The organism is Serratia sp. A07 (genome assembly GCF_058725505.1).
This window is the reverse complement of record NZ_JBZXDO010000023.1, coordinates 1-82,403: the sequence shown is the minus strand read 5'-3', so window position 1 is coordinate 82,403 and position 82,403 is coordinate 1. Positions and strand designations below refer to the sequence as shown.

The window sequence follows — 82,403 nt, the reverse complement described above, 5'->3', positions numbered from 1 at the left end:
GCAGGTTTTTACAGGCAGAGCCAAAACCGAGTCGATAACCACGTCCACAGGACGTGGTTTTAAGTTAGGAATAAAAAAAGGCTCAGCGACGCTGAGCCTTTGATGGCAGAAAAAGCACGGCGAGACGCCGATTACGACGTCTGCTTACGCAACAGATAAACGAAGTACGGCGCACCGATAAAGGTCGCCAATAACCCGGCGGGGATCTGGTACGGGAACAGCAGCATCCGCCCGCACCAGTCGGCAAACACCATCAGCAAGCCGCCCAGCAGCGCGGCGATCACCATCTGCGGCAGCGCACGGCGGAAGCCCAGCATGCGCGCCATATGCGGTGCCATCAGCCCGACAAAGCTCAACGGCCCTACGGTCAGGGTCGCCATGGCGGTCAGCACGGCGGCCAATAAAAGAATGGTCAACCGCGCCGGCGTCAGCGCAATGCCCACCGAACGGGCGGTGGCGCCGCCGAGCGGCAGGATGGTCAACCAACGGCGGCACAACGGCGCCAATACCATCAGGCCGGCGGCCACCAGCGCGGTGCGCAGCGCCTGCGCCGGCTCCACCGAATAGGTCGAGCCGGAGAGCCAGGTCAGCAAGCCCCCCATACGCGGATCGCCGCTGGCCAACAGCAGGAAGATGACGGTGGTAAAGGCGGTGCTGAGCGCGATACCGGCGAGCAGCATACGTTCCGTCGAGAAACCGCCGCGACCTGCGGCGATCATGATGATAAGCAGCGTCGCGGCCGCCCCCAGGCTGCCGGCGGGCAGCAGCCAAACGAAGGCGTCGCCCGGCACCATAAACAGCATCATCACGACGCCAAAAGCGGCGCCGGAGCTGATGCCCAACACTTCCGGGCTGGCCATCGGGTTGCCGGTCAATTTCTGGATCAGCGTGCCGGCGACCGCCAGCATCATGCCCGCCGCCAGCGCCGACAGCACCCGCGGCCAGCGCCACGGCAGCAAGGAGTCCAGTTCCGCGCCCAAGCTCCAGTGCCAGCCGCCGGCATTTTTGCCCAGCATCAGCGCCAGCGTCAGGCCGATCAGCAGTACGAGGCCACCCACCAGGATCCAGGCAGGCAGATTCCCGCGTTCGGCAGGCACCTTGTCACCGAGGTTCACCGGCGGCGGCGTGGCGGCGCTGCGCAAACGCGGCAGCAGCCACAGCAGCAGCGGTGCGCCGAACAGCGCGGTGGCCGCGCCGGTCGGGATCTCACGCCACACCTGCGTCACCCCGAGCATCACCTGATCGGTCAACCACAGCAACAGCGCCCCCAGCAACGGCGCCAGCATCATGCGGTGCGCCAGGCGGCGTGCGCCCAACATCTTCGCCATCAGCGGTGCAAACAGGCCGATAAAGCCGATAACGCCCACCGCACTCACCAACATGGCGCTGAAGATAATGGCCAGCCCCAGGGTGCAGAAGCGCGCCATCGACAGCCCCAGCCCCAGGTTGCGCGCCACGCCGTCGTCCAGCCCCAGCAGCGTCAGCGGGCGCAGCAACAGCGCCGCCAGCGCGCCGGCCACCAGCAAACGCGGCAGAATGAACTGCACGGCGCTCCAGTCCTGTTGGTTCAACGCGCCAGTGCCCCACAGGAACATGCCCTGCAGCTGATCGTAATGAAACAGCGCCAACAGGCTGTTGACCGCGCCACAGTACAGCCCCAGTACCAGCCCGGCCAGAATCAGCGTGACCGGCGACATCCGCTTGCCCCAGGCGACGCCGAACACCAGCCCGCCCACCACAATCGCGCCCACCATAGCGGCCAGCTGGCGAGTGAATTCGCCCCCCGGCAGCACCCACAGCGTGGCGATGGTCAGGCCGAGCTGCGCGCCGGCGGCAACGCCGAGCGTCGACGGCTCCGCCAACGGATTGCGCAACACCTGCTGGAACAGCACTCCGACCAACCCCAGGCCGGCGCCGGCCAACAGCGACACCGTCAACCGCGGCAGCAGGCTGTAATGGAACAGCATTTGCCGCACGTCGTCGATGTCCGGCGCGCTGAACGCCCGCACCCATTGCGCCGGCGGCAGCTGCTGTGCCAGGTTGTATATCGTCAGGCCGCCTGCCGCCGCCAGCAACAGTAGGATCAGCGTCAGCGGTAATCTCCGGATGCCCGCATTCATGCCGCACTCTCCTCGGCCTGCGCCAACAGGCGGCAAAACCGCATCGTCGACAGCGTGGCGCCGTAGAACCACACCGCCGGCACCTGCCGCAGCTGGTTTTGCCGCACAAAGGGCAACGACTGCCACAGCGGCGTCGCGCTGACCTTGTCCATCATCGCCTGATTGCCGTGATCGAGATAGATGACCCGGGCATTACGCACCGTAGCCAACCGTTCAATCCCCACCACCGCCGTGCCCCAAAAGTCGGTTTGCTCCTGCCAGGCATTGCGGATGCCCAGTTGGTCCATCGCTTCCTGGAACAGGCTTTTCTGGCCGATGATCAACGCATGGCGCGTGTCGATCAGCGAAAACAACAGCAGCGGTTGCCGGGTATAGCTTTGCAGGCGCTGACGCGCGTCCTGCATAAAGCCGTCGAACTGCGCCAGGTGGTTTACCGCCCGGCTTTCTATGCCCAACCGCTGGCCCAGCGCCAGCAGCGACTGGCGGGCGACGGTCAGCGGTTTGCCGCTGCCGTCGTTGAAGCCGAAGCTCATGGTTGGCGCGATGGGTTGGATTTTTCGCGGCGTCGGGCCATAGCCTTGCGACAGCAACACCAGCGAAGGCTGGAGCTGCTGCAGCAGTTCGAGGTTAGGTTCGGTGCGCTGACCGACGTCGACCACCGTCGCCGGCAGCTTCGGCTCCGCCACCCACAGGTTGTAGTTATGCACATCGGCCACCGCCAGCGGCGTCACGCCCAATGCCAACAGCAGTTCGATCGGCAGCCATTCCAGCGCCGCAACGCGCGCGATATCCGGCGGCGCATCCGCCGCCCGGCCGGGCAACGAGCCCAACAGCGGTGACAGCGCCAGCGCCATCAACAAACGGCGGCGCAGCGGATCGTGAGAAGAAGTGAATGCAGAAGACATCAGTAGACAAAACTCACCGGCGCGCCGCCGCTCGGGTGCGGCAACGTGCCCATAGGAATACCGTAAATTTGCTCCAGCACCGGCCCCTGCATCAGTTCCAGCGGGCCGCCCTGAGCGATCATTTCACCGCCGCGCAGCGCCACCAGATGATCGCAGTAGCGCGCCGCCATGTTGATGTCGTGCAGCACGGCGATCACCGTGAGATCGCGTTCGCGGCTCAAGCGCTGGATCAGCGCCAGCACCTCGACCTGGTGCGCGATGTCCAGCGCCGACGTCGGTTCGTCAAGCAGCAGGCAGCGGCTGTCCTGCGCCACCATCATCGCCAGCCAGGCGCGTTGGCGCTCGCCGCCGGACAGGCTGTCCACCAGGCGGTTGGCGAACGGCTTGAGCCCCACCAGTGAAATGGCCTCTTCGACCAATTGGCGATCGTTGGCGCCAAAACGCCCCAGCGCGCCGTGCCACGGATAGCGGCCGACGGCCACCAGCTCGCGCACCGTCATGCCTTCCGCCGCCGGCAACTGCTGCGGCAGGTAGGCCACCTGGCGGGCGAAGGATTTGCTGTCCCACTGCGCCAACGGCTGCCGATTGAGCAGTACCTGGCCACCGCTGGGGGCTTGATGCCGCCCGAGCAGTTTCAACAGAGTGGATTTACCGGAACCGTTATGGCCGATCAGGCCGCAGACTTTGCCCTGGGGAAAACTGAGCGACAGCGGTTGCAACAGCACCCGGCCGGGGACGGCGAAGCTGGCGTTATCCAGCGCGAAGGTCGCGCCGGGATTAAGAAGTTTGTCCTGCATAGATCCTGCTTTGTCCGGGGCGACGCGGCGCCGCCCCGGCTATCCGGTTAGAAACGGAAGGTTGCGGTGGCGACCACCTGGCGTTCTGCGCCCCAGTAGCAGGCGTAGTCGCGGTAGCAGCTCGACACGTAGGTCTTGTCGAACAGGTTGTTGATGTTGACGCCCACGGACGAGCCCGGCAGGCCAAAGCGCGCCAGATCGTATTTAATGGTAGCGTCCACCAGCGTGTAGTCCGGCACCTTGAAGGCGGAATTATCGCTGTTGAAGCTCGAGCTGGAGCCGACGTAACGCACGCCGGAACCCAGCGTCAGGCCGCTCACCGCCGTTTCGTGGAAGGTGTAATCCGCCCACAGCGAAGCCATGTGTTTCGGCACCTCGACGGTCGGTTTGCCCTGATAGGTGTTGTCCTTGGTGTACTTCGCATCGGTATAGGTATAGGAGGCGATCAGGTTGACGTTGGCATTCAACGCCGCCTTGGCTTCCAGCTCCACGCCGCGTGAACGGATTTCGCCGCTCTGCACGCTGAACTGTGCATTGCTCGGGTCCGGCGTCAGGTTGTTGTTCTTGGTCAGCTGATACAGGGCGCCGGTCAGCACGATTGGGCGATCCTTCGGCACGTATTTCACGCCGGCTTCATACTGCTTGCCGATCGACGGCTTGAAGGTGCTACCCCCTTGCGTCGTGCCCAGATTCGGTTCAAACGATTCGCTGTAGCTGAAATACGGCGTCACGCCGTTGTCGAACAAGTAGTTGAGGCCGCCGCGCCAGGTGAACTGGCGATCGGTCTGCTGGCTCGTCGAACTCACATCGCGGTTATAAGCGGAAGTCTTCGCCCAGTCATAGCGCCCGCCCAGCGTCAACAGCCACTGGTTCCACTCCCCTTGCTCCTGCACATACAGGCCGGTTTGTTCCTGACGGTTCAGGTAATGGTAGGGGAAGTTGATATTGACCGCGTCATTCCCGTATTGCGGATTGGTCATGCTCAGACCGTCCGCAGAGCCAAATGCGGCATTGATATCGTTACGCATGCGCATGTAGTCCACGCCGAACAACAGCGTGTGGTCGATATCGCCGGTTTTCACCTTCGCCTGCGCCTGGGTATCCACAGAGAAATTGTTCAGGTGTTCTTTCGACTGGACATAGGCGCGATTAATCGTCGTCGGCGTCGCCGCAGAAACGCCGCTGCCATAGATGCTCTTCATGTCGGTTTCCAGCTGCATATAGCGCAGATTCTGGCGCACCGCCCAGGTATCGTTGAAGGCATGTTCGAAGCTGTAGCCGATCATCCGCTGTTTGCGGGAGGTGTAGTTGCTGGCTTCGCCTTCGTTGAAATCGGTCGGCAGCTTACCGCCGTTCGGCAGCGGAATCAGCGTGCCCTGCTTCGGCAGCCAGCCGTAATAACCGGTATAGGGATCGTTTTGAATGTTGGCCAACAGCGTGAAGTTGGTTTTGTCATCCGGACGCCAGCTAAAGGACGGCGCGATCGCATAGCGCTTCTCTTTGCTCATGTTCTGCTGCGAATCGCTGTCTTTCGCCAGGCCGGTCAGGCGGTAAGAATAGATACCCTGATCGTCCAGCGCGTCGCTGAAATCGAAGCCGGTCTGGAACAGGTTATCGGTGCCCATTTTGAACTGGATTTCGCGCAGCGGCTCGGTGGTTGGCCGCTTGCTGACCATCGAGACCAAACCACCCGGGTTGCTTTTGCCGTACAGCACCGAGACCGGGCCGCGCAGCAGCTCGGCGCGCTCGAGGAAATAAGGATCGATGGACGCTTCGCTGTAGTTGTCGCCCAGCAACCGCAACCCATCCAGATACTGGGTGGTGTTGGTGGCCGGGAAGCCGCGGATCGCCACCGCATCATAGGTCGTGGAGCTGCCGCGGCTGGCAAATACGCCCGGCGCATAGGCCAGCGCGCCCTTCACCGTATCCGGCTGACGCATATCCATCTCTTCACGCGTCACCACGGAAACAGACTGCGGGTTCTTCTCGATCGGCGTATCGGTTTTGGTGCCGGTGGCGCTGCGTTTGGCGACATAGGTGCCGACCGGCCCCCAGGCGCTTTCCTGCTGGGCGGTATTGCTACCGCCTACAACGGTAATCGTGTCTTCCTTGGCGGCCGGCTTGGCGTCGGCGGAAAAAGCCGGCATCGCCAGCGTGCCCAACGCCGCAGCGACGGTGATCGCTAACGCGCTGACGGGGGTACGGCCCTGCTTGGCCGCGGATGATGAAAGACGCTTGGTCGGCATAGTTGATTTCTCTGATGAATAATTAAATGACGAATGTAAACGATAATAATTATTATAAGCGTCGCATTTTATGCAGAAGCCAAATTAAACTGCAAGCCGAATTCATAGGGCAAATAGGTTAAGGATTAGGCGCTTAGCCATGCGGTTAACAGGGAAATAAAACGAGCAGAAAAATAAAAAAGCCCGCAACCAAGGTTACGGGCTTAATAACAAAGAAAAAATTTTCACCGGGGCCGACGCCCCGGTAGCGATTACTGGCCGAACATATCCTTGATCCAGCCGGCGACGCCATCGCCATCTTTTTGCTCACCCGCCGCCGGTTGCTGCTGTTGCTGCACCGCTGCCTGGCTGGCCTGGCACAATCCCTGCGGATTGTCAGTCCAGACCGGGATGGTGCGCCAGCTGCCGCCGCCGCAGATAAAGTTGCCGGCAGAGTCGATGTTCATCTGGTTAATGCCTTCCGGCGGCTGCAGCATCAGCGGCAGCGGCGTCTGGTTTTCCAGATAACGGCGATACAGGGTCAACGCGCCGTTGGCGCCGGTCAGCTTGGCCGGGCCGTTGTTGTCGCGCCCGACCCAGGCGATCGCCACTTCCTTGCCGTCGATGCCGGCGAACCAGCTGTCGCGCAGATCGTTGGTGGTACCGGTTTTCGCCGCCAGGTTGTAGTTCGGGAACTTCACCGACAGCGAGCGGGAAGTCCCGCGCGCCACGCCCTGCTGCATCGCGTACAGCGTCAGGTAAGCGGCCTGCGCCGGCACCATGCGTTCCGCCTGCGGGAAACTCTGGTACAGCACCGTGCCGTCTTCGGCGATCACCGAACGCACCGCCGACAGCGGCGCACGGTTACCGCCGCTGGCGATGGTCTGGTACGCCTGCGCGACTTCCATCGGCGTCAGGCCGATCGCCCCCAACAGCATCGATGGCACCGGGTTGATCTCCGCTTTCGGAATACCCAGGCGTTGCAGCGTAGCGCTGATCTGATCCAGCCCGACCGACAGGCCGAGGTTCACCGTCGGCACGTTCAGCGAGTTGGCCAACGCATCCACCAGCATCACCTGACCGCGGAATTTACGGTCATAGTTGTTCGGCTGCCAGACGGCGCCGTTCGGCTGTTTCAGCGACAGCGGCGCATCCGCCAGCCAGGTGTTGAGGCGGTATTTATCCGGTTCGGACAGCGCGGTCAGGTACGTCGGCGGCTTGGCCAGCGAGCCGACCAGGCGGCGCGCCTGCATCGCGCGGTTGAAGCCGGCGAACTGCGGGTTGGCGCCGCCGACCATGGCGCGCACTTCACCGCTGAAGCGATCGACGATCACCATCGCCGCTTCCAGATCCTGCAGGTGACGCGCGGCGCGCAGCGCCGGGATGCCGTCTTCGACCGCTTTTTCCGCCGCGTCTTGCGACACCGGATCCAGCGTGGTGAAGATCTTCACGCCGGACAGGTCATTGACCTTATCGCCCAGCTTGGTCTGCAGTTCCTGACGCACCATCTGCATAAACGCCGGCTGTGGCGTAATGACGCCGCCTTTCGGCTGCACGCCCAGCGGACGCGCGCTCAGCATGTCATACAGCTCGCCGTCGATCACGCCCTGGTTCTGCAGCAGCTTGAGCACCAGGTTGCGGCGCTCCAGCGCCAGTTTCGGGTTACGCCACGGGTTGTACAGCGACGCGCCCTTGACCATGCCGACCAGCAGCGCCTGCTGATCGAGGCTCAGCTCGTCCACCGGACGGCCAAAGTAGTACAGGCTGGCCAGCGGGAAACCGCGGATCTGGTCGCTGCCGCTCTGGCCGAGGTACACCTCGTTCAGATACAGCTCCAGAATGCGGTCCTTGCTGTAACGGTAATCCACCAGCAGCGCCATATAGGCTTCGTTAGCCTTACGCCACAGCGAACGTTCGTTGCTCAGGAACAGGTTCTTCACCAGCTGCTGCGTCAGCGTACTGCCGCCCTGCACCGCACGCCCGGCGGTCAGGTTGGCCAGCACCGCACGGCCGATGGAGTAGGGGCTGATGCCGTCATGCTCATAGAAGTGGCGGTCTTCCGTGGCGATCAACGTATCCACCAGCAGATCCGGGAAACCGGAGCGCGGCACGAACAGACGCTGTTCACCGTTCGGCGACTGCAGCATGGTGATAAGACGCGGATCGAGGCGGAAGAAGCCGAAGCTGCGGCCGCTGTCCAGGTTTTCGATCTTCGCCAGACGGTTGTTCTGGAAGTCGAGACGGGCGCGGATCTGCCCCTCTTTACCATCCGGGAAGTCGAACGGGCGGCGCAGCATCTCGATGCTGTTGGCCTGCACGGTAAACTCGCCCGGACGCGTCATGCGGCTGACCTGGCGATACTGCATGCCTTCCAGCAGGTTGACCATCTCCTTCTTACTGTACGGCATACCCGGTTCCAGGTTGACCATGCGGCCGTACACCGCCGCCGGCAGCTGCCAGACTTTACCGTCGATGCGGCTGCGGATCTGGGAATCCAGGTAGACGCCATAGATCGCCAACAGGACGGCGATCACCAGGATCAGTTTGATAAACAGGCCGAGCCAGCGGCGTTTTTTACGCGGCGGAGTCGCTTTTACCTTACGCGGCATGCGTTCCTCCTCCTCTTCATACTCATCATCGTCATACTCGTCTTCTTCGTAATCGTCATAATCGTCGTCTCGGCGACGGCGCGGCGGCTTGCGCGACGCGGTGCTTTTTGGTTGTTTTCCTTTGCGCCCGATGGGCTCGCGGTCATCCCCAGCCATGGCTGTTGTTCTCCGAGCTTGCCGACACTGCCGGCCATGATTAGTCGCTTAATCTGTGCCTACGCCGCAGCGCTGACCAGAAGAAACATCTGAATTCCAAACCTTAAATGATCGCGACCTACTGATATTTCTTCGTTCGGCGCGTCGGTACCGCCGTGGCCGGATCGTCCGGCCAAACGTGTTTCGGGTAGCGGCCCTTCATCTCTTTTTGCACCTCGCGATAGGCGCCTTGCCAGAAGGCCGCCAGATCGCCGGTGATTTGCAACGGCCGGTGCGCCGGTGAGAGTAACTCAAGCACCACCGGGATGCGACCCTCCGCCAACATCGGGCTGCGCTGCTCGCCGAACACTTCCTGCAAACGCACCGCCAGCGCCGGCGGTTTGCCGGCCTCATAACGGATCGGCAGGCGGCTGCCGGTCGGCACAGTGTAATGAGTGGGTAGCGCATTATCCAGCCGCTGCTTTTGCTGCCAGTCCAGCAAACGGGACAGCGCATCGGCGATGTTGACCTGCTTCAAACCGCGTAGATCGCGCACGCCGTTCAGCGACGGCAACAGCCACTGCTCCAGCGCCGCCAGCAGGGGTTCTTCGTCCACCGCCGGCCATTCCGCCTCCGGCAGCCAGGCTTGCGCGCACTGCAGGCGCACCCGCAATTGCTCGGCGGCGCCCTCCCAGTTAAGCACCGCCAGCCCCTGTGCGCGCACCCAATCGAGCAGCGCCTGCTGCAGCTCTTCATCCGCCGGTTTGGCCAGCGGCTGGGCGCGCAGCGTCAGACGGCCGATCTGCTGGCGCTTCCAGGCGCGCAGCGTGCCCTTCTCGTCATCCCACTCCACCGCCGTGCGCTGCGTGACGATCGCCGGCAGCTGTGCCGCCAGCGCGTCGATATCCACCGGCAACGCCAACAGGATACGCGCATCGGGGCTGTTGTGGCCCTGCAACAGGCTGGGGACGATGAGCCAGGGCGCACGCGACAGCGCCTCGTCCTGGTTCATCGCCGCCCCCAGGCCGTTGGCCAGCAGGTAGCGGCCGTCCTGGCCTCGCCGCTGGGCGATACGGTCGGTAAATGCCTGCGCCAACAGGCGCGGCGCCAGATCGACGTCGATTTGCCCCGCACGTTGCGGCAGGCGTTTGGCCAACTGCGCGGCACGCGGCCGCCAGTTCGGTTGCGGGCGGCTCAGCCAGTAGCCGATATCCATCTGCCCGCCGCGCGGCGGTTCTTCCAGCAATGCCGCCAGCAACGCCGCCGTCGCCAGGCCGTCGGCGCTCAGCGCCACGCCGGCGACCAGCATCGCCGCCAGCCGCGGCTCGCACCCCAGCGCGGCCATCTGGCGCCCCGGGGCGGTAAGTTTGCCATCGTCATCCGTGGCCCCCAGCCGGTGCAGCAACGCCCTGGCCGCCGCCAATGCCGCCACCGGAGGCGCATCCAGCCAAGTCAGCTGCGCCGGATCATGGCATCCCCACTGCAGCAGTTCGAGCCAGAAGCCGGTGAGATCGCTCTGTAAAATGTCCGGTTCGGCGTGTTCCGCCGCGCGCTCCGCCTGTTCTTTGGCGAACAGATGCCAGCAAATGCCCGGCTCCAGGCGCCCGGCGCGCCCGGCGCGCTGCACCATCGACGCCTGACTGATGCGCTGCGTCGCCAGCCGCGTCAAACCGTTGCGCACGTCGTAGCGCGCCACGCGCTCCAGGCCGCTGTCCACCACCAGCCGAATGCCCTCGATCGTCAGGCTGGTTTCGGCGATGTTGGTCGCCAGCACCACCTTGCGGCGGCCAGACGCCGCCGGTTGGATCGCCTTTTGCTGCTGCGCCAAAGGCAGCGCCCCATACAGCGGGCAAAGATCGGTATCGCTCGCCACCTCGCCGGTCAATCGCTCCAGCACCCGATTGATCTCCGCCACGCCCGGCAGGAACAGCAGCAAAGATCCCGGCTGTTCGGCCAGCAACCGCTTCACCGCCGCCGCTACGCCATCTTCCAGCCGCTGATGGCTGGCCAACGGCTGATACAGACGCTCAACCGGGAAGCTGCGCCCCTCGGACACCACCACCGGCGCTTCCGGCAGCAGCTGCGACAGGCGAGCGTTGTCCAGGGTGGCCGACATGATCAGCAGTTTCAGATCGTCGCGCAGCCCTTGCTGCACGTCGAGCAGCAGCGCCAGCGCCAGATCGGCCTGCAGGCTGCGTTCGTGGAACTCATCGAGGATCACCAGCGACACGCCCTGCAGTTCGGCGTCCTGCTGCAGCATGCGGGTGAGAATGCCTTCCGTCACCACTTCCAACCGGGTTTGCGGCCCGCTTTTGCTTTCGGCGCGCATGCGGTAGCCCACGGTCTGGCCGGGCTCCTCCCCCAGTTGCTGCGCCAGGCGATAGGCGACGTTTTTCGCCGCCAGCCGCCGCGGCTCCAGCATGATAATGCGCCCCGGCAACCCGGCCTTAGCCAGGATCTGCAGCGGCAGCCAGGTGGATTTACCGGCGCCGGTCGGGGCGTGCAACAGCACCTGAGGAGCGGACTGCAACGCAGCCAGCAACTCATCAAGCACCGCGCTGACGGGCAATGAAGACACTGAACTCTCCGTGGTGGTTAACGTTAAACGGCGTACAGTGTAGCATTAGCTTTGTCCCCGTAGCCTTTCAAACTGCGGCGGCGTTAGCTATAGTACGGACCTCGTCCATGCGTCCCGCTTCGCGCGAGACCGTTGCAAGCCGCATCCATGTCTGTCCCGACGGATTTGTCATTATTTACCGAGCCCCCATGTCCAATTCGCGCCGCCTGTTTTTCGCCCTGTCCTTGCCTGATGCCCTGCAACAGCAGGTGATCCGCTGGCGCGCCGAGGCGTTTGTGCCGGAGGCCGGCCGACCGGTGGCGGCGGCTAATTTGCACCTGACGCTGGCGTTTCTCGGCGAGGTCACCGCGCAGAAAGAGCTGGCGCTGCGCAAACTGGCCGGGCGCATCGTGCAACCCGGCTTCAGCATGCGGCTCGACGATCTCGGCCATTGGCCGCGCCCCGGCGTGGTCTGGCTCGGCACCCGCCGCGCGCCGCGCGGGCTGCTGCAGCTGGCCGAGCTGCTGCGTTCGCAGGCCGCCCGCAACGGCTGCCATCAAAGCGCGCTGCCGTTCCATCCGCACATCACGCTGTTGCGCGCCGCCACCCAGCCGGTGGCGATCCCGCCGGCGACGCCGGGCTGGGCGTTCAGCGCCGACGCCTTTTCCTTATATGAGTCGGTGTTCGAAAACGGCCGCACCCGCTATCAACACCTCGAACAGTGGCCGTTGGCCAAGCAGGCATCCGCATGATTTTCTCTCCACCGCTGCGTTCCGCCACGCTGATCAAACGTTACAAACGCTTTCTGGCGGACGTGATCACCCCGGAAGGGGAAACCTTTACGCTGCACTGCGCCAATACCGGCGCCATGACCGGCTGCGCCACGCCCGGCGACACCGTTTGGTACTCCACCTCGGATAACCCCAAGCGCAAATACGCCCACAGCTGGGAGTTGACCCATACCCAACAGGGGCACTGGATCTGCGTCAATACCCTGCGCGCCAACGCGCTGGTGCGCGAGGCAATTGAACACAATTTAATCAATGAATTATCCGGTTACAGTAAAATCAGCGGCGAAGTGAAATACGGCGGTGAAAACAGCCGTATCGATTTGTTATTACAGGCAGAAAATCGGGTTAACTGCTATATTGAAGTTAAGTCAGTCACATTACTGCAACAACAACGTGGTTACTTTCCTGATGCGGTAACGCTCAGAGGGCAAAAGCACCTGCGTGAGTTGCTCAGCGTGGTTGAAAGCGGGCAACGGGCGGTGTTGTTCTTTGCCGTGTTACACAGCGGTATTGAGCAGGTCGCACCGGCACATCATATAGATGAGCGCTATGCGGCGCTGTTGGCACAGGTCCGGCAGTTGGGAGTGGAAGTGGTTTGTTACGGGGCAAAGTTATCACCTGACGGTATTTATCTCTGCGATAAGCTGCCGTTTTTTATCGATTAGCGCAGTCGGGTCCCTATAAATAGACAACCGGCCAGCACGATCGCCAAATACGCCCTCCTTCACACGATTGTCAAGCGGGCGACAGGAATAATTGCCAACCTACCTTCCTTCTGTTATTTATAGCGGCCTGTTTTTCCCCCGCATTGGGGATTCGATAGTGCGTGTGTATGTAGGAGAAGCAACATGCAAGAAGGGCAAAACCGTAAAACCTCGTCCTTGAGCATTCTCGCCATCGCTGGGGTGGAGCCGTACCAAGAGAAGCCGGGCGAAGAGTACATGAACGACGCCCAGTTGTCGCATTTCAAGCGCATTCTTGAAGCGTGGCGCAACCAGCTCAGGGACGAAGTGGACCGTACTGTATCGCATATGCAAGAAGAGGCAGCCAACTTCCCTGATCCGGCCGACCGTGCTACCCAGGAAGAAGAGTTCAGCCTTGAACTGCGTAACCGTGACCGTGAACGCAAACTGATCAAAAAGATCGAGAAAACGCTGAAGAAAGTGGAAGACGATGATTTCGGCTACTGCGAATCTTGCGGCGTGGAGATCGGCATTCGTCGCCTCGAAGCGCGTCCGACCGCCGATCTGTGCATCGACTGCAAGACGCTGGCTGAGATCCGCGAAAAGCAGATGGCCGGCTAATACCGTTGTTACCGCTGCGGCGTGCGCACCTGCGTGCGCCGCACAGAGAAAAGGGAACCTCCCCCCTCTGATATGCAAGAAAGTCATTATGTGGGGCGCTTTGCCCCATCGCCTTCCGGGGATCTGCATTTCGGTTCGCTGATTGCCGCTCTGGGAAGCTACCTTCAGGCTCGCGCCCAACGCGGGCAGTGGCTGGTTCGCATCGAAGATATCGACCCGCCGCGCGAAGTCCCCGGCGCCGCCGCTCGCATCCTGTCCGCGCTGGAACATTATGGTCTCCACTGGGACGGCCAGGTCATCTATCAATCCCAACGTCACGACGCCTATCGCGCCGCGCTGGATCTGTTGCAGCGCCAGGGGCTCAGCTATTACTGCACCTGCACCCGCAGCCGCATCCAGCAGATCGGCGGGTTGTACGACGGCCACTGCCGCGATTTGCAGCTCGGCCCACAGGGTGCCGCCATCCGCTTACGCCAGACCGCGCCCGTTTACGGGTTCCACGATCGCCTGCAGGGAGAATTGCACGCCGATCCGGCGCTGGCGGGGGAAGACTTTATCATTCGCCGCCGCGACGGGCTGTTCGCCTACAACCTGGCGGTAGTGATCGACGACCATTTTCAGGGCGTGACCGAGATTGTGCGCGGTGCCGATCTGATCGAACCGACGGTGCGCCAAATCGCCCTCTACCGCCAGCTGCAGGCGCCGGTGCCCGCCTATGTGCATCTGCCGCTGGCGCTGGGCGCCAACGGCATCAAGCTGTCGAAGCAAAACCATGCGCCGGCGTTGCCCGCCGGCGATCCGCGCCCGATGCTGATCGCCGCGCTGAAATTTCTGCGCCAACCGCTGCCGGAAAGCTGGCAAGATCTTGACCTGCCATTATTATTGAGCTGGGCGGTCGCACATTGGCGGTTGGAAAACGTGCCGCGTCAGGAGGCTATCCCTCTGGATGAAAACACGCCGGCATTCTCAAAGGAGCCATGGTGAGCTATGATTAGCCGCTATTTTTTGTTAGCTCCATTTTTATCAGTCACTATCGAGGTGTACCATTTTTACCCGAGTAGCCAACTTCTGTCGTAAGGTACTGACCCGCGATGACAAGCTGCCCCGCGACGACGCGGCGGCCGGCGATAAAAACGTAGTCCGCGAAGAGCGTGCCGCGGCGCCAAGCCGCCCTGCGCCGCAGCCGCGCGCCGCCGATAACGGCAGCAACGCCCCTGCCCGCCGCTCAACGCCGCGCAAGCGTCCGCCTTTTCCTATCGCCGAGAGCAACGACTCGATGACCGTGATCCCGCGCGAACAGCACTCGATCTCCCGCAAAGACATCAGCGAAAATGCGCTGAAAGTGCTTTACCGCCTGAACAAGTCCGGCTACGAAGCCTATCTGGTCGGCGGCGGCGTGCGCGATCTGTTGCTCGGCAAAAAGCCGAAAGACTTCGACATCACCACTAACGCTACGCCGGAGCAAGTGCGCAAGCTGTTCCGCAACTGCCGCCTGGTCGGCCGCCGCTTCCGCTTGGCGCACGTGATGTTCGGGCCGGAGATCATCGAAGTGGCCACTTTCCGCGGCCACCACGAACAAAATCAGGAATCCGACAAGAACTCGTCCCAGCAGGCGCAAAACGGCATGCTGCTGCGCGACAACATCTTCGGCTCGATCGAGGAAGATGCCCAGCGCCGTGATTTCACCATCAACAGCCTGTACTACGGCGTGGCGGATTTCACCCTGCGCGATTACGTCGGCGGCCTGAACGACCTGAAACAGGGCGTGATTCGCCTGATTGGCGATCCGGAAACCCGCTACCGCGAAGATCCGGTGCGCATGCTGCGCGCGGTGCGCTTCGCCGCCAAGCTGGATATGCGCATCAGCGAAGAAACCGCCGAGCCGATCCCGCGCCTGGCCTCGCTGCTGCATGAGATCCCGCCGGCGCGCCTGTTCGAAGAATCCCTCAAGCTGCTGCAGGCGGGTTACGGTTTCCAGACCTACCTGAAGCTGTGCGAATATCAGCTGTTCCAACCGCTGTTCCCGCTGATCGCCCGCAACTTCACGCCGAACCACGATACGCCGATGGAGCGCATTCTGGTGCAGGTGCTGAAGAACACCGATCACCGTCTGCAGAACGACATGCGCGTCAACCCGGCCTTCCTGTTTGCCGCCATGCTGTGGTACCCGCTGCTGGAGCATGCGCAGAAGCTGGCGCAGGAAAGCGGCCTGGCCTACTACGACGCCTTCGCGCTGGCGATGAACGACGTACTCGACGAGCAGTGCCGTTCGCTGGCCATCCCGAAACGCATCACCACGCTGGTGCGCGATATCTGGCAGCTGCAGCTGCGCCTGTCCCGCCGCCAGGGCAAACGCGCGCACAAGCTGATGGAGCACCCGAAATTCCGCGCCGCCTATGATCTGCTGGCGCTGCGTGCGGAAGTGGAAGACAATCAGGAGATGCTGCGTCTGGCCGAGTGGTGGGGCGAATTCCAGGACGCCACGCCGGCGCGGCAGAAAGCCATGCTGAGCACCCTGGGGGACGATCCGGCGCCGCGCCGCGCGCGTCAACGCCGCCCTCGCCGCCGGGCACCGCGTAAAGAAGGGGCATAATGATCCGCGTTTATATCGCGCTGGGCAGCAACCTGGCGCAGCCGCTGCAACAGGTTAAAGCCGCACTGGAGGCGCTGGAGCATCTCCCGCGCACCCGGCTGGTCACCTGTTCTTCGTTTTACCGCACCAAGCCGCTGGGGCCGCAAAACCAGCCGGACTTTCTCAACGCGGTGGTGGCGCTGGATACCCTGTTGCCGCCCGAACAGCTGCTCGACCATACCCAGGCGATAGAACGCAATCAGGGGCGCGTGCGCAAGGATGAACGCTGGGGGCCGCGCACGCTCGATCTGGACATCATGCTGTACGGCGACAAGGTGATCCATACCGAGCGCCTGACGGTGCCGCATTACGGCCTGAAAGAGCGCGAATTCATGCTCTACCCGTTGGCGGAAATCGCCCCCGACCTGATTTTCCCCGATGGCGAGCCGCTCGCCAGCTGCCTCAAGCGGGTGCCGGAAAACGGCATGGCGCTGTGGCACCAAAGTAAAAAGTGACCGCGGGGTCTAGAGCAGATAAAGCTTGAGTTGTGCCACCGCGGCCAGCAGCATCACCGCCATCAAACAGCCGAATATCCGCCTCACCCACTGCAGCCTTCGTTCCTGCGCTTCCGGCCCCGTAGCTTCTCTCCCACGTGACCAGACAAACATCACCAACGCAAACGCCAGCATCAAAAAGCCGCTCCCAGCCAACAGAAAACTGCCCGACACCATGCCGGCACGCAGCGACAGCAGCCCGACTACCGCCATCGTCAGCGCAGTACGCCCCCAGGCCAGGCGGGTGCGTTCAGGTTGCAAGCCAGGATCGCGCGGCGGCGTTTCCATCGTTGAGTGCATCACACGCCGAAACTCAGAATAACCGCCACCAGCGCCAGGGCGATGACGACCACGAACAGGGTCAATAGCCACAGCATGCGGGTATAAGGCATATCGCCGTCATGCCGCATGGCTTTCTCATTGGCCTTCCAGCGACGATAGGCCATCAGCCCCAGCACCACCGCCCCCAGCGTCAAAGCAACCGCCAGCCCCTGACGGATGGCAGCCGTGCCAAATTCGGAGGCAAACTGATTGATGCCGACCGCTCCCGCCATAAACGCCAATGCGGTGCGGATCCAAGCCAGAAAGGTGCGCTCATTGGCTAAAGAAAAGCGGTAGTCGGGCGTTTTGCCCTTGGCCCACCATTTTAACGGGCGATTTGGCGATGGCTGGTTCATGGTTTCCTTGATAGGCAAACGGCGCGATCAGCTTTCCTCTCGCTTAACGCGCTCTTTTATCAACAACTCTTTAATCGACATGCCGGGAGAGCCACGTCCTTGATAACTCTGCCGGGTAATTTCGGTACAGAGATACTCAATCATAAATAACTGGGAGACTCGGGTACCGATCGAATCCCCCTGATAGCGCTCGCTTTCACCGCAGGTCAGCAGAAAAGCATCACAAAGCTCGGTCAACGGCGAGTGCGTGCGATGCGTCACCGCCAGGCAGTAAGCCCGAGCCTGCCGCGCCAGACGGAAAGCATTCACCACCTCCGGCGTCTCGCCGGAATGGGAAAATGCCACCACCAGATCGTCGCCTTTGAGATTCGCCAGCTTCAACGTCATGGTAAAACGATCGGTGAATGCCTCGGAATCAATGCCGATGCGGTTCATCTTGTCACGAGCCTCCATCGCCGCCAGGCCGGATGCGCCGAAACCGACAAACATCACCCGGCGGGCGCGCATAAACCGCTCGACGATCGCCTTGCTTTTTTGCACATCGAGCAAGTCGACAGTGTCTCGAACCGTTTGCTCAATGGAGAGGCCGATCTTTTTCGCCACGTCTAACCGGCTGTCATCCAGGAAAATATCCGGGCTGGCCGGCAGCGTCAGATCGTTTTCCTGCAGCAGTTCCTTCTTGAGTCCCCCTTTCAGTTCCAGCAGGCCGCTATACCCGATCTTTTTGCAAAACCGGACGATGGTCGCTTCGCTGATTTGCAGTTCCTGAGACAGTTTTTTTACCGGCAACTGCACGAACACCCCGGCGTTATCCAGGATAAAAGCGGCGATCCGCCGATCGTTATCCCCCAGATTGCGGATGATGTTTGAAATATATACGCGTACGTTTTCTTTATTGACGCCCATCGGGGACTCCTGGCCTTTTCGCGCCACCGGCGCGAGGAACGATGTCGTAAGACAAAAGTTGCCTGCCATTTTACCCGTCTCAGCGCCTTGCGTCTGGATTTAGTACGATTTCATAACCTTGGCGGTAGCTTGCACCGGCCTCCAGCCAACGGATCCCCCGCTTCTCCGCCAGTTGGCCACTAAAATCCGGCGCATCCGTCGTTCCATCCAACGGTTCGATGCAAAGCAGGTCATTTCCTGGGACCGACCACAGCGCCAGCCAGGGATGATCGCCCGTGCTCATTTGCAAAACGATTTCATTGTCAGGGGAAAGCACGCTTAACGTCTGCTGACGACAATCGCCGAAGTAAACCGCCCCGTGCTCAAAGCTGTCGGGCGCCAGAGCGAAAACCGTCACCCTGCCGCCGCCATCCTGCACTTCAAGCGTGCGAACGCGCGTGGGAAACGGGCCGCTGACGCCGGGGGCGGAAAATACCACGCGCCAGCCGGGGTGATGAACAATCGGCAAAGCAAACCCCGGATGCGATCCCAGAGAAAAGCCGAAACGACGATCTCCGGTGTTTTCAACGCAATAGCTAATCTGCACGCCATTTTTCTTCAAGCGCCATTGGGCTTCAAAGCCGAAGTCGAAGGGCCACTGGGCGAGCGTGGTGGCGTTCGAACACCCGCGCAGGCTCAACGCATCCGACGACTGTTGCACCCGCCTAAACGGCAGATGACGCAGGAAACCGTGCGCGGGCAGCGGGTAGAATCGCTCCTCTTCCCATAATCCCCCCCGAATCAGGCGCCCCACGACGGGGAACAGGATGGGCGACACACTTTGCCAAACCGCCTTGCGGGGACGCCATAGCCATTCTCGCGCCGTCGCTTTGCTGTACAGGCTGACCATCTCGGCGCCCAGCGACGCGATGCGCAACTGCAATCCGGCGTTTTCCAACGTCCAGGACGTTTCCATCACACGGCCTCAGTCGATGCGCAACAACAGGCGCGTTTGATAAACCAGCTCCTGCTGTTTCGCCTCGTCGAAATGCCGGGCAATCAGCCAGAAAATATCGTCGCTGCCCAACACGCGTGGAGTGTCGAGAGATCCCAGCATCCCATGCAAGGCCAAGCCTTGTTTCTCTGCTGCGGCGATCAGCAACAGCAAGGCCTCATAGACGCCGCGATCCTGACAGCCGAAGCCACTGCCCGCCAACGCGTCAAAGCTCAAACGCGTCTGACGGTCGCTTTGCTCTTGTACCGGCGTCAACGCATCCAGCTTAAAACGGGCGTAAAGCTCAGGCGGGGCATCGTTATCCTGCAAGATTTTTTTCATCGCCGCGGCATAGTGCAATGCACGGCCAAGATCGTCGCCGAGATCTCGCTGCTGTTGCGGATCATCAGCCACATTGAACAATTTGTCGCCATAGCGATAGGCGTTCAGGTATTCGAACCCCGCCGGGATCTTCATCAGTTGCGCCCCTTGGGTGAAGTCGAAACCGGGATGAATTTCTATCGCTTTCAGTTCATTGAGGCTGAACGGGCTATCGATGCGCGTCGGCATCAACGTGTATTCATACAGCCCGTTTCTGTCGCACTGACGCGGACTGCGCATATACACATAGTCCCCGTCGGTGATATTGATATGCCCGCCGTAGTAGCCGAACAACGCATAATCACGCACGGGAGTATCATTCTCGATCGCCGGGCGCAGCGATCTGCCCAGCATGCTTTCCGGCTGTTTGATCCCGAAATAGTCCAGCAGGGTGGCGGGAATATCGATGGTTTGCGCCAGCGCCTGGCGCCGTTCGCCATACTTCCCGACGCGCGGATCGCGAATGAAGAACGGCGTGTTGGCGATTTCGTTATACACCGGCATGATGTTTTTGCCCCACCACTGATGTTCACCCAACAAGAAGCCGTGATCGGTGCAGACGATAAACAACGTGTCATCCCACAGCCCCTGCTGTTTGAGGTGATCCATCACCCGGCCAAGGTAGTCGTCGCACATCGTGACCAGCGCCTGGTAGAACCGCCGTACTTTCTCAGCCTGTTCTTCACTTTGCATCGCGCAGTAATAGGGCGTCCAGCCGTCGAACTCGTCGGGTGCGCAACCATACATCGCCAAATACTTCTCCGGCACGAAAAACGGCTCGTGCGGATCGAAACACTCGATTTGCAGGAACCAATTATCTTGATCCTTATTGGCGTCAATAAAGTCCAGGCCCGCCTGGATAGTGCGGTGAGTAAAGTGTTCTTCCTGAGTCGGCATCCAGGCACGGTTGATCATATCCTGCGCCATCCGGCCGATACGCCGCTTACGGGTGTTCTCATCCTCCATGCCCCGATAGACCACTTCCGGTTTGCTCACCTGCCCTTTCCATTTGTCGCCTTCCTGGCCGCGAATAAACTCAAAGGTTGAATAGCGGGTATGGTAAGTGGCCCCCCCGTCACGCCAATAGTGCTTGTGATCGGTCGCCATATGGCTGTGAACGCCGTTTTGGCTCAGCGCCTGCGGCATCGAGAAATCGAAAGGTTCCAGCGGCCCCCAGCTACGGTGCAGGAAGTTGTACCGCCCGGTGTGCAGTTCGCGCCGTGCGGGCATGCAGGGCATGCTGCCCACATAAAAATTATCGAACTGCACCGATTCGCGAGCCAGGCGCGTGAAGTTAGGCGTAATCGCCGCTCCGCCATAAGGCGCCAGATGATTGCGGGTCAAGGTATCGAACATCAACATTACGGCTTTCATAGCATTTCCCTGGTATTGCCCGGGCCCGTCAGAGCCCGATAAATTCTTCGACTTCGTTTTTAATCAGCGTCACGTGCGGCCCATAGACCACCTGTACACCCTGCCCGCGCACAAAGGCACCTCGGCTGCCGTGCCGTTTAAAATCCTCGGTTTTGACTCGCCCCGGCTCTTTGACCGTGACGCGTAAGCGGGTGGCGCAACAGTCAACATCGATAATGTTCTCCCGGCCCCCCAAGGCCGCGACGATGCCGGCCGCACGAGGGGTATCATCAATCACTACGGCGTCCTCCATCGCTTCATCCTCGCGTCCCGGCGTTTTCAATTGGCGCCAACCGATCAGCAAACGGAAGCTGAAGTAATAGAGACAGAACATCAACGCGCCCAACGGCAGCATCAGCAACCAGTTGGTTTTCGCGTTGCCTTGCAACACGCCGAACAGCAGGAAATCGATCAGGCCGCCGGAAAAGGTCTGCCCGACGGTGATTTCCAGCATGTGCGCCAGCATAAAGGCCACACCGGTCAACACGATGTGCACCCCGTACAGCAACGGCGCGCAAAACATAAAGGCAAACTCCAGCGGTTCGGTGATGCCGGTGACGAACGCCGTCAGCGCGGCCGACAACATCAATCCCGCCACCTTTTTGCGGTTCTCCGGTTTGGCGCTGTGATAAATCGCCAACGCCGCGCCGGGCAAGCCGAACATGAAGTCAGCGAACCGGCCTGCCATGAAGCGCGATACGCCGATGTAGTATTGGGTCACGCTGGGATCGGCCAGCTGCGCGAAGAAGATTTTCTGAGTGCCCTGCACCATCTGACCATTGACCATCGCCTCACCGCCGACGCTGGTCAGCCAGAAGGGCAGGTAAAACAGGTGATGCAAACCCAAAGGGATCAGGCACTTTAAAATCATGCCGTAGAACAACGTGCCGACGTAGCCGGTTTTCTCCACCAGCCAGCCCAAATGGGTGATGCCCTGCTGGATCGGCGGCCAAATAAAGAACAGCAGCACGCCCAAAAAGATGCCGAAAAAAGAGGCGATTATCGGCACGAAGCGCGAGCCGCTGAAGAACGCCAGCAGGTTGGGCAACACCGTTTTTCCGAAGCGATTATGCAGCCAGGCGGTCAACAGCCCGCTTAAAATGCCGCCCAGCACGCCGGTTTGCAGCGTCACAATCCCCAGCACGCTGGCCTGGCCGTGGGCGTTCAGGTTTTCCGTCGCCAGCGTCCCCGTCAGTATCAACATGGCGTTGATTGCCTTGTTCATCACCAGGAAGCACAGCACGGCCGCCAATCCCACCGTGCCCTTATCACTGCGCCCCAGCCCAATCGCCACGCCAACGGCGAACAGCAGCGGCAAGTTGTCGAATACCGCGCTGCCGCACAGTTTCATCAGCGTGAAAACGGCTTGCAGCAGCGCATTCTGCAGGAACGGGTAAGTTTCGATCGTAATCGGGTTGGTAAATACGCCGCCAATGCCCAGCAACAGCCCTGCTGCGGGTAATACGGCGATAGGCAACATGAACGACTTCCCCAGATTCTGTGCTCCAGCGAACATTTTTTTCATCGGTAGGGTCCTGGCGTTGGCTTGAATTTAAAGTTTCATTGAGTTTTATTTTTTATGAAACTATTATTTCTACCGTTCTGACGTAAAGTCAATCGATGATGAGCGAATAGTGAGCGGCGTCACGCTCACGACATTCGTTCTCTGTACGACCGAAGCCGGGAGGCGTGATGAAGCGACCTTTTCACCTGATGGCGAAGCCCACCAGTTATCAATGCAATCTGGCCTGTGATTACTGTTTTTATCTGGAAAAAGATCAAGGCACGCTGAAACCACAACAGGCTCAGCGACATATGGACGACGAAGTGCTGCGGCTCTACGTACAGCAGTACATAGAAGCCAATACCGCGCAGGAAATCGAGTTCACCTGGCAAGGTGGAGAACCCACCCTGTCGGGCCTGGCGTTTTTCGAACGCGCGTTGTTCTGGCAACGTCACTACGCGGGTGAAAAAGTGATCCGCAACAGCATCCAGACGAATGGCGTGCTCATTGATGAGGCCTGGGCACAATTTCTTGCCGAGCACCGTTTCCTGGTCGGCTTATCGGTCGACGGCCCCGCTCACCTGCACGATCGCTATCGTAAAACGCAGAGCGGCAAGTCGGCGTTCGACAAAGTCATCAATGCGCTGCAATGGCTGCGACGCTACCAGGTCGAGGTCAATATTTTGTGCGTGGTCAACCCCCAAACGGCCAAGGCGCCGCTGGAGGTCTATCGCTTTATCACGCAAGAGTTGGCGGCAGAGTTCGTCCAGTTCATTCCGGTCGTCGAGCAACGCTCTGTCAGCCGAAAGTACGGTGAGCTGCTCTATCCGCAAACGCTGTCCGGCAACGAGGTCACCGAGTGGTCAGTCTCCGGTGAAGAATACGGCCACTTTATCAACACGATTTTTGACTACTGGGTACGACACGATGTGGGACGGGTTTACGTGCAGCTGTTCGACAACGCACTGGCCGCATGGCTGGGGGAGAAACCAAGCCTGTGCATCATGCAGCCTACCTGCGGTTTCGGTCTGGTGGTGGAGCAAAACGGGGATATCTACAGCTGCGATCACTATGTCTATCCGGAACACCGTTTAGGGAATCTAAAAACCGATCGTTTGGATAAATTGGTGAATGGCAAACAGCAACGTAAGTTCGGCATGATGAAAGCCGCTCTGCCGCCCGCTTGCGAGCAGTGCCCCTGGCGTTTCGCCTGTCATGGCGGCTGCCCGAAGCACCGTATCAACCGGGTCGACAATCACTGGCACAATCACCTGTGTGCGGGTTACAAAGCCATATTCAGCCACCTGGATCCTTATATGCGCTATATGGCCCAGCAAATCGCCCGCCGGCAGCCCCCGGCGAACGTGATGCACGTTGCGGCCAGCATCGCGGCACAACGTTAACGCCGCCGCTCTTACAGCGCCAGCCGCGCAACGAACCCGCCCGCCGGGCGATTGGCGAAACTGACCTGTAGGCTATGCAAGCCGGCGATACGCTGCACGATCGAGAGCCCCAGCCCGCTGCCGGTTTGCTCCTGCCCCGGCGGGCGATAGAAGCGTTCTCCGAGCCGTGCCAGATGTTCCGTGGTGACTCCCGGACCGTCGTCCTCCACCGTCAGCGAATGTTCGCTCAGCGTTACGGTAACGACGCCGCCCTGCGGGGTATAGCGCACCGCGTTGTCCAGCAGGTTGCGCAATAGCAGCGACAGCAGCAAGGTTTCCCCCTGACGCGGCGGCGGCGTTCCCCGATGTTCATAGCGCAGCGTCACGCCCGCCGCATGGGCCTGCCGATCCTGCTCCGCCAGGGTCATCGTCACCAGATCGTTCCAGTCGATCGGCGCCAGTTCGGCCAGATCCGACAGCGAATCCAGCCGCGACAGCGTCAGCAGCTGATCCACCAGTCGGGTCGCGCGATCGATGCCGAGCGTCAGATTGTCCAGCGCGTGCTCGCGCATCGGCGCATCGTCCCCCGCCAGCTGCACCACTTCGGTCTGCACCCGCAGCGCCGCCAGCGGGCTGCGCAACTCGTGCGCGGCATCGGAGGTGAAGCGCCGCTCCCGCACCAGCAGAGCGTTGATGCGGGCGAACAGCGCATTGAGCGCATCCACCAGCGGGCGCACCTCGGTCGGCACCTGGCGCGCGTCCAGCGGCGTCGCGTCATCGGGTGCACGCCGGCGCAAACCGGCCGCCACAGTGCGCAGCGGCCGCAGCTCGCGCCCGACCATCAGCGCGATCAGCAGCATCAGCACCGGTAGCGTCGCCAGCCAGGGCACCAGTTGGCCGGTCACCATGCCCAGCGCCATATCGCGCCGGTAATCCCACTCCTGGCCGACCACGATGCGGTAGCGCCCGTCCGGGCTGGTCAACCACACCAGGCGCCAACTGTCGTCATCGCCTTTGCGCTCGCCGTCGGTAAAACCTTCACGCTCCCCGTCAAACAGGAAGTCGGCGCCGTTCTCGCCGTCGTTGAGCAGCATCTTGCCTTGGCGATCGAAGATGGCGAACGCCAGCGCGTCGTCGTCCTGCTCGCCGCGTTTGCCGTGGTGCACCAGCTTTTTGGTTTTCGGCAGGCTGCGCGCACTTTCATCGGCCAGCAGATCGCCGAGGTTGGCGGTCGCCAGCCGTTTGGCGAACAGCATCTGTTGGGTGTCGAACACTTCGTTGATGGTGTTGCGCGACATCACCCAGGCCACCACGCTGGCGGTGCTCCAAGTCAGCAGCGCCAGCAGGCTGAAGATCAGGATCAGGCGCAGCCGCAGGCTGAGACGCTTCACGGCGCATCCCCCAGCGTGTAACCCACGCCGTGGATGGTACGGATGAAGCCGTTGCCCAGCTTGCGCCGCAGGTGGTGAATATGTACCTCCACCGCGTTGCTGCTCACCTCGTCATCCCAGTTGTACAGCTTCTCCTGAATCAACGGCCGCGCCAGCACCCGCCCCTTGTTGTGCAGAAACAGTTCCAGCACCGCCAATTCGCGCGGCGTCAGCGTCACCGGCTCGCCGTTGCAGCTCACGCTGCGGGTGGCACTGTCGAACACCACGTTGCCGTGCGTCAGCTGCGGCATCAGTTGGCCGTGGCGGCGGCGGATCAGCGCCTGCAGGCGCGCCGCCACTTCGGCCAGCGCGAAAGGCTTGCACAGATAATCGTCGGCACCGCTTTGCAGCCCGCTGACCCGCTGCTCCAGCGCGTCTCGGGCGGTGAGGATCAGGACCGGCACGTCCTGCCCGGCCTGGCGCCACTGGCGCAGCAGATCCAGGCCGTCGAGGCCCGGCAGGCTGAGGTCGAGGATCACCGCGTCGTACGGCGCACTGTCCAGCGCATTTTTGCCGACGGCGCCGTCGGTGAACCAGTCCAGATTGAAGCCGAGTTTGGTCAGCCCGGCCTTGATGCCGTCCCCGATCAGTTTGTCATCTTCGATCAGCAAAATTCGCATGAGTATCCCTTTTGAGTCTTGGCGCCATTGCACCACAAGGTTCTTAAGAACCGCTTAAGCATGGCGATCCGCGCTACCCACCCCGATCGGGTTACAGTAGAATGACTGCACTTTTTTGCAGCCTGGGCCTGCGTACGCCGCACGGCCCGTTTCAGGAGACGTTGTGATGAAACCCACCACCGTGACCCACTTGCGCCAGTGGAAACAGGAGCAGCGCAAGTTTGCTACCCTTACCGCCTACGATGCCAGCTTTGCCAAACTGTTTGAAGAGCAAGGCATCAAAGTCCTGTTGGTGGGCGATTCGCTGGGCATGACGCTGCAGGGCCACGACTCCACGCTGCCGGTCACCGTCGCCGACGTGGCCTACCACACTCGCGCTGTGCGCCGCGGCGCGCCGGCCTGCCTGCTGTTGGCCGATCTGCCGTTCATGAGTTACGCCACCCCGGAACAGACCTTCGCCAACGCCGTCGAGCTGATGCGCGCCGGCGCCAACATGGTGAAACTGGAAGGCGGCAGCTGGCTGTGCGACACGGTGAAAATGCTCGCCGAGCGCGCGGTACCGGTGTGCGGCCACCTGGGCCTGACGCCGCAGTCGGTCAACGTGTTCGGCGGCTATAAGGTACAAGGACGCGACGAACTGGCCGCCAAACAGCTGTTGCAGGACGCACAGAATCTGGAACTGGCCGGCATTCAGCTGCTGGTGCTGGAATGCGTGCCGACCGAGCTGGCGCGCCAGATCACCGAAGCATTGTCCATTCCGGTCATCGGCATCGGCGCCGGCAACGGCACCGACGGCCAGATCCTGGTGATGCACGACGCCTTCGGCATCACCGGCGGCCATACGCCGAAGTTCGCCAAGAACTTCCTGGCGCAGAGCGGCGATATCCGCACGGCGGTGCAGCACTACATTCAGGAAGTGGAGCAAGGCCTCTACCCGGCGGCTGAACACTCTTTTAACTAAGCGATGGTTCCAGGAGTCACCCAATGATTATTATCGAAACCCTGCCGATGCTGCGTCAGCAGATCCGCCGCTGGCGCCAGGAAGGCAAACGCATCGCGCTGGTGCCGACCATGGGCAACCTGCACGACGGCCATATGACGCTGGTCGATGAAGCGCGCGCCCGCGCCGACGTGGTGGTGGTGAGCATCTTCGTCAACCCGATGCAGTTCGATCGGCCGGACGATCTGGCGCGCTACCCGCGCACGCTGCAAGAAGACAGCGAGAAGCTGACCCGCCGCGGCGTCGATCTAGTGTTCGCGCCGGCCCCGGCTGCGGTCTATCCGCAGGGGCTGGACCTGCAGACTTACGTCGACGTGCCGGGCATCTCCAGCATCCTGGAAGGCGCAAGCCGGCCGGGCCACTTCCGCGGCGTTTCCACCATCGTCAGCAAGCTGTTCAACCTGGTGCAGCCTGATTTAGCCTGCTTCGGCGAGAAGGATTACCAACAGCTGGCGCTGATCCGCAAAATGGTGGCGGACATGGGTTACGACATCGACATCGTCGGCGTGCCGACCGTGCGCGCCAAAGACGGCCTGGCCCTCAGCTCGCGCAACGGCTACCTGACCGCCGAAGAGCGCAAGATCGCTCCGCAGCTGAGCAAGATCATGAACGCGCTGGCGCAGCAGTTGGCCAATGGCGAACGCCATGTCGAAGAGCTGCTGGAGCAGACCGCCGAGCAGCTGCGCGCCGCCGGCTTTACGCCGGATGAGCTGTTTATTCGCGACGCCGACAGCCTGCAGCCGCTGACGGTGGACAGCCAGCGGGCGGTGGTGCTGATGGCCGCCTGGCTGGGCAAGGCGCGTCTTATCGACAATCAGCAGGTCGACCTGACGCTGTAAGCCATTTTTTATACTATCGTCACCCTGAAACCCAGGCCATTGGTAGACAATGGCGGGGCAATCGGTGACGATAGAGATTGCAGGGATGCAGGAGAGATGTTCAACCCCAGCGCCTGTGAAGGCCGATATTCAGTTAGGTAAAGCTATGATACGTACTATGCTGCAAGGCAAGCTGCATCGCGTCAAAGTCACTCAGGCTGACTTGCACTATGAAGGGTCCTGCGCCATCGACCAGGATTTCCTGGAGGCCGCCGGCATTCTGGAATATGAAGCGATCGATATTTACAACGTGGATAACGGCCAGCGCTTCTCCACCTACGCCATCGCCGCCGAGCGCGGTTCGCGCATCATTTCGGTCAACGGCGCCGCCGCGCGCTGCGCCTGCGTGGGCGACAAGCTGATCATCTGCTCCTATGTGCAAATGACCGACGCCGACGCCCGCCAACACCACCCGAAAGTCGCCTATTTCGAAGGTGACAACAACCTGCAGCGCAAGGCGAAAGCCGTGCCGGTTCAGGTCGCCTGACGCTAAAACGGGCGCCTTACGCGCCCGTTCTTCCTTACTGCACCACCACCGTGCCCGGCTTGTTGGCTATCCGATCCGCCATGGTCTGGATCGAGTCGGTGCGCAGAATATATAGCCGCTTCAGCGTATAGGGGTTATCCCCCGGTTTCACCTTGCCCTGCACCGTGGTCACCGCCAGATGGAAACCGGCATCCTGCGCCGCCTGGATCGCCCGCTGGTTATAGCCGCCGAACGGGTACGACAGATACAGCACGTGCGGGTTGAACTGCGACAGCGCGCGGCGCGAACGCTCAAAATCGAACTCGATATTGTGCAGCGAACGGCTCAGCAAAATCGGCTGACGATTGCCGTCGGTGCGGTGCAGGAAGTGGGTGTGCGACTGCACGTCGAACACGTCCTGAATCTGCTTCAGCTCCGAGACGCTCATAAACTGCAGCGAGTCCGGGTTCCATTTCTGCGGGTGGCGTTTGATGCGCGAAGAGATGATGAACGCCGTCGCGCGGAAACCGTAATCCTTCAGCACCGGGTAAGCGTAGCGATAAACCGACTTCAGCCCGTCGTCGAAGGTCAGCACGATCGCCTTGCCCGGCAGGTTGATCTGGTTCTTCAGGTAGGCTTCCAGCTGATACAGCGAAATGGTGTCGTAACCCGCCTGCTTCAGGTAGGTCATCTGGTTGCTGAACGCCACGTCAGAGGTGGTGGTCGAGGTGTGGCGGAAGCGTTTGTTCTCTTCGTTTTTCAGCAGGTGGTGGTAAGTCAGCACTGGGATGCCGTTATCGATTTCGCAGTCCAACTCACTGACGAACCCCAGCCGATCGCCGATGTTGACCTCGTACCAGGTGTTGTTCAGCCGGTCCTTCAGCTTGCCGATGATCGGATAGCGCAGGTTGCCTTCCAGCGTGCCGAAGACCTCGCTGTCCTTGTCCGCCGCGGTGTAAACGTCGATCGTTTTTTGGGTGATCAGGTTCTGGTTGGTCAGCGGTTTGTTCAGCTCGCCCAGATCGTCTTGCACCTTGCGCGACTTCTTCAGCTCACGCACGTCGTCTTTATCGATAAAGCCGGTGCCGTGCCCGAATTTGAATTCGTAGTATTCCGCATCCGCCGGGAACACCTGGATCAGCTGCCCGCGCTTCACTTCCCCGACCGGGATCACATGCTCGCCCACCAACGCATAGACTTCGCTGTCGCGCTGCGCTTCCATGTATTCAGATTTAACCGCGCTGTCTTCCGACAGCAGATTCGCCAGGCTCACAGGGGAAACCAACGACATCAGAATGCCGAGTAACCCAGCCGCTAACTTGTATTGAGGCCGCATGATGATGTTCTGCTTACGAGTGCGTAATGACAAAAGTGAAGGAAATGTGGAGCGCCAGCATAGCACGATTTGAACAGCGGGGAACTAGCGGTTATCTGAGCAATTCTATTGATTTACGCGCCGCCTGCGCCAAATCAAGAAAAGCGCCCCCGCCGGGAAAGCGGGGGCACGATACGATCAGCTGCGCAGGCCGCGGCCGCGCTCGATCAGGTACCAGGACAGCAGGTAAAATACCGCGATAAACGCCACCAGCACCGCCATGGTGAACGCCAGCGGCACATCGTTGATGCCGAGGAAACCGTAGCGGAACCCGCTGATCATATAGACGATGGGGTTCAGCTTGGACACCGCCTGCCAGAATGGCGGCAGCAGCGACAGCGAGTAAAACACCCCGCCCAGGTAGGTCAGCGGCGTCAGGACGAAGGTCGGGATCAGGCTGATGTCGTCGAAGGTGGTGGCGAACACCGCGTTGATCAGCCCCGCCAGCGAGAACAGGATTGCCGTCAACAACAGCGTCAGCGCAATCACCCACCAGGCGTGTACCTGCAGCGGTACGAAGAACAGCGAGATGATGGTCACCAGCACGCCGACGCAGATGCCGCGCGCCACGCCGCCGCCGACATAGCCGGCGATCACCACGTGGGTCGGCACCGGCGCCACCAGCAGTTCTTCAATGTTGCGCTGGAACTTGGCGCTGAAGAACGACGAGGCGACGTTGGCGTAAGAGTTGGTGATCACCGCCATCATGATAAGGCCGGGCACGATGAACTGCATGTAGCTGAAGCCGTGCATATCGCCGATGCGCGAGCCGATCAGATTGCCGAAGATGATGAAATACAGCGTCATGGTGATCACCGGCGGCACCAGGGTCTGGATCCAGATGCGCGCGAAGCGGTTCACCTCTTTGGCCCAGATGCTCTGCAAGGCCACCCAATACAAACGCGTCATGCTTTTTCTCCATTGCCGTTAACCAGGGTGACAAACAACTCTTCCAGGCGGTTCGCCTTATTACGCATGCTCAGCACCTGCACGCCCTGTGCGCTCAGCTGGGCGAATAAGCCGTTCAGCCCCTGCTCACGCATCACCTCCACTTCCAGCGTGGAGGTATCCGTCAGGCGGCTGTGGTAACCGTCCAGCTTCGGCAGCGGGCTCTTCGCCGCCAGATCGAGGATAAAGGTTTCCGACTTCAGCTTGGCCAGCAGCCCCTTCATCGAGGTGTTTTCCACCAGCTCCCCGTTCTGGATGATACCGATGTTGCGGCACAGCATCTCCGCCTCTTCCAGATAGTGGGTGGTAAGGATAATGGTGGTGCCCTGGGCATTCAGCTCTTTCAGGAAGCCCCACATCGAACGGCGCAGCTCGATATCCACCCCGGCGGTCGGCTCATCGAGGATCAGCAGCTTCGGCTGATGCATCAACGCACGGGCGATCATCAGGCGGCGCTTCATGCCGCCGGACAGCATGCGGGCGCGCTCGTTGCGCTTGCCCCACAGATCCAGCTGGTTGAGGTATTTTTCGGCGCGCGCCATCGCTTCACGCCGCGTGACGCCGTAGTAACCCGCCTGGTTCACCACGATCTGCAACACGGTCTCGAACGGGTTGAAGTTGAACTCCTGCGGCACCAGGCCGAGCTGGCGCTTGGCGTTGACGATGTCTTTATCGATGTCGTAACCGAACACCCGCACGCTGCCGGCGGTTTTGTTCACCAGCGAGCTGATGATGCCGATGGTGGTGGATTTACCGGCGCCGTTTGGCCCCAAAAGGGCATAAAAGTCCCCCGCCTCGACGCTCAGGTCGATGCCGCGCAGCGCCTTGACGCCACCGGCGTAAGTCTTGGTCAGCTGCGCTAATTCCAGTGCATAATTCATATGTAAAATAGTACCTTATGACGATGAGTATGCCGCCGCGCCCCTGTCTGCGAGGCTTGAAACAATAACGATAATCCTAGCATCGGCGACGTTTCCACTGAGTCGAATCCGTGCGGAAAATGAGGTTGCACCACTGTTCCGATTTCCAAATTGTGACGCTTACCCTATATTACCCCAACGCAATCTGTTCGTTACGAGTCAATAACCTCCATGAAAGAAATCGAAGAGCTTATCGCCAACAACCATGCCTGGTCGGCCAATATCAGTCAGGAAGACCCGGAATTTTTTGAACGTTTAGCCCAGGCGCAAAAGCCCCGTTTCTTATGGATTGGTTGCTCTGACAGCCGCGTTCCCGCCGAACGCTTGACCGGCCTCGAGCCGGGTGAACTGTTCGTCCATCGCAACGTGGCGAACCTCGTTATCCATACCGATCTTAACTGCCTGTCGGTGGTGCAGTATGCGGTAGATGTGCTGGAAGTCGAACACATCATCATCTGCGGCCACCTGGGCTGCGGCGGCGTGCAGGCGGCGGTGGAAAACCCGGAGCTGGGGTTGATCGACAACTGGCTGCTGCACATTCGCGATCTGTGGTACAAGCACAGCTCGCTGCTGGGCGAACTGCCGCCGGAGCAGCGTTTCGACATGCTGTGCAAGATCAACGTCATTGAGCAGGTGTACAACCTGGGCCACTCCACCATCATGCAGTCCGCCTGGAAGCGCGGCCAGAAGGTGATGATCCACGGTTGGGTATACGGCATTCAGGACGGCCGTCTGCGCGATATGGAAGTGCTGGCGACCAGCCGCGAGAGCCTGGAGATGGGCTACCGCAAAGCGATAGCCAAACTGAAGCAGGATAAAGGCATCTAACCCCGCCGCGGGCGCGGCAGGCCGCGCCCCACATCAATTACTCGTCCAGCAGCACCACTTTGCCGACGTACGGCAGGTGACGGTAGCGCTGAGCGTAGTCGATGCCATACCCCACCACGAACTCATCCGGGATCGAGAAGCCGACATATTCGACCGGCACCTGCACTTCACGGCGCTCAGGCTTGTCCAGCAAGGTGCAAATCGCCAGCGATTTCGGCCCGCGCAGCGCCAAAATCTCGCGCACTTTGTTCAGCGTGTTGCCGGAATCGATGATGTCTTCCACGATCAGTACGTCTTTGCCGCGAATGTCTTCGTCCAGATCCTTGAGGATCTTCACGTCGCGGGTGGTGGACATGCCGCTGCCGTAGCTGGAGGCAGTCATAAAGTCGACTTCGTGCGGCACGTCGATCGCGCGGCAGAGATCGGCCATGAACATGAAGGAGCCGCGCAGCAGCCCAACCAACACCATGTCGCTGCCGCTGTCGCGGTAATGTTCGGTGATCTGGCGGCCAAGTTCGGCGATACGGGTCTTAACTTCCTGCTCGGAAATCATTACGTCTACAGTGTGTTTCATAGTATTCAGGTCAGTTGCCGGAAGAAAGGCGCAGAGTTTAGCATAGGCCGTTACGACTTGCCTCTCTCCCGGACAGGGGAGTTTTCTTTATTAAGGGTATTCCTGACGAGCGTGCAGGACACTCACTATTTCAATATGTGCAGCCAGCACGCGGTAAACCACAATGTAATTAGGATGAACAACCATTTCACGAGTCCCGTTCACCCTGCCTGGCCTGAATAGATAAGGATGTTCCGCTAACGGGATAACCGACTCTTCAATGCGTTGCAACAAAGCCTCTGCGGCAAGTGGATTTCGCTCAGCGATAAAAGCCAGCAGCGTATATAAACCCGTTTTTGCTTCGTCAGTCCATTTGACGGTTAACATAAGGGTCAGGCCGATTTTCTTTTGGCTTTCGCCTGCTCGATAATGTGACGAGCGCCGGCCATGACTTCGTCATGGGGAATACGGGGGGAGTCGCTATTGATGGAAGATTCCACGGTGCTTCTGAACCAACGATCGTAGCTATCAGCCTGCTCTTGAGTCTCAAACTCAGAAACGATGGGATCCAATTTTGTCGGCATGACGCACTCCTCAACAGCTGATATTTTAATCAGTATAACGGCTTCCTTTCATTGAACCAAGCGGTGGCGACGCGAGCGCGCCACCACCGGAGCACCGGGCCGCCATCAATCGGCGACGGTGAAGCCCATCATCATGCCGGTATCTTCATGTTCCAACAGGTGGCAGTGGGCCATGTACGCATGTTCGCTGCTGGCCGGATGGTCAAAACGCACCAGCACTTCACTGCGCCATCCTTCGACGCGCACCGTGTCCTTCCAGCCGCTGCGATGCGCCGCCGGCGGTTTGCCGTTTTCCGACAAGATGCGGAACTGGGTGCCGTGAATGTGGAACGGGTGCAACATCATGTCGCCCTCGCCGGAAATGGTCCACTTTTCATACTGGCCCCGTTTGGCGGCGAACATCGGCTTGGTCATATCGAAGGCCTTGCCGTTGATCATGTTGCCGTGGCTGAAATCGAACGGTTTGGCTTTGCCCTGCGCGCCACCGTGATCCATCCCGGCCATATTGCCATGATCCATGCCCTTCATGTTGCCCATGTTGCCATGGTCCATGCCCTGCATGCCGCCCTTCTCCATGCCTTTCATGTTGCCATGGTCCATGCTCTGCATGCCGCCCTTCTCCATGCCTTTCATATCTGCGCCGCCCGTCGCGCCATGATTCATGCTCATGCCGGCCATCGCCTGGTGACCATAGCGGTCCATCAGCGCCTGCATACCGAGCATATCCAGCTGCGGATCCATCATCAGCTGCAGCCAACGCTCCTGGATGCCGGTGGTGGCAGGCAACGTCGGCAGCTTCACCAGGCTGTCCGGCATGGTTTTGATGCCCTGCGCCAGCGACGGCTGAATGCGCAACACCGGCAGCGCTTGATCGAACGGCGCCAGCGTCATGCCCATCTGCTTCACCGGCAGCGTCACGATATCGAACGCTTTCCCATCCGAGGCATCGACCAGCACTTCAAAGCGTTCGCCCATCAGCATCGGCAGCTCGGTCAGTTTCACCGGCTCCGCCAGGAAACCGCCGTCGCTGGCGATGACATACAGCGGGCGGTTGTCACTGGCCGCCAGATTCAGCGAGCGGGCGTTGCAGCCGTTGAGGAAACGCAGGCGCAGCCAACCGCGCGGCGCCAAATGTTGTGGATACTGCGCGCCGTTGGTGAACATGCGGTCGCCAAACCAGCCCACCGCCGCACTCATCACGTCCAGGCGGTATTCGATCTGCGCGTCTTTGCCCAGCCGCTTATCCTGCAGGATCACCGGAATATCATCCTGTCCCCAGGTTTTCGGCAGCGGCAGTTTGGCGCTCTCTTCGTCTTCCAGCAGCACCAGCCCCGCCAGCCCCATCATGACCTGGCTGCCGGTTTTACCGTGCGTATGCGGGTGGAACCAGCAGGTGGCCGCCGGTTGATCGACGGTGAAATTCACCGTGCGCGTCGCGCCGGGATGAATCAATGCCTGCGGGCCGCCATCGACGTCGCCGGGAATCTCCAGGCCGTGCCAGTGGACGGTGCTGGCCTCCGCCAGGCTGTTTTTGATATCAACCGTTACCGGCTGGCCACGCTGCAGCTTCACCGCCGGCCCGAGCAGCGCGCCGTTGAATCCCCAGGTTTTGGTGGCGGCGCCGGGCAACCAGCGGGTTTCCCCCGCCTGCAGCGCCAGCGCAATCTTTCCCTGCGCGTCCGGCGTCAACAGCGGCGGTACCGGCAGGGCCGGCCGATCGGCCGCCCAGGCGGCCCGGCTCCATAACGGCAATGCGCTCGCGGCGCCCAGCGCGGCGGTTAATTTAATAAAATCACGGCGTAACATCGCTGACTCCCTTTTCTCAGTGACATAACTCAATGCCGCCAGCCTAAACCTTCCCCCTGGCGGAAGGTCAAGCCTTTCCTGGCGGTATTTTAAGCTATGCCTCACAATCAAGAGAGCGCCATTGACGAACGCGAGGCCGCGCCCAGCGGCAATAAAATTTGGTGCCTTTACAGGCAAGTGTGGTAACGTCTGCAAACGACAAACAGGCCTATTTCATGATGAAAAAAACAACGTTATCGATGCTGTTGCTGGCGATGCTGGGCTTCTCCAACGCCAGTCTGGCGCTGAATGAATCCGAGGCGGAAGATCTGGCCGATCTGACGGCGGTATTTATTTATTTGAAAAATGATTGCGGCTACAACGATTTGCCAAATGCGCAAATCAAACGCGCCATCGTCTATTTCGCGCAACAAAACCGCTGGGATTTGAGCAATTACAACAGCTTCAATATGAAAGCGCTGGGCGAAGACAGCTACCGCGATCTCAGCGGCATCGCCATTCCAACGCCTAAAAAATGCAAATCGCTGGCGCGCGACTCTTTGAGCCTGCTGGCCTACGCCAACTAATTTCCCCTCTTCTCCCGCCCGCCTAACGCGCTCTCTGTCTGAAATTCAACCGTGCATCGCCAGGCAGAGTTAGCTATGATGTTGCGCCGATTTTTCATGGCTGTTATTACGGAGTTTCCCGCACATGACCCAGAAAGAAATTTGGTACGAAACGCTGCATACGGGCTTCGGCCAGTACTTCTCGGTAGAGAAGGTGCTGTACCGCGAGAAGACCGATCATCAGGATCTGGTGATCTTCGAGAACCCAGTGCTGGGGCGCGTAATGGCGCTCGACGGCGTGGTGCAAACCACCGAGCGTGACGAGTTCATCTATCACGAAATGCTGACCCACGTGCCGCTGCTGGCGCACGGCGCGGCGAAGAAAGTGCTGATCATCGGCGGCGGCGACGGCGGCATGCTGCGCGAAGTCAGCCGGCACCCTGGCGTGGAGCAGATCACCATGGTCGAAATCGACGCCGGCGTCGTCGAGTTCTGTCGCCAATACCTGCCCAACCACAGCGCCGGCGCCTATGACGATCCGCGCTTCAAGCTGGTGATCGACGACGGCGTCAACTTCGTGAACCAAACCGACGAAACCTTCGATGTGATCATCTCCGACTGCACCGATCCGATCGGCCCCGGCGAAAGCCTGTTCACCTCGGCGTTTTATGAAGGCTGCGCCCGCTGCCTGAATGAGGGCGGCATTTTCGTCGCGCAAAACGGCGTCTGTTTCCTGCAGCAGGACGAAGCGGTCAACAGCCACGCCAAACTGAGCGGCTACTTTAGCGACGTCAGCTTCTACCAGGCAGCGATCCCGACCTATTACGGCGGCATCATGACCTTTGCCTGGTCAAGCCAGAACCCGGCGCTGCGCAAGATCGATCTGCCTACTCTGCAACAGCGCTTTAACCAAAGCGGCCTACACTGCCGTTATTACAACCCGGCAATTCACGTCGGCAGCTTTGCCCTGCCGCAATATTTGCTCAATGCCCTGAACGTAACACGTTAAGCGAGAAGATAAAGGAGGTGGCCCAAATTGCATAAGCTAAAACTGCACGGCTTCAACAACCTGACCAAGAGCCTGAGTTTTTGTATTTACGATATTTGTTACGCCAAGACCGCGGACGATCGCGACGGCTATATCGCCTACATTGACGAACAATATAATGCCAACCGGCTGACCGAGATCCTGAGCGAGACCTGCTCAATCATCGGCGCCAATATTCTGAACATCGCACGTCAGGACTACGAGCCGCAGGGCGCCAGCGTCACCATCCTGGTCAGCGAAGAGCCGATCGATCCGAAAGACGTCGATACGTCGGAACACCCCGGCCCGCTGCCGAACACGGTCGTCGCGCACCTGGACAAGAGCCACATCTGCGTACACACCTACCCGGAAAGCCATCCGGAAGGCGGGCTATGCACCTTTCGCGCCGATATTGAAGTCTCGACCTGCGGCGTCATTTCGCCCCTCAAGGCGCTGAACTACTTAATTCACCAGCTGGAATCCGACATCGTCACCATGGACTACCGCGTGCGCGGTTTCACCCGCGACGTGAACGGCGTGAAACATTACATCGATCATGAGATCAATTCGATCCAGAACTTTATGTCGGAAGACATCAAGGCGCTGTACCACATGATGGACGTGAACGTTTACCAGGAAAATATCTTCCATACCAAGATGTTGCTGAAGGATTTCGATCTGAAGCATTACCTGTTCAATGCGGCACCGGAAGCGCTGAGCGCCGTCGAACGCAAACAGATCACCGATCTGTTATGGAAAGAGATGCAGGAAATCTATTACGGCCGCAATATCCCGCCTCTGTGATGGAAAGGGCGCGGCACGCCGCGCCCTGATGCTTAGTATTTCAGCATGAAAGAACGATAGGCCTTCAACACCAGCAGAAAATCCTCAACGCCGCAGAATGAGAGGCTTTCTTCGTCGTAGTAGTTCATCCCCTCTTCCATTTCATCGCCTTCGAACTCCAGCTGATTGGCGCGGATCATCACTTCTTCACCATCCATCAACAGCGTATATTCATGGCCTTCCAGCTGCCATTGACGCTCGCTGCCTTTGACCTCGGCCGCACCGGCTTCTATGCGGTCCAGCAGGTTGAAATCGCCTTTGACTTCTTCGTTGATCCAGTGGCCAATCGCTTCATGCCCCATCGAAAATCTGACGATCACCTGACCGGTAACGTCACGCAGAAATTCGTAATCCATAGCATGCCCTCCTGAGCCCTTTTTCTTAGTGTAAACATAAATTGATTGCTAACTCAGTGAGCGCTCGCAAAGTTGGCAACTCGGCAAAATAAAACCTTGGCGGCGCGCAATATAGCGGCTTGCGGCGGCGATGGGAAGACGCCGGCCGCGATCCCTCAAGGAAAGCGAAGCGGTGCCTCATCGCCGCGCGGCGCATGCCCGCCATGCGAAAAGTCGGCCGACAATCCGCCGATCGCCGGTTATTTATTTGAATCATGTAGATACCGTGGAGATGTATGTCACGATTTTATCGGGATTATGATTTCCCTTTAAAATAAATAAGTTACTGATTCCTGGCGCGACGCGACTTTATTGACATCCCCTCAATATCGATTAGCTTTTAAATAAGGAGCTCTAATTATGTTCACCAGCGGCCAGAGGTGTTCTCACCTCATTCATACCTATCACCACGATCAGGATGTGTGCCATGAAATACATAACCTCCATTATCGCACTGAGCATGATGTTCTCTGCATCGGCGTTCGCCGCCAAACAAATCACCCTTGAAGAATCCGCCAACTACACCAAACTCGGCGATCTCTCCATTCAGCAGACCGGCGTGCCTACCGTCGGCCATAAATATATTTCCTCAGAGGTTGATAAGAAATGTAATGAACTCAGCGGGCTGGATGGGAAGGACTGCTTCTATCGCATCATCTCCGCCACCGGGCAAGAGAGCGATCACAAAGATATCCACGTGGAAATATTCAAAAAATAGCGGGCAGGCTTTGAACGTAAAATAAAAAAACGGGGCCCTGGAAAGGGCCCCGCTGCTTGGGATTGACGCTGAATTAAACCGCGGTCTGGAAGATCACGCCGTCGGCTTTTTCGGTGTACTGCCCCAGTTGGTCAAAGTTCAGATAGCGATAGGTATCCGCCGCCGTCTTGTCGACCTGCGCCATATAGGTCTGGTACTCGTCCGGCGTCGGCAGGCGGCCCAGCAGGGACGCAACCGCAGCCAGTTCGGCAGACGCCAGATAGACGTTGGCACCGGTGCCCAGACGGTTCGGGAAGTTACGGGTCGAGGTGGAGACCACCGTCGCACCGTCCGCCACGCGCGCCTGGTTGCCCATGCACAGCGAGCAGCCCGGGATCTCGATACGTGCACCGCTCTTGCCGAAGACGCTGTAGTAGCCTTCTTCGGTCAGCTGAGCCGCGTCCATCTTGGTTGGCGGCGCCACCCACAGACGGGTTGGCAGCTGGCCCTTGTGCTGATCCAGCAGCTTGCCGGCCGCGCGGAAGTGGCCGATGTTGGTCATGCAAGAACCGATGAACACTTCATCGATTTTGCTGTTGGCCACGTCAGACAGCAGGCGCGCATCGTCAGGATCGTTCGGCGCGCACAGGATCGGCTCTTTGATCTCATTCAGATCGATGTCGATCACCGCCGCGTATTCCGCATCCGCATCGCCTTCCAGCAGCTGCGGATCCGCCAGCCATTTTTCCATGCCCTGAATACGGCGTTCCAGCGTACGGCGATCGCCGTAGCCTTCGGAGATCATCCACTTCAGCAACACGATGTTGGAGTTCAGGTACTCTTCGATCGGCGCCTTGTCCAGCTTGATGGTACAACCGGCGGCGGAACGTTCGGCGGACGCATCGGTCAGCTCAAACGCCTGCTCGACCTTCAGATCCGGCAGGCCTTCGATCTCCAGAATACGGCCGGAGAAGATGTTTTTCTTGCCCTTCTTCTCGACGGTCAGCAAGCCTTGCTGGATCGCGTAGTAAGGGATGGCGTGCACCAGATCGCGCAGGGTGATGCCCGGCTGCATTTTGCCTTTGAAGCGCACCAGCACCGACTCAGGCATATCCAGCGGCATCACGCCGGTCGCGGCGGCAAACGCCACCAGGCCGGAACCGGCCGGGAAGGAGATGCCGATCGGGAAGCGGGTGTGGGAATCGCCTCCGGTGCCGACGGTGTCAGGCAGCAGCATGCGGTTCAGCCAGGAGTGGATCACGCCGTCGCCCGGACGCAGCGAGACGCCGCCGCGGTTCATGATGAAGTCAGGCAGCGTGTGGTGCGTGGTCACGTCGACCGGTTTCGGGTACGCGGCGGTGTGGCAGAACGACTGCATGACCAGATCGGCGGAGAAGCCGAGGCAGGCCAGGTCTTTCAGCTCATCGCGGGTCATCGGGCCGGTGGTGTCCTGAGAACCGACGGAGGTCATCTTCGGTTCACAGTACTCGCCAGGGCGAATGCCGGCGACGCCGCAGGCGCGGCCGACCATTTTCTGCGCCAGCGAGAAGCCTTTGCTGCTGGCGGCAACCGGCTTGGCGATACGGAACACCTCGCTGTGCGGCAGACCCAGCGCTTCGCGCGCCTTGGTGGTCAGGCCGCGGCCGATGATCAGCGGGATACGGCCGCCGGCGCGCACTTCATCCAGCAGCACGTCGGTTTTCAGCTCGAAGTTGGCGATCAGCGCGCCGGTTTCGTGGTTGCGCACTTCACCTTTGTACGGGTAAACGTCGATCACGTCGCCCATGTTCAGCTCGGACACGTCCACTTCGATTGGCAAGGCGCCGGCATCTTCCATGGTGTTGAAGAAGATAGGCGCAATCTTGCCGCCCAGCACCACGCCGCCGCCGCGCTTGTTCGGCACGTGCGGGATGTCGTCGCCCATGAACCACAGCACGGAGTTGGTAGCGGATTTACGGGAAGAACCGGTGCCGACCACGTCGCCGACGTAGGCCAGCGGGAAGCCTTTCTTGTTCAGCAGCTCGATCTGTTTGATCGGGCCGACGCTGCCCGGCTGATCCGGCACGATGCCTTCACGTTCGTTTTTCAGCATCGCCAGCGCGTGCAGCGGGATGTCCGGGCGCGACCAGGCGTCCGGCGCCGGGGAAAGGTCGTCGGTGTTGGTTTCGCCGGTGACTTTGAACACGGTGACGGTGATCTTTTCCGCCAGCTCAGGGCGCGACAGGTACCATTCGGCGTCGGCCCAGGACTGCATGATCTGCTTGGCGTGTGGGTTACCGGCCTTGGCCTTCTCTTCCACGTCGTAGAAGTTGTCGAACATCAGCAGCGTGTGGGACAGCGCTTTCGCGGCGATAGGCGCCAGCGTTTCGTTGTCCAGCGCTTCGATCAGCGGGTGAATGTTATAGCCGCCCTGCATGGTGCCTAACAGTTCAATGGCTTTCTCGGGGGTAACCAGGGGGGATGTCGCTTCGCCTTTGGCGATGGCCGCCAGGAAACCTGCTTTGACGTAGGCGGCTTCGTCGACGCCCGGTGGAACACGGTTAATCAGCAGGTCTAACAGGAATTCTTCTTCGCCTTTTGGCGGATTCTTCAGTAGTTCGACCAGCGCGGCCATTTGGGTGGCGTCTAGCGGCTTAGGGGCGATGCCCTCAGCAGCACGCTCGGCTACGTGCTTACGGTATTCTTCTAGCACGACGTTCTCCTCGCTCTCATTGTCATTTATTGTGCCTGGCGTATATGCAAACCGGGTTTATACCCTTGGGGTTTCACTCTGTGGCTAGGCGATCGGCCCGTAAAGGCCCCGAAACGGTGATTGGGGCAAACAAGCACGGTCAAACAGCGTTACAGCATGAAAGACTGATGGGTAGAGCGCACGGCGATATAGATGCCATCTATCCTGACGGGGCACTGCTGTCGATGTCCTGGACTGTAAGGTACAGTGCCCGGTTCCGCTCAGCCAGCATATCAGGATTTGAAACGGTTGTTAATTCGTTCACATAAAAGCAACATTAAATCTTTGCTGAATCGTTGAGCGCAGCGTAATCGGCTGCCGGACTAGCAGGGCATTATATCCATATAATTAGAGTGGATATAAGCAGGGGGATCGGAATTTGGCGCAGCGGCCACAAAAATACCACTTTCTGAGTTTGAGCAAAAAAAAACGGCCCCTTTTCAGGAGCCGCTTGTTAACCGGTCAAGCCAGCAGAATTACTTCTTCTTGGCTTTCGGGTTAGGCAGGTCGGTGATGCTGCCTTCGTAGATTTCCGCCGCCAGGCCCACGGATTCGTGCAGGGTCGGGTGAGCGTGGATGGTCAGCGCGATGTCTTCCGCGTCGCAGCCCATCTCGATAGCCAGACCGATTTCACCCAGCAGCTCGCCGCCGTTGGTGCCGACAATCGCGCCACCGATGATGCGATGAGTTTCTTTGTCGAAGATCAGTTTGGTCATGCCGTCTGCACAGTCGGAAGCGATCGCACGGCCGGAAGCCGCCCACGGGAAGGTGGAGGTTTCGTAGCTGATGCCTTTCTCTTTCGCTTCTTTCTCGGTCAGACCCACCCATGCCACTTCCGGCTCGGTGTAAGCGATGGATGGGATCACTTTCGGATCGAAGTAGTGCTTCATGCCGGCGATAACTTCCGCGGCAACGTGGCCTTCGTGCACGCCTTTGTGCGCCAGCATCGGCTGACCGACGATGTCGCCGATAGCGAAGATGTGCGGCACGTTGGTGCGCAGCTGTTTGTCGACGTTGATGAAGCCACGCTCGTCAACTTCAACACCGGCTTTGCCGGCATCCAGCAGTTTGCCGTTCGGCACGCGGCCGATCGCCACCAGCACCGCGTCGTAACGCTGTGGTTCTGCCGGCGCTTTTTTACCTTCCATCGTGACGTAGATGCCGTCTTCTTTGGCTTCTACCGCGGTCACTTTGGTTTCCAGCATCAGGTTGAACTGCTTGCTGATACGTTTGGTGAAGACTTTCACCACGTCTTTATCTGCCGCCGGGATAACCTGATCGAACATCTCAACGACGTCGATCTGTGAACCCAACGCATGGTATACGGTGCCCATTTCCAGGCCGATGATGCCGCCGCCCATAACCAGCAGACGCTCTGGGACGGTTTTCAGTTCCAGCGCATCGGTAGAATCCCACACGCGTGGATCTTCATGAGGAATGAATGGCAGTTGGATCGGACGAGAACCTGCAGCGATGATGGCGTTGTCGAAGTTGATGGTGGTTGGGCCGTTTTCGCCTTCCACAACCAGGGTGTTAGCGCCGGTGAACTTGCCCAGGCCGTTGACCACTTTCACTTTACGGCCTTTCGCCATGCCAGCCAGACCGCCGGTCAGCTGAGTGATGACTTTTTCTTTCCAGACGCGCACTTTGTCGATGTCGGTTTTCGGCTCGCCGAAAACGATGCCGTGTTCGGCCAACGCTTTGGCTTCTTCGATCACTTTGGCAACGTGCAGCAGTGCTTTGGAAGGGATACATCCCACGTTCAGGCAAACCCCGCCCAGAGTGGAATAACGTTCAACCAGAACGGTTTCAAGACCTAAGTCAGCGCAACGAAAGGCTGCAGAGTAACCTGCCGGGCCCGCCCCAAGTACCACGACCTGAGTTTTAATTTCAGTACTCATCATGACCTCTTAATTGATTGTCCGGCGGGTCAGACGTCATTTTTATTGCTAATCGATCTCATAACGCCCTTCATCCACCGGGACGCTTACACCGCGAGCAGTTTACAGAATTGTTAATAATCTGCAAAGCGTGTTCGAGTGACCCGTGTCTCAACAATTTTGTCGAGTTGTGCAAAATCCGACAAAACTGCTACAGAATCGTCAGGGGCGCAGCATGCTGCGCCCCTTTTGCATTACATCACCAGACGGCGAATGTCGGACAACATGTTGTTGATGATGGTGATGAAGCGCGCACCATCGGCACCGTCGATAACGCGGTGGTCGAAGGACAGCGACATCGGCATCATCAGGCGCGGCATGAACTCTTTACCGTTCCAGACCGGCTCCATCGCAGACTTGGAGACGCCCAGGATAGCCACTTCCGGCGCGTTGACGATCGGCGCGAAGTGGGTCGTCCCGATGCCGCCCAGGCTGGAGATGGTGAAGCAGCCGCCCTGCATCTCGCCCGCGGTCAGCTTGCCGTCGCGCGCTTTCTTGGAGATGGCCATCAGTTCGCGAGACAGCTCGGTGATGCTCTTCTTGTTCACGTCCTTGAACACCGGAACCACCAGGCCGTTCGGGGTATCTACCGCCACGCCGATGTTGATGTATTTCTTCAGCGTCAGCTTCTGACCGTCTTCGGACAGCGAGCTGTTGAAGCGCGGCATCTGCTCCAGAGCGGCAGCAACGGCTTTCATGATGAACACGACAGGCGTGAACTTCACGTCCAGCTTGCGCTTGGCCGCTTCTTCGTTCTGCTGTTTGCGAAACGCTTCCAGATCGGTGATGTCGGTTTTGTCGAAGTGAGTCACATGCGGGATCATCACCCAGTTGCGGCTCAGGTTCGCGCCAGAGATCTTCTGGATGCGGCCCATTTCGACTTCTTCGATCTCGCCGAACTTGCTGAAGTCCACTTTCGGCCATGGCAGCATGCCTGGCAGACCGCCGCCGGCAGCAGCCGGAGCCGCTTCAGCGCGTTTCACTGCGTCTTTCACGTAAGTCTGAACGTCTTCGCGCAGGATACGGCCTTTACGACCGGTGCCCTTCACTTTCGCCAGGTTAACGCCGAATTCACGCGCCAGACGACGAATGACCGGGGTCGCGTGCACGTATGCCGCGTTCTCGGCGAACTCGCCTTTGTCGTCAGCTTTCGCAGCCGGAGCGGCGGCTTTAGCGGCGGCCGGAGCCGGCGCAGCTTCCGCTTTAGCGGCTGGAGCGGCGGCAGCGGCAGGCGCAGCGCCTTCCACTTCGAACACCATGATCAGGGAGCCGGTTTTCACTTTGTCGCCGGTCGCGATCTTGATCTCTTTCACGGTACCCGCGAACGGTGCAGGCACTTCCATAGAGGCCTTGTCGCCTTCCACGGTGATCAGAGACTGCTCGGCGGCAACCTTGTCGCCCACCTTAACCATCACTTCGGTCACTTCGACTTCGTCACCGCCGATATCCGGCACGGCGACGTCTTTGGCCGCAGAGGCCGCAGGTGCTGCAGCGGCGGCAGGGGCTTGCGCCGCAGCCGGGGCCGCAGCGGAAACGGCGCCGGCCACTTCGAACACCATGATCAGGGAACCGGTTTTCACTTTGTCGCCGGTCGCGATCTTGATCTCTTTCACGGTGCCCGCGAACGGCGCAGGGACTTCCATGGAAGCCTTGTCGCCTTCAACGGTGATCAGGGACTGCTCGGCTTCCACCTTGTCGCCCACTTTCACCAGGATCTCGGTCACTTCGACTTCGTCAGCGCCGATGTCCGGCACGGCAACGTCTTTGGCCGCAGCGGCGGCCGGGGCAGCTGCTGCTGCCGCCGGTTTTTCTTCCGCTTTCGCCGCCGGTGCAGCTTCCGCTGCGCCTGCCGCTTCGAAGATCATGATCAGTTTGCCGGTTTCGGTTTTATCGCCGACCGCCACTTTGATCTCTTTCACCACGCCCGCCTGCGGGGAGGGCACTTCCATGGAAGCCTTGTCGCCTTCCACGGTGATCAGCGATTGTTCCGCTTCAACTTTATCGCCGACCTTCACCAGAATCTCGGTGATTTCGACTTCATCTGCACCGATGTCCGGTACGTTGATTTCGATAGACATTATTCAGTACCTCTTAGGCCAGACGCGGGTTAACTTTTTCCGGGTTGATGTCGAATTTCTTGATTGCATCGGCAACCACAGAAGCTTCGATCTCACCGCGTTTAGCCAGTTCACCCAGAGCAGCAACCACCACGTAGGATGCATCGACTTCGAAGTGGTGACGCAGGTTTTCGCGGCTGTCCGAACGACCGAAGCCGTCGGTGCCCAGTACGCGATAATCGCTGGCCGGCACATAAGTACGAACCTGTTCGGCGAACAGTTTCATGTAGTCGGTAGAAGCTACCGCCGGCGCGTCGCTCATCACCTGAGCGATGTAAGGCACGCGTGGCGTTTCGGTTGGGTGCAGCATGTTCCAGCGCTCGCAGTCCTGGCCGTCGCGCGCCAGTTCGGTGAACGAGGTCACGCTGTAGGTGTCGGAACCCACGCCGTAGTCCTTCGCCAGGATCTGCGCAGCTTCGCGCACGTGGCGCAGGATGGCACCGGAGCCCAGCAGCTGTACCTTGCCTTTGCTGCCTTCCAGCGTTTCCAGCTTGTAGATACCCTTGCGGATACCTTCTTCCGCACCCTGCGGCATCGCAGGCATGTGGTAGTTTTCGTTCAGCGTGGTCAGGTAGTAGTACACGTTTTCCGGGTTGTCGCCATACATGCGCACCAGACCGTCGTGCATGATCACCGCCACTTCGTACGCGTAAGCCGGATCGTAAGAGATGCAGTTAGGGATGGTCAGAGACTGAATGTGGCTGTGGCCATCTTCGTGCTGCAGACCTTCGCCGTTCAGGGTAGTACGGCCCGAAGTGCCGCCGATCAGGAAGCCGCGCGCCTGTTGGTCGCCCGCTGCCCAGCACAGGTCGCCGATACGTTGGAAACCGAACATCGAGTAGTAGATGTAGAACGGAATCATCGGCAGATCGTTGGTGCTGTAGGAAGTCGCTGCGGCCAGCCAGGAAGAGGCTGCACCCAGTTCGTTGATGCCTTCCTGCAGGATTTGGCCTTTCTCGTCTTCTTTGTAGTAAGCCACCTGCTCACGGTCCTGCGGAGTGTACTGCTGGCCGTTCGGGCTGTAGATACCGATCTGACGGAACAGACCTTCCATACCGAAGGTACGCGCTTCGTCGGCGATGATTGGCACCAGGCGATCTTTGATCGACTTGTTCTTCAGCATCACGTTCAGGGCACGCACGAAGGCGATAGTGGTGGAGATCTCTTTGTTCTGCTCTTCCAGCAGCGAGCTGAAATCTTCCAGCGCCGGCATTTCCAGCTTCTGGGTGAACTCCGGCAGACGCGTCGGCACGTAGCCTTTCAGCGCCTGGCGACGTTCGTGCAGGTATTTGTACTCTTCGGAATCTTTCTCGAAGGTGATGTACGGCAGTTTTTCGATGTCAGCATCGGCAACTGGCACGTTGAAACGATCGCGGAAGTGGTGAACCCCTTCCATGTTCATTTTCTTCACCTGGTGAGCGATGTTTTTACCTTCCGCGGTTTCACCCATGCCGTAACCTTTGATGGTGTGGGCCAGGATAACGGTCGGTTTGCCTTTGGTGTCCTGCGCTTTTTTCAGTGCAGCGAAGATTTTCTTCGGATCGTGACCACCACGGTTCAGCGCCCAGATTTCGTCGTCGGTCATGTCTTTGACCAGCGCCGCGGTTTCTGGGTAACGGCCGAAGAAGTGCTCGCGCACGTAAGCGCCGTCTTTGGATTTGAAGGTCTGGTAGTCGCCGTCCAGGGTCTCGTTCATCAGCTGAACCAGTTTACCGCTGGTGTCTTTACGCAGCAGTTCGTCCCAACGGCCGCCCCAGATCACTTTCAGCACCTGCCAGCCTGCGCCGGAGAAGATGCCTTCCAGTTCGTTGATGATCTTGCCGTTGCCGGTGACCGGGCCGTCCAGGCGCTGCAGGTTGCAGTTGATGACGAACACCAGGTTGTCCAGCTTCTCTCGGGTCGCGATGGTGATGGCGCCTTTGGATTCCGGCTCATCCATCTCGCCGTCGCCCAGGAAGGCGTAAACGGTCTGCTCAGAGGTGTCTTTCAGGCCGCGATGTTCCAGGTATTTCAGGAACTTCGCCTGATAGATGGCGCTGATTGGGCCCAGGCCCATGGAAACGGTCGGGAACTGCCAGAATTCCGGCATCAGCTTAGGATGCGGGTAAGAGGACAGGCCATTGCCGTGCACTTCCTGACGGAAGTTGTTCATTTGTTCTTCGGTCAGGCGGCCTTCAAGGAAGGCACGCGCGTAAACGCCCGGAGAGATGTGGCCCTGGAAGTACACCAGGTCGCCGCCGTCTTTCTCGTTGCGTGCGCGGAAGAAGTGGTTAAAGCAGACTTCATAGAAGGTCGCGGAAGACTGGAAGGAAGCCATGTGGCCGCCCAGCTCCAGGTCTTTTTTGGATGCGCGCAGAACGGTCATGATCGCGTTCCAACGGATCGCTGAGCGAATGCGGCGTTCCAGATCCAGGTTGCCTGGGTAGGCCGGTTCGTCTTCTACCGCGATGGTGTTGACGTAGTTGTGCGCTGCAGCACCGGCCGCAACGTTAACGCCGCCTTTGCGGGCTTCTCCCAATACCTGATCAATCAGAAACTGAGCTCGCTCAACACCCTCTTCACGGATGACCGATTCGATCGCCTGCAGCCAGTCGCGGGTTTCGATCGGATCCACGTCATTGTTTAAACGTTCTGACATGGTGGTATTCCTTATCTGTCTAATGGTTTGTTTGGAGCCTGTCTTCCAGTGCTCTGTGCAAAAACACACGAAGACAGGCCCATCAGTTTAGTTGCCGCTTAAGTACTTAACTAAGTACCTCGAACTTAACCCCCGCAGGCTGGTGTACCCTGAAGAGGACAGCTCTTAATCCTTGCGTTGCTGGAGACGCCGTAGCGATCTCTCGCGCCGAGTATGCTCCCGGCTGAGATCCAGCAAGATTTCCTCGATAAACGCCAAGTGGCGATGCGAGGCTTCACGGGCCTTTTCCGGCTCGCGTGCCACAATCGCCTCAAAAATTCCGGCGCGGTGGCTGCTCACTTTTGCCAACATCTCACGGCGCGAGTAGAGCAATTCAAAGTTCTGACGCACGTTCTGTTCCAGCATCGGCCCCATGCAGCGTAGCAGGTGAAGTAACACAACGTTGTGGGCAGCTTCGGTCACGGCGATTTGATACTGCATGACCGCATCGGCTTCGGCGTCGAGATCGCCGCTGTCTTGAGCCTGTTGAATCACGATATGGCAGTCGCGGATGCGCGCCAGATCTTCATCGGTGCCGCGCAGCGCCGCGTAATAGGCGGCAATGCCTTCCAGCGCGTGACGGGTTTCCAGCAGATCGAACTGTGATTCGGGATGGTCGGCCAGCAGCTCGGCCAGCGGATCGCTGAAGCTCTGCCACAGATTAGTTTGCACGAAGGTGCCGCCGCCCTGACGGCGCAGGAGCAGCCCTTTCGCTTCCAGGCGCTGAATGGCCTCTCTCAGAGAAGGACGGGAGACATCAAATTGTTTCGCCAGCTCGCGCTCCGGAGGCAGTTTTTCGCCTGGGCGCAGTGTCCCCTCGAGGATCAGGTATTCGAGCTGTTGCTCGATAACATCTGACAACTTGGGTTGGCGGATTTTGCTGTAGGCCATGAGTGAATTCTTCTCTGCGAATGGCGCGGAGTCAATTGGTAATACCAATTTCAAAAACGTGACGGTAAAGTAACAAAGTATTCACCTCCTGTCCATACGGGCCTTGATCGAAATCAGGTTACCCGCACATTTTAACACCCCGCTGAAAACCCCGCTGCAAACCGGTAACGCCGTGATGGTATTACCATTTACGCGCCGGGTTGGGGATTTAACTTTTACCAAACCTTACGCAAGGCAGAGTGCAAACTTTTTGCCCGAGTTTTATTGCATGGTTATGACGCTTTAATGAATGGCTATTTGGCGAGCAGCGCAACGGGGATTCGTTCATTATTTGAACGCGCGCCGCCGCTCGGATCTACGTTATTTTTGCGCATTATGTGATTTGTTGCTTATTTCATGCACAGAATCCCCCCCGCCGTCACACAACCCGCATTTTGTTTCCTAAACTGCTGCAATCTTAATCACTCACACGACAAAGCAGGTGCAAACAGACGCGCATAACATTATTCTCTGCCAAACGGTAGCGGCGCCGTGGAATTAATAGCTATAACGCCGTAAATAAAACAAAACACACATCGTAACCACTGCTTTACAGGCATGTGGTCATTCGCAACGACAGAGGGTTAGATTGATGGATGGTCAACAGCATGGTGACCAGCTGAAACGCGGCCTGAAAAACCGCCATATTCAGCTCATCGCCTTAGGTGGCGCAATCGGCACCGGGTTATTTCTCGGTATCGCTCAAACAATAAAAATGGCCGGCCCGTCAGTGCTTCTCGGCTACGCCATCGGCGGCTTCATCGCGTTTCTGATCATGCGCCAGCTGGGGGAAATGGTGGTGGAAGAGCCGGTTGCCGGTTCCTTCAGCCACTTCGCCTACAAATACTGGGGCAACTTCGCCGGCTTCGCTTCCGGCTGGAACTACTGGGTGCTGTATGTCCTGGTGGCGATGGCGGAGCTGACTGCGGTCGGCATCTACGTGCAGTACTGGTGGCCGGAGATCCCCACCTGGGTCTCCGCCGCGGTGTTCTTCCTGGCGATCAACGCCATCAACCTGGCCAACGTTAAAGTTTACGGCGAGATGGAGTTCTGGTTCGCCATCATCAAGGTGGTGGCGATTATCGGCATGATCGTGTTCGGCGCCTACCTGCTGTTCAGCGGCATGGGCGGCCCGGAGGCCACCGTCACCAACCTGTGGGCGCAGGGCGGGTTCTTCCCGAACGGCGTCATGGGCCTGGTGATGGCGATGGCGGTGATCATGTTCTCCTTCGGCGGCCTCGAGCTGGTCGGCATCACCGCCGCCGAAGCCGACAACCCGCAAAAAAGCATTCCGAAAGCCACCAATCAGGTGATCTACCGCATCCTGATCTTCTATATCGGTTCGCTGGCCATTCTGCTGTCGCTGTACCCGTGGGGCAAAGTGGTTGAAGGCGGCAGCCCGTTCGTGCTGATCTTCCACGCGCTGAACAGCAATCTGGTGGCGACCGTGCTGAACATCGTGGTGCTCACCGCCGCGCTGTCGGTGTACAACAGCTGCGTCTACTGCAACAGCCGCATGCTGTACGGCCTGGCGCAGCAGGGCAACGGCCCGAAAAGCCTGCTGAAGGTCGACGGCCGCGGCGTGCCGGTGGTAGCCATCGGCATTTCCGCCCTCGCCACCGCGCTGTGCGTGCTGATTAACTACCTGATCCCGGGGCGGGCCTTCGAACTGCTGATGGCGTTGGTGGTATCGGCGCTGGTGATCAACTGGGCGATGATCAGCCTGGCGCACCTGAAGTTCCGCGCCGCCAAAAACCGCGAAGGCGTGGTGCCGAAGTTCAAAGCCTTCTGGTACCCGTTCAGCAACTACCTGTGCCTGCTGTTCATGGCCGGCATCCTGGTGATCATGTACCTGACGCCGGGCATTCAAATCTCGGTGCTGCTGATCCCGGTATGGGTGGCGATCCTGGCCGTCGGTTACGCCATCAAACAGCGCAGCCAACGCGTAGACGGCGTCACCAGCCGTTGAATCCCGTGACCGCACAATAAATACAATGGCCCGCAGATGCGGGCCATTTTTTTCGCCTGAACGCCGCTTACTTGCGCAGCGCTTTCACCTGCTCGGCGGTGATATCCGCCGGCAAGCCGCCCCAGGTCACGCGCAGGTAATTCACCAGCTCCGCCACTTCGGCATCGCTCAGCCGCTCGCCGAAGCCCGGCATGCTCTGCATGCTTTCATCGTTCGGGAACTGCTGGGCCGGCAGGCCGTCCAGCACCGACACGATCAGGTTCTTGCCGTCCGCCTGGCGCAGCGTGGCATTATCGCGCATCGCCGGTGCCACGTGCGGTTTGCCCTCGCCTTCACGCGCGTGACAGCCGGCGCACTGCTCCAGATAGGCCATGCGCCCGGCATCGCTGCCCTGGCCCATTTTCACCGGCACCGCCGCCGGCGGCTGCTCGCCCATCAGATACAGCGCCAGCGCCTGATGATCTTCCGGCGTCAAATGACGGGTGCTGAGATCCACCACCATGTGCATCTCGCTGAAGGCGGAACCCTGCGGCGCGAGGCCGGTGCTGAGGAAGCGGCTGACGTCCTGCGGCGTCCAGCCGCGCTGCGCCAGGCCGTGCGGCGTAATGTCCGGCGCCATGAAGCGGCCGAGATCGCCGCCCTGCATCGGCTTGGCGAGATCCATCTGCCCCAGCGCGCCGCGCGGCGTGTGGCATTCGCCACAGTGCCCCAGCACATCAGCCAGATAGCGGCCGCGCTGCCATTGCGGCGAACTGCCCTGCGAACTGGCCGGCAGCGGATCCTGGCTGCGGAACAGCAGGTTCCAGCCGATCAGCGCCATGCGCTGGTTGAACGGGAACGGCATCTCGTTGGCCGGAATGGCGACGTCCACCGCCGGGCGCATCATCAGGTAAGCGTAGATGTCGTCGGCATCCTGACGCGACATGCCCTTGTACGAGGTGTAAGGCATCGCCGGGTACAGGTGTCGCCCGCCCGGCGCCACGCCCTGCGTCAGCGCCAGGAAGAAGTCGTCCTTGGTCCAGCGCCCGATGCCGTGGTCGGCCGACGGCGTCAGATTGCTGCCGTAAATCGTGCCGAACGGCGTTTCCAGCGGATAGCCGCCGGCCAACGGCGCCCCGCCGCTGGCGGTATGGCAGGCGGCGCAGTCGGCGGCCTGCGCCAGATAGCGGCCGCGGGCGATCTGTTCGGCGCCGGCGCTCACCTGCTGCACCGGGCCGTCGTAACGGCGGTTTTCCCGCCACCACAGCAGCGCAATCACCACGATCGCCACCAGCACAATCAATACTGCGAGACGTTTTTTCATTGCGCCGTCTCCTTCAGCAGGCCCGGCGTTTTCAGCACCACGTCGCGCACCGCTTCGTAGTAACGCACATAGCCGGTACAGCGGCAGATGTGGCTGTCCAGCGCCTGCTCGATGGCGCTTTCCAGCTGCTCGCGAGCGATAGGTTCACGCTTGAGCTTTTCCACGAAAATGGTAGCGGCATTGACGAAGCCCGGCGTGCAATAGCCGCACTGGAAGCTGTAGTGCTCCAGAAACGCCTGCTGGATCGGCGACAGTTCAACCACCTCGCCCTGCTCGTCCATCTTGGCGTGGCCTTCGACGGTACGCACTTTCTTGCCGTTGAAGAAATGCGCGCCGGTGATACAGGTGCGCACCTCTTCGCTGGTGCCGCTCGGGTGATCGACGATCGCCACGCAGGCGTGGCAAATGCCCTGCCCGCAGCCGAGGCGCGAACCGGTCAGGTCAAGGTACTCGTGCAGGAAATCGATCATCATCAAGCCTTCCGGCACCTCGATCGGGCCGTACTGCTTCTCGTTGATGGTCAGGGAGATCGGCTGGGTTTTAATGCTCATTGTAATACCTCACGAATATTTTCTGCACGAACGGGCAAATCACGGAAACGGTGGCCGGTGGCGTCGGCGATGGCGTTGACCAGCGCGGCCACGATCGGGATCATCACCACCTCCGCCATGCCTTTCGGCGGATCGGTTTCCGACAGCGCCGGCAGGATGTCGCCGCTCTGTTTCCACACCGCCACGTCGCTGGCGCGCGGCAGGTGGTAACGGTTGAAGTTCCAGGTGCCGTTGCCCGGGCCGTCTTCGTACAGCGGTAAATATTCGTGCAGCGCATGGCCGATCCCCATCGCCAGCCCGCCCTGCAGCTGGCCGGAAACCAGTTCCGGCACGATCAGGTTGCCGCACTCCATGATCGAATGGTGATTCAGCAATTCCACCTGGCCGGTGGCGATATCCACCGCCACTTCCGCCAGCGTGCCAACGGCGCTGTAGTAGGTCACCGCCGCATTGTTGCGCTGGGTTGGCGGGTAGTAGACTTGCCCGCGCGCCAGCGGTTTGAATTCACCGCCGGCGTTGCGCAGCGCCATGCCGTCGATCGGCAGGCGTTCGCTTTTGCCGTTCAGCGTGAAATCGGCCTCCGCCCACTGCCAGCGGTTGAAAACGTGCACCGCCGCGCCGGTGACGCCGCCCATCTGATAGGCCGTCTTGGCCAGCAGCTCGAGGCTCAGCACCGACATGCCCGCCGCCGTCAGGCCGCCTTCGACCCAACGCGCATCCTCACGCCGCACCACCAGCGGTGCCGCCTGGCCGCCGCCGATGCCGGCCTGCCACAGCGCCATCGCCGCCGGCCACAGGCCGCGATCGAAGATCAGGCGCGCCGCTTCGCGGGTGCTATGCGAGAAGTAATAGGCCGAGTTGCTGGCGCTGGACGGCGAGCAGTAGCTCGGCGTCCAGTTAGGGTTGGTTTGCAGCTTATCCTGCTCCTCTTGCGACATCAGGTAAGGATCGCCGCTGGTGACCATCGGCAGCACCGACCAGTCGGTGACCGAGAAATGCGCTTCGTCGGCCGGTTTGCCCAGCCACTGTGCGCACAGCACCGACTGCGAGGTCGACATGCCGGTGCCCATCTCCGCGCCGCTGTGATGCAGCGTGATGCGGCCGTCTTCGCTCAGCTCCACCCGGGCGAACGAGGTTTCCGCCCCGGTGCCGAAGTCTTTCTGCACGCAGCCGAAGCCAACGCCATAGCGCTTGCCGGGATGGCGGCTCTCAAACTCGGCCTTGCGTTCGGCGCGCTTGAGCCACATCTCATGCTTCGCCGCCTTCTCCAGCACTTCATCGGCACGGATCGCACCGGCCGGGATCGCCCCCTGGGTGTTTTTCATGGCGGATTTCAACACGTTGCGCAGGCGGAATTCGATCGGGTCGATCTTCAGTTCAGCGGCCAGCTCATCCACCATCATCTCGGTGGCGGCCATGCTCTGCAGCGTGCCGTAACCGCGCGCCGAGCCGGCGTCGATGGCGCGTGAGGCCAGCCCGACCGACGACAGATCGCTTTTCGGGAAGTAGTAAATAGACTGGGCGGCGGTCGCGCCGACCATCACCACCGAAGGGGTAAAGTTGCTGCGGCCGCCGCCATCCGCGGTCATGTCACCGAGGAACGACTGCATGACGCCGGTCTGGCGATCCACCGCGATGCGGTAATTCATATCGAACGCGTGGCGCTTCAGCGCCGTCTGGAACTGCTCGAAGCGGTCGTTGGCCAGGCGCACCGGGTGGCCGTCGCCGTACATCGCCGCCACCGCGCCGTAATACGGGAAGTTGTAGTGATCTTTCGAACCGTAGCCCACGGTGTAGCACGGGTGCAGGATCAGCTGTTTCACCGGCGGATTGCGCTTGGCCAGCATGCGCGGCATCTCGTCGGCCACTTCCTGCGGCGACTGGGTCGGCACCACCAGATGCAGCGTTTGCGTCTCGGCGTCGAACCAGCCGTTGGCGTTGTCCGGCTCCAGCGCCGAGGTGTCGATCGACTGCGTGGTGTAGCGGCGCGACATCACCAGCCAATCGGCCGGCGGATTGGCCATCTCGTCGGCGATCAGGCCCGCATAACGCATGCCTTCCTGATCCAGCTTGCCGCCCTCGCGCCCTTCCGGCCACACCGGCAGGTGTTTTTTCATCGATACCGGGAAGATTGGCGTGTCCTTCAGGCTGGAGAAGCGATCGTCGTCGAACGGCTGATCGCCCCCCACCCGCACATAGCGGAAGCTGCCCCAGGGATCGCGCTCCAGCGGGCCGGTGACCGCGCCGTATTTGATGGTCTCTTCACGGAATTTCAGCTTGTCCTTGGCGAAACGGAACCGGGCGAAGTCGTGATAGATCAGGATCGCCACCGCCTGGCCGAGGTAGGCCGGGGTTTTGCCGCTCGGCAGCAGCATGTCGTCACCGTAGAACGCCGGGAAGGCCAGGCCGTCGCGCGCCAGATCTTCCGCCGTCACCAGGCGATCCGGCTGCAGGTCGTCCCCCAATAGCGACAGATCGACCCCTTCGAACAGCCGGTCGGCTTTGGTGACGCGCAGAATGAAGGCGTGCGCCTGTTTCTGCGGCCAGTGCGGCATGTCCACCGCGCGGATATCGCGCGCGAACACCTTCTGCCCCATGACCTTGGCGCGGCCATCGATACGGAAACGGACGCGTTTGGTCTGCGGATCCCAGTTGGGTGACTGGAGGATTTTTTGCTCGAACAGCGCGGCGTAGGCGCGGCTGTACAGGGGCGCGAGATACACAGACACCCCCGCAATCACGGCGCTTTTGATAAAGCGGCGCCGCGACGGGTTGAAATTGCTCATAAATAAGTCCTTCACGTCTTTCTTGTAATTGGTTTTTGTTCGCGGTGTTGTTGCGCAAACGCTGACGACCTTGCCGTAGACGTCATAAGCATATGCTTATAACTAAAATTATGTGATGATTAACAGGTTGTTTTCAACAAAAAAACATTTACAAAACACAGGTAGTTTGTAGGCTAATAAATAATTTGCGCAAACGCGGACTTCAACCATGACCACGGGCATTGTCATTACCGCCGCCGGACGCGGGGAGCGCTTTATTCAGGCCGGCGGCCAGGGCAACAAATTGAACGCCGGATTTGCCGATGCGGCGGGCGAGCGGCGATCGCTGTTCGAACACACCCTGCGCCAGGCATTGGCTTCCGGCCTGCCGGTACAGGTGGTAACCCGGCCGGATAATCTGCCGGTGCTGGCAGCCTGCGCCGCCAATCAGGTGCCGGTCACCCTGCTCGCCAGTTCGGGCCTCGGCGACTCGATCGCCGCGGGCGTTGCCGCCACGCCGCACTGGCAGGGCTGGCTGATCCACCTGGCCGATATGCCGTTCGTCGGCGCCGAGGTTTTCCGGCAGGTGGCGGATGCCTTACGGCAGCACGCGATCGTGCGCCCCTGCTATGCGCAACAGCCCGGCCACCCGGTCGGCTTTTCCGCCCTATTGCGCAAACCACTTTGCCAACTGCGCGGCGATAATGGCGCGCGTGAACTGCTGCAAGGCGCGGCAGTGCACCTGCTGCCGCTTGAGCACCCCGGCGTCGTGCAGGATATTGATCTTCCATCGCAACTCCCGGCCAGCGAGTAAATTCACCTATGCAACATCTTGATGTCACCGTGGTCAGCCAGGCGATAAGCTGGCTGCAGCAACAGCCGGTCTGGTTATGCACCGTGCTCAGTACCTACGGCTCTTCGCCGCGGTCGCCGGGCGCGCTGATGGCGGCGACCCGCGACGGCCGCTACAGCGGTTCGCTGTCGGGCGGCTGCGTTGAGGAGGATTTTTTGCGCCGCGTGGCCGCCGGGGAGTATCAGGCGGCCAGCCAGGTGATCCGTTACGGCGAAGGCGGCATGACGCCCAACGTGGCGCTGCCCTGCGGCGGCGTGCTGGACGTGCTGATCGAATACCTGCCGGCGGGTGAAGACAGCATCGCTTACCTGCAACGCATCGCCGGCGCGCTGGAAGGGCATCACGCGTTGATCAAACGCCTGACGCTGCCCAACGCCTGCCACAGCCTCGAGCAAAGCCACTTCACCAGCGCCACGCAGGTCGAACGCCGGCTCGAGCAGATCACCCTGCACATCGCGGCCGCGCCGCGCCTGCTGATCGCCGGGCTGTCCAGCGTGGCGCTGTACTGCGCCGATTTCGCCGTGGCGCTGGGGTTTGAGGTGCTGGTGTGCGAGAGCCGCCCGGAGGTGCTGGATAACTTTGCCGCCGAGCTGAAACCGGGCGTGACGTTGCTGCGCCAGTTTCCGGCCAAATTTATTGAAGAGGGGGGATGCCACGCCAATACCGCCGTCGTGGCGCTGACCCACGATCCGCGCATGGACGACCTGACGCTGATGGAAGCGATCCACACCCCGGCGTTTTACATCGGGGCCATGGGATCGCTCAGAAACAGCGCGCGGCGGCGCCAGCGTTTGCAGCAGATTGCCGAATTCACGCCGCAGGAGCTGGAACGCATCCATGCGCCGATCGGCCTGCCGCTGGGCAGCAAAACCCCGGCGGAGATCGCCCTGGCGGTGATGGCGGCGATCGTGCAGCAAAAAAACCGGCTGCCGGCCGCCGACGGGATCAATGCAGCGGCACCACCGGCACCAGATGCTGCAGCTCCAGATGCAGTTCCTCTTTCCCGCTCAGCGAATAGCTGAACACCGTAATGTCCGGCCCGTCACCGCGGGCCAGCCCCATTTCGGGCAATACCTGCGTGTAGATCTGAATGATGTGGTCGTTGAGCGCCACCGGCTTGCCGGAATAGCGAAAACGGCAAAACTCGCCGTGGATCTCCGGCAGCGGCTCCAGCACCACGCCTTCGCGCAGCGGGTATTCCGTCGTCACGCCCAGGGTATAATCGACCCTGACCCGCTCGCCGTCCGGCACCAGCTGGGTAAACGAATAGGTTTGCGTCGGGCGCTCGCCCAACAAGGTGTAGAACTGCCCCCGCAGCGCGCTGCGCTGCGGCAGGTGCGACTTGTCCAGCTTCTCGATATCCAGGTGATAAGCGTACCGCTTGCCGTGAAAGGCGTATTGCCCCCGGGCGATGCTGACGCGTTCAACCTGAATATCGCCGGGCTGGCTGGCCGCCAGCGAACGCACCAGATTGCTGAAGTCCTGCTTGCGGGCATGGCGATACACGCTGGGCGATTCGGCGAAGTGTTTCTTGAAACAGCGCGAGAACGTCTGCTGGTTATCGAATTGGTATTCGACCGAGATATCGAGAATGCTCTTCTGCGTGAAACGCAAGGCGAAAGCGGCGAGGTAGAGGCGGCGAGCGCGGATGTACGAGGCTAACGACAATCCGGTCTGCTTCTTGAACATGCGCTGCAGGTACCATTTCGTATAGCCTGACTTGGCGGAAACGATATCCAACGACAGCGGATTGGTCAGGTTATCTTCAATCCAGACCAGCAATTCCTTGATATGACTTTCCTGCGTACCCATGTGCTTGCCGAACCTTCTGTTGCCGATATTCCATTAGTCGAATTTTAGTGCTATCCGCGTAGGGTATACAGGTTAAAACTCGACGTCCAGCAAGCTACAGGACTTTACACACTCCCCTTCACCGCCCGCAGGCGGCGAAGGGGGCAACGATTATTTCAGGCAGCTGGAGCACTGACCGGCCTGGATCTTCTGGAAGAAGTCATTGCCTTTGTCATCCACCAGGATAAACGCAGGGAAATCTTCCACTTCGATTTTCCAGATCGCTTCCATGCCCAGCTCAGGGTACTCCACGCACTCCAGGCTCTTGATGCTCTGCTGCGCCAGCACCGCCGCCGGGCCGCCGATGCTGCCGAGGTAGAAGCCGCCGTGCTTGTGGCAGGCATCCGTCACCTGCTGGCTGCGGTTGCCTTTCGCCAGCATGATCATGCTGCCGCCGTGGGATTGCAGCAGATCGACGTAAGAGTCCATACGCCCGGCGGTGGTTGGCCCCAACGAACCGGACGCGTAGCCCTCCGGCGTTTTGGCCGGGCCGGCGTAGTAGATCGGGTGATCCTTGACGTACTGCGGCAGGCCTTCACCGCGATCCAGACGCTCTTTCAGCTTGGCGTGCGCGATATCGCGGCCGACGATGATGGTGCCGCTCAGCGACAGGCGGGTGGAAACCGGGTACTGCGACAGCTGTTTAAGGATCTCGGCCATCGGGCGGTTGAGATCGACTTTGATCGCCTCGCCTTCCCCGGCCTGACGCAGTTCCTGAGGAATGAATTTACCCGGATTGTGCTCCAGTTTTTCCAGCCAGATGCCGTCGCGGTTGATCTTGCCTTTGATGTTGCGGTCCGCCGAGCAGGAGACGCCCATGCCGACCGGGCAGGACGCGCCGTGGCGCGGCAGGCGCACCACGCGGATATCGTGCGCGAAGTATTTGCCGCCGAACTGCGCGCCCAGACCCAGGTTCTGCGCTTCTTGCAGCAGTTCCGCTTCGAGTTCCAGATCGCGGAACGCCTGGCCATGCTCGTTGCCTTCGGTCGGCAGGCCATCGTAATACTTGGTCGAGGCCAGCTTGACGGTTTTCAGCGTCGCTTCCGCCGAGGTGCCGCCGATGACGAACGCCACGTGGTACGGCGGGCAAGCCGCGGTGCCTAACGTGCGCATCTTGTCGACCAGGTAGTTTTTCAGTTTGCCCGGCGACAGCAGCGCCTTGGTTTCCTGATACAGATAGGTTTTGTTGGCGGAACCGCCGCCCTTGGCGATGCACAGGAACTTGTACTCTTCGCCGTCCACGCTGTAGAGATCGATCTGCGCCGGCAGGTTGCTACCGGTATTGACCTCTTTATACATATCCAGCGCGGCGTTCTGCGAATAGCGCAGGTTCTCTTCGATGTAGGTGTTGTACACCCCGCGCGACAACGCCGCTTCATCGCCGCCGCCGGTCCAGACGCGCTGGCCCTTTTTGCCGACGATGATCGCCGTGCCGGTGTCCTGGCAGGTCGGTAAAATACCCTTGGCGGCGATTTCTGAGTTACGCAGAAATTGCAGCGCAACGTACTTGTCGTTTTCGCTGGCGTCCGGATCGTCGAGGATATCGGCCACCTGCTGTTGGTGCGCCGGGCGCAGCATGAACGAGGCGTCGTGGAACGCATGCTGGGCAAGCAGGGTTAACGCTTCAGGGGCAACTTTCAGAATTTCCTGGCCTTCAAATTCGCTCACGGAAACGTGGTCGCGGCTCAGCAGGTAGTATTCGGTATCGTCTTTCTTCAGCGGGAACGGATCTTGATAGTGGAACGGTTTATTCGACATTGATCTCTCACTTGCAACATCAGCTGCGTTAAATTCACACTTGCGGCGCACGGCTCGGCGCCTTGTCAAAAAACTGCCTCCACCTTACGTATTTTTAATCAGTCAGTTATTGCGCCAAATCGCAAAATAACCGCTCTTTGCGTAAGGGATTACCACAGGCGGCGTTTCAACCTTGCTCGGTGAGAACTGCGGGTACAGGCTCATCATGCACGCTTTATTATCCCGCAGTTAACACATTGATTACAATCCATCGGCGGCGATCGTCTTATCAATGTGGCGAAAAACCGGCGCACAGCGCCAAGAAAGCGTCGGATGCGGATTTAGGCCGGGGCATATTGTCAGCCGCCGCGCCATTGCTTAAGCTAGGCCGCAATGAACAAACCAAGAATCCCCATCGCGCTGCAACAAGCGGTGATGCGCTGCCTGCGAGAAAAGCTGCAGTTGGCACGCCGGCATTTTGCCGTCGAGTTCCCCGAACCCAGCATCGTCTATCAGCAACGCGGCACCAGCGCGGGCACCGCCTGGCTGCAAAGCTGGGAAATCCGTCTGAACCCGGTGCTGCTGCTGGAAAACCAACAGCCGTTTATCGATGAAGTGGTGCCGCACGAGCTGGCGCACCTGCTGGTGTTTCGCCAATTCGGCCGGGTGGCGCCGCACGGCCGCGAATGGCGCTGGATGATGGAAAGCGTGCTGCTGACCCCCGCCAGCCGCACTCACCGTTTCGAAACCGCCTCGGTGCAAAGCAAAACCTTCCCCTACCGCTGCGGCTGCGGACAGCACCAGCTCACCATTCGCCGCCATAACCGCGTGCTGCGTGGCGAAAGCGAATACCGCTGCCGCCGGTGCGGCGAGAAACTGAAATTTCTTGCTAGCGAGAACCTTTAGTTAAACGATTTATACGTTAAAACAAGCAAATATCGCCATTTGCCACTGCCGGCAAGTTCCGTTACCCTGCCTGCTTTTCCAATTTTGAGCTGTTTTGGAATATGCTTCGCAGAATTTTGTTTATGGCGGTTTTCGCCGCAGGCGCCGTACAGGCGCACGGCATCAATAATTTTTCTCAGGCCAAGGCGGCGGCGGCCAAGATTAACCAGGATGCGCCGGGCAGTTTTTACTGCGGCTGCCGCATCGACTGGCAAGGCAAGAAGGGCATCCCGGATCTCGCCGGCTGTGGCTATCAGGTGCGTAAAAACGCCCAACGCGCGCAGCGCATCGAGTGGGAACACGTGGTGCCGGCCTGGCAGTTCGGCCACCAGCTGCAGTGCTGGCAGGACGGCGGGCGCAAGAACTGCAACAAAGACGCCACCTATCGCCAGATAGAAACCGATCTGCACAACCTGCAGCCGGCGATCGGCGAAGTGAACGGCGACCGCAATAACTTCATGTACAGCCAATGGAACGGCGGTGAAGGCCAATACGGGCAATGCCCGATGAAGGTGGACTTCAAGAATAAACAGGCGGAGCCGCCCGCCCGCGCCCGCGGCGCCATTGCCCGCACCTACTTCTACATGCGCGATCGCTACCAGCTGCGGCTGTCACGCCAGCAAACTCAGCTGTTCGAGGTGTGGAACCGGCAATATCCGGTGAGCCAATGGGAATGTCAGCGTGAAGCACGTATCGCCAAGGTGCAGGGCAACCACAACCCCTATATTCAACAGGCTTGTCAGCAGCGGAAAAGCTAACCTACTATAGCCTTTATCTTTCATGGCGCCGCCAACCCGCGGCGCCGTTTCGTCAGGATCAGACTACCCATGCGCATACCCCGCATTTACCATCCGCAGCCGTTGACCAATCGGGCGGAGATCGCCCTGAGCGAGGACGCCGCCAACCACGTCGGCCGCGTGCTGCGCATGAGCGCCGGCCAGGCGCTGCAGCTGTTCGACGGCAGCAACCAGGTGTTCGACGCCGAGATAGTTCGGGTGGACAAAAAGAGCGTGCTGGTGCGCCTCGGCGACGGCCGCTTGGATGACATCGAATCGCCGCTCAACCTGCATCTGGGCCAAGTGATCTCGCGCGGCGAGAAGATGGAGTTCACCATTCAGAAGTCCATCGAGCTGGGCGTCAACGTCATTACCCCGCTGTTTTCCGAGCGCTGCGGCGTCAAACTGGACGGCGAGCGTCTGGCGAAGAAAATCCAGCAATGGCAAAAGATCGCCATCGCCGCCTGCGAACAGTGCGGCCGTAACCGCATTCCCGAAATCCGCGAGGCGATGTCGCTGGAAGCCTGGTGCGCCGAGCAGGACGGCAGCCTGAAGCTCAACCTGCATCCGCGCGCCAGCCACAGCATCAACACGCTGCCGCAGCCGGTAGACCGCGTCCGCCTGCTGATCGGCCCGGAAGGCGGTTTGTCCGCCGACGAAATCGCCATGACCACCAACCACGGATTTACTGATATTCTGCTGGGGCCACGCGTGCTGCGTACCGAAACCACAGCGCTCACCGCCATTACCGCTCTGCAGGTCCGCTTCGGCGACCTGGGTTAAAGGAGAAAAGATGATTAAGCTCGGCATCGTGATGGACCCTATCGACTCCATCAACATCAAGAAAGACACCAGCTTCGCCATGCTGCTCGAAGCGCAGCGCCGCGGTTACGAATTGCACTACATGGAGATGAACGATCTCTATCTGCACGCCGGTGACGGGCGCGCCCGCACCCGCCTGCTGAGCGTGAAGGAAGACAAGGAGAACTGGTTCAGCTTCGGCAGCGAGCAGGATCTGGCGCTGCACGATCTGGACGTGATCCTGATGCGCAAGGATCCGCCGTTCGATACCGAATACATCTACGCGACCTACATTCTGGAGCGCGCCGAAGTCAAAGGCACGCTGGTGGTCAACAAGCCGCAAAGCCTGCGCGACTGCAACGAGAAGCTGTTCACCGCCTGGTTCCCGGAACTGACGCCGGACACGCTGGTCAGCCGCAGCGCCGCGCACATCCGCAAATTCCACCAGCAGCACGGCGACGTCATCCTGAAGCCGCTGGACGGCATGGGCGGCGCGTCTATCTTCCGCGTGAAGCAGGACGATCCTAACCTGTCGGTGATCATCGAAACCCTGACCGAACACGGCAGCCGTTTCTGCATGGCGCAGAACTTCCTGCCGGCGATCAAGGACGGCGACAAACGCATTCTGGTCGTCGACGGCGAGCCGGTGCCTTACTGCCTGGCGCGCATTCCGGCGCAGGGCGAAACCCGTGGCAACCTGGCGGCCGGCGGCCGCGGCGAAGCGCGTCCGCTGAGCGAGAGCGACTGGAAAATCGCCCGCGCTGTCGCGCCGACGCTGAAAGAGAAAGGGCTGATCTTCGTCGGCCTGGACGTGATCGGCGATCGCCTGACCGAAATCAACGTGACCAGCCCAACCTGCGCGCGCGAAATTGAGGCGGCATTCCCGATCTCGATTACCGGCATGCTGATGGACGCGATTGAAAAGCGCCTGGCGGCGAAGTAATGCGCCATGCGGGCGGCCTGCCGCCCGCTATCCTGCATCGCGCCCGCCAAAGCACGCCTTTGCACGCGGCTTGAAAGGCGGCGGGTATAGCCGCATACTGGCGGCTGTTTATTTTCTCACCCATTGATTACCTTATACTAACGCCATGAATTTACAGCACCATTTTCTGATCGCCATGCCCACCCTGCAGGATCCTCGCTTCAAGCGCTCGGTGATTTACGTCTGCGAGCACAACGAAGAAGGCGCCATGGGTTTGGTGATCAATAAACCGGTGGAGCAGTTCACGGTAGCCACGGTACTGAGCAAGCTGAAGATCATGCCGCCTGCGCGCGATCCGGCCATCAGCCTGGACAAGCCGGTGTTCGCTGGCGGCCCGCTGGCGGACGATCGCGGATTTATCCTGCATACGCCGCGCCACGGCTTCGGTGCCAGCATTCAAATTTCCCCCAACACCATGATCACCACCTCGAAAGACGTGCTGGAAACGCTCGGCACCCCGGAACAACCGGACGACGTGCTGGTGGCGTTGGGTTATGCAGGTTGGGAAAAGGGCCAGCTGGAGCAGGAGGTGTTGGAGAACGCCTGGCTGACCATCGAGGCCAACACCGACATTCTGTTCCGCACGCCGATCGCCAGCCGTTGGCGCGAGGCGGGGAACCTTCTGGGTATCGACATTCGCAGCATCGCCAACCACGCAGGACACGCCTGATGAGCAACCGCACCATTATCGCCTTCGACTTCGGCACCAAAAGCATCGGCGCGGCCGTCGGCCAGGAGTTGACCGGCAGTGCCCGCGCCCTGCCGGCCTTCAAAGCGCAGGACGGCTCGCCGGACTGGCTGAAAATCGAAAAGCTGCTGAAGGAGTGGCAGCCGGATCTGGTGGTGGTCGGCCTGCCTCTGAACATGGATGGCACCGAACAACCGGTGACCGCCCAGGCGCGCAAGTTCGCCAACCGCCTGCACGGCCGCTTCGGCATCCAGATCGATCTGCATGACGAGCGCCTGAGCACCGTGGAAGCGCGCGCCAACCTGTTCGATCGCGGCGGCTTCCGCGCGCTCGACAAAGGCAGCGTGGATTCCGCCTCTGCGGTGGTGATCCTCGAAAGCTGGTTCGAACGGCAGCTGGGTTAACTCCCCGCCCCTTCGCCAACACAATCCCCCAACACGCCGGCGTCGATCCGCTGCTGCAAACCTTGCTCAAAGGTTTGCATGCCGGACTGCGCGCCGGTTTGCAACACGCTCGCCAACTGATGGGTTTTCCCTTCGCGGATCAGGTTGCTGACCGCCGCCGTCGCCGTCAGCACCTCAAAGATCGCCACTCGCCCGCCGCCGGGCCGCCGAATCAGCTTTTGCGCGATCACCGCCTGCAGGCTGCCGGCCAGCTGGGCGCGCACATAGGGTTTCTCTTCCGCCGGAAACACGTCCACCAGCCGTTCCACCGCCTGCGGCGCGCTGCGGGTGTGCAGCGTCGCCAGCACCAGATGGCCGGTCTCCGCCGCGGTGAGCGCCAGCCGAATGGTGGCGACATCGCGCAGCTCGCCCAGCAGGATCACATCCGGATCTTCGCGCAACGCGGCGCGCAACGCCGCATCGAAGCTGTGAGTGTCGCGGCCGATCTCCCGCTGTTGAATCAGCGATCGCCGGCTGCGGTGCAGGAATTCGATCGGATCCTCCAGCGTTAAAATGTGCCGCGGCTGGTGCCGGTTGATCTCGTCGATCATCGCCGCCAGCGTGGTGGACTTGCCGCTGCCGGTGGCGCCGGTGACCAGGAGAAGCCCGTCGTCGCGCCGCAGCAGTGCCGGGACGATGGCCGGGGCCGCCAGCTCGGCAAGCGAAGGCGCCTGCCCGGCGATGCGCCGCAATGCGAGAGACATCCCCGCGCGTTGCTGAAAAACGTTGGCTCGCAGCCGCTCCCCACCCGGCCTGTGCAGCGCCAGATCGATCTGCCCCAGCCGCCGCAGGCTCTCGCGCTGCTGCGCATTCAGCAATCCGTCGCAGAGGGCCTGCACGCCTTGCGCCGTCAGCGTTGGCGCCGCCGCCAGCGGCTGCAGTTCACCGTCGATGCGCAACATCGGCGGATGACCGGCACAAAGGTGCAGATCGGAAGCATTATGCTTTACACTAAGGGCCACGAATTCATCGATATCCATATCACTCTCCCGGGTCAATAATGAGCACTATCCAACAGAACCTGCAGGATGTCAGAAACCGCATCGCGGCCGCCGCGCAAAACTGCGCGCGGGCGCCAGAAGAAGTTGCTCTGCTTGCAGTCAGCAAAACCAAACCTGTGGCGGCGATCGAAGAAGCCATCGCCGCCGGCCAGCGCGCCTTCGGCGAGAACTACGTGCAGGAAGGGGTAGACAAGATCCGGCATTTCGCCGAGTCGCCGCAGAGCGGCGAGTTGGTGTGGCACTTTATCGGCCCGCTGCAATCCAATAAGAGTCGGCTGGTGGCGGAACACTTCGCCTGGTGTCATACCGTAGACCGGCTGCGTATCGCCCAGCGCCTGAGCGATCAGCGCCCGGCTGGTATGCCGCCACTCAACGTGCTGATTCAAATCAACATCAGCGATGAGCAGAGTAAATCCGGCATCGCGCTGGCCGATCTGCCGGCGTTGGCCGAAGCGATCGCCGCGCTGCCGAACCTGACGCTGCGCGGCCTGATGGCCATTCCGGCGCCGGAAGCGGATTACCAGCGGCAGCTGGCGGTATTCAGCCGGATGAACGACGCCTTTCTCGCCCTGCGTCAGCGTTATCCGCAGGCCGATACGCTGTCGATGGGCATGACGGACGACATGGCGGCGGCGATCGCCGCTGGCAGCACCCTGGTGCGCATCGGCACCGCAATTTTTGGCGCCCGCGACTACTCGCAGGCCTGACAAACAGACGAGGGATTTGATGCAACATCGCAAGATTACCTTTATCGGCGCCGGCAACATGGCGCGTGCAATCATCGCCGGCCTGGTGGCGGGCGGCTATCCAGCCAAATCCATCAGCGTCTGCGCCCCTTCGGCGAAAAACCGTGACGCGCTGGCGGCGGACTACGGCATCGTCAGCAGCGGCGACAACGTCGCCTGCGCGCGCGCGGCCGACGTGGTAGTGCTGGCGGTCAAACCGCAGCTGATGGCCGACGTTTGCCAGCCGCTGCGCGAGCAGGTCGATTTCAGAGGCAAGCTGGTGCTGTCGATCGCCGCCGGTATTCAGGTCAGCCGTTTCTATCAGCTGCTCGGCGACAAGCTGAACATCGTGCGCATCATGCCCAACACCCCGTCGCTGGTCGGCAAGGGCATGAGCGGGCTGTACGCACCGGAGCAGGTCAGCCGGCAGGATCGCGACTACACCGGCGATTTAATGGCGTCGGTCGGTAAAGTTTGCTGGGTCGATGACGAAAATGGCATCAACGGCGTGATCGCCGCCGCGGGCAGCGCCCCGGCCTATTTCTTCCTGTTTATGGAGGCGATGCAAAAAGAGGCCGAACGCATGGGCTTCGACAGCCAGACCGCGCGCGATCTGGTGCAGCAGGCCGCTTCCGGCGCCGCCGCGCTGGTTGAGGCCAACCCGGATACGCCGCTAGGCACGCTGCGCGAGCAGGTGACCTCCAAAGGCGGCACCACCGCCGAAGCGCTGCGGGTGTTCAACGAACGCCAACTGCCGGAAACCGTGGCGCAAGCGATGCAGGCCGCCGTTTCTCGTGCCCAAGAGATGGAAAAATTATTTTAAATAACCATGAGTTAAGGAGAAGGACCACTTCATGCTAACGCTGACTTTCCTGGTCAAGACCGTTATTGATCTGTACGTGATGGTGCTGTTGCTGCGCATTTGGATGCAATGGACGCGCACCGATTTTTACAACCCGTTCTCGCAGTTTGTGGTGAAGATCACTCAGCCGATCGTCGGCCCGCTGCGCCGCATCATCCCGTCGCTGGGGCCTATCGACAGCGCTTCGCTGCTGCTGGCGTTCCTGCTGATGACCATCAAGTACCCGCTGCTGCTGCTGATCCAGGGCGGTGCAATGTCGCTCAGCCCCTATAACCTGCTGTTTGGCCTGATCTCGCTGGTGAAATCCGCCGGCTACCTGATCTTCTGGGTGATGATCATTCGTGCGCTGATGAGCTGGATCAGTCAGGGCCGCAGCCCGATCGACTACGTGATGTACCAGCTGACCGAACCCTTGATGGCGCCGATCCGTCGCATCATCCCGGCGATGGGCGGTATCGACTTTTCCGCCATGGTGGTGATCCTGATCCTCTATCTGATCAACTACCTGGGCATGGATCTGTTCGGCGAGATCTGGTTCCTGCTGTGAGTGCAGTCACTCCGGTGCTGGACGGGCTGGCGATCAGGCTATATATTCAGCCGAAAGCCAGCCGTGACCAAATTATCGGCTTGCATGGCGACGAACTGAAAGTCGCCATCACCGCCCCGCCGGTCGACGGCCAAGCCAACGCCCATTTGATCAAGTTTATCGCCAAGCAGTTCAAAGTGGCGAAAAGCAGCGTCACCATCGAGAAAGGCGAACTGGGGCGGCATAAACAGTTACGCATCGTGAATCCGCAACAGATCCCCGCCGTGGTCGCGGCGCTCATCGAATAATTTTCAAGGTAGTCATTATGCAAAAAGTCGTTCTTGCCACCGGTAACCCGGGCAAAGTGCGCGAACTTGCCGACCTGTTGGCCGATTTCGGCCTGGACGTGGTCGCGCAAACCGATCTCGGCGTGGAATCCGCCGAAGAAACCGGGCTGACGTTTATCGAAAACGCCATTCTGAAAGCGCGCCATGCGGCACGGGTCACCGGCCTGCCGGCGATCGCCGACGACTCCGGCCTGGCGGTCGACGCGCTGGGCGGCGCGCCGGGCATCTACTCCGCACGCTATGCCGGTGAAGACGCCGACGATCGGCAGAACCTCGACAAGCTGCTGGCGGCGCTGAAAGGCGTAGCGCCGGGCCGGCGCGGCGCGCAATTCCACTGCGTGCTGGTCTATCTGCGCCATGCAGAAGATCCGACGCCGCTGGTGTTCCACGGCAGCTGGGGCGGTGAGATCACCGAGCAGGCCGCCGGCGAAGGCGGCTTCGGTTACGATCCTGTCTTCTACGTGCCGGAGCTGGGCCGCACCGCCGCCGAGCTGAGCCGCGACGAGAAGCGGGCGATTTCGCACCGCGGCAAGGCGCTGACGCTGATGTTGGAAGCCATGCGCAATGCTTAAGCTGCCCCCGCTGAGTCTCTACATTCACATCCCGTGGTGCGTGCAGAAATGCCCGTACTGCGACTTCAACTCCCATGCGCTGAAGGGTGACGTGCCGCATCAGGAGTATGTCGATCATCTGTTGGCGGATCTGGATGCCGATCTGCCGCTGGCCGGCGGCCGGGAGATAAGCACCATCTTCATCGGCGGCGGCACCCCCAGCCTGCTGAGCGCAGAGGCGATGCAAGCCTTGCTGGACGGCGTGCGGGCGCGCATTCGCGTCGCCGACGACGCCGAAATCACCATGGAGGCCAACCCCGGCACCGTGGAGGCCGATCGCTTCAGCGGCTACCAGCGCGCCGGCGTCAACCGCATCTCCATCGGGGTGCAAAGCTTCAGCGCCGAGAAGCTGACCCGCTTAGGGCGCATCCACGGCCCGGAAGAGGCCAAGCGCGCGGCAACGCTGGCGACCGGCCTCGGCCTGCGCAGCTTCAACCTCGATCTGATGCACGGCCTGCCGAATCAGTCGCTGGAAGAGGCGCTGGACGATCTGCGCCAGGCTATTGCCCTGAACCCGCCGCACCTGTCGTGGTATCAGCTGACCATCGAGCCGAACACCCTGTTCAGCTCGCGCCCGCCGGTTTTGCCGGACGACGACGCGCTGTGGGACATCTTCGAGCGCGGCCACCAGCTGCTGAGCGCCGCCGGCTATCAGCAGTATGAAACCTCGGCCTATGCCAAACCGGGCTACCAATGCCAGCACAACCTCAACTACTGGCGCTTCGGCGACTATCTGGGGATCGGCTGCGGCGCGCACGGCAAGGTGACCTTCAGCGACGGGCGCATCCTGCGCACCGCCAAGACCAAGCACCCGCGCGGCTTTATGCGCGGCGACTACATGGACAAGCAGCATGAGGTGGCGGCGGCGGATCGGCCGTTCGAATTCTTCATGAACCGCTTCCGCCTGCTGGAAGCTGCGCCGCGCGCCGACTTCGTCAACTACACCGGGCTAGCGGAAAGCGTCATTCGCCCGCAGCTGGACGAAGCGCTGGCCAAAGGCTATCTGGAAGAAACCGCGGAGCACTGGCAAATCACCGAGAAGGGCAAACTGTTCCTCAACTCGCTGCTGGAACTGTTCCTGGCGGACGACGAGTAAAAAAAAGCGCTGAATAATCAGCGCTTTTTTATTGGTGTTAATCCGGGTAAAACGTCTGAGACAGAATCTGCTGAGTTTCCCAGATGCCGTTTTCCGGATATACATCCAGCCCAGTTTCGGCCGTAGCGAGCGCAACGGCCTTCGACCAGACGACATCCAGCCAATCAGCATCGCTCAGTTTACCTTTTAGGCTGGGCGACTCTTTCAAGCTGTAAAGCACCTCTTTGCGCTGCGCTTTAATCGTTCTCTCCCAGCTGGTTCCGCGCCTGGCCGGCTGATATTTCCATTTAAGCAAATGTGCAATCAGCACCGTCATCCGGCTAGCAAGTTCCCTTTGCTCGCTCTTCCCCACGTCCTCAATCTCCTCGGCGATCTTTTCAATATCGATCTCAGACAATTTTCCGGAGCGCAAAAGAGCGGCCTGTTCATTTGCCCAGGCAACAACATCGGTTTCGTAACGTGTATGGCTCATAGCGTCCTCCGTAAACATCCATAAGTCTGTACGTAGTTTGACCAGTCTGTCAGATAAGCTTCAGAAGGTCAAAAAACATACTGCCGAGAAGGTTCTTAAATCACTTCAACGCCTTCAGCAGATCCTTGCGCTGGGTTTCCAGTGCGGTGACGCGGTTGCAAACGTCGTGACCGAAGTTCTGGAAGTCCTGCTCCTGGTTGTTCCACTCGTTCTGGATCGCCTTCTGCAAGCCGCCCAGGTTGCCCATGATCGCCTGCAGCGGATTGCCGCCGCTGTTGGCAGCCTGTTTGACGCCCATCTCGTTCAGGCTGTCCTGCAGCACGCCGCCCATGCTCTGCTGCACGATGTTGCGGCCATCCTGTTCCACCTGGTCAATCGCCTTGTGGTGGAAGGTCAGGCCGTCGCTGCGGTGCTCGATGATGCGGTTCATCTGCTGTTTCAGCTGGCCGTTGAGGGTGGTCAGCCGGTTGCGCACGTTGCTGTTGCTGCCCAGCTCTTTGACGATCACCTTATCCAGCGCCGAGCGGGCTTTCTCCAGGTGTTTCTGCGCGCCGTCGTCGATCCACGGCAGCTGCTTGCGCAGCGCGCTCTGGTAACTGAAGGCTTTCTGCCGCTGGCTGTCGCTCAGGCTCAGCGCCTGACCGTTGCGGATCACGTCGCCATCCGGCGAAATTTGCAGGTCGCCGCTGGCGCCTTTCACCTGCACGCTCTGCGGGCTGATGATCACATCGTCCTGGGGTTTAACGCTGCATTGGTACTCGGCGTGGGCCTGCGCGGCAGTCGCCGCCAGCAGCAGTAAGACTAACCCGGTTTTCTTCAACATAGCTTCTCCTGACTCCCATCCAGATTGGGATTAAAAAATCGAACGACCGATACGTTGAGACAACAGTTCCAGCGCCGCAGTTCCCGCCAGCGAGTTGCCGGAAGCATCCAGCTCCGGCGACCAGACGACGATCGACAGCTCGCCCGGCACGATGGCCACGATGCCGCCGCCCACGCCGGACTTGCCCGGCATCCCCACCCGATAGGCGAATTCGCCGGCGCCGTCGTACATGCCGCTGGTCATCATCAGGGCGTTGATCTGCCGGGCCTGCAGCGGGCTGATCACCGTCTCGCCGTTGAGATCGCGGCCGTGATTGGCCAGATAGACGAAGCTGCGCGCCAGCTCCACGCAGCTCATGCGCAGCGCACAGTAGTGGAAATAGGTTTGCAGCACGGTGATCACGTCGTTCTCGAAGTTGCCGAACGACTTCATCAGATAGGCGATGGCCGCATTGCGATCGGAGTGTTCAAACTCGGAGCGCGCCACCCGCAGGTCATAGGCCAGGTCGTCTTCGCCGGCCAGCTGGCGCACCACCTCCAGCATGCGCTGTTTGGGGGCGCTGAGCCGGGTTTGCAACATGTCGCACACCACCAGCGCGCCGGGATTGATAAACGGATTGCGCGGTTTGCCCTGCTCCATCTCCAGCTGCAGCAGCGAGTTGAACGGCAGGCCGGAAGGCTCTTTGCCGACGCGCCGCCAGATCTCAGGCTCCTGATAGCGCGTCAGCGCCAGCGTCAGGCTCAGCACTTTGGAGATCGACTGAATGGAGAAGCGCTCCGCGGCGTCGCCGGCCTGGAACAGTTCGCCGTCCACCGTGCAGACGGCGATCGCCAGCCGATCGGCGGGCACTTCCGCCAACGCCGGGATGTAGTCGGCCACTTTCCCCTGGCCAATCAGCGGGCGCACCTGTTGCAGGATTTCCTCCAGCAACGCGTTATCCAATGTTGTTACCACCTCGGTCACACTCCGGGCAAAACAAAGGCGCCGTTAAGGCACCTTAGATCAATAAAACGGCGCGGCGCGAAGCCGCGCTCATCGGGCAAGCGCGATCAATCCCACCAGATATCGAACAGATCGCTGACCTTAACGTCGGTCAGTTTGCGCGCTTCCAGCCAGTTTTTCACCAGCTCGCGCTGCTCGTCGGTGCAGTGGCCGATCTTCTGCAGGCAGATCAGACCTTCCCACTGCAGGTAGCCGCTGCCGTCAAACGCCAGGCCGTTCGGCTCGATCACTTCATCGATGAAGGTATCCAGCGTGCTGTCGATGTCTTCCACCGACGTGCCTTCGGCGAAGCGCCAGGCTACGGAGAAACCCAGCTCCTGAAATTCTTCAATGTGCAACTTTTTACGTAAACGACGACTGCGGTTCTTAGCCATTATTCTTTCCTCTCAAACATCAAGTCCCAAACGCCATGTCCCAGGCGCTGGCCGCGTAATTCAAATTTCGTCAGTGGGCGCGAATCCGGACGCGGCACGTAATCATTATCGCTGGAAAGATTACGGTAGCCTGCGACCCCGTTCATAACCTCTAACATATGTTCCGCATAAGGTTGCCAATCGGTGGCCATGTGGAAGACGCCGCCGGTCTTCAGCTTGCGCAGCACCAGTTCGACAAACGGCGTTTGCACGATGCGGCGCTTGTTATGGCGCGCCTTGTGCCACGGATCGGGGAAGAACAGCTGCACCATATCCAGCGAGCCGTCCGGGATCATGTTTTCCAGCACCTCAACCGCGTCGTGGCACATCACGCGCAGGTTGCTCAGCTTCGCCTCGTGGGCGTCGGCCAGGCAGGCGCCCACGCCCGGCGAGTGCACTTCGATCCCTAAAAAGTTCTGCTGCGGGTTGTTGCCCGCCATGGTCACCAGCGAGGCACCCATGCCAAAACCGATCTCCAGCACCGTCGGCGCGTCACGACCGAACAGCGCGGCGAGATCGACAGCGTCAGCCTGATACTCCACGCCCATCACCGGCCAATAGTTCTCCAGCGCGTGCTGCTGGCCTTTGGTCAGCCGCCCCTGGCGGCGGACAAAACTGCGGATACGGCGCATCGCGCGGCCGTTCTCATCAAATTCCGGGGAGATGACGTCATTAATCATAGTGCTTTCTGTCTGTTTGGCTGCCAATTAGGGAAACGCGCATTATGCAAAGATACATTGGTTTAGCAAGTGTTCATCTTCTGTACCCGCCGTGCGGCGTCGGAAAGTTCCGGTTTACAGCACCATGACTCTATGCTGCAATCTCGCTTCATTTTCTGCCGGATAACGACGCTGCTCATGATGCAAGCACAACAATTAGCACAGGTGGTGCTTGACTGGTATCAGCGCTACGGTCGCAAGACCCTGCCGTGGCAGCTGGAAAAAACCGCCTATCAAGTATGGCTCTCCGAGGTGATGTTGCAACAGACCCAGGTTGCCACCGTCATTCCTTATTTTCAGCGCTTTATGGCCCGTTTTCCCAACGTGCGCGCGCTGGCGGAAGCCCCGCTCGACGAAGTGCTGCATCTGTGGACCGGCCTCGGCTATTACGCCCGCGCCCGCAATCTGCACAAGGCGGCGCAGACCATTGTCGCACAGCACGGCGGCGAGTTCCCGACAACCTTCGCAGAAATCGCCGATTTACCGGGCGTCGGCCGCTCTACCGCCGGCGCGGTGCTGTCGTTGGCGCTGGGCCAACACTATCCGATCCTCGACGGCAACGTGAAGCGCGTGCTGGCCCGCTGCTACGCGGTGGAGGGCTGGCCGGGCAAGAAAGAAGTCGAAAACCGGCTGTGGAAAATCAGCGAAGAGGTCACCCCGGCGCAGGGCGTCGGCCAGTTCAACCAGGCAATGATGGATCTGGGCGCCATGGTCTGCACCCGCTCCAAGCCCAAGTGCGAACTCTGCCCGCTCAACGTCGGCTGCCTGTCTTACGCCAACCACAGCTGGGCCAACTACCCCGGCAAGAAACCCAAGCAGACCCTGCCGGAAAAAACCGCCTACTTCTTATTGCTGCAGCACGGCGACCGGGTGTGGCTGGAGCAGCGCCCGGCGGTGGGCCTGTGGGGCGGCCTGTTCTGCTTCCCGCAGTTCAGCGCGCGCGTGGATTTGGAACTCTGGCTGCAGCAGCGCGGTCTGAAAGGCAAGCGCCTGGAGCAGCTGACCGCGTTTCGCCATACGTTCAGCCATTTCCACCTCGATATCGTGCCGATGTGGCTGTCGCTCGACGCGGCGGGCAGCGGCATGGATGAGGGCGCAGGTCTCTGGTATAACTTAGCGCAGCCGCCGTCGGTCGGGCTGGCAGCGCCGGTGGATCGCCTGTTGCAACAGCTGGCGAAGCAGCCCCCGATCCAACAAAACTTATATGGCGATAGCGCCATCGATGAGGAATTAGCATGAGCCGCACCATTTTTTGTACTTTCCTGCAGCGCGACGCCGAAGGCCAGGACTTCCAACTTTATCCCGGTGACGTCGGCAAGCGCATCTACAACGAGATCTCCAAGGAAGCCTGGGGCGAGTGGATGAAGAAGCAGACCATGCTGATCAACGAGAAGAAGCTGAATATGATGAACGTGGACGACCGCAAGCTGCTGGAAGAGGAAATGATCAAGTTCCTGTTCGAAGGGCACGACGTGCACATCGAAGGCTATACGCCGCCGAGCGAATAACGCTGTTGGGGCCAGGCGCTGGCCCGCTTCAATCCTCTTATACTTCTTCCAAACGGCTTTAAGATGAAGAAAATTTTAGCTTTGCTCGTAATAGCGCCTTTGCTGATCTCCTGTTCCGGCAAAAAAAGTGAAGAAATCAACGAAGCCTGGATTAAAGATACCAACGGCTTCGACATTCTGATGGGCCAATTCGCCCACAACATCGAGAACATCTGGGGTCTGAACGAAGTTCTGATCGCCGGGCCGAAAGACTACGTCAAATATACCGACCAATACCAAACCCGCAGCCACATCAACTTCGACACCGGCGCCATTACCATCGAGACCATCGCCACCACCGATCCGGCCGCGCACCTGCGCCAGGCGATCATCAGCACGCTGCTGATGGGTGACGATCCGGGGTCCATCGATCTCTATTCCGACGCCAACGATATCCAGATCAGCAAAGAGCCGTTCCTGTACGGCCAGGTGCTGGATAACAAGGGCGCGCCGATCCGCTGGGAATGGCGCGCGGCGCACTTCGCCGATTACCTGCTGCAGACCAAGCTGCAAAAACGCACCTCCGGCCTGCACGTGATCTACTCGGTCACCATCCAGCTGGTGCCGAACCACCTGGACAAACGTGCGCACAAATACCTGCCGATGGTGCGCAAGGCGTCGGAAAAATACGGCGTGGACGAGTCGCTGATCCTGGCGATCATGCAGACCGAATCGAGCTTCAACCCGTATGCGGTGAGCGGTTCGGACGCGCTGGGCCTGATGCAGGTGGTGCAGCACACCGCCGGTAAGGATGTGTTCCAGATGCGCGGCAAATGGGGCACCCCGAGCCGCAGCTACCTGTTCGATCCGGAGAACAACATCGACACCGGCACCGCCTACCTGGCTATCCTGCAGAACAACTACCTGGGCGGCATTCAGAACCCGACCTCGCGCCGCTATGCGGTGATCACCGCCTACAACGGCGGCGCAGGCAGCGTGCTGCGGGTGTTCTCCAGCGACAGAACGCGCGCGGTAGGCATCATCAACGGCATGCAGCCGGGCGACGTGTACCAGACGCTGACCACCAAGCACCCGGCCGCCGAGTCGCGCCGCTATCTGGTGAAAGTGAATACCGCGCAGAAGAGCTACCGCAGAAAGTAACGCGTTCCGCGTGGATAAATGAGAAGGGCCGGTGCAAACCGGCCCTTTTTCTATGGCTTGATCATATAGCCGAAGATGCGCTTCCAGCCGTGATCTTTTTTCTCGATGTAGACCCCCTGCAGCTCCGGCGAGAAGCCCGGCAGACGGTTGATGCCCTCTTCCAGCGCCAGGAAGTAGCGCTGCACCGCGCCGCCCCACACTTCGCCCGGCACCACGCACAGCACGCCCGGCGGGTACGGCAAGGCCCCTTCCGCCGCGATGCGCCCTTCCGCCTGGCCGATCGGCACCAGCTCGACGTTATCGCGGATAAACTCCACGTTGGCGTCCTGCGGGTTCATCACCACCGGCGGGAAATGATCCTGGCGGAACATCTCCTTTTGCAGCTGTTTGACGTCGAAGCTGACGTACAGATCGTGCATCTCCTGGCACAGCCGGCGAATGCTGTAGCCGCGGTAGCGCTGCTCGTTCTTGCGGTACACCGTCGGCAGCACCACGCTCAGCGGCGCGTCCTCTGCAACATAGCGCTCGAACTGCGCCAGCATCTCCACCAGGTGCTCCATCTTGGCCGGGTTTTCCGCCGGGGTCAGCAGGAACAGGATCGAGTTGAGATCGCACTTCTCCGGCACGATGCCGTTCTCGCGCAGGAAGTTGGCCAGAATGGTGGCCGGCACGCCGAACTCGGTGTATTGGCCGGTCGCGGCGTCGATGCCCGGCGTGGTCAGCAGCAGCTTGCACGGATCCACCAAATACTGATCCTGGGCATAGCCTTCGAAGCCGTGCCACGTTTCCCCCGGCACGAAGGTGAAGAAGCGCGCGTCGTTGGCGATAAGGTCAGTATCGTGATCCTGCCAGTCTTTGCCCGCCACCTGCTGCGGAATAAACGGCTTCAGCTGCGAGCAGCGCTTGAGCAGCTGTTTACGGGTCTCGATGCCCAGCTTGACGCAGTCCATCCACATGCGGCGCCCGGCGGGGCCGGCGTGCATCTTGGCGTTGACGTCCAGCGCGGCGAACAGCGGATAGAACGGGCTGGTCGACGCATGCAGCATGAACGCGTTGTTCAGGTGCTTGTGGTTGCAGTGGCGCTTTTGCCCTTTGATGTGGTCGTCTTTCTTATGGATCTGCGAGGTCTGCGAGAACCCCGCCTGCTGTTTATGCACCGACTGGGTGACGAAAATGCCCGGATCGTGTTCGTCCAGCTCCAGCAGCAGCGGCGAACACTCTTTCAGCATCGGGATAAAGCCTTCGTAGCCCACCCAGGCGGAGTCGAACAGGATGTAGTCGCACAGATGACCGATGGTGTCGATCACCTGGCGAGCGTTGTAAATCGTGCCGTCGTAGGTACCGAGCTGGATGATCGCCAGCCGGAACGGCCGCGCCGCCGCGGCTTTCTCCGGCGCCACTTCGCGGATCTGCTCACGCAGGTAGCGTTCGTCGAAGCAGTGCGCATCGATGCCGCCGATAAAGCCGAACGGGTTACGGGCGGTTTCCAGATAGACCGGCGTGGCCCCGGCCTGGATCAGCGCCCCGTGGTGGTTGGATTTATGGTTGTTGCGATCGAACAGCACCAGATCGCCACGGGTCAGCAGCGCGTTGGTCACCACCTTGTTGGCCGCCGAGGTGCCGTTGAGCACGAAGTAGGTTTTATCGGCGTTGAACACCCGCGCCGCGTGCTTTTGCGCATCCTTGGCCGATCCTTCGTGGATCAGCAGATCGCCCAGCTTGACGTCGGCGTTGCACATATCGGAACGAAACAGGGTCTCACCGTAGAAATCGAAGAACTGCCGGCCGGCCGGGTGTTTGCGGAAGAACTCACCGCCCTGATGCCCCGGGCAGGCAAAGGTCGAGTTTTCCATCTCGACGTAGGTCTTCAGCGTTTTGAAGAATGGCGGCAGCAGCGCCTGCTCGTAGGCGTCGGCGGCGGCCTCCAGCTGCGCCATGTAGAACGGCTTGCTGGCGCCGGCCAGCAGCGCGAAAACCCCACTGACGAACGGCAGATAGTCCGGCGAGAGATGCTCATCCCCTTCCACCGCCACGAAGGTCGGAATGTCGAACCCCGTCGCCTGCAAGCGCGCCAGAATGCCGGCGTTAACGTCGGCGACCGACACCACCACCGCCGCCACGTCGGTGTAGTCCGTCTGCTCTACGCGCACGATTTGGCGCAGCGTCTCAATGGTGGCGACCAGGCTGGCGCTGGTCGCGATTTTCAATTCTTTCATCATGCTGACTCTCAAACGGTGAAGGATGAGGGTGTGCCACCGGCACGGTAATGAGATAACGCGGTTATCCCGGTAAAGCGATACCCGGGCACGGCAGCATAAGCGGCGTGCGTGACCGGCTCATGATCGGGGATCATCAGGCGGCTATCGGGGGAACTGGTCTTGGCAGCGTCCGACAGGCATCAGTAAAATCAGGGCCATAGCGCTGGCTTTACGCATGCCTAACAGCGAGCATCAGGCGGCCTTACCGCATGGCCGGCAGGCGTATTCGGGCGGATGACGTGCAAAGGAGACAACGGCGGAACGGTGGCGGCGTCAGATGTCTGGTGCGCAGCAGCGCTTGAGCAACAAAACCAGTCATGCCAATAACCCTCTGGCTTATAAGAAGCGGGAACACCGTCAGGGAACGGAGAGTGCTAAAATTTGCGCAATGATTGCATGATTCGTTGCGGGGTTCAAGCAAGAATCGCCCTGGTTTAACGCGCATTGATTTTAAAATAACGCATTGTTATTTAATTAAAAAATCATAAAAACCCATCTTAACGACGGTATAAATACACGTTTTATATGCATATTTATTGAATGACGATACCCTCCCATTCCCCACTCCGCCAGGTTCGCTGCCTGAAAATAGAGCAACCGATCGGCTTTGTGACAGAAAGCGATTGACGCCACCCGGCCAATACGGTTTAATGCGCCCCGTTGCCCGGATAGCTCAGTCGGTAGAGCAGGGGATTGAAAATCCCCGTGTCCTTGGTTCGATTCCGAGTCCGGGCACCACTAATTCTGCATGAAAGCACGCTGGTTAGAGGCAATCCCTTTAACGGGCGGAACAAAGGAACCAGCAAGTTGATATCGCAGTGTTTTTCGAATTTGCACACTCGATGTTAATAACTAGGTTCCTCTTAAAAGGGATGCCTGTGTTCCCGCACAGGCGTCCTTTTCTCGATCACTGGTGATTTTTACAGCTTGTTAAAGTTATGTCAAGGCGTGTCTGCGCCCTTCTTCACCGTTGGATGCGACATCCATATACAGTGACAATTCATTCTCAAGCGCTTGCCCTGTAATCTTCAAATCCAGCTCAACATACTCCATCGTTGTACTGACACTTCGATGTCCCAGCAGACCTTTAACCATTGCCAAATTACGATCTGGCGACTTCATCATCTCAGTCGCTAGTGTATGCCTAAACCGATGTGGACTTACCTTAAAACCACACTCTTTTGTTAGTCTGGTGAAAAACGAGCGAACAGGCTGTATTGCTGGCTCTGAGTCAACCTCACCGAATGGAGTCAAGAATCGCGATACATCGAACAGATAATCTGCCGGTTCGGCTCCCTGTTCAATTGCCCGACTTATAAGTATTCGCATACGTTCGCGGACAAAACTGACTATAGGAACCAACCACTCACGATGAGTTTTACTCCCCTCTTTACACAGCAACATCGAGTTTGCCTCAAGATCAACATCCATAAGACGTATATGTAATAACTGGTTTTGTCTCATCCCCGTCGAACGCAAAACGTCGATAACCGTCCGCCAATACCAAACAGGAAAGAGAGCACAGGAACGACTTTTGCCCACTTGGCGTTTTTCGCGTTCTTCAAATTGCTCTAACACCAGATTAATCCTGACCAACTGGTCACGGTTCAGTATTTTTTTACGCTTACTACCTGGTGGTACTTGCGTTTCGTTTAAGGGATTTTCCTCTATGTTCAACCATTTTTTCTTTATCCCCTGATTGTAGATCGCACGCAAATGGCGAGCTTTATTATTCCAGGTACTTGTTGTAATTCCCCTTCCAAGCATGTCTCTACGCCACAAAATCAGCTCTCGATTTGTAACGTCATCAGGTAACTTGTCATACCCAATAAACTTCCTGAAAACGGCAACGACACGGCGATAACTCTTTTCAGTTTCTGGACGTAGCGCTTTTGAGAAAAAATATTCCTCAAGCAGAGTTTCCCAATCCATAGCACACAATTTATGCATGATATCTCCCTAGCTTAAACAAAAATCATGCGAGCATGATATGTTCGCATGACACGATTAATCCCTGTTAAGGGATCACCAATACCGGACTGTCGTCAGGTAGTTTTTCTCCCCGATAGAGCAAACTTGCTTTAACGAGATAACCTTTGGTTCGTTTAAACGCACCTGTGCACTCTGACGTTTTATATAGGTGCGCAAAATAAAATCGCTTACCCTTTCCCCTGCGGTGTTTTTCCAGGCGTTCAAAGTCTTCCTGAAGGACTTCTCGCTGAGAGCCATCCAGACCCCTCTGTTTCAAATACAAATAAAAAACTCCAGGCACGGTGATAAAGATAAAACCAGAAACAAGATGAACCCTAGCCTCTGCAGTGTTAATGAGGATTTGATTAGAATTGAGTCCATCAGCTAACCAACGCCAAAAGGCTTCTCCGGGCGTTACCTCTCCATTAACTTCAATAGTCGGTGTTGGTATTTGAGGAGCGCCAAGTTCGGAGTTTGCTTCGACAACTTCAACCTCCTGGGTCACTTCAACAGTAAGCACAGGATTATTAGCAGGCATAGGGCCTTCACTTTCGTGAAGGGCGTCCCCGAACGCCTGTTCTGTCTGGTTCACCGGAGCAGACACCTCAACGGCCATTAATGACAACAGGGCCTGAATATCTTCACCCGTGCCGACAACCGGCTCCGGTTCTATCTTCATCTCGGCCAACGGCTTGTCGTTCACCGGTGTATCCAGTGCCGAGCTGAGTAATGCATCTGTTGCTGACGGTACATTCCCGTTAGACGGACCTGCTATCTCTGCCGGCAGTTGTTCCTCGATAAGAGGTGAGTGGGTGCTGCTGACTGTGCTTTGCTTATCAATCGCCGACACCGGCGGAGTGAAAGTTTCTTTTTCAACTGCCGGCACCATCGACGTTAATGGCACTGCCGGCGTGACAAGCGCAGCCCCACCGCCCTGCAGGGCAGCCAACAAATCCTCGCCACGGGCCAGCCTGACCGCATCCTGGACAATGTCGTCTATTACCGGTAATGCACTCGGTTGACGTGATGCAATCAGCATCAACGACTGAATGGCCGCCGGCAGTGCTGACAGCCAGTCGATGACCGCTGCCGGCAGCAAACGTGCCGCAATCATCGTGCTCTGACTTGTCGCCAATACCGGATCTGACGAGGTAGCAGAGAACCGAAAGCGGTAAGGTTCTGTGGGGATGACCACACCAACCAACCAGGGCTGACCGCTCCGGAGTTCGCCCTCCAGTTGGCTAAGCAGCGGCAGGTAGTGCCACAGTGCCGCATAGAACACCACCATGTTCCACTGCACATTTTGGGCCGCCTGTTCTTCCGGTGCGGCCCCAGGGGGCAGCATATGCCCCTTGGCCAGGCGCACCGCATAGGTCACCGTCTGGAGGGTGACTTCAGCCAACCCGCCTTCCCGGGCATATTCCCCCTGTTGCGCAGCCGGCAGTACCTGCAGCAGCGTCATGAGCTGCTTCAGCGGCTGTAGATAGAAATCCGTATAGAGGTCTTTGGGCAGTGCGCTGTTCTCCCACAGCTGCTGCAGGCACTGCTTGCGGGATGCCGTATCCAGCAACCGCTCGGCAGTCGCCGGCATAAAATAGCCTGCCGGGCTCTGCGGGGTTGCAACGCGTGCCGTTGGCCTCACCGGTATTTCTTTGACACCAACCAGCATCGCTTTGATGGCTTTCAGCATGCAGCCTCTCCTGTCGTATCCTCTTCGCTCTCCATTAGCAACTGCAGCAATCCGTTCAGCACCAGTGTTTCCCTGGTGCGGGTCACTGCAACATACAGCAGATTGGTCTCATCGGTACGCTCACGCTCGGTCATCAAAGGGTCAGTGATGTCCGCAAAATCCTCGTCCAGCACCACCACCGGCCACTCCAGCCCCTTGCTCCGGTGCGCCGTCGACACGGTCACCTGCGCCTGACTTTCGTCAGTAACGGCATGCTCACGCATCACCTGCAGCTTTTGCGGCAACGGGAAGTACAGGTCAAGCAACCGGAGCCTATCTGAAAGAAGCGCGTCTGCCGGCTGGAAAAGGCCTTGATGGGTATGACTTCAGCCAGGTACCGGAGTTGAACAGCGGGCAGTTTCGACAACTGTGCGAAAACGACGACTGGGTGGCGTCAGGAGAAAACATTTTGCTGTTCGGT

Annotated in this window: 74 protein-coding genes, 1 tRNA gene and 1 pseudogene; 34 read left to right on the top strand and 42 right to left on the bottom strand. The window is 59.8% G+C overall.

Annotated features, from left to right (window positions below):
• Window positions 1-131: 131 nt before the first annotated feature.
• From fhuB to hrpB, 6 genes are all read right to left on the bottom strand, one after another.
• The gene (gene fhuB, locus AC4PR2_RS19905) at window positions 132-2,120 is read right to left on the bottom strand and encodes a Fe(3+)-hydroxamate ABC transporter permease FhuB (protein ID WP_443014593.1); all 1,989 of its coding nucleotides are present in this window, start codon (window positions 2,118-2,120) and stop codon (window positions 132-134) included.
• The gene (gene fhuD / locus AC4PR2_RS19900; protein ID WP_047729872.1) at window positions 2,117-3,025 is read right to left on the bottom strand and encodes a Fe(3+)-hydroxamate ABC transporter substrate-binding protein FhuD; all 909 of its coding nucleotides are present in this window, start codon (window positions 3,023-3,025) and stop codon (window positions 2,117-2,119) included. The genes fhuB and fhuD overlap by 4 nt, the downstream gene beginning before the upstream one ends.
• Complete coding sequence (fhuC, locus tag AC4PR2_RS19895; protein ID WP_049200086.1) at window positions 3,025-3,822, bottom strand: Fe3+-hydroxamate ABC transporter ATP-binding protein FhuC; 798 nt, start codon at window positions 3,820-3,822, stop codon at window positions 3,025-3,027. Before fhuC ends, fhuD begins: the two co-directional genes overlap by 1 nt.
• Window positions 3,823-3,869: 47 nt before the next feature.
• Window positions 3,870-6,068: a ferrichrome porin FhuA gene (fhuA, locus tag AC4PR2_RS19890; protein ID WP_060422694.1), complete on the bottom strand. Its 2,199-nt coding sequence runs from the start codon at window positions 6,066-6,068 to the stop codon at window positions 3,870-3,872.
• A gap of 251 nt (window positions 6,069-6,319) precedes the next feature.
• Complete coding sequence (gene mrcB / locus AC4PR2_RS19885; protein ID WP_492175384.1) at window positions 6,320-8,812, bottom strand: bifunctional glycosyl transferase/transpeptidase; 2,493 nt, start codon at window positions 8,810-8,812, stop codon at window positions 6,320-6,322.
• Window positions 8,813-8,930: 118 nt separating this feature from the next.
• A complete protein-coding gene (gene hrpB, locus AC4PR2_RS19880) occupies window positions 8,931-11,369 on the bottom strand; it encodes an ATP-dependent helicase HrpB (RefSeq protein WP_346420400.1) in 2,439 nt (812 codons plus the stop codon).
• A gap of 188 nt (window positions 11,370-11,557) precedes the next feature.
• Here hrpB and thpR point away from each other — a divergent pair, with 188 nt between their 5' ends.
• The 6 genes from thpR (at window position 11,558) to folK (ending at window position 16,530) form a co-directional block, all read left to right on the top strand.
• Window positions 11,558-12,100, top strand: a complete 543-nt coding sequence (gene thpR, locus AC4PR2_RS19875) for an RNA 2',3'-cyclic phosphodiesterase (protein ID WP_164268620.1) — start codon at window positions 11,558-11,560, stop codon at window positions 12,098-12,100.
• Entirely contained in the window at window positions 12,097-12,804 is a 708-nt protein-coding gene (gene sfsA / locus AC4PR2_RS19870; RefSeq protein WP_004937572.1) for a DNA/RNA nuclease SfsA, read from the top strand. Before thpR ends, sfsA begins: the two co-directional genes overlap by 4 nt.
• Window positions 12,805-12,987: 183 nt before the next feature.
• The gene (gene dksA / locus AC4PR2_RS19865; protein WP_004937569.1) at window positions 12,988-13,443 is read left to right on the top strand and encodes an RNA polymerase-binding protein DksA; all 456 of its coding nucleotides are present in this window, start codon (window positions 12,988-12,990) and stop codon (window positions 13,441-13,443) included.
• Window positions 13,444-13,515: 72 nt separating this feature from the next.
• On the top strand, window positions 13,516-14,427 hold the full coding sequence (gene gluQRS / locus AC4PR2_RS19860; protein ID WP_193158384.1) for a tRNA glutamyl-Q(34) synthetase GluQRS: 912 nt from the start codon (window positions 13,516-13,518) through the stop codon (window positions 14,425-14,427).
• Window positions 14,428-14,488: 61 nt separating this feature from the next.
• Window positions 14,489-16,036, top strand: coding sequence for a polynucleotide adenylyltransferase PcnB (gene pcnB / locus AC4PR2_RS19855; protein WP_071591451.1), 1,548 nt, complete (start codon window positions 14,489-14,491; stop codon window positions 16,034-16,036).
• Window positions 16,036-16,530: a 2-amino-4-hydroxy-6-hydroxymethyldihydropteridine diphosphokinase gene (gene folK / locus AC4PR2_RS19850; protein ID WP_033649607.1), complete on the top strand. Its 495-nt coding sequence runs from the start codon at window positions 16,036-16,038 to the stop codon at window positions 16,528-16,530. Before pcnB ends, folK begins: the two co-directional genes overlap by 1 nt.
• A 9-nt stretch (window positions 16,531-16,539) precedes the next feature.
• On the opposite strand, the gene AC4PR2_RS19845 is transcribed toward folK, so the two are convergent.
• From AC4PR2_RS19845 to AC4PR2_RS19820, 6 genes are all read right to left on the bottom strand, one after another.
• Complete coding sequence (locus tag AC4PR2_RS19845; protein WP_337046957.1) at window positions 16,540-16,869, bottom strand: DUF202 domain-containing protein; 330 nt, start codon at window positions 16,867-16,869, stop codon at window positions 16,540-16,542.
• Window positions 16,869-17,246 (bottom strand): YidH family protein, encoded by a 378-nt coding sequence (locus AC4PR2_RS19840; RefSeq protein WP_180547692.1) that lies wholly within the window; start codon window positions 17,244-17,246, stop codon window positions 16,869-16,871. The genes AC4PR2_RS19845 and AC4PR2_RS19840 overlap by 1 nt, the downstream gene beginning before the upstream one ends.
• Window positions 17,247-17,273: 27 nt before the next feature.
• Window positions 17,274-18,152 (bottom strand): MurR/RpiR family transcriptional regulator, encoded by an 879-nt coding sequence (locus AC4PR2_RS19835; protein WP_180547693.1) that lies wholly within the window; start codon window positions 18,150-18,152, stop codon window positions 17,274-17,276.
• Window positions 18,153-18,231: 79 nt separating this feature from the next.
• Window positions 18,232-19,107 (bottom strand): aldose epimerase family protein, encoded by an 876-nt coding sequence (locus AC4PR2_RS19830; protein WP_197804016.1) that lies wholly within the window; start codon window positions 19,105-19,107, stop codon window positions 18,232-18,234.
• A 9-nt stretch (window positions 19,108-19,116) separates the two neighbouring features.
• Entirely contained in the window at window positions 19,117-20,880 is a 1,764-nt protein-coding gene (locus AC4PR2_RS19825; RefSeq protein WP_443014594.1) for a sulfatase, read from the bottom strand.
• 28 nt (window positions 20,881-20,908) lie between these two features.
• The gene (locus tag AC4PR2_RS19820; RefSeq protein WP_197804015.1) at window positions 20,909-22,444 is read right to left on the bottom strand and encodes a PTS transporter subunit EIIC; all 1,536 of its coding nucleotides are present in this window, start codon (window positions 22,442-22,444) and stop codon (window positions 20,909-20,911) included.
• A gap of 167 nt (window positions 22,445-22,611) precedes the next feature.
• Between AC4PR2_RS19820 and AC4PR2_RS19815 the strand changes: the two genes are divergently transcribed.
• The gene (locus AC4PR2_RS19815) at window positions 22,612-23,826 is read left to right on the top strand and encodes an anaerobic sulfatase maturase (RefSeq protein WP_492175383.1); all 1,215 of its coding nucleotides are present in this window, start codon (window positions 22,612-22,614) and stop codon (window positions 23,824-23,826) included.
• Between the two features lie 11 nt (window positions 23,827-23,837).
• Here the strand turns inward: AC4PR2_RS19815 and qseC are convergent, their stop codons facing one another.
• Window positions 23,838-25,196 carry a quorum sensing histidine kinase QseC gene (gene qseC, locus AC4PR2_RS19810; RefSeq protein WP_197808882.1) on the bottom strand — a complete coding sequence of 453 codons (1,359 nt, stop codon included), beginning with the start codon at window positions 25,194-25,196 and terminating at the stop codon, window positions 23,838-23,840.
• On the bottom strand, window positions 25,193-25,855 hold the full coding sequence (gene qseB, locus AC4PR2_RS19805; protein ID WP_004937550.1) for a quorum sensing response regulator transcription factor QseB: 663 nt from the start codon (window positions 25,853-25,855) through the stop codon (window positions 25,193-25,195). The genes qseC and qseB overlap by 4 nt, the downstream gene beginning before the upstream one ends.
• 166 nt (window positions 25,856-26,021) lie before the next feature.
• On the opposite strand from qseB, the gene panB reads away from it, so the two are divergent.
• The 3 genes from panB to panD all read left to right on the top strand — a co-directional run bounded on the left by panB (window position 26,022) and on the right by panD (window position 28,220).
• Complete coding sequence (panB, locus tag AC4PR2_RS19800; RefSeq protein ID WP_492175382.1) at window positions 26,022-26,816, top strand: 3-methyl-2-oxobutanoate hydroxymethyltransferase; 795 nt, start codon at window positions 26,022-26,024, stop codon at window positions 26,814-26,816.
• Window positions 26,817-26,839: 23 nt separating this feature from the next.
• The gene (gene panC / locus AC4PR2_RS19795; RefSeq protein WP_492175381.1) at window positions 26,840-27,694 is read left to right on the top strand and encodes a pantoate--beta-alanine ligase; all 855 of its coding nucleotides are present in this window, start codon (window positions 26,840-26,842) and stop codon (window positions 27,692-27,694) included.
• Between the two features lie 145 nt (window positions 27,695-27,839).
• On the top strand, window positions 27,840-28,220 hold the full coding sequence (gene panD, locus AC4PR2_RS19790) for an aspartate 1-decarboxylase (protein WP_004937544.1): 381 nt from the start codon (window positions 27,840-27,842) through the stop codon (window positions 28,218-28,220).
• 34 nt (window positions 28,221-28,254) lie between these two features.
• Here panD and AC4PR2_RS19785 read toward each other — a convergent pair whose 3' ends face one another.
• The 3 genes from AC4PR2_RS19785 to AC4PR2_RS19775 all read right to left on the bottom strand — a co-directional run bounded on the left by AC4PR2_RS19785 (window position 28,255) and on the right by AC4PR2_RS19775 (window position 31,403).
• Window positions 28,255-29,535: a polysaccharide deacetylase family protein gene (locus AC4PR2_RS19785; RefSeq protein ID WP_055311947.1), complete on the bottom strand. Its 1,281-nt coding sequence runs from the start codon at window positions 29,533-29,535 to the stop codon at window positions 28,255-28,257.
• Window positions 29,536-29,712: 177 nt separating this feature from the next.
• Window positions 29,713-30,483: an ABC transporter permease gene (locus tag AC4PR2_RS19780; protein WP_004937535.1), complete on the bottom strand. Its 771-nt coding sequence runs from the start codon at window positions 30,481-30,483 to the stop codon at window positions 29,713-29,715.
• A complete protein-coding gene (locus AC4PR2_RS19775) occupies window positions 30,480-31,403 on the bottom strand; it encodes an ABC transporter ATP-binding protein (RefSeq protein WP_015379030.1) in 924 nt (307 codons plus the stop codon). Before AC4PR2_RS19775 ends, AC4PR2_RS19780 begins: the two co-directional genes overlap by 4 nt.
• A gap of 210 nt (window positions 31,404-31,613) precedes the next feature.
• On the opposite strand from AC4PR2_RS19775, the gene can reads away from it, so the two are divergent.
• Window positions 31,614-32,270, top strand: coding sequence for a carbonate dehydratase (can, locus tag AC4PR2_RS19770; protein WP_049200096.1), 657 nt, complete (start codon window positions 31,614-31,616; stop codon window positions 32,268-32,270).
• A gap of 37 nt (window positions 32,271-32,307) precedes the next feature.
• Here can and hpt read toward each other — a convergent pair whose 3' ends face one another.
• The 4 genes from hpt to cueO all read right to left on the bottom strand — a co-directional run bounded on the left by hpt (window position 32,308) and on the right by cueO (window position 35,213).
• The gene (hpt, locus tag AC4PR2_RS19765; protein WP_048234659.1) at window positions 32,308-32,844 is read right to left on the bottom strand and encodes a hypoxanthine phosphoribosyltransferase; all 537 of its coding nucleotides are present in this window, start codon (window positions 32,842-32,844) and stop codon (window positions 32,308-32,310) included.
• A gap of 90 nt (window positions 32,845-32,934) precedes the next feature.
• Window positions 32,935-33,210 carry a type II toxin-antitoxin system RelE/ParE family toxin gene (locus tag AC4PR2_RS19760; protein WP_049208401.1) on the bottom strand — a complete coding sequence of 92 codons (276 nt, stop codon included), beginning with the start codon at window positions 33,208-33,210 and terminating at the stop codon, window positions 32,935-32,937.
• 5 nt (window positions 33,211-33,215) lie between these two features.
• Window positions 33,216-33,407, bottom strand: a complete 192-nt coding sequence (relB, locus tag AC4PR2_RS19755) for a type II toxin-antitoxin system RelB family antitoxin (RefSeq protein WP_049200097.1) — start codon at window positions 33,405-33,407, stop codon at window positions 33,216-33,218.
• A 105-nt stretch (window positions 33,408-33,512) separates the two neighbouring features.
• A complete protein-coding gene (cueO, locus tag AC4PR2_RS19750) occupies window positions 33,513-35,213 on the bottom strand; it encodes a multicopper oxidase CueO (protein ID WP_159318620.1) in 1,701 nt (566 codons plus the stop codon).
• Window positions 35,214-35,431: 218 nt separating this feature from the next.
• Between cueO and AC4PR2_RS19745 the strand changes: the two genes are divergently transcribed.
• From AC4PR2_RS19745 to speD, 3 genes are all read left to right on the top strand, one after another.
• Complete coding sequence (locus tag AC4PR2_RS19745; protein ID WP_004937515.1) at window positions 35,432-35,779, top strand: YacC family pilotin-like protein; 348 nt, start codon at window positions 35,432-35,434, stop codon at window positions 35,777-35,779.
• A 124-nt stretch (window positions 35,780-35,903) separates the two neighbouring features.
• Window positions 35,904-36,767 (top strand): polyamine aminopropyltransferase, encoded by an 864-nt coding sequence (speE, locus tag AC4PR2_RS19740; RefSeq protein ID WP_197757108.1) that lies wholly within the window; start codon window positions 35,904-35,906, stop codon window positions 36,765-36,767.
• Window positions 36,768-36,794: 27 nt separating this feature from the next.
• Window positions 36,795-37,589, top strand: coding sequence for an adenosylmethionine decarboxylase (speD, locus tag AC4PR2_RS19735; RefSeq protein WP_049200100.1), 795 nt, complete (start codon window positions 36,795-36,797; stop codon window positions 37,587-37,589).
• Window positions 37,590-37,621: 32 nt separating this feature from the next.
• Here speD and yacL read toward each other — a convergent pair whose 3' ends face one another.
• Window positions 37,622-37,984 carry a protein YacL gene (gene yacL, locus AC4PR2_RS19730; RefSeq protein ID WP_004937507.1) on the bottom strand — a complete coding sequence of 121 codons (363 nt, stop codon included), beginning with the start codon at window positions 37,982-37,984 and terminating at the stop codon, window positions 37,622-37,624.
• A gap of 466 nt (window positions 37,985-38,450) precedes the next feature.
• Here yacL and AC4PR2_RS19725 point away from each other — a divergent pair, with 466 nt between their 5' ends.
• Entirely contained in the window at window positions 38,451-38,741 is a 291-nt protein-coding gene (locus AC4PR2_RS19725) for a hypothetical protein (protein WP_064291158.1), read from the top strand.
• 73 nt (window positions 38,742-38,814) lie between these two features.
• Here AC4PR2_RS19725 and acnB read toward each other — a convergent pair whose 3' ends face one another.
• The 5 genes from acnB to pdhR form a co-directional block, all read right to left on the bottom strand.
• On the bottom strand, window positions 38,815-41,412 hold the full coding sequence (gene acnB, locus AC4PR2_RS19720; RefSeq protein ID WP_060422679.1) for a bifunctional aconitate hydratase 2/2-methylisocitrate dehydratase: 2,598 nt from the start codon (window positions 41,410-41,412) through the stop codon (window positions 38,815-38,817).
• Between the two features lie 515 nt (window positions 41,413-41,927).
• Window positions 41,928-43,352 (bottom strand): dihydrolipoyl dehydrogenase, encoded by a 1,425-nt coding sequence (lpdA, locus tag AC4PR2_RS19715; RefSeq protein ID WP_004937500.1) that lies wholly within the window; start codon window positions 43,350-43,352, stop codon window positions 41,928-41,930.
• A gap of 233 nt (window positions 43,353-43,585) precedes the next feature.
• The gene (gene aceF / locus AC4PR2_RS19710) at window positions 43,586-45,469 is read right to left on the bottom strand and encodes a pyruvate dehydrogenase complex dihydrolipoyllysine-residue acetyltransferase (RefSeq protein WP_164268619.1); all 1,884 of its coding nucleotides are present in this window, start codon (window positions 45,467-45,469) and stop codon (window positions 43,586-43,588) included.
• Between the two features lie 13 nt (window positions 45,470-45,482).
• On the bottom strand, window positions 45,483-48,146 hold the full coding sequence (aceE, locus tag AC4PR2_RS19705) for a pyruvate dehydrogenase (acetyl-transferring), homodimeric type (RefSeq protein ID WP_004937495.1): 2,664 nt from the start codon (window positions 48,144-48,146) through the stop codon (window positions 45,483-45,485).
• A 165-nt stretch (window positions 48,147-48,311) separates the two neighbouring features.
• Window positions 48,312-49,076: a pyruvate dehydrogenase complex transcriptional repressor PdhR gene (gene pdhR / locus AC4PR2_RS19700; protein ID WP_004937490.1), complete on the bottom strand. Its 765-nt coding sequence runs from the start codon at window positions 49,074-49,076 to the stop codon at window positions 48,312-48,314.
• Window positions 49,077-49,707: 631 nt separating this feature from the next.
• Here pdhR and AC4PR2_RS19695 point away from each other — a divergent pair.
• Window positions 49,708-51,084, top strand: a complete 1,377-nt coding sequence (locus tag AC4PR2_RS19695) for an amino acid permease (RefSeq protein WP_004937488.1) — start codon at window positions 49,708-49,710, stop codon at window positions 51,082-51,084.
• Between the two features lie 67 nt (window positions 51,085-51,151).
• Here AC4PR2_RS19695 and AC4PR2_RS19690 read toward each other — a convergent pair whose 3' ends face one another.
• Genes AC4PR2_RS19690 through AC4PR2_RS19680 form a run of 3 tightly spaced genes read right to left on the bottom strand, consistent with a single transcriptional unit; the run spans window position 51,152 to window position 55,724 of the window.
• Window positions 51,152-52,387, bottom strand: coding sequence for a c-type cytochrome (locus AC4PR2_RS19690; protein ID WP_443014597.1), 1,236 nt, complete (start codon window positions 52,385-52,387; stop codon window positions 51,152-51,154).
• Window positions 52,384-52,938 carry a (2Fe-2S)-binding protein gene (locus AC4PR2_RS19685; RefSeq protein ID WP_060441040.1) on the bottom strand — a complete coding sequence of 185 codons (555 nt, stop codon included), beginning with the start codon at window positions 52,936-52,938 and terminating at the stop codon, window positions 52,384-52,386. The genes AC4PR2_RS19690 and AC4PR2_RS19685 overlap by 4 nt, the downstream gene beginning before the upstream one ends.
• Window positions 52,935-55,724, bottom strand: coding sequence for a xanthine dehydrogenase family protein molybdopterin-binding subunit (locus AC4PR2_RS19680; protein ID WP_337046947.1), 2,790 nt, complete (start codon window positions 55,722-55,724; stop codon window positions 52,935-52,937). Before AC4PR2_RS19680 ends, AC4PR2_RS19685 begins: the two co-directional genes overlap by 4 nt.
• A gap of 208 nt (window positions 55,725-55,932) precedes the next feature.
• On the opposite strand from AC4PR2_RS19680, the gene AC4PR2_RS19675 reads away from it, so the two are divergent.
• Both AC4PR2_RS19675 and AC4PR2_RS19670 read left to right on the top strand, forming a co-directional pair.
• Window positions 55,933-56,517 carry a nucleotidyltransferase family protein gene (locus AC4PR2_RS19675; RefSeq protein WP_197767454.1) on the top strand — a complete coding sequence of 195 codons (585 nt, stop codon included), beginning with the start codon at window positions 55,933-55,935 and terminating at the stop codon, window positions 56,515-56,517.
• A gap of 8 nt (window positions 56,518-56,525) precedes the next feature.
• Complete coding sequence (locus AC4PR2_RS19670) at window positions 56,526-57,578, top strand: XdhC family protein (RefSeq protein WP_060441037.1); 1,053 nt, start codon at window positions 56,526-56,528, stop codon at window positions 57,576-57,578.
• Here the strand turns inward: AC4PR2_RS19670 and AC4PR2_RS19665 are convergent.
• The gene (locus AC4PR2_RS19665; RefSeq protein ID WP_048234664.1) at window positions 57,502-58,368 is read right to left on the bottom strand and encodes a helix-turn-helix domain-containing protein; all 867 of its coding nucleotides are present in this window, start codon (window positions 58,366-58,368) and stop codon (window positions 57,502-57,504) included. The genes AC4PR2_RS19670 and AC4PR2_RS19665 overlap by 77 nt on opposite strands.
• 150 nt (window positions 58,369-58,518) lie before the next feature.
• Window positions 58,519-60,165 carry a class I fumarate hydratase FumA gene (gene fumA, locus AC4PR2_RS19660; protein WP_033635936.1) on the bottom strand — a complete coding sequence of 549 codons (1,647 nt, stop codon included), beginning with the start codon at window positions 60,163-60,165 and terminating at the stop codon, window positions 58,519-58,521.
• A 372-nt stretch (window positions 60,166-60,537) separates the two neighbouring features.
• On the opposite strand from fumA, the gene AC4PR2_RS19655 reads away from it, so the two are divergent.
• The 6 genes from AC4PR2_RS19655 to ruvX all read left to right on the top strand — a co-directional run bounded on the left by AC4PR2_RS19655 (window position 60,538) and on the right by ruvX (window position 64,740).
• On the top strand, window positions 60,538-61,050 hold the full coding sequence (locus AC4PR2_RS19655) for a SprT family zinc-dependent metalloprotease (RefSeq protein ID WP_016930082.1): 513 nt from the start codon (window positions 60,538-60,540) through the stop codon (window positions 61,048-61,050).
• Between the two features lie 101 nt (window positions 61,051-61,151).
• A complete protein-coding gene (gene endA, locus AC4PR2_RS19650) occupies window positions 61,152-61,847 on the top strand; it encodes a deoxyribonuclease I (RefSeq protein WP_038879275.1) in 696 nt (231 codons plus the stop codon).
• 69 nt (window positions 61,848-61,916) lie between these two features.
• A complete protein-coding gene (gene rsmE / locus AC4PR2_RS19645; protein WP_346420402.1) occupies window positions 61,917-62,648 on the top strand; it encodes a 16S rRNA (uracil(1498)-N(3))-methyltransferase in 732 nt (243 codons plus the stop codon).
• A gap of 10 nt (window positions 62,649-62,658) precedes the next feature.
• Window positions 62,659-63,609: a glutathione synthase gene (gene gshB, locus AC4PR2_RS19640; RefSeq protein ID WP_047729854.1), complete on the top strand. Its 951-nt coding sequence runs from the start codon at window positions 62,659-62,661 to the stop codon at window positions 63,607-63,609.
• Between the two features lie 145 nt (window positions 63,610-63,754).
• Window positions 63,755-64,318: a YqgE/AlgH family protein gene (locus AC4PR2_RS19635; protein ID WP_033635940.1), complete on the top strand. Its 564-nt coding sequence runs from the start codon at window positions 63,755-63,757 to the stop codon at window positions 64,316-64,318.
• Window positions 64,318-64,740, top strand: a complete 423-nt coding sequence (ruvX, locus tag AC4PR2_RS19630) for a Holliday junction resolvase RuvX (RefSeq protein WP_015379046.1) — start codon at window positions 64,318-64,320, stop codon at window positions 64,738-64,740. Before AC4PR2_RS19635 ends, ruvX begins: the two co-directional genes overlap by 1 nt.
• Here ruvX and AC4PR2_RS19625 read toward each other — a convergent pair.
• The gene (locus tag AC4PR2_RS19625; RefSeq protein WP_197786756.1) at window positions 64,737-65,759 is read right to left on the bottom strand and encodes a PilT/PilU family type 4a pilus ATPase; all 1,023 of its coding nucleotides are present in this window, start codon (window positions 65,757-65,759) and stop codon (window positions 64,737-64,739) included. The two genes, ruvX and AC4PR2_RS19625, sit on opposite strands and share 4 nt — an antisense overlap.
• Before the next feature lie 20 nt (window positions 65,760-65,779).
• Between AC4PR2_RS19625 and AC4PR2_RS19620 the strand changes: the two genes are divergently transcribed.
• The 6 genes from AC4PR2_RS19620 to hemW are packed head-to-tail and all read left to right on the top strand — an operon-like array spanning window position 65,780 to window position 69,947.
• Window positions 65,780-66,487 (top strand): YggS family pyridoxal phosphate-dependent enzyme, encoded by a 708-nt coding sequence (locus tag AC4PR2_RS19620; RefSeq protein ID WP_102985233.1) that lies wholly within the window; start codon window positions 65,780-65,782, stop codon window positions 66,485-66,487.
• A gap of 19 nt (window positions 66,488-66,506) precedes the next feature.
• On the top strand, window positions 66,507-67,328 hold the full coding sequence (gene proC, locus AC4PR2_RS19615) for a pyrroline-5-carboxylate reductase (protein ID WP_060422650.1): 822 nt from the start codon (window positions 66,507-66,509) through the stop codon (window positions 67,326-67,328).
• 31 nt (window positions 67,329-67,359) lie between these two features.
• Window positions 67,360-67,914, top strand: coding sequence for a YggT family protein (locus tag AC4PR2_RS19610; RefSeq protein ID WP_084827144.1), 555 nt, complete (start codon window positions 67,360-67,362; stop codon window positions 67,912-67,914).
• On the top strand, window positions 67,911-68,201 hold the full coding sequence (gene yggU / locus AC4PR2_RS19605) for a DUF167 family protein YggU (protein ID WP_033649585.1): 291 nt from the start codon (window positions 67,911-67,913) through the stop codon (window positions 68,199-68,201). The genes AC4PR2_RS19610 and yggU overlap by 4 nt, the downstream gene beginning before the upstream one ends.
• A 17-nt stretch (window positions 68,202-68,218) precedes the next feature.
• A complete protein-coding gene (locus AC4PR2_RS19600) occupies window positions 68,219-68,812 on the top strand; it encodes an XTP/dITP diphosphatase (protein ID WP_180547705.1) in 594 nt (197 codons plus the stop codon).
• Entirely contained in the window at window positions 68,805-69,947 is a 1,143-nt protein-coding gene (gene hemW / locus AC4PR2_RS19595; RefSeq protein ID WP_084827142.1) for a radical SAM family heme chaperone HemW, read from the top strand. Before AC4PR2_RS19600 ends, hemW begins: the two co-directional genes overlap by 8 nt.
• A gap of 37 nt (window positions 69,948-69,984) precedes the next feature.
• Here hemW and AC4PR2_RS19590 read toward each other — a convergent pair whose 3' ends face one another.
• The 5 genes from AC4PR2_RS19590 to trmB all read right to left on the bottom strand — a co-directional run bounded on the left by AC4PR2_RS19590 (window position 69,985) and on the right by trmB (window position 73,337).
• Window positions 69,985-70,419, bottom strand: a complete 435-nt coding sequence (locus AC4PR2_RS19590) for a DUF29 domain-containing protein (RefSeq protein ID WP_016930094.1) — start codon at window positions 70,417-70,419, stop codon at window positions 69,985-69,987.
• Window positions 70,420-70,519: 100 nt separating this feature from the next.
• Window positions 70,520-71,242, bottom strand: a complete 723-nt coding sequence (locus tag AC4PR2_RS19585; protein WP_197786752.1) for a YggN family protein — start codon at window positions 71,240-71,242, stop codon at window positions 70,520-70,522.
• A 30-nt stretch (window positions 71,243-71,272) separates the two neighbouring features.
• Window positions 71,273-72,196, bottom strand: a complete 924-nt coding sequence (gene glsB / locus AC4PR2_RS19580) for a glutaminase B (protein WP_033649631.1) — start codon at window positions 72,194-72,196, stop codon at window positions 71,273-71,275.
• Between the two features lie 95 nt (window positions 72,197-72,291).
• Window positions 72,292-72,618 (bottom strand): YggL family protein, encoded by a 327-nt coding sequence (locus tag AC4PR2_RS19575; RefSeq protein WP_019456098.1) that lies wholly within the window; start codon window positions 72,616-72,618, stop codon window positions 72,292-72,294.
• Window positions 72,618-73,337 (bottom strand): tRNA (guanosine(46)-N7)-methyltransferase TrmB, encoded by a 720-nt coding sequence (gene trmB, locus AC4PR2_RS19570; RefSeq protein WP_033654659.1) that lies wholly within the window; start codon window positions 73,335-73,337, stop codon window positions 72,618-72,620. The genes AC4PR2_RS19575 and trmB overlap by 1 nt, the downstream gene beginning before the upstream one ends.
• 177 nt (window positions 73,338-73,514) lie before the next feature.
• On the opposite strand from trmB, the gene mutY reads away from it, so the two are divergent.
• The 3 genes from mutY to mltC all read left to right on the top strand — a co-directional run bounded on the left by mutY (window position 73,515) and on the right by mltC (window position 76,024).
• Complete coding sequence (gene mutY, locus AC4PR2_RS19565) at window positions 73,515-74,615, top strand: A/G-specific adenine glycosylase (RefSeq protein WP_492175380.1); 1,101 nt, start codon at window positions 73,515-73,517, stop codon at window positions 74,613-74,615.
• Complete coding sequence (locus AC4PR2_RS19560) at window positions 74,612-74,884, top strand: oxidative damage protection protein (RefSeq protein WP_004937404.1); 273 nt, start codon at window positions 74,612-74,614, stop codon at window positions 74,882-74,884. The genes mutY and AC4PR2_RS19560 overlap by 4 nt, the downstream gene beginning before the upstream one ends.
• A 63-nt stretch (window positions 74,885-74,947) precedes the next feature.
• Entirely contained in the window at window positions 74,948-76,024 is a 1,077-nt protein-coding gene (gene mltC / locus AC4PR2_RS19555) for a membrane-bound lytic murein transglycosylase MltC (protein WP_004937402.1), read from the top strand.
• A 50-nt stretch (window positions 76,025-76,074) separates the two neighbouring features.
• On the opposite strand, the gene speF is transcribed toward mltC, so the two are convergent.
• Window positions 76,075-78,240: an ornithine decarboxylase SpeF gene (gene speF / locus AC4PR2_RS19550; protein ID WP_048234788.1), complete on the bottom strand. Its 2,166-nt coding sequence runs from the start codon at window positions 78,238-78,240 to the stop codon at window positions 76,075-76,077.
• Between the two features lie 704 nt (window positions 78,241-78,944).
• Between speF and AC4PR2_RS19545 the strand changes: the two genes are divergently transcribed.
• Window positions 78,945-79,020 (top strand) — tRNA-Phe (locus AC4PR2_RS19545).
• Window positions 79,021-79,218: 198 nt separating this feature from the next.
• Here AC4PR2_RS19545 and AC4PR2_RS19540 read toward each other — a convergent pair.
• The 3 genes and pseudogenes from AC4PR2_RS19540 to AC4PR2_RS19530 all read right to left on the bottom strand — a co-directional run.
• Window positions 79,219-80,232, bottom strand: coding sequence for a tyrosine-type recombinase/integrase (locus AC4PR2_RS19540; protein WP_099784542.1), 1,014 nt, complete (start codon window positions 80,230-80,232; stop codon window positions 79,219-79,221).
• 67 nt (window positions 80,233-80,299) lie between these two features.
• On the bottom strand, window positions 80,300-81,943 hold the full coding sequence (locus AC4PR2_RS19535; protein ID WP_492175378.1) for a TraI domain-containing protein: 1,644 nt from the start codon (window positions 81,941-81,943) through the stop codon (window positions 80,300-80,302).
• Window positions 81,937-82,275 (bottom strand): annotated as a pseudogene (locus tag AC4PR2_RS19530) (ATP-binding domain-containing protein); the annotation flags it as partial. The pseudogene AC4PR2_RS19530 and the gene AC4PR2_RS19535, both read right to left, overlap by 7 nt.
• Window positions 82,276-82,403 lie beyond the last annotated feature (128 nt).

Coding starts and splice junctions, on each gene's coding strand:
- can (WP_049200096.1), top strand. CDS start 31,614: ATGAAAGAAATCGAAGAGCTTATCGCCAACAACCATGCCTGGTCGGCC.
- yacL (WP_004937507.1), bottom strand. CDS start 37,984: ATGGATTACGAATTTCTGCGTGACGTTACCGGTCAGGTGATCGTCAGA.
- panD (WP_004937544.1), top strand. CDS start 27,840: ATGATACGTACTATGCTGCAAGGCAAGCTGCATCGCGTCAAAGTCACT.
- AC4PR2_RS19840 (WP_180547692.1), bottom strand. CDS start 17,246: ATGAACCAGCCATCGCCAAATCGCCCGTTAAAATGGTGGGCCAAGGGC.
- hpt (WP_048234659.1), bottom strand. CDS start 32,844: ATGAAACACACTGTAGACGTAATGATTTCCGAGCAGGAAGTTAAGACC.
- speF (WP_048234788.1), bottom strand. CDS start 78,240: ATGAAAGAATTGAAAATCGCGACCAGCGCCAGCCTGGTCGCCACCATT.
- lpdA (WP_004937500.1), bottom strand. CDS start 43,352: ATGAGTACTGAAATTAAAACTCAGGTCGTGGTACTTGGGGCGGGCCCG.
- AC4PR2_RS19600 (WP_180547705.1), top strand. CDS start 68,219: ATGCAAAAAGTCGTTCTTGCCACCGGTAACCCGGGCAAAGTGCGCGAA.
- trmB (WP_033654659.1), bottom strand. CDS start 73,337: ATGATTAATGACGTCATCTCCCCGGAATTTGATGAGAACGGCCGCGCG.
- AC4PR2_RS19845 (WP_337046957.1), bottom strand. CDS start 16,869: ATGCACTCAACGATGGAAACGCCGCCGCGCGATCCTGGCTTGCAACCT.
- rsmE (WP_346420402.1), top strand. CDS start 61,917: ATGCGCATACCCCGCATTTACCATCCGCAGCCGTTGACCAATCGGGCG.
- fhuB (WP_443014593.1), bottom strand. CDS start 2,120: ATGAATGCGGGCATCCGGAGATTACCGCTGACGCTGATCCTACTGTTG.
- AC4PR2_RS19540 (WP_099784542.1), bottom strand. CDS start 80,232: ATGCATAAATTGTGTGCTATGGATTGGGAAACTCTGCTTGAGGAATAT.
- AC4PR2_RS19830 (WP_197804016.1), bottom strand. CDS start 19,107: ATGGAAACGTCCTGGACGTTGGAAAACGCCGGATTGCAGTTGCGCATC.
- fumA (WP_033635936.1), bottom strand. CDS start 60,165: ATGTCGAATAAACCGTTCCACTATCAAGATCCGTTCCCGCTGAAGAAA.
- AC4PR2_RS19625 (WP_197786756.1), bottom strand. CDS start 65,759: ATGGATATCGATGAATTCGTGGCCCTTAGTGTAAAGCATAATGCTTCC.
- aceF (WP_164268619.1), bottom strand. CDS start 45,469: ATGTCTATCGAAATCAACGTACCGGACATCGGTGCAGATGAAGTCGAA.
- AC4PR2_RS19785 (WP_055311947.1), bottom strand. CDS start 29,535: ATGCGGCCTCAATACAAGTTAGCGGCTGGGTTACTCGGCATTCTGATG.
- AC4PR2_RS19835 (WP_180547693.1), bottom strand. CDS start 18,152: ATGGGCGTCAATAAAGAAAACGTACGCGTATATATTTCAAACATCATC.
- AC4PR2_RS19690 (WP_443014597.1), bottom strand. CDS start 52,387: ATGAAAAAACGTCTCGCAGTATTGATTGTGCTGGTGGCGATCGTGGTG.
- AC4PR2_RS19815 (WP_492175383.1), top strand. CDS start 22,612: ATGAAGCGACCTTTTCACCTGATGGCGAAGCCCACCAGTTATCAATGC.
- panC (WP_492175381.1), top strand. CDS start 26,840: ATGATTATTATCGAAACCCTGCCGATGCTGCGTCAGCAGATCCGCCGC.
- AC4PR2_RS19590 (WP_016930094.1), bottom strand. CDS start 70,419: ATGAGCCATACACGTTACGAAACCGATGTTGTTGCCTGGGCAAATGAA.
- AC4PR2_RS19675 (WP_197767454.1), top strand. CDS start 55,933: ATGACCACGGGCATTGTCATTACCGCCGCCGGACGCGGGGAGCGCTTT.
- thpR (WP_164268620.1), top strand. CDS start 11,558: ATGTCCAATTCGCGCCGCCTGTTTTTCGCCCTGTCCTTGCCTGATGCC.
- AC4PR2_RS19780 (WP_004937535.1), bottom strand. CDS start 30,483: ATGACGCGTTTGTATTGGGTGGCCTTGCAGAGCATCTGGGCCAAAGAG.
- speE (WP_197757108.1), top strand. CDS start 35,904: ATGACCCAGAAAGAAATTTGGTACGAAACGCTGCATACGGGCTTCGGC.
- AC4PR2_RS19725 (WP_064291158.1), top strand. CDS start 38,451: ATGAAATACATAACCTCCATTATCGCACTGAGCATGATGTTCTCTGCA.
- fhuD (WP_047729872.1), bottom strand. CDS start 3,025: ATGTCTTCTGCATTCACTTCTTCTCACGATCCGCTGCGCCGCCGTTTG.
- aceE (WP_004937495.1), bottom strand. CDS start 48,146: ATGTCAGAACGTTTAAACAATGACGTGGATCCGATCGAAACCCGCGAC.
- AC4PR2_RS19820 (WP_197804015.1), bottom strand. CDS start 22,444: ATGAAAAAAATGTTCGCTGGAGCACAGAATCTGGGGAAGTCGTTCATG.
- qseB (WP_004937550.1), bottom strand. CDS start 25,855: ATGCGAATTTTGCTGATCGAAGATGACAAACTGATCGGGGACGGCATC.
- AC4PR2_RS19670 (WP_060441037.1), top strand. CDS start 56,526: ATGCAACATCTTGATGTCACCGTGGTCAGCCAGGCGATAAGCTGGCTG.
- AC4PR2_RS19535 (WP_492175378.1), bottom strand. CDS start 81,943: ATGCTGAAAGCCATCAAAGCGATGCTGGTTGGTGTCAAAGAAATACCG.
- AC4PR2_RS19685 (WP_060441040.1), bottom strand. CDS start 52,938: ATGAGCATTAAAACCCAGCCGATCTCCCTGACCATCAACGAGAAGCAG.
- AC4PR2_RS19825 (WP_443014594.1), bottom strand. CDS start 20,880: ATGAAAGCCGTAATGTTGATGTTCGATACCTTGACCCGCAATCATCTG.
- cueO (WP_159318620.1), bottom strand. CDS start 35,213: ATGTTACGCCGTGATTTTATTAAATTAACCGCCGCGCTGGGCGCCGCG.
- AC4PR2_RS19610 (WP_084827144.1), top strand. CDS start 67,360: ATGCTAACGCTGACTTTCCTGGTCAAGACCGTTATTGATCTGTACGTG.
- AC4PR2_RS19635 (WP_033635940.1), top strand. CDS start 63,755: ATGAATTTACAGCACCATTTTCTGATCGCCATGCCCACCCTGCAGGAT.
- folK (WP_033649607.1), top strand. CDS start 16,036: ATGATCCGCGTTTATATCGCGCTGGGCAGCAACCTGGCGCAGCCGCTG.
- AC4PR2_RS19760 (WP_049208401.1), bottom strand. CDS start 33,210: ATGTTAACCGTCAAATGGACTGACGAAGCAAAAACGGGTTTATATACG.
- sfsA (WP_004937572.1), top strand. CDS start 12,097: ATGATTTTCTCTCCACCGCTGCGTTCCGCCACGCTGATCAAACGTTAC.
- AC4PR2_RS19680 (WP_337046947.1), bottom strand. CDS start 55,724: ATGAGCAATTTCAACCCGTCGCGGCGCCGCTTTATCAAAAGCGCCGTG.
- panB (WP_492175382.1), top strand. CDS start 26,022: ATGAAACCCACCACCGTGACCCACTTGCGCCAGTGGAAACAGGAGCAG.
- proC (WP_060422650.1), top strand. CDS start 66,507: ATGCAACATCGCAAGATTACCTTTATCGGCGCCGGCAACATGGCGCGT.
- ruvX (WP_015379046.1), top strand. CDS start 64,318: ATGAGCAACCGCACCATTATCGCCTTCGACTTCGGCACCAAAAGCATC.
- mltC (WP_004937402.1), top strand. CDS start 74,948: ATGAAGAAAATTTTAGCTTTGCTCGTAATAGCGCCTTTGCTGATCTCC.
- AC4PR2_RS19775 (WP_015379030.1), bottom strand. CDS start 31,403: ATGAATTATGCACTGGAATTAGCGCAGCTGACCAAGACTTACGCCGGT.
- hemW (WP_084827142.1), top strand. CDS start 68,805: ATGCTTAAGCTGCCCCCGCTGAGTCTCTACATTCACATCCCGTGGTGC.
- mutY (WP_492175380.1), top strand. CDS start 73,515: ATGATGCAAGCACAACAATTAGCACAGGTGGTGCTTGACTGGTATCAG.
- fhuA (WP_060422694.1), bottom strand. CDS start 6,068: ATGCCGACCAAGCGTCTTTCATCATCCGCGGCCAAGCAGGGCCGTACC.
- endA (WP_038879275.1), top strand. CDS start 61,152: ATGCTTCGCAGAATTTTGTTTATGGCGGTTTTCGCCGCAGGCGCCGTA.
- AC4PR2_RS19745 (WP_004937515.1), top strand. CDS start 35,432: ATGAAAAAAACAACGTTATCGATGCTGTTGCTGGCGATGCTGGGCTTC.
- pdhR (WP_004937490.1), bottom strand. CDS start 49,076: ATGGCCTACAGCAAAATCCGCCAACCCAAGTTGTCAGATGTTATCGAG.
- AC4PR2_RS19695 (WP_004937488.1), top strand. CDS start 49,708: ATGGATGGTCAACAGCATGGTGACCAGCTGAAACGCGGCCTGAAAAAC.
- fhuC (WP_049200086.1), bottom strand. CDS start 3,822: ATGCAGGACAAACTTCTTAATCCCGGCGCGACCTTCGCGCTGGATAAC.
- relB (WP_049200097.1), bottom strand. CDS start 33,407: ATGCCGACAAAATTGGATCCCATCGTTTCTGAGTTTGAGACTCAAGAG.
- gshB (WP_047729854.1), top strand. CDS start 62,659: ATGATTAAGCTCGGCATCGTGATGGACCCTATCGACTCCATCAACATC.
- AC4PR2_RS19575 (WP_019456098.1), bottom strand. CDS start 72,618: ATGGCTAAGAACCGCAGTCGTCGTTTACGTAAAAAGTTGCACATTGAA.
- AC4PR2_RS19620 (WP_102985233.1), top strand. CDS start 65,780: ATGAGCACTATCCAACAGAACCTGCAGGATGTCAGAAACCGCATCGCG.
- AC4PR2_RS19655 (WP_016930082.1), top strand. CDS start 60,538: ATGAACAAACCAAGAATCCCCATCGCGCTGCAACAAGCGGTGATGCGC.
- dksA (WP_004937569.1), top strand. CDS start 12,988: ATGCAAGAAGGGCAAAACCGTAAAACCTCGTCCTTGAGCATTCTCGCC.
- AC4PR2_RS19665 (WP_048234664.1), bottom strand. CDS start 58,368: ATGGGTACGCAGGAAAGTCATATCAAGGAATTGCTGGTCTGGATTGAA.
- mrcB (WP_492175384.1), bottom strand. CDS start 8,812: ATGGCTGGGGATGACCGCGAGCCCATCGGGCGCAAAGGAAAACAACCA.
- gluQRS (WP_193158384.1), top strand. CDS start 13,516: ATGCAAGAAAGTCATTATGTGGGGCGCTTTGCCCCATCGCCTTCCGGG.
- AC4PR2_RS19560 (WP_004937404.1), top strand. CDS start 74,612: ATGAGCCGCACCATTTTTTGTACTTTCCTGCAGCGCGACGCCGAAGGC.
- AC4PR2_RS19585 (WP_197786752.1), bottom strand. CDS start 71,242: ATGTTGAAGAAAACCGGGTTAGTCTTACTGCTGCTGGCGGCGACTGCC.